The sequence below is a fragment of the Gluconacetobacter aggeris genome (assembly GCF_014174395.1).
In the GTDB taxonomy this organism is placed as follows: domain Bacteria; phylum Pseudomonadota; class Alphaproteobacteria; order Acetobacterales; family Acetobacteraceae; genus Gluconacetobacter; species Gluconacetobacter aggeris.
Genome location: NZ_JABEQD010000007.1, coordinates 1 through 115,343 on the forward strand (window position 1 = coordinate 1; position 115,343 = coordinate 115,343).

Here is a 115,343-nt window from a genome sequence, read left to right on the forward strand (position 1 = left end):
CATCCCGATCGGCCCCGCCACCACCGCAGGCGCCATCTCCACCAGCCAGAAGGCAATGCCGAACGCCAGCGGCACCGCGAACACCAGCGCCAGCAGCGTCGTCGCCACCGAACCAAACACCGGCGCCGCCGCCCCGAAATGCTGCGATACAGGGTTCCACACCGTGCTCCACACAAAGCCCGGCCCAAACGCCAACCACGCCGAAAGCCCGCCCCACGCCAGAACCGCGATCAACCCGCCCAGCAGGCCAAGCATCAGCCAACCCGACAGACGTACCAGCCCCGCAAACAGGCGGTCACCGATTGCCGTGTTTGTGGTTTCTCTCACCGGAATCATGTTCCGGGATCGCGGCATCCGCTGCATCCATTTATTCCCGATGCCGTCCTTAATCCGTTCCTCCAATACATTTCGCCCCCTCGGGCTTCAATCGAACAGGATCGGAAGGGCAATTAAGTTTTTATGACATCCCGCACCGTCTCAATGAGAGGATATTTCAGAAATATCGGTGGAGAGCAGAAACGCGGCGCACATCACCCGTGCGGCAATCCGGCAGTCACGCCCCCGCCGGCGACCGAAGCGGATGCACGTCGCCCTCGGCCACGCAACCTGGCTACGCCGCGGGCAGCCGCGCCAGCGAGGCCGGATAGGATTGCAGCCACGTACGCACCCAACCCGCCAGATGCTCGACCTCCAGCGGATGGGAAATCAGGAATCCCTGCACCACCGGGCATCCAAGCTCGTCCAGAAGCTCAAGCTGCTGCTTCGTCTCGACCCCCTCGGCCACGATCGACATACCCAGATTGCGACCGATACCAAGGACGGCGTTCACGATCAGACGGCTCTCATCGACCCGATTCAACCCGTCCACGAAGCTGCGATCGATCTTCACTTCATTCAGCGGCAGGTTGACGAGATTGGCCAGCGTGGAAAAACCAGTGCCGAAATCGTCCATCGACAGGCCGACACCCAGGGCTCGGATGGCACGCGCCGCCTGGATCGTGCTGTCCAGATCGGCAATCATCGTGCTCTCGGTCATTTCCACCATCAGGCGGTTGGCCGGAATGCCGGTCTCCTGCAGGATGGCGGCAATCATCGACGGCAGGCCGGGCTCCCGGAAATGCCGCGCGGACAGATTGACCGACACCGACGGAATCCCGATCCCTTCCGCCATCCAGCGTGCCATCTGGCGGCAGGCCTGGCGGAGCGCCCATTCCCCGAGCGCCTGGATCAGGCCGGTTTCCTCGGCCAGCGGGATAAAGCGCACCGGCGAGATATCGCCGCGCACCGGGTCATGCCAGCGCGCCAACGCCTCCACCCCATGGATGGCGCCCGTATGCGGCGAAACCTGGGGCTGGTACACCAGCCGCAGCCGATCGGACGCCAGCGCGGTCCTCAGCGCACTGCCCATAATGACGCGGTCACGGGCCCGCTGGTTCATCGCCGGACTGAAGAAGCGGTAGCAGTTCCCACCCGCATCCCGCGCGCGCGAGACCGCAATCCGGGTATTGCGCAGCAACGTATCGACGGTGCCGCCTTTTTCACTGCCGGCACAGATGCCGATGCTGACGCCCGACGTAACCGGCAAGCCGTTGATGACAAACGGAAGCGCCATGCTACGCAGGATGGCACCCGCAACCACTGACGCATGATCGACCGCGATGAACCCGTCCCGGTCCACGCAGCAGCCCGGCCCCATCGGGGTACGGCCACATCCGGTCACGATTGAAAATTCGTCTTCACCGGTACGGGTCAGGATACCCTCCTGCCCTACCGCGCGTTTCAGCCGCTGGGCGACCGTCTCCAGCAGTTCGTCCGCCCCCGCGCCACCAAGCCCGTCACGAATCGTCCTGAACTGATCGAGGTCAATCGCGATCAGCGTCAGGCCGCACCAGCCCGGCCCGTCCTGCAGACTTGCGAGATGCTCGCGAAGCCACGTCCGGTTGGGCAGACCGGTCACCGCGTCGTAATGCGCCAGTTGCGCGATTCGCACCCGCGCGCGCTCCTGCTCGACCGCAAGCGTGCAGAAATGGATGCAGGCATCCACAACCCGCCGATGCCACAGCGTCGGCTCCCGACGGTCGAGAAAATACAGGGCCAGCGCCCCAGCCACGGTGCCGTCACGCAGGCGCACCGGTATCGACCAGTTGGCACATATCCCCAGCGGGCGCACCTTGTCGCGCAATGCAGGCGTCCAGCGCGGATCTGTCTCGATATCGGGGGCCAGGACCTCATGGCCCGAATAGATCGCCGCTCCGCAGGTCCCCACCATTGGGCCGACGACCATTCCATCAAAACCCGATGCAAACGATTCCGGCATCGCGCCCCGGCCCGCCATCCAGGCCGTGCCCTCTTCCGTCACCAGCAGGACCGACATCAGGACATCCGGCAAAATCGCCTCGACCCTCTTGCAGATCAGCGCCATGACGTCATTGAAGTCCGTCGCACTGCTCAGGGCCGTCGTCACGTCCTGCCGCAGGCTCTGCAATTCCATCGCCCGGGTCTTGTCGGCCAGAAGGACGATGACATCGCCATCCGCCGCGCCATCATCACATACCGGGCTCACGGCCGTGCTCAGCCAGATCTCGCGTCCCCCGCGCGACCGCGCCCTCAGATCGATCTCGAACGCCTTTCGGCTCCGCAGATTGTACCGGAACTCGCGCAGGACCGGCATGTCGGCCTCTTCCGCCGACAAGACGACCGAGACATCCCGCAGCAGCACATCTTCCGGACGATAGCCCAGCAGGTGCTTGAAGGCCGGATTGACGTAAGTGATCCGGTCCAGCCCATCGAGGACCATCACACCCCGGTCGGTCCGATTGACGACGGTGGAACAGAGCTCCCCGGCCTCACGCCGGCCGACCTCCACGCTCACATCACGCAGCGTGACGATCCATGCCGCACCGTCAGATGCATCGCCACGCGCGACGACCGCTTCCAGCCAACGAACCGGGCAGCCAGGCCGGAAGAGCGGCAGTTCATGGGGTACCGGGCCAGATGTCAGGTCCAGCGCGGGCACCATGTCACGCACCGGCCGCCCCACCCACGAATCGCCCCCTCCGCCGCACATCGCCACGGACGCGTCGTTGGCGAAAACCACCATGCCGCTGTCATCGACCATGATCACGCCGCCGGCCAGCGCATTCAGAACCGACGAAAGAGATGACGGCCCATTGTACAACGCCGGCTCCCTCATGAATCAATTCTCCACCCTGCAATCACCTCACGCAGGACATTCAGGACTGCTTGGAGACGATAGCGACGGTCAGCCCACCCGACCCGATATCTGGATTTTTCTTATTCCATACCGCTGGCCGCCCGCAATGTTCGACAGGTCATATCCGCACACTTTCTACACATACCTGCCATTCAGCAAGTAAAAATGTAACATGATATAACTCAATACACCCTACGTCACTTTGGCGTACAGGCCACCGAGCGGACATGGAGATTCGGAGCCGCCCATTTTGTCATATTGTTGCAGAATCCTACTCATGACACCGGTTCCAATGTTCGCTTCCTGTCCGATGAAGAGGGTCCAACATTCTACGGCCCTCCTGCCGGCCAGGAATTGGCAACCCGGTGCGAGGTCGCGCACACCCAAAAATCCGAAACCGTCCGTACACCAATACATATATTCATTTTGTCGAAATATGTCTACCTGCAACCCCTATCAATAGTAACAAAACGAAACAATTTGGTATAGTCTTATTTTCTCCTACAGTCTTAAAAAGACACAAAAAACAGTTCCTTGACATTGTCCCGACGACGGCCCCGTAAGCCGAACACCGCGTCGCCCGCCGAACCGATCACATGCCGGAATGCAGAGTCTCGAGAAAATGCGGGAAAGGTTGGCCGACAGGAAGATCCCGCCCCAGACTGCTCATCCTGGAGGAAGCGGCGATGCCGGACAAAATCGGAAACGACGCCCTGCCCGGTCAGCCCGGGCCGGCGCCCTGGGCCGGGCATTTGGCGTAACGCCCTTTTTCGTCACGGCATTTGGCGGGTTTCGGCTTGGGACAGGTCGTAAACTTGCCCTTGGCATCCCGACACGGCGCGGCGGCGGAAACCGGAGCCGACATGCCGATCAGAGTGACGACGGCCAGGCTCGAAAGAAGCAGGTGCAAGCGCATGTGAAAACATCCTTATCGCAGCGGAAGGCCGCCAGCATGCCAGCATTGCCCGGCACCGGACAAGCAAATCCCCTATCGGGATCATCCCTCGGATGGATCGTGGGGATGTGATCATGCGACACGCCTTGTTCCCGCGACGGCACATCCCACGTCCAGCAACGGGCAGACGGGTAAGAACGACCCTCGGAAAAGGAGGCAGTCATGGCCCATACGATCACACGCGGCATCTCCGCCACACCACCCCGCTCGATCGGGTACTGGACCGTCATGGTCGGCGGGATCGTTGCTCTTGTCATGTTCTATGCCGGCGTCCTGCTGTTCGGACAGGCCTGGTAAGGGAAATGACGGCACGGTCCGGCACCACGGCGCCGGGACCGCCGCAGCAGGGCTTTTCTTTTCCGGGAAACATGCTCAGTCTGGCAGGACATGACGCATGGTCGCGGGTGTGTCGACGCGCCCGTTGCGCCGCGCGGGGCCGAAAGATGATGACGATAAGGATAAAGATCATCCTGTCCGCATTCCTCGCGGGTATCGGCCTTGCGGGGCCGGCACTGGCGGCTCCCGGCGTGGTCGTCGGCGGCACGGACATTTTCGCCGGCCCATCGCCGGCCTATCCCATTGTCGGGGCATTGCCGCCGGGCGCCCCCATCGAAATTTTCGGATGCCAGCCGGGCTGGGGATGGTGCGACGTGGCCGGAGGCCCCTATCGCGGCTGGGCCCCCTCCGACCGGGTGCAGATCCTGTATGACGGATCGCCGGGACCATTGAGCGAATATGGCCCCATGATAGGCCTGCCCCTGATCGGTTTCGCCTTCGGTCATTACTGGGGCACGCATTATCGCGACCGCCCATGGTTCTCCAGCTACGATCGCTGGGGCGGTGGCCGCGGAGAGGTCGTCCGCGGCCGGGGACCGGGCGGGGGTCCTGACAGACACTGGGGCGCCGGTCCCGGAGGGCCGGGGCCCGGATGGAGTGGCCGAGGCGGTCCGCCGCCGGGCGACCACCGCGGAGGGGGCTTCCCCGGCGGCGGCCCCGGCAATGCGCGCGGTGGCGATAACCGGGGCGGTGATCGTCGGGGCGGCAGCATGCCCCATGCCGACATGCCCCACGGAGGTCCCCCCGGCGGCAACCGTGGGCATGATGGCCATGGCGGCCATGACAGGGGGCCCCGATGATCGTCATGGCGGACAAGTCTCGGGTTTGTGTCTGAACTTTACTGATCTCTCCGGGTTCAATGCCCGGTATCCTGGACAGGAGGACCATGTCGATGACACACGCGGCCGGCATCATCGGACATATCCTGGTCCGTGACTGGATCGGCACCAGGCAGTCCGCCTCCGCCGACCGCCATCAGGCCATATGCCTGACACGGAGCCCACGGGCCCGTCGCGCCGACCGGCAGCGCGGGACAGGCACCCTGTCATGGCCCGGCTATGTCGCCTCGATGCGCCAGATGTCGGCGGGCCTGTCCCGCCACGTCGCCTTCCGCCGACAGCGATAGACCCGCAATCCCGCCGCCCCTCCACGCGAACCGCGCGCGGTGCCCCGGCGTCGTTCTCATTGACACATCGCAACATCCGTATCCTCATGGCAGGACATCGTGTCCACAGCCGTCCGGATTGCCATGCGCCGCGCCTCGCTCCTTCTTGCCGCCTCCTCTCTCCTCGCGGCCCATGCCACGCTTGCCGCCCCCGCCCCCCCGGCCGATATCCTGCTGACCAACGGCACCATCCGCACCGTCGATCATGACGACAGGACGACCGAAGCCCTGGCCATCCGTGATGGACGGATCGTCTGGACCGGCTCCAGCGCCGATGCACCGGCCCACGCCGATGCCCATACGAAGACCATCGACCTCAGGGGCCATATGGTCATGCCGGGCCTGACCGACGGCCACATGCATCCGCTGGTGGGTGGCCAGAACCTGATCGGCTGTTCGCTGGACTATCTTCCGCTGACCGCCGACCTGTTCACCGCCCGCATTCGCGCCTGCGCCGCCAACCCCGCCTACCGCACCGCATCCGGCTGGCTGGTCGTCCGCAACTGGTTCCAGGAGGCGATGCAGCCCGCCGGCCTGCGGATGACGAAAGACGCGCTCGATTCCATCGACAGCACGCGTCCCATCATCGTCCTCTCTTCCTTCGGCCATTCGCTGCTGGCCAACAGCGCCGCCCTCCGGCGCGCCGGCATCACCAAAGCGACGCCCAATCCCACCGGCGGCCAGATCATCCATAGCCCGGACGGACAGCCAACCGGTATCCTCGAGGACACGGCGCTGGATCTGGTCATGACCGTGCTGCCGCACCCAACCACACAGGAAAATATCGCGGCGGCATCAGCGGCCCTCGCCGCCATGCGCGCCCAGGGCATCACCGGCTTTCTCGACGCCTGGGCCCAGCCCGAAGATCTGGATTCGTTCACCGCCCTGCAAAAACAGGGCAAACTGACCGCCCGCGCCCATTTCGCACCCGTGATCGAGCCCGCGCAGGGCAAGGATATCGCGGGCGACATCAAGCGCCTGACCACCATTCGCGCCCGCTACGACCAGGGCCCCCTCACCCCCGCCCCTTCCGTCACGGTACGCAACGTCAAACTGTTCATGGATGGCGTCATCACCGCCCCATCCCAGACCGGACTTCTGCTCGCCCCTTATCTGGTCAACAAGGGAACGAAGGACCATCCGGACTGGCAACCCGGCCCGTCGAAGGGCCCTGCCCCCTACTTCCCGCTGGAAACCCTCAGCCCGCTGCTGAAGGCCCTCGTCACGGCAGGCTTCGACCCGCACATGCATGCCGATGGCGACGGCGCCGTCCGCCTGGCGCTCGACGCCATCGCGGCCACGCGCAAGGCGCTCCCCGCCAACGATTTCCGTCCGGCGATCGCGCATGACGAAATGGTCGATCCCGCCGACATGTCCCGCTACCGCGCGCTGAACGCCACTCCTGTCCTGTCCTTCCAATGGGAAAAACAGGCTCCGGATACCACCAAGGGCGTGCTGCCCTATATCGGCCCCGACCGCGCCCCGTATCTCGAACCTGCCTGGCAGCTCGAGAAGGCCGGCGCCCGCATCACCTATGGCAGCGACTGGCCGGTCGACCCGCTCGACGAATGGTTCGCGCTCAAGGTCGGCGTCACCCGCACCAACGCGCCTGCCGCCGGCGCGCAATACGGCAAGCCACTCGGCGCGGAACCGGGCCTGTCGCGCGCCAGCGTGATGCGCGCCATCACCATCAATGCGAATTATGAGCTTCGTTCCGACCCGGTCGCCGGCTCGCTCGAGCCGGGAAAATTCGCCGATCTCATCATCCTCGACCGCGACATCGCCACCATCCCGGCCGAGCAGATCGCCGGCACCCGGGTCCTGCTCACCATGGTCGGTGGCCGCATCGTCTACAGTACCGGAACCTTCAGCCCACCCGTCAGATAGGCCAGGGCCAGGTCAATGCACCGGCACGCCCGCTGTCACCAGCAGGGCGTGCAGCAGGATCAACATCAGCACCAGCCCGATCAGAACGGCGAACACGCCCCCGAACAGGCGGAAGGCACCGATCGCCAGGCTGACCAGCAGAATGATCAGAAGCGCCGTCTGCAACTCGCCCCGGATGCCCATACCGGCAAGGACCTGCCGCGCCAGATTCTCGATCGCGGCAACCGCCGTCAGGATCAGGCCGAACAGGCTCAGAAGCAGGCCCGTAACAACGGCAATGACGCCCTCCATGAGGATTTCCCTTCCTGGCAGAGCCGGGGTCATCCCCGGCGCCCAGCCCCGTTACGGTGTTTTCGGCCGTCGGTCCATCCCGTCGAACCGCCGTAACCGGAAACGCCCCGCCCGCTCAGCCGTTCAACGCACGGACATATTCTGCGCGCGCGTCAGGGCATCGAGGAACATGCGCGCACAGGCCTCCCAGGTGAACCGGGCGGCATGAGCCCGGCAGGCGGCCCGATCCCCCCGCAGCGCGGCCAGGATATTGCGCCGCAGGTCCGGCCCGATGGCACCCACCGACGACACGCCCGGCGGCAGAATATCGCGCGGCCCGGTCACGTCGAAGGCCGCAACCGGCACTCCGCAGGCCAGCGCTTCCAGAATCACCAGCCCGAACGTGTCGGTCAGGCTGGGAAAGACGAATACGTCGCTGGCCGCATAGGCCGCCGCCAGATCCGCACCGGTCAGATAGCCGGTAAACAGCACGCCCGGATAGCGCGCGGCCAAAGCCACCCGATCCGGCCCGTCCCCCACCACGATCCGGGTGCCGGGAAGATCCAGCGACAGGAACGCCTCCAGATTCTTCTCCACCGCCACCCGCCCGACATAGAGCAGGTACGGACCGCGTATGTCATACCGAACGCGCCAGTCGACCGCGGCGGCATCAGGATGGAACCGGTCGGCATCGACACCCCGGGTCCAGCATTCCAGATGCGCGAAGCCCCGCTCGCGCAGTTCTTCGAGAAGGCTGGCCGTCGGCACCAGCGTCAACGCCGCCGCACCATGGAACCAGCGCAGGAAGCGATAGGGCAGCGGCGTCGAGAACCCGATACGGGCGCGGATATATTCCGGAAAACGCGTATGGAATGACGAGGTGAAGCACCGCCCATGGCGGATCGCCCAGCGACGCGCGGCCAGGCCCAGCGGTCCTTCGGTCACGATATGGATCGCATCGGGCCGAAAGGCTTCGATCAGCCGGTCCAGCCGGCGGCCGGGCAGGATGCATAGCCGGATCTCGGGATAGGTGGGGCACGGCACGGTGCGGAACAGATGCGGGCCGATGATCTCGACCGTATGCCCCGTCGCTTCCAGCGCGTCCCGCAGGCGCGAGACGGTACGCACCACGCCGTTGACCTGCGGATACCACGCATCGCTGACCATCAGGATACGCAGGGAGCTTGCCGCCGTGTCCTCCTGCCGTTCGACAGCGGCAGCCACGCCGTCCGTCACTCAGGCACCGGCGGCAAACAGGGGCGATGCCAGCGGCGCAGGTGTCGGGAACCGATTGCAAACATCGGTCACGTCCAGAAGTTCCATGCTGCCATCATGATGTTCCACCAGCGCACTGCAACTTTCGACCCAGTCGCCGTCATTCATGTACAGCACGCCATCCAAGTCCTTGATCACCGCATGATGGATATGGCCGCAGATCACCCCGTCCATACCCCGGCGCCGCGCCTCGTCCGCCACGGCGGTCTCGAACCGGTCGATGGCCATGACCGCGCTCTTCACCTGCCGCTTCAGCCATTGCGACAGCGAGCGGTAAGGCAGCCCCAGCCGGCGCCGCACCAGGTTGAACCAGCGGTTGACGACCAGCGCCAGCGTATAGGCCCGGTCCCCCAGCATCGCCAGGAAGGGGGCATAGCGCACCACACTGTCGAATTCGTCTCCGTGCAGGACCAGGAATTTCCGACCGGTGGCGGTCACATGCTCGGCCTCTCCGCACAGACGGATGCCGGCGACTTCCAGCTCATGCGGCAGCCAGCGGCGGAACATCTCGTCATGATTGCCGGGGATATAGATGATCTCGGTCCCGCTGCGTCCCATGCGCAGGATCAGGTTCAGCACATCGTCATGATGACTGTTCCAGAACCACGACCGCTTCAGCTTCCAGCCGTCGATGATATCGCCGACCAGATACAGGCGCTGACAGGTCAGGTTGCGCAGGAATTCCGCCAGCAGGTCGGCACGGCAATCGCGCGTTCCCAGATGGACGTCCGAAACAAAGACGGTCCGATAACTGGCGGATGCAAGTCGATCGTTCAGAATCACGTTCATCGCAAGCGGCATACCCTGATGAAGGACGTGCCCTCTCTAGCCGTATCCGACTATTTCTTTCGTGTATCTTTCATGAAACTATCCGCTCTCCTTCGGAACGGCCGCGCGGTCGGGCAAGGCAGGACCATCCAGGGCGCCCCCAGGCACCGGAACGGTCGTGCGGGTAAAACTGTCCAGACTGCCCAGCGCCAGCAGAATCGTCAGCCAGAACAGTCCGCCAAGCGCGAAGATGATCGCAAGCGGCGGCCCGCGCAGGATCTGCATGAACCCCAGCACGATGACCAGAACCATCAGGACCGCCACCACACAGACGGCAATGCCGTCACCCGCCCAGGTGGCCGCCAGCTCCGCGGCCAGCAGCAGGACCAGCATCCCCCAGCAGGCCGCGATGCGCACCATCACGCCCGTCCGATCAGATAGAGCAGCGGAAACAGCAGCATCCAGATCAGATCGACGAAGCTCCAATACAGCCCCACGATATCGACCGGCGTGCTCCATGCCGGACTGAATGCCCCCTGCCGGGCCTTGCGGCAGATCCACAGGATCAACCCGATCCCGACCACCATATGCATGCCATGCAGGAAGGTCGCCAGGAAATAGAAGCTGTAGAACAATGCGGCCGCCCCGGCCTCCGGACCATGAAGGGCGAAATGCGGCCCGGGAAACAGGTTCTCGCTGAATTCCTGCCCCCATTCGACACCCTTCAGGACCAGGAACGCCAGGCCCAACCCCGCAGCGCCGAGTCCGGCCCGAACCACGCCGCGATTGTCGCCGCGCCTACCCGACTCGACCGCCATCGTATAGACCGCGCTGCTGGTGATCAGGATCAGGGTGTTGACCGCCCCGATCGCCAGGTTCGTATGGCGCACGCCCTCGGCCCATCCCCCGGCACGGGTCTGCGAATAGACCAGGCAGACCAGAAAAAGGCCGCCGAACAGCAACGCCTCGCTGGCCAGGAACAGCCACATGCCGGCGATCGCGCTCTCGTCGCGATGCAGCGGCGTCTCATAGGGGGAATGGTGGTCCAGCACCGATCCGTCAGACATGATGCGGCCCTCCCGCATCCGCCACGCCAGTACGGGCGTCCAGATCCCCGTAATCATAGGCATCGGTGGTCACGACCGGCGTCTCGGCAAAATTTTCGGTGGGCGGCGGCGACGAGGTCCGCCATTCCAGCCCCGTCGCCCCCCAAGGATTGTCGGGCGCCCGCGCGCCGCGAAACAGCGACCAGCCGAAATAGACCAGCGGCATCACATAGGCGACGGCCAGGATACCCGCCCCGGCCGAGGACAATACGTTCAGGATCTGGAACTGCGCGGGATAGGTGGCATAGCGCCGGGGCATGCCTTCGAAGCCCAGGATGAATTGCGGGAAAAAGGTCAGGTTGAAGCCGAAGAAGATCAGGGCGGCGGCCAGCCGTCCCCAGATCTCGGGATACATCCGCCCGGTGATCTTGGGCCACCAGTAATGCAATCCGCCGAAATAGGCCGACACCATGCCGCCGACCATGATGTAGTGGAAATGCGCGACCACGAAATAGGTCTGCGTCAGATGCACGTCGGCGGCCAGCGACGCCAGGAACAATCCGGTCAGCCCCCCCACGGTGAACAGGCCGATAAAGCCCATCGCATAGAGCATCGGCGCATCCAGCCGGATGGACCCGCCATGCATCGTCCCCAGCCAGTTGAAGACCTTGATGGCCGATGGAACCGAGACAAAGAAACTGAACATCGAAAAGACGATAGCGGAATAAAGCGATTCCCCGGCCACGAACATGTGGTGCCCCCACACGATGAACCCGATCGCCGCGATCGAGATCGAGGACCACGCCACGAAGCGATAGCCGAATACGGGCTTGCGGCAGAAGGTACTGACAATCTCGCTGACCACCCCCATGCCGGGCAGGATCATGATGTAAACGGCGGGGTGGGAGTAGAACCAGAACATCTGCTGGAACAGCAGCGGATCGCCACCCAGTGTCGGGTCGAACACCCCCACCCGGAACAGCCGCTCGAACGCCAGCAGCAGCAGCGTCATGCCCAGGACCGGCGTCGCCAGCACGAGGATGACGCTGGTGGCATAGAGCGCCCACAGCATCAGCGGCAGCCGGTACCACGTCATCCCCGGCGCCCGCAGTTGATGGATGCTGACGATGAAATTCACCCCGGTGGCGATCGAGGAAAACCCGTTGAGGAAGATACCCAGCACGACAGGCAGCACCCTGCCCTCGCTATAGTCCGAGGAAAGCGGGGTATAGAAGGTCCATCCGGTCTCCAGCCCGCCCCGGAAGAGGCCATAGAGCACCAGCAGCCCCGACGCCACGAACAGGTACCAACTCAGGAGGTTGAGGCGTGGAAAGGCGAGATCACGGGCGCCAAGCATCAGCGGCACCAGAAAATTGCCCAGCGTGACCGGGATCGACGGCACCAGGAACAGCCAGACCATCACCACGCCATGCATGGTAAACATCCGGTTATAGGTCGCATCGGACAGGATGGTGCCGGTGGGTTCCAGCAATTGCAGCCGGATCAGCGCCGCGCCGACGCTCCCCAGCGCGAAGAAAACGGTGATCGATCCCAGATAGAGCAGCGCGATCCGCTTGTGGTCGCGTGTCAGCAGCCATGATCGCAGGGTGCCGTCCTGCCAGAGATAGCTTTCCGACATCGCATTCAATTCCCTGCTTCTGGAGGAAGGCTGGGCGAGAGGGTCTGCAGATAGGCGACCAGCGCGGCCAGATCGTCCTCGGCCAGCACGCCGCGAAAGGACGGCATTTCGGTCGCGAACGACGCACCCTGCCTGCGGGGCGGATCAAGAATCGAATCATGCAGGAAAGCCGCATCGGCTACGGTCGCCCGCCCATCCGCCAGCACCACCCGGCTGCCGTACAGCCCGACCATCGATGGCGCCCGGCTGGTATCCCCCGCATCCGGGGCATAGCGGCTGGAGGCATGGCAGCCGCTGCAACCGCTGCGGATGAACAGGGCCTCCCCTACCGTCGCCAGACTGCCGCTGGCCGGGGCGCTGTTCAGCCAGCCGGCATAATCCGTGGCATTCATGACCGTCAGCGTGGCGGTCATGCGGGAATGGCCCAGTCCGCAGAACTGCGTGCAATAAAGACGAAACGATCCGGTCTGCGTCGCCGTGAACCACAGGCTCTGGTACCGGCCCGGCAGCACATCATGCTTGATCCGCAGCGCCGGGATCGAGAAATCGTGGATCACGTCTTCCGATGTCAGCAGAAGCCGAACCGGCCGGCCAACCGGCACATGCAGCGCATTGATCTCGCGCTGACCACCCGGATACTGGATCTTCCACATCCATTGCTTGCCGGTGACATAGATCTGGATCGCATCGGCCGGCGGCCGAAAGCCCACGACATAAAGCTGCGTCGCCCACAGAAACAGGCCGAAGAAGATCGCCAGCGTTGCCGAGGTCCAGGCGATCTCGAACCCCCAGCTCTTATGTTCGGCGATAGCCCGCGCGATGGCCGTCGTCCGGCCGGCGCGAAAACGCAGCACGTTCAGCACCATCAGCCCGAACACCAGCCCCAGCACCGCCAGGCTGATGATCACCAGCCCGGCCAGCAGGATATCGATCCGCATGGCATGGGCCGAGGCTTCGGGCAGCCAGGTCATCGCACCCTCCGCCAATGCGCCATACCCAGCAGGGTCCCCAGGACCAGCACCGTCATCAGCGCGCCCAGTTGCAGCAGCTTGCGAACGGCCAGCGTATAGCGCCCGGTGACCGCATCGTAATGGAAACACAGCAGCAGCACCGGCGACGCCTCGGCCCTCTGCCCCGCCGCCGCCTGCATCACGGCCTGGCGCACATCGCCGGAGCGGTAGCCCACCCCAAGCACATAGCCCGAAACCATCCCGGCCGGCGTCGTGAACACCAGCCCCATCGGGTGCAGATACTGCTTCAGCCCCGGATCGTAGCGCGCATGGAACCCCACCGCATCCGCCAGCCGCCGGATCGACGCCCCCTCTCCAACCAGGAAATGCCAGCCCCGCTCCGCACCCGGCGTGGCATGGCGGCCCAGATCGTCCTCCCGGGCCTGACGCGCCAGCGCAACGGCTTCGGCGGGGTCGATACTGACGACGATCAGCGTGTAATCGTCAGGCGTCTTCAGCCCGCTGCCATCCAGCGCATGCAGCAGGTCTTCGCGTTCCAGCGCACAGAGATTGGGGCATGCATAATAGCCGATCGACAGGATCGCCGGATGACCGTCCACAAACGCCCCAAGCGGCAAATTGCGCCCCGTCGTGTCGGTAAAGCGCGCATCCAGCGGCAGAGTCGCCCCCTGCCGCTGGGTGAAGGCCAGATCCCGCATCGTGCCCGCCCATGCCGGCATGGAGACCGTCAGAACCAGCGCCGCCAGGATGGCCCGCCCGATCATGGCTGCTCCGCCCCGCCGGCAGGCCAGTCTGGAATCCCCTCACGTGCCACCTGCCGCATCGCCTGCCCGATCGGCACATGCGCCACCCCATGCGCGCGATCGACCCAGCCGAACCCGTTCAACCGCGCCATGTCCGCCGCGCGAAAGGCCGCCATGTCGGCCGGCGGATCGCTTTGCAGCGCGGGTGCTGCCATCGGCGGCAGAGGCGCGGCCATCAGCCTGTCCAGCCGGTGCTGCGGAAACAGGAGATTGGCCGCCACCGCCAGCATCACCAACGCCACGCCCACCCCAAGGCCAACGGCCAGGACAGGACGCAGGGCAACGTCCCGGGCCTCGTGCCGCGGGCGGGGAAAAGGCGGGGCGGGACCATCAGGCATGGCGCACCTCCCGCTGCATCGCCCGGATGCCAAGCGCCGCCCCCGCTGCCCCAAAAAGCAGCAGCGACGCCAGCGTCAGCAGCACCGAAACCGACGCCTGCCCCGGCAGCACCAGCCACAGATTGCGCACCACCTCCATGGCCACCAGCAGCCCCGCCGCGCCCAGCACGACCGGGCGCCGAAGCTGCAACGGCGCAAGCATCAGCAGCGCAAAGGGCAGCAGGAAATGCAGCAGCACGATCCCCACCGCAACGCTCCCCCACCCGCCATGCAGGCGGCGGCCGTACCACGCCGCCTCGACCGGCAGATTGGACTGCCAGACGATCAGGAACTGCATGAAATCCAGATACGCCCACAGCATTGTCAGCCCCAGCAACAGCCGGGCCAGTTCGCGCAGCACGATCCGGTCGCCCCGTGGGATGCCCGCCAGCAGCACCAGCAGCATGGCCAGCGCCAATGCCAGCAGGCCGGCCCCTGCGGAGGCAATCAGCCCGTAGGCGCTGGAATTGAAGTACGGATCAAGTGATTCCGTCAGATCGATGGACGCGAAACTGAACGTCAGGGCCAGCAGGATCAGCCCCGCCGGCGCAATACGCGCCATTCCCTGCCCACGCAGGCACAACACTCCCAGCGTGCCCCAGATCCCGGCATACAGGGCAATCCGCAGCAGGGCGAAGAGCGGGTTCAGATAGAACCGGTTCGCGGCATGCGCCGCTCCCTCCCCATGCAGCCAGGGATAAAGCTCCTCCGCCCCGGCCAGCAGCACGGCCAGCGCCGGCAGCCCCAGCGGCAGGGTCGCCACGCCGGCACGCAGGGCAGGTCGCAGGATCTCGCCCCAACGCCCGCCCGTCAGCGCATGCACCAGCATCAACGCCATGCTGCCCAGCGGCCAGCCCAGCCATGCCGCGCACGCCCCCAGCCACGGGCGATAGACCGCATGGGGCACCCAAACCAGCCCCGCCAGCACCACCACCCCCGCCAGCACGGCCACGACCCATGCAACGCCTTCGCCGGGGAGCCGAGCCCCGGTCATGGCGCAACCCGCTGTTCCGGCGTCAGGTCGGCCACCATCATATGCTGACTGCGCTGCAACGCATGCACATAGGCAACGACGGCCCAGCGATCCTCCGGCGCGATCCGCTGGGCAAAACCATACATCACGCCCCGACCGTTGGTTATGACATCATAGACAAACTGCGGGCGCTCAGCGGCCAGCGGCGGTGGCGCGGGAAAGCCGCGCTGCACGATCATCCCGTGCCCATCGCCGGTCTCCGCATGGCAGGGCGCGCAGAAGACGTGATATTCGGTCTGTCCACGCTCCAGCAGCGCCATCGTCACCGGCGGCACCGGGGCGGAAATTTCGCCATACGCCACCGTACCGGCCGGAACCTCGCCAGGCGCGGTCGCACGACTGGCATACGGGTTCTGCTTCTTCTGCTTGGTCATGTCATCACAGCCGGCGATCAGCACCAGCGCGGCAGCAAGTCCAAGGACAGTGGCAGGACGCGGCATCATTCCGCCACCTCCTCGATCCTGATCGGGGCATGCCGGGCCAGCACCCGTCGCGCGCATGCACTGTCGGCAGGGCGCACGACCAGCACATAGGACCCCAGCATGGCTCCGCGCATGCAATCGGCCTCATCGACCGGCTCATACAGGCGCAGCATCCCGGCCAGCAGCAGAAATCCGGCCATACCGGCGACGACCGCCCCCAGAACCGCCAGTTCGAAAGTCGCCGGCACATAAGATGGCCAGGACAGATCCGGCCGCCCGCCGACATTCTGCGGATAGCTGACGGTCGTGGCATAGGCCTGCATCAGAAAGCCTCCCACCCCGCCCACGATCCCGCCGCCCAGCATGACGGTCGGCAGGACGGAGCCCCCCTCCACGCCGTCCTCGGCCTCCCACGGCTCCATCGCCATATAGGTTTCGACAAAACCGCAATCGCCGCGCCGCATTTCGGCGGCAGCCTCCCTCATCCCCATTTCGGTAGCGAAGGCGGCGACGATCATCCCACCCCTCCCCGCAGCATCGCCCGCATTTCCGCCATCGCTACCACCGGCATCAGCCGCACGATCAGCAGGAACGTGGTCAGGAACAGCCCGATCGTGCCGAACAGCAGGCTCCATTCCCATATGGTCGGCGTATATTGCCCCCAGGCAGAGAGCATCTGCGTCCGCGCCAGACTGGTCACGATGATCTGGAACCGCTCCAGCCACATGCCCACCAGCACGCCCAGCCCGATCAGCCAGACCAGGGGCGCGGTCATCCGCGCCGCGCGCCACCACAACAATTGCGGCAACAGGATATTCAGGACGATGGTGCCCCAATAGACCGGCGCATACAGGCCGAAGACACGCAGGACGAACATCGTCCGTTCCGCCGGGTCCGAGCCGTAGAACGTGGAAAACGCATCCATGAGATAGGCATAGGCGACACACAGCGAACTGGTCAGGAACAGCCGGCCCAGTACATCGATATGTCGTGCCGTCACATAGGCCTGCAGTCCCAGCAGCGCGCGCAGCGGCAGAACGACCACCAGCACGACGGCGAACCCCGACAGCGCCGCACCGAACACGAAAAAGGGCGGAAACTGCGTGGAATGCCAGCCGGTGGCCGCACTCCCCGCGAAATCCATGCCCACGATGCTGTGTACCGACACCACCAGCGGCGCCATCAGGGCGGCCATGACGGCATAGACCGCCCGATAATGCCGCCATTGCCGGCCCGATCCCCGAAAACCCAGTGCCAGCACACCATAGAACACACGCTGCCCCGGCCGCCCCGCGCGATCGCGCAAGGTCGCCAGATCCGGCAGCAGGCCGAAATACCAGAACAGGATCGACGCGAGAACGTAAGTCAGGATCGCAAAGAAATCCCACACCAATGGACTGCGGAACTGCGCCCACAACCCCATCGTGTTCGGATAGGGAAACAGCCAGTAGAAAAACCACGGCCGCCCAAGATGCAGGATGGGAAAGATCGCGGCGCACAGGGCCGCGCACAGGGTCAGGCTTTCCGCCAGCCGATTCAGCGCCGTGCGCCACTCCACCCCCAGCAGGAAGAACAGCGCGGAGATAAACGTGCCGCCCGAAGCAATGGCGATCCACCAGACGTAATTGAGAATATCCAGCCCCCAGGCCACCGGCCAGTCGATGCCCCAGATACCCAACCCGGCATAGAACAGCCACGCGACCGAGATCACGCCCATCCCCAGCAGCCCCAGCGAGACTGCAAAGGCCACCCACCACCATAGCGGCGTCCAGGGACGTGCCCCCTCCCGCAGCGTCACCGCACAGATACGCTCGGTCACCGATTGCGCGGTCTCGCCGGCGGCAATGACGGCCGGGGCGCTCATGATTCGAGAGCCGGATTGGGGTTGCGGATGCGCGCCTCATACGTCACGCGCGGATGCGTGCCCTGCTCCGGCAGCACACCATAAGTCAGCGGACTGGCCTTGCGATGCCTGACGGCAGCATCGGGATCATTGATATCGCCGAAGGTGATGGCCCGCGTGGGACAGGCGGCCTGACACGCCGTCACCACCTGTTCCGCCGCACCATCCCGGTCGGCCGCAATGCGCGCCTGCGCAATCCGCTGGAGGCAGAAGGTGCACTTCTCCATCACCCCGCGCGCGCGCACCGAAACGTCCGGATTACGACTGATCGGCGGCCGGCGTTCTTCCTCGGCAAAAGCGAAGTAGTTGAATCGCCTGACCTTGTAAGGACAATTGTTGGAACAGAATTTCGTGCCGACGCATCGGTTGTAGACCATCACGTTCAGGCCCTCCGAATCATGCATCGTGGCGCCGACGGGGCAGACCGTTTCGCACGGCGCCTGCTCGCAATGCATGCAGAGCATCGGCTGGAAGAACGTGTCCGGGGCATCGGGCGTTCCTTCATAGGCGCGATCGATCCGCAGCCAGTGCATCTCGCGCTGGCGCAGCACCTCGTCCCGCCCCACCACCGGCACATTATTCTCCGCCTGACAGGCGATCATGCAGGCGTTGCAGCCGATACAGGCATTCAGGTCGATGCTCATCCCCCACGCCACCGGCGCGCCGGGGTCCCGCCGGTACAGGGCCGCTTCGGATGCCCGATGATCCTGCTCGGTACCGAGAAATCCCGGCTCCTGCCGAAACCGCGCCAGCGTGCCATGCCGCACGATGTCGGAGGGCGTATCGGCAATCACGGTGGCATGATGTTCCGTGCAGGCCACCTCGACCCTGCGGCCGGTAGCGGCAATCCGCACCGGCCCCACGGCATCGCGCAGCGGATACAGGTCGGTACCGACCCCATTCCCCGTTTCCCCGGCATGCCGTCGCCCCGATCCCAGCAGCCCGACGACACAGCCCGATACCTGCCCCGGCTGCACCCAGACCGGCAGCACGGCCCGGCGCGCGCCCACCGACAGCGCGATTTCATCCCCGTTGCGCAAATCCATTGATCGCGCCAGATCCGGCGGAATCAGCAACGGATTCCCCCAGACACCCTTGCTGAGCGGCTGGGGCAATTCCTGCAACCAGGGATTATTCGCCTCACGCCCATCCCACAGATGCGGGTCGGGCCGCAGCAGCAACGTCAGATCCGCGGATGCCCCACGGGGCGAAAGAGGCGGCATGACGGGCGAAATCGCCACATCGAGGCGCGCGCTGGCCGTACCGGGAATAACCCCGGCAGCCAGCGCCGCCCGCCAGTCACGTTCCGACGCCAGACGCTCCCGCCAGACCTGCCGCACCAGTTCCCGCGCCGGGCGGCCAACCTCTCCGGCACAGAAGCGCAGGATGGTCGCGGCGCTGGTTCCGCCATAGAGCGGCATCGCCTGCGGCTGGAGGATCGTCGCCGTACCATCATCGGCGCGCGCATCGCCCCATTCTTCGAACCCATGCGCCAGCGGAACATGCCACCGCGCCGCCCGCGCCGTCTCATGCGGCCGATCCGCCAGCGCGACGCTGAGAGGAACACGCGGCAGCACCGCCGCAAAACGCGGCACCTGATAGACCGGATTGACGTCCAGGATCAGCAGCGCACGCACACGCCCCTTTTCCATATCGTCCATCAGGTCCGACAAGGTGGAAACGGGCTGCAGCGGACGATATTCAGGCGGTTCGAAAACATCGAACACCCTGCCCCGCCCACCCAGCGCCTCGTTCACCGCATGGACCGCAGCATGGGCCGGCGCCCCGTAATCGGGGCCGAGATGGATCAGCGCCCGCCCGCGATGCGCGCGCAGATCGGCCACCACCGCCCCCAGCCAGTCCGGACCGCCCGAAGGTTCCTCATTGTGCAGCAGAGCCGCAGCCAGACGCCCGATGATCTCCTCACAGGCAGCAGGCGCCGCAATGAAGCGATGATCGGCCGCCACCCCCGTCAGGCTGGGCGTCGGTTCCACGGCATACAGGCGGCTCATGTCCCCCAGCACCGGATTGCGCCGCCCGGCGAAGGCCCGCGCATGGCGCAGATGCCCCGGCGCGCTGTCCAGCAGGTCGCTCTCCACCGCCAGCGCAACATCGACCTGCCGCAAATCCGGAATCACCATCGCCGGGCGCCCATAGGCCATGGCCGTCCCCTGCCGCACCGCCTCCCGCCCGATGGCGTCCCAGCGATGCCAGATGGCCCCGGCATGGGCCGCCAGCAGCGCATCGATCGCCGCCCCCAGCGTAGGCGAGGTCACCGTCCCGGTCAGGATGCGCAAACCCGCTCCGCCCAGGGCGCCCGCCCCACCCGGCCCGGCACGCAGAGCCTGAAGAGCGGTCGTCACCTCCTGCCACGCGGCAGGCATCCCATCATGCAACGGCCCGCTGGCCCGGTCGGGGTCATAGAAATCCTGGATCGCGGCCTGCGCGAACAGATCGGTGGCCCCCAGGCTGGACGGATGCCCGGGATTGCCTTCCACCTTGATCGGCCGCCCCATCTGATGGGTGACGAGAATGCCGTTGGCATAGCCATCGCGCACATGGGCGCTGGCATAGATGTTGGGCACGCCCGGTACCACCCCCGGCGCCGCCCGCACGGCCGAGACGAAGCCGCGATCCGGCGTCCCGGGATCGCATCCCGCCAGCCCGCCGCCGGCCAATGCCAGGGCAAGGAGTTTCAGCGTCCGCCGCCGGTCCAGCGGATGCGCCAGCGCCTGCTCCAGTTGCGGAAAGCGCCCGATCCAGTCCCGTTCGTCGCCCGGCAGCCCCTCTAGCGATGGCATAGTGAGCACTCCGTCAGGTTCCGCCCGCCGATATGATAGGCACGCATCAGATCCGCCGGAGACGGCGTCGCATGGTCCGGATGCCAGTCCATGTCATAGACATGCGCAAGCGGACGCAGGTTCGGCCCCGGATTGCGATGGCAGTCCAGACAGAACTGCATCGTCAGCGTCTTCGCCTTGAAGGTCAGGGGCATGCGCGCCACGTTGCCGTGGCAACTCCCGCACCCAACCCCTTTAGAAACATGGATGCTATGGTTGAAATAAACGTAATCCGGCACATCCGTCACCCGCGCCCAGGCGATCGGCCGGTCTTCCGTCAGGCTGTCGCGAACCGGCGCCAGCAGGGCGGCATTGGTCCAGATCCGCGAATGGCACGTCATGCAGGTGAAAGTCGGCGGCAGGCTGGCCTGCGCGCTACGCTCGACGCTGCTGTGGCAGAACCGGCAATCGATCCCCAGTCCCGCAACATGATGCTGGTGGCTGAAAGGAACCGGCTGCTGGATCGCCCACCCGACATGCCGGACATAATCCGACCGCGGCCAGGCAAACCACCACAGGCACAGCCCCACGACGGCACCCACGGCCCCCAGCATCGCCACCGCGACGATGACGTTGGCGCGTGGACTGAATACCGCCGCCATCAGCCATGTTCCACCTTGACAGACCGGGGCGGCCCGATCCGCCCGGGCATCGTTCCTGCCTCGAACGCATCCGAAGCAAAGAACGATCCCATCACGTCGCGGTGACTGACGTCAGCCGGTCAAATCCCCCGTGTTTTTCGCGTCTTTTTCACGAACCCGTTCGTTCGTCGTCGGCCCGCCCATCGGTCAGGCTCCAGGGCACGACCGCATCACCCACCCGGCGGACAGTCACGCCATAGACCGCGCGCATGGCCCCGTCGGTCAGGATCTCCGCCGGCCGCCCCTGCGCCACGACCCGCCCGTCCCGCATCAGCACCAGCCGATGGCAGAACCGCCCGGCCAGCGTCAGGTCATGCAGCACCACCGCCACCCCCATGCCCGCGCGCGCCAGCCGGGCGAACGATGCCATCACCGCCAGCGCATGCGCGGGGTCCAGCGCCGCCACCGGCTCATCCGCCAGCAGATAGGGCGCCTCGACCGCCAGCGCCCGCGCCAGCCGCAGGCGGGCACGCTCACCACCCGACAACTGGCTTGCCGGCCGGTCGCGCAGATCCAGCAGCCCGGTTTCCGCCAGCGCGCATTCCACCGCCGCCCGATCGCGCGCCCCGTCCCGCGCCGCACGATGCGGCAGACGCCCAAGTGCCACCAGATCCTCGATCCGCATCGGCGGCGGCGGCTCCCCCTCCTGCGGCAGAAAGGACAGGCGCCGGGCCCGGTCGCCCGGCGTCATTCCGGCCAGCGCGCGGCCTTCCAGCATCACCTCTCCCGCATCGGCAGGCTGGATGCCGGACAGCACCCGCAGCAGCGTGCTCTTGCCCGCGCCATTGGGGCCGATCACCCCCACAACCTCACCAGGGGCCACCGCAACGCACGCTTCATGCAGCACTGTCCGCCCGTCCAGCGACAGCGTCAGCCCACGCGCGACCAGGCCGGTCATGCCTGGCTCCGCCGCATGGCGATCACCCGACGAAAGAAGACAGGCGCCCCGATCAGCGCCGTCAGCACGCCGATCTGGATCTCGGTGGCACCGGACAGCAGCCGCACCGCCGCATCGGCCACCAACAAGAGCAGCGCGCCCCCCAGCGCCGAGGGCAGCAACAGGCGCGACGGCTGGTGCCCCGTCAGCGGACGCAGCAGATGCGGCACCACCAGCCCCACAAACCCAATCGCCCCGCTGACCGCGACGCAGGACCCGATCGCGACAGCCGCCCCCACCACCACCCGCGTCTGAACTCCGGACAGGCCGCGCAGGCGAAAGCCCATGCTCTCGGCCACTTCGTCCCCCAGCGCCAGCGCATCCAGCGCCCGCGCCGTCGTCAGCATCAGCAGGCAGCCCGCCACGGTACCGGGCAGGCTGATCGACACATCCGTCAGGGTCCGGTCGGTCAGCGACCCCATCACCCAGCGCATGACCTCATAGGCCGCATAGGGACTGGGCATCAGATTCATCGCCATGGCCGTCAGCGCGGCGGCAAAACTGCTCAGCGCCGCCCCCGCCAGCAACAGTACCAGCGTCCCGCCCTGCCCCACCAGCCCCAGCAGCAGCAGCACCGCCAGCAGCGCCCCCATCAGCCCGCCCGCCGGCAGCAACAGCGCGGACACACCGGCCAACCCGGTATAGAAGACCAGCACCGCCCCCAGCGCCGCGCCGCCCGACACGCCGAGCAAACCCGGATCGGCCAGCGGATTGCGCAGATAACCCTGCATCACCGCCCCACACAGCCCCAACGCCGCCCCGATCGAAACCCCGAGAATCGCCCGAGGCAGGCGCAACTGGCCAACGATGATCGCCCCCACACTATGCCGGCCAGCCATCAGGTCGCGCAGGGCCGACGGCAACGAAACGGCGCTATCCCCCCACGCCAGCGACAGCACCAGCATCACCAGCACGCCTCCCGCCAGGGCAGCGATCAGCGGATAGTCGCGGCGGTCGATCATCGGGATATCTCCAGCGCCTTGCGGACCGCAATCAGCCTGTCCAGGGTATCGAGCGTCTGCGGCAGGCCGCACAGCCACATCCGGTCGGGCAAGGACAGACGATGCGGGGCGGGAAAGGCATCGCGCAAGGCCGGATGGTCCAGCATCGCCTGCGCCATCGACGTGCCGACATCGGAACGCGTGACAATCAGCAGGTCGGGCGGCCGGGTCAGCAGGCTCTCCAACGACACAGCCAGCGCATGTCGCCCATCCAGCCCGTTCGCCGCATTGCGAAAACCGGCACGCACCAGCATATCGTCCGCCAGCGACCCCGCACGGGTCACGAAGCCATTGGCGGCATAGATCACCGCCGAGGGAACAGCCCCGCCACCGGCCGAAACAGGATAAGCCGCCAGACGAGCCCTGAACGTCTCGGCCAGTTCCCGCCCCCGCGCGGGCACGCCCGCCGCATTTGCCACGGCCACGATCTGGCCCGGAATATCAGCCAGCCGCTCGACAGGGTCGAACAGTTCGACCGGCATTCCCGCCTGCCGCGCCGCCAGCAGGGCGGTGACGCTCGCATAGCGTCCGCCCAGCACCAGGTCGGGACGCGCCGCCACCACGGCCTCGGCCGTGGGGCGCACGACAGGGACCGACCGCGCCTCGCCGCACATCACGGAATAGGCGCAGTCCCGCGCCAGCGGCGACAGGCCCGCAATATCGCGGGCCGGCACCAGTTGCAGCAGCAACTGGTCGGTACAGAGATTCAGCGAAACGATCCGATGCCGGGGCTCGGCCCGCGCGCCCCCCGCCAGCACCACCGCCAGCAGCATGATCGCGGAGCATCGAGCCCAGGTCCACATCCCGTCAGTAGGACAGCGTAAAGCCGCCATACCCGCCACGCCCGGGCTGCAGATAGCCAATCGGCTCCTCATATTGCCTGTTCAGCAGATTATCCGCACGGGCATACACCGAAACAAACCGGTTGATCTTGTAATTGGCCGCCACGTCGATCGTGACATACCCATGCCCCTTGGCGCAGACGCTGCACACTTCACTGCCGATCACCGGCAGGTCGCGCCAGCCGCTGGTATAGAGAATGTTGCCCGAGAAGGTCAGATCCCGGATTGGCGTCCATGTCGTATTGAAATTGAATTTATGCTGCGGGCGCTGCTGCAATTCCGTATGCACCGTCTCGTTCCGCGCATGGGTCCAGGTGTAGCTCAGGTTGAATTCCAGATCGCTGCGGGCTTTCCAGTTCAGAAAAGCCTCCACACCATACATGCGCGCCTTCGCCACATTCTCGTAGGAATAATTGTAGTTATACGAAGAATCGATCGACAGGGACGACTGGATCAGGTTCCTCACCCGGTTGTCATACCAGGTGGCACCGAATTTCAGGCGCTCATGCAGCAGCTTCTGTTCGACGCCGGCATCATAGCCGATCAGCTTCTCCGCCTTCAGGTTCGGATTGCCTTTTTCCGAATACCCCACGCCGACCTGATTGGCGAAGAGCTGATACAGCGAAGGCCCATGGAAACCGGAGCCGGCGCTCGCCTTGATGATGGTCCCGGTCCCCGGCACATGGATGGCAGGCGCCACCCGCCAGGTCACGTGGTTGCCGTAGCGCGAGTTGGCGTCATAGCGGATATTGGCCGCACCATACAGGATGCGGTTCCAGTTCCCCTGATACTGCCCATATCCCGCCGTCGTATCCATGCCGGCCGAATTGTCATACCCGCTGTCCCACATGCTGGACGCGGTATGGCTGGTGTTGAAATGATCGTGGAAATGTTCGGCACCGATCAGGAACTGCCCATACCGCTTCAGGTCGAAGGTGCCATGCCAGTCGATCTTCAGCCGGTCGGACCGGTAATAGCTGGGGTCGGGATTGAGCGGGCTGCCATAGCTGGTGCCGGTCTCCGTCCAGCGATTGCGGTTGGTCATGTATCCCAGCCCGATCACCTGGTCGAACAGCCCGTTGAACGATACGAGATGCGCCGTGCCACGCACGATGGCCTCGTTCTTGTTGTTCTGCTCACGCACCCCGGACGCCCCATACAGGTTCTCGCTCTGCAGGTCGTACACCGAATAGGAATGATAATTCGACTGGATCAGGCGCGCCGTCAGGCCCAGGTCGAACGTCCGGGTCACGTCATATCCCAACCGGATATTCGCGCTCCGATTGTCGTTGCGGTTCCCTTCATTCCGCTGCTGGCGGTCGGCACCGTAATAGCGCTCGATATAGGACGGGATATTGTTGAACCCATCCATGCGGTAATGGGACAGTTCGATATTATAATGAAACCGCCCCTTGCTGCCACGCGCACCCAGCACCTGGTTGAACGTGCCATACTCCCCGCCCTCAAGCCGGACAAACGGCGTCAAGCGCCCCTGCCCCTGCGCGGTGGTGATGTCGATGACGCCCGCCATGGCATCGGCGCCATACAGGCCGCTTTGCGGCCCGCGCAGGATCTCGATCCGCCCCATGCCATCGGTCACGAACTGCCCGGCATCGAACGCCCCGCTGGTCGAACTGCCATCATTGACGTCCATGCCATCCAGCCGGACCTTGACCTCGTTCGAATTATTCCCGCGCATGAAAATCGAGGTCGTGCCGCCGAACCCGCCCGTCTGCACGACATTCAGCCCCGGCTGCCGCTCCAGGATATCCGCCAGGCCACGGCGCTGCTGGGTCTGGATCTGCCGTTCGGTCACGATCGTCACGCTGGAGCCGATGTCATCCACGCTGACCGGGCGGCGGGCGGCGCTGACCGTAATGGCCTCCCCCCCATCCCGCTGCTTCAGCGCGACATGGTTGCCGGCAGCCGCGACCGGGCGCGTCGTCGCGGTAGCCGGACGGACGGGAGGCGCCTTCGCCGGCGCGGGCGCGGACGGCGCCTCCTGCGCCAGCGCGCCGGACAGGCCGACGGCGGTAAACAGCGTGGAGATAAAAAGAAGCGAGCGAAAATCGTGCATCAGGACCGTTCTCGTGACCATGCGCGGCTGCCACGAGACCACGGGCCACGATCCGCCATCCGATGCCGTGATGACGTCCCTGTCCCGTCCGCCAGATCACCCCGCCTGACGGTTCCCGGTCGCAACCAGTGCTGACGGCAGGTCTCCTGGCTCGCGGTTGTCGTTCCGCATGGCCTTCCCGGGTTGAACGAAACCCCAGTGGCCCCGGGCCATGATGCCCGGCGATGCGTGAACATGCCGCCTACAGTTGCGGGGACAGCCACAGGCTTGGACCTTCCGGCCCGCACTGTGTTCCCTTTTAATCCTCGTTGAGAGGAACCATCGCGCCCTTCATAGAATCTATGCCCTACCTGTCAAGAAAAACGCATGGGCAGATTCAATACAACCTCCGCGCTTCATCCCACGTACCCCGACATGGAATGGCGGCAAAAGCCCCTTGTCCCGCGCAATTGTTTCTTTTCCCTTGATCGCACGCGCCCCATCCCGATTGATCACGATCATGACCATTCCCCCCGCCCCTCCGGCCGATGCCCCCTGGTTGCTCCTGGCCCGTCATCCACCCGTGGCGACCGCTCCGGGCACCTGCTACGGCCGGCTGGACGTCGCCTTGCGCCCCGGCTGGGAACGCCATGCCGACGGGCTGGCGGTGCTGGCACGCGGTGCGGCACTCCGCGTGATCCACAGCGCCCCGGCCGCCCGCTGCCAGATGGTGGCCTGGCGGCTGGCTACCGCGACCGGCCTGCCGTTGCGGATCGATCCACGCCTGGCAGAACTGGATTTCGGCGCATGGGAGGGCCAGCCATGGGCGGATATCGACCGCGTGGCGCTGGATCGCTGGGCAGCGGACCCGGAAGGGTTCGCGCCCCCCGGCGGCGAGAGCGGCGCGGCCCTGCGCCGGCGCGCCCTGTCCTTCTGGGCCGATCTTCTGCACGCGGCCCGGCCGGCCGGCGTGATCGCCCATGGCGGCCCGCTGCGGCTGCTATGGGCGCTCGCGCGCGGCAGGGCGCCGGACCTGCTCGCGTCTCCGCCGCCGCAGGGGGGCGCCGCCCTGTTCCCCCTGCCGGCCGTCAGCCGGCCAGCACATCCCACAGCAGCTTGCCGTTCAGCCCCAGAATGATCAGCGCCACCCCCCAGGACAGGACGGCAACCGGGCGCGAGATGGCAAAGGGCCCCATCATCCGCCGGTCGGACACGAACCAGACCAGCGGAACGACGGCAAACGGCAATTGCAGCGACAGCACCACCTGGCTGAACACCAGCAGCCGGTCGACGCCCGCATTGCCATACAGGGCCGTCACCACCACCACCGGAACGATGGCGATTCCCCGCGTGACCAGCCGCCGCGCCCAGGGCGGCAGGCGCAGGTCCAGGAACCCTTCCATCACGATCTGCCCCGCCAGGGTGCCGGTCACGGTCGAATTCATCCCCGCCGCCAGCAACGCCACGGCAAACAGCGTGGCGGCCGCCCCCAGCCCCAGCAGGGGCGAGATCAGGCGCCAGGCCTGCCCGATATCGGCCACGTCGCGATGCCCGCTCTCATGGAAGGCGACGGCGGCAACGATCAGGATCGCGGCATTGACGAAGAACGCCATCATCAGCGCCAGCGTACTGTCCCAGGTCGCCCAGCGGATCGCATCGCGCCGCCCGGCCTCCGACCGCTCATAGGCCCGGCTCTGCACGATCGAGGAATGCAGGTACAGATTATGCGGCATCACCGTCGCCCCGATGATGCCGATGGCAACATACAGCATCCCCGGGTCGGTCAGGATCTCGGGCCGGGGCACCAGCCCCCGCAGCACCGCCGCCACGGGCGGGGCCGCGGCCGCGATCTGGATCGCGAAGCAGACCGCAATCACGCTCAGCAGCCCGATCACGAAGGCTTCCAGTGCACGAAACCCCCGGTTCATCAGCATCAGCACCACGGTGGCATCCAGCGCGGTCATCACCGCGCCCAGCAGAAGCGGAATGCCGAACAGCAATTGCAGCGCGATCGCGGTGCCGATGACCTCGGCCAGGTCGCAGGCGATGATCGCCGCCTCGCACGCCACCCACAGCATGACGGCCACCGATGGCGCGAAGCGGTCGCGGCAGGCCTGTGCCAGGTCGCGCCCGGTGGCAATGCCCAGCCGCGCCGACAAGGCCTGCAGCAGGATCGCCATCAGGTTGGACAGCATGATGACCGAGAGCAGCGTGTAGCCGAACGCCGAACCACCGGCCAGGTCGGTCGCCCAGTTGCCCGGGTCCATATACCCGACCGACACCATGTAGCCCGGCCCCAGGAACGCCAGCAGCCGCCGCCAGCCGCCCGCCCCCGCCGGAACACGTATCGAACCGCTGATATCGCCCGGGCGCGAGGACGATGCCACGCGCATCCTGCCGCCCCCACCCTCTACGCCGATGGATGCATCCACACCCTGGAAACGATCAGACATCGATTGGAACGCCCTCCGCCGAAAACGGGACTACGGACCGCCTATGGCCCAGCCTAGGACCGGAAGAGAGAAATATGCAACATGCTATATGATGTGGCCGAGGCAATGTGACCAGGCGCACACCCGCTGTCTCCGCCGGATTTTTCCTCCCCGCAGCATCGCGCGAATCCGATCGGGCATCAGGCACATTGTAAAATCCGTGAGATCGGTCTTGAGTGAGGAGCCGCCGACCGGCACGCACCCTGTCGAGGAGGATGCAGCATGAAGAAATTCCTGTCCGCCGGACTGACGCTCTACGCCCTCGGCCTGAGCACGGCGGTCTGCGCGACACCCGACCCGGCCGCCATGACGACCGGGCAGATCACCTTCATGATGAAGGAGATCGGAGTCGGCGCCGGATACACCTGGGGCACCGGCCAACTGGTCTATGGCGGCCGGTCCTACGACTTCACAATTTCCGGCGGTGGGCTGGGCAGCCTTGGCTATTCCTACATCAAGGGCCACGGCACCGTGCGCAACCTCGCCCGCCTGCAGGATTTCGACGGTACCTACTGGGCCGTGCAGGCGGAAGCGACGTTGGGGCGCGGCCTGGGCAGCAAACTGATGGAAAACAACCACCAGGTGGATATCGACCTGACGGCCGCCACCGCCAGCGGCGCCCGCCTGTCGGCGGAAGCCATGCGGATCACGCTCCACCTGCGTCCCCCCGGCTGAGAGGCTGGCCGTAAATGCGCGCTGGTGGCGATCCGGCGCGCGTTTCCTGCGCTTCGCGGCACTCTCGCTCACCAGCCCCCATTTCCGACCAGCCTCTACGAGGCGACAGGCTGTTTCGGACGCCCTGCTGCTTTTCGGATCTCACGGTCACCGCACGATCCCCCATCCGGCCCCGAGCGGGGTGGAATGCGCCCGGCACAATGGACATCGGCACGTTTAAATATTAAGTATTATTCTCAACTGAACCTCACGTGCCGAAACGGACCCGGGATGCGACTGAACGAACTGAAACTGGGGGGCAGCGCCATCATCGACCATGTGGAAGACCACACGGCCGGCGACCCGGTCGCCGAACGGCTGCGCGCCCTGGGTTTCGTACCGGGCGAGCCGATCCGGATCGTGGCCGTGGGGCCGATCGGCGCGGACCCGATCGCGGTCGGCATCGGCTTTACCCGCTTCGCCCTCCGCCGCGCGGAAGCGTCGCGCGTGCTGCTGCGCGACGCGGCCTGATCCCGGGCCCGCGCATGAGCCTCCTCTGACATGAGCGTCCTCAACGCCGCCCTGGTCGGCAATCCGAACTGCGGCAAGACGGCCCTGTTCAACCTCCTGACCGGCAGCCGGCAGAAGGTGGCGAACTATGCCGGCGTCACGGTCGAACGCAAGGTCGGGCGGCTGACCACCCCGGGCGGGCTGGCGGTGCGCCTGCTCGACCTGCCCGGCGCCTACAGCCTGGTCGCCACCAGCCCCGACGAGGCCGTGACCCGCGACGTCTGCGCCGGCACCTATCGCGGCGAACCCGCGCCGGAACTGCTGGTCTGCGTGCTGGACGCCACCAACCTGCGCCTGCACCTGCGCTTCGCGCTTGAGGTCCGGCAGATGGGCCGGCCGATGATCCTCGTGCTGAACATGATCGACGCGGCAAAGCGGCAGGGCATCGCCATCGACGTGCCGCGCCTGGCGGCCGAATTCGGCGCCCCCGTGGTCACGGCCGTCGGCATCCGCCGCAATGGCGGGCAGGACCTCCTGCGCGCGCTCGACCTGCCGCCCCCGCCCCCGCCGCCCGCCATGCCTGCGGGCAGCGATTTCCATGCCGAGGCGCGCCGCATTCTGGCCGACTGCGTCGCCCGCCCGTCGCGGCTGGGCGTGGCGCTGGAAGAGCGGCTGGACCGCTGGTTCCTGCACCCCGTCTGGGGCATGGCAATCCTGTTCGCCCTGATGTTCGTCATGTTCCAGGCCGTCTTCTCCTGGGCCCAGCCGGTGATGGACCTGCTGGATGCCGGCACCGCAGCCCTCGGCCAGGCCGTCGGCACCGTGCTGCCCGACGGTCCGCTGCGCAGCCTGATCGTCGACGGCGTCATCGCCGGCGCGGGCAGCGTGGTGGTGTTCCTGCCGCAGATCCTCATCCTCTTCCTGTGGATTCTGGCACTCGAGGAATCCGGCTACCTGCCCCGCGCGGCCTTCCTGCTGGACCGCATCATGGCCACGGCGGGGCTGAGCGGGCGGTCGTTCATCCCCCTGCTCTCCAGCTTCGCCTGCGCGGTACCCGGCATCATGGCCACGCGCACGATCCAGAACCCCCGCGACCGGATGATCACGATCCTGATCGCCCCGCTGATGACCTGCTCCGCCCGGCTGCCGGTCTATACGCTGCTGATCGCGGCCTTCGTGCCCGAACGGCGGATCGGCGGCCTGTTCAACCTGCACGGTCTGGTGCTGTTCGCGCTCTACCTGGCGGGCATCCTCAGCGCGCTGCTCGTGGCCCGGGTGCTGAAGAACCGGGACCGGCAGGAGGAACATCCCCTGCTGCTCGAACTGCCGGCCTACCGGCTGCCCAACCTGCGCGACCTCGCCCTCGGGCTGAAACAGCGCGCGGTGATCTTCCTGTCGCGGGTCGGCACGATCATCGTCACGGTCAGCGTGCTGCTGTGGGCGCTCGCCAGCTTTCCCGCCCCGCCGGCCGGCGCCGCCGGCCCCGCGATCGAATGGAGCCTGGCCGGCCGGATCGGCCACTGGATGCTCCATGTCATGGCCCCGATCGGCTTCAACTGGCAGATCTGCGTCAGCCTGATCCCGGGCCTGGCGGCGCGCGAGGTCGCGGTCAGCGCCCTGGCCACGGTCTATTCCCTGGGCGCCACGGACAGCGACGCCGCCCGCCAGCTCCAGCCGCTGCTGTCGGCGCATTGGAGCCTTGGCACGGCACTGTCGCTGCTGACATGGTATATCTTCGCGCCACAATGTTTCTCGACCCTCGCCGTAATCCGGCGTGAAACCGGGTCCTGGCGCATGGTCGGCATAACGGCGGGCTACCTGTTCGCCATGGCCTACGGCGCCGCCTTCATCGTCTGGCACATATCGCTTCTTCTGGGTTGGGGGGGCAGTCCATGATCGAAACCATCGTCATCGTCGCCATCGTCACGGCCTGCGCACTCTACTGGGTGCGCCGCCTGGTGCCCGCCAGCCAGGGCATGTTCTGGCGCGGCAGCGCGGACATGCTGCGCGCGGTCCACGCCCCGCGCGCGCTGCGCGACCGGGCCGCGCAACGGGCCCGGCAGGGCAGCAAGCCCCCTTCCGGCTGCGGCGCCTGCACCAAATGCGGCGACGGCGGCGGCTGCCACTGAGAAGGCCGGGCCGGCCGGAATCTCCTCAACCGGAGCCCCTTGAACCTGCGGGGGCACATGCCAACGTCACGTGCCGGCCGTCTGGCGGCCTGGCCGAGGACGTACGTCCCGGGGAGATGGATCATGAATGCCATCACGCTTGTCCTGTCGGCGGCGCTGCTGCTGGCCGGCGTCCTCCTCGCGCGTGAGGAGGGTCTCTATCACCCGATCATCGCCCTTCCATTCGTCATCCTGTCGGCATTGACGTTCCTGTCGCTGCGAATGGCCAATGTCTGGCAGAAATTCGTGGTGCTGCGGATGGGCCGCCTGCAGGCCGTGCGCGGACCGGGCCTGTTCATGATCATCCCCGTCATCGACCGGATCGTGGCGGTGATCGACGAGCGGATTCAGACCACCGCGTTCAATGCCGAACAGGCGCTGACCCGCGACACGGTGCCGGTGAATGTCGATGCCGTGATCTTCTGGCACGTCCGAGACGCCGAGGCCGCCGCCCTGCGGATCACGAACTACCGCGAGGCCATCGACCGGGTCGCCCAGACCTCGCTGCGCGAAATGATCGGCGCATCCATGCTGGCCGCACTGCTCTCCGACCGCCGCTCCTCCAACGAGCAGCTACGCGCGGAAATCGGCGCCAAGACCGCAGCCTGGGGCATCGACGTGATGTCGGTCGAAATCCGCGACGTCGCCATTCCCGTGGCATTGCAGGACGCGATGTCGCGCCAGGCCCAGGCCGAGCGCGAAAAACAGGCACGGATCATCCTGGGCTCGGCGGAGGCCGAAGTGGCAAGCCGCTTCGTGGATGCCGCCGAAGCCTATGCCGGCCACCCGGCTGCCCTTCAATTGCGGGCCATGAACATCATTTACGAAACGACCAAGGAGCGCGGGGCCACGATCCTGATCCCCACGACCATGATCGACAGCATGAACCCCGCCTCGGCGCTGATCCTCGCCAACGTCGCCGCCCAGGGGGCGGCCACGTCGGTGCGCACCGCCGCCGAGTGATGCAGAGTGATATGGATTCCACGCGGTTCGGCGAATTTCTGTCCTTATTCCGGTCGGGGACAGCTTGTCAGCCCGTACCATTCTCCGGGGCCGACTCTCGAACCGGGTTCAATTGAAACTGACATCAACACCGGCAAAGATGCCGAAACCATCTCCGACCAACTCGGCAGCGGCATCTCCCTTCGTCGACGTGTAAACGGGAACCACACCCATCGCGTAATGCTTGTTGGCAAGGTTATGGAACTGAAGATAAACGCGGCGGCTCTTCTGCGGCCAGAGATAGCCGAGTGTATAGCTATAGATATGATACGGCGCCGTTCTCGCTCCATTATCGTAGGATGCGACGGTTGAAGACGCCGCCTCGACATCGAAGGTGGTATAGAAGCCGTTCTTGAAGTCCGCGTGCAGTTCACCCTGATAATAATGTTCCGGCACACCGGGCAGCCGATTATGCCCGAAGACCGGGTCATGATTGTAATGGAAATCCGACCACGTATAGGATTGCATGTAGGTAAAGGCGTTCCCGTTCCATTTGAACAACGTGCCATCTATTCCGGCTTCGACACCCTGATGGGTCGTGCGCGAGGCATTGGTGAAGACAGCGCTGTTATAGAGCTGCGAGACCGCCGTGACCGCCGAGAGAAGCTCGTTATGCACGGCCGAGTGGTAGTAGGAGACACTCCAGTGCTGGCCCTTGTATGTCCCGTCCGAGCCGACCTCGAAGGTCGTCGCGGTCTGCGGCTCCAGCTTCTGCCAGCCTTCGGTCTGCCCCTGCGCGAGACCGGAGGTGTAATGCGTGCCCGAAAGGAACTGCCAGTCCTGCGCGGACTGGACGCTGCGGCTCACATTGCCGTAGATACGGATGACCGGCGTAAGCTGGTAACGGAATCCGCCACGCGGTGCAAAATTCAGCGGCGCCGTGCTGAAATGATTCTGAACCGGATAGACCACCGACCCGGAACGAGGGTCGTAGCTCAGCCCGCCACCGGCCGTCAGCCAGAAATTCCTGAAGATTTCGGTATTATTGCTGACGTGGACCACCGTGCTGCTGCCACCCAGCTTCTGCTTGGTAAGGAGCGTGCCCACAGGCACGGTGGGATAGGCGGCCTGCCGGCGAACCAGGTTCATGAAGTTGCTTCCCGGCAGGTCACCTGTCGCGTAAACACCGGCGGTCGTCTCGGACTTATGGCCAAGTATCGTGTCGTTTCGATTATAGTTTATGACGCCGCTCAGATAAAAAATGTTGTAGATTGATGCGGTATTGCCAAGCTGGTGATCCATTGGCGCGTCGATATAGGTCGCCCCGATGACGACGCGGGAGGCATCGTCGATGCGGACGGTCGTCCGGTTGCCGAAATACTTCGTTCCAGGCTCGATCGTGTAGGTTCCCCAGGTGCTATAGGGATATTGGGCCTGTTTCGGATTCTCCCTGACCTGCGCGCGCGTCAGATAATAGGGATTGCCCTCGTAGGTCTGGCGGTAGCGGAAGAAGAAGCGCGTATCGACCGAATCGCTGAAACGGTAGCCGTAGTTGAAATTGATGCCGAACGAAGTCGCCTTCGTCTGGTCCTGGTAGCCGGCACGATATGAGTTCGTGACACTGATATAGTAATCCGATTTGCCGATGACCTTGCCGGAGGAAAGCTGCTCCTTCACATAGCCGAAGCTGCCCGCTTCGACGCGCGCCTGATAGGTCTTCGCGTCGTAGCCAGTGAAACTATGGAAGTTGATCAGGCCGCCGAGTTGCAGCGAGCCGCTGTCGAGCCCGTTACCACCACGCAGGACCTCCGTATACTGGATACCCAGCGGCTCCATGAGTTCGTTGAACGAGCCGATGGGCGTGGTCGCCGGCAAGTCGTCGAACAGAACGATGACGCCGGCACGCGTCGCATTCGCTCCAACCTGGAGGCCAGACCCGCGGATGGACAGGCGAAGATCGTCCGAGCCGGCCGGAGCCTGCGCGTACACACCTGGCTGGTAGCTCAGCAGATCGGCGGAAGTCGCGTTGCGCTGTTTCAGCACCATCGCGGAATCGATGATGTTGGTCCCACCGGGGATCGAGAGAAGCTGAGCGCCTGCCCGGCGGATCGGGGCCAGACGGGCAGCCGTCACATCCACCTTCTCCGCGTCCGACGCGCTGGCGCCACCCATATACATGCCGCCCATATCGTCATCCGCAGTGTTCGCGGCAGTCGCGGCCTTTCCCGAGGAAGCCCCGGCCACAGGCTTCTGTGTCACGGCCTTCGCCGGTGTCGCGTTCATCCCATGATGATGGCCGTTCGTCTGAACATTCGTCCGGGTCGCATCCGCCGACTGGGCGCGGGCAATATCAACGCTTTCAAACGACACCGAGCCCAGCAGCAGCGTCGCCAGCGATGTCGTCACCGCATGTCTCATGGTACCGTAACGGGTCCTGTCCTGATAAGGCATGATCTGTCCTGTTTGTAACATCTTTGTCCTGGTCTCTATTCTTCTGCCCTGAAGGACAACCGACATCGGCCCGCCCGTCGGGCACGGCGCAAAGCAATGCTCACCGCGCGAATTCCTCGCCATGCCCAAGGGCAATCAGGATGTCCCGCCGACGCGCAATGAAGGCCGGGTCGTCGCGAAAGCGCGGAAACGGCAATCCATTGTCGACCTCCCGGATGATCCGGGCCGGACGCGGCGAAAACACCAGAATCTTCGTGGCCAGCAGCAAGGCTTCCTCCACGTCATGCGTCACCAGGATGGTGGTGAAGGCATGACGCCGCGCCAGCGCCAGCAACTCCTCCTGCATCGTCATCCGCGTGAGCGAATCCAGCTTGCCGAAGGGCTCGTCGAGCAGCAGCACACGCGGGTGGTTCACCAGCGCCCGCGCAAACGCCGCGCGCTGCGCCATGCCGCCGGACAGTTCATGCGGATATGCCCCGGCAAAATCGGCCAGCCCGACCAGCCGCAGGGCCTGTGCCACACGATCCTCCCCACCCCCGATACCCCGCGCCTGCAACCCGTAGGCGACATTGGCCTCCACCGTTCGCCACGGCAGCAGCAGCGGGTCCTGGAACACCAGCAGCCGGCTGGGGTCCGGCCCGGCGACACGCACATGATCGACCCCGATCCGCCCGGCACGGGGCGCATCCAGCCCGGCGATCAGACGCAGCAGGGTCGACTTCCCGCACCCGCTCGGCCCCAGCAGGGCCACGGTCTCGCCGGCCGGAACATCGAAGCTGACATCGTCGAGAACCGGCAGCGGCCGCGCCGCGTCGCCAAAAGCGTGCGAGACCGCCCGCACCTGCACCGACGCGCCCACCGACACCCCAGCAACGATTTTTTCCGCGGCAGCCGTCACCACTGAACCGTCTCCCGGTTCCAGCGCAGCGCCTGGCGGCGCGCGGCAAACAGCGCCATCGTCAGGCCCGAGAACAGCACCGACATCACCGCCAGCGCGGCATAGAGATTGGCATAGGCCGCCCATCCCTGCGCCCATTGCAGATACCAGCCCAGCCCCGCCTTCGCCCCCAGCATCTCGGCCACGATCAGGACGATGAACGACGCCCCCAGCCCCATGAACAGGCCGACAAACACATGCGGCAGGCTCGCGGGAATCACGATGGTGCGGATCAGGAACCCGTCCGACGCACCCAGCGTGCGCCCGACATCGTACAGGCGGGAATCCACCAGCATCACCCCGGAGGCCGTCAGCACCGCGACAGGAAATGCCGTAGCCAGCGCGATCAGGAAGATGCTGGCGGCAGAAATCGTCGGGAACACGAACAGCGCGACCGGCAGCCAGGCAATCGGCGGCAACGGTCCCAGCAGCCGAATGACCGGATGCCCCCAATAACGCGCCTCCGGCGACCACCCCATCGCCAGCCCGGCCAGGAATCCCGACAACGCCCCCAGCCCGAAACCAGGAAACAGCAGCAACAGCGAACTGATAACGCTGTGCCCAAGACGCGCGGAATCAACGCGATAGACATCCAGCACCGCTTGCGGCGACGGAAAGAACGGCAGCGGCAGCCACCCGGTCTTGGCGGTCACGACCTCCCACACCGCCACCACCACGCCCAGCGCGGCAACACGCCGCCCGTGCCGGGCCAGCGGCGCATACCAGCCGGACGGCCCGATCAGCGCGAACAGGCCGGACAGGATCGCGACCGCCCCCTCCAGCTCGACCAGCGGCCGCGCCACGGGCGCACGCACGTGGTCGGGCAACAGGCCCGTAACGGCGGCGGCGACGGCCCACGCCAGCCCGCTGACAAGGCCCGGCCACCACAGGCGGAAGGCAGGCCGTACGGCAATCGGCAGGGCAGCACTGTCGGCCGCCTGTCCGGTCAGGTCAGACATGCGCCGCCTCCCCCTTTGTCACGTCATCGACAATGCCGCGCGCGAAGCCCTGCGGGTCGAGATCGGGGCTCATCACACCGATGGTCTTGAGCTGCGCCGCGTAGAACGCCACCTCCGCCGCAAGATCGTGGCCCAGCGGATGCATATGATGCGTCTGCATCCGCAGGACGGCGGCAATATCCTCGACCGGCGCCTTGACCGCACCATATTGCGCAAAGGCGCGCGCCACCTGCATCGGGTCGGCGGCGCAGATTTCCGACGCCTGCACCATGGCATCGACCAGCGCCAGCACGGCCGACCGGTCGCGCTGCAACAGCGTATTGCTCGCCGCCACCACGCAGCACACCCGCCCCTGCCAGGGCGCGGACAGGTTGGACAGGATCTCCACCAGATCCCCGCCCGACCGGCGCTGCGCGAGATACATCAGCGGATCGGAATCGGCGTAGGCCTGGATATCGCCTTTCAGCAACGCGGCTTCCAGAAGCGGCGCCGGATAGACACGCCACGCCACATCCCGCAGGGGGTCCACGCCGTTGCTCTTCAGCAGCAGGGCGAACGTATTGTACGCAAACCCGGTCGCGTCCGCGATACCGATGGTCTTGCCGCGCACGCTGGCGATATCGTCCGTCACCCCGGCGCGGCGCGAGCCGACCATGCGCATGCAGCCGCCATGCGTTCCCGCCACCAGCTTCAGGTCGAACCCCTGCTCCAGCGGCTTGATGAACTGCATGATCATGCCGGCTCCCAGATCGACCTTTCCGGTCGCCACCGCCTCCAGCAGGGTCGGCGTATCGGTCCAGTTCGTGAATTCGACCTTCAGCCCACGGTCGCGATACAGCCCGATCTGTTCGGCCAGGATCAGCGGCGCGACGCAGGGCGCATTCACCGGCAGCGACAGCCGCACGATGCGCAGCCCGTCCGCCGTGCGCGGCAGCGGTCGCGCGCCGGAATGCCGGGCCGCCAGCACCGTGCCGCCCGCCATGGCGGCCAGCGCGCCCAGCACGACGGCCCGCCGCCCCCAGCGCACGCCCGGTTCGGGCAGCGGCGGCTCGACGATATCGTCGACCGAACGATTATCCGATGGGTGGGACATGACGCGCCTCAGCTCCAGGGATGCAGCGGCGGCCTGCGGCCATTGAGGTAGTAATCGCCGACGATCGCGTATTTCCACCGCACCGGGTCATGCAGCGTGTGGGTCCGCGCATTGCGCCAGAGCCGGTCCAGCCCCAGCGAACGGTCGGTCGATGCCGCGCCCCCCAGTTCGAACAGCCGGTTCGTACTCTCGATGGCAATCTCGGTCGTCAGGATCTTGGATTCCGCGACCGCGATCTGCGCGGCAGCCACCGAATCCGGGGTCGGCTCATCCAGCGCCACGTCGATCGCCCGGCCTGCCACGTCCAGCAGCGCCCGGGCCGCACTCAGCCGGACATGCAGCCCCCCGAGCGCATGAATCGTGTAAGGGTCATCACGCGCCCGCTCGGCGCCACTATCCACCCAGGCACGGGTCCGCGTGCGGACAAAATTCTCGGTCTCCGCAATCGCGGCTTCCGCCAGTCCGGCATCGATCGCCGACTGAATGAATTGCGAAATCGCGCTGTCTGTCGTCGGGTTTTCAGGAAGATAAGCCTTCCACGCCGCGACGACCCGCCGTTCCGAAACCCGCACATTCTCGATCAGGACCTTGCCGCTGCCGGTACCGCGCTGACCGAACGACGCCCAGTCGTTGATGACGGTCAACCCCGGCGCCGCACGGTCGGCAATGGCCAGCCAGCTCCGCCCTTCCTCGTCCAATGCCACGATCTGCACCAGATCCGCCGCAAGCGCGCCGCTGGCATAATGCTTGACGCCATTGACGACCACATCGCGCCCATCGCGCACGAAACGGGTCTTCAGATCGCTGACTGTACGCGTGCCGGTTTCGGAAAACGCGTTGCCGAAACGCCTGCCGGCCAGAATTTCAGCGAACAGGTCCGCCTTCTGCTCTTCAGTCCCGGTGGACCGGATAACCGCCACCGTGGCCAGATGATTCTGCGTCAACTGGCCGATCGACGAATCCGCCGCCGAGATCAGCCGGATCACGTGCCCCACCGTCACATAGGATACATCGGCGCCGCCATAGGCGCGCGGCACGGTAACCCCCCACAGGCCCGAAGCGGAATAAAGGTCCAGTTCGGCGGAAGGAAACAAATCCCGGCGGTCCCGCTCCACGGCACCTTCCGCGATCCGCGCCGCGACATCGCGTGCAATCGCGATCGCTTCTTCATCGTCGCGGATCACATGCGCCGCAGGCCGGGCAGCCGGCGGCGGAACCACGCCGCCGGCACCGACAACAAGGGGAATGCTCATGGCTATTATCCGTATTCTGTCCCGTAAGCCGGGAAATCAGGAAGCCAGGACCCTCTGCCCGGCCTTGCGGCGAACCAGCTCTCCATGCGGCGCGTGAATCCGCCCGCACAACGCGTCCCGATGACATCGCTCCAGCGGATTGCGCGCGCTCAGCCCCGCATTGCCCGCCAGCGACAGCAGATGCAGCGTCAGGTCCGCCGCCCCGTCGATCACCCGTGCCTTGATGACGGCCGCGCCACGATCGGCCGCCTCGGCCCTGCCGGCGGCGACGTCTCCCGCATACAGGTCGAGAAGCATCCGGTTCTCGTCCAGCGCCAGCACCACCCTGCCAACCGCATCCTGGACCGAGGGCAGCGTCGCCAGCGGCTGGCCCAGGTTCGATGGCACGCGCCCGCGCAGAAAGTCCGCCGTCCAGTCCAGAGCGGCCCGCACGATCCCGTCATACAGCGCCCCCAGCAGGCCGGTATTCCACCGCATCATGCCACCCAGCACCGGATGCCTCGCATCGCTTTCGACCAGATCCGTGACATCTCCGGCGGGGACGGCCACGTCACGGAATTCGACCTCGTGGCTATGCGTCGCCCGCATGCCCACATGGTCCCAGTTCCGATGCACGATCACCCCGTCAGCCCGCGCCGGCACCAGGAACAGCCCGACGCGCGGCGTCGGCTCGTCGGTCCGGGCCCGCACCAGCAACCATGCCAGTGCCGGAATGCCCGTCACATAGGCCTTGCGCCCCGTGATCCGCCATCCGTCCGGCGTGGCGGTGGCCACCGTCTCGGGCAGGCCACCATAGGAGGCCGAGCCCAGATCGGGCTCCGCCAGCGCGGCATTGATCAGCCCCGGCAGCCGGACATTCTCCTCCTCCAGCCGGGCCGCCAGCGCCTCCGGCCACCCCGCCCGCGCCGCAATCGTCGCATGAACCATGTAATGATTGACGATCACCAGCGCGGTGGAGGCGTCTCCCTGCGCCAGACTGCCGATCACCGCCTGCGCCGTCGCCAGCGATCCGCCCAGCCCGCCCGCCTCCCCCCGGCTGGGCAGCGCCATCAGGCCGGAGGCAATGAAATCGGCGATATCGTCGAACGGAAAGCCGGCATCCCGATCATGCCCGGCCGCCCGGTCCGCAAAGAGGCCGCGCAGCGATGCCGCCCGCGCCAGGATCGCATCCGCGTTCGCACCACCCACCTGTTCCGCACTCTCACCCCTGGAGACGGCGCGGGACGTCGGAATCGAAATCATGAGGCTACCCGCGTCATGCCGGCACCCCGCCGGCCGCCGCATTCTGGCGCTTCAGCCCTTCGAGATAAGGCGTCCACAGCCGCGTCCCATTCAGCGCAAGGTCGCCCAACTCCCTCTGGCGCTGCGCCGCCGGATTGTGGGAGGCCAGGACGCGGGCATTGCGCCAGTGCCGGTCATAGCGCCGCGTCTCGCTGGTGGCGGACGCCCCTCCGACCTCGAACAGCAGCGTCGCCGCCTCGAGCGTCTGCCCGACGATGATCTGCTGCGCCTTGAACGCGATTTCCTGCGCGGTCTCGATCGCCGGATGGCCCGTCTCGCCCTTCTCCCAGAACGGCTCGGCCACCGCCAGCGCGTCGGATACCGTATCGACCAGGGCAGCGGTCGAGAACGCCAGCGCCGACAGCCGCCCGACCACGCTCTGGACCACCGGATCGTCCTTCTGGATCACCTTGCCGGGCACACCGAACAGGCGCGTCCGGGGCCGCACGAATTCCAGCGCGTCACGCAGCACCGCCTGCGCAATGCCGGCCAGCGCCGTATTATGAAATTGCTGGTAATAGGCCCCCAGATAATCCGGGGCGGGCAATTCCGTCAGCGGAGTCTGGTCCAGGATCTGGGCGGCGGGGACGACCACATTGTCGAAGATCGTGGTCCCGCTGCCCGTCAGGCGCTGCCCGAACCCGTCCCAATCATCGATCCGGGTCACGCCGGGGCAGTCGGCCCGCACGGCCGCATGGACACGCGCATTCTCATTGGCCGCCCACACCACGATCCAGTCGGCGTACAGCGTGCCGGTAGAGTAATATTTGGTGCCGTTCAGCACCCACCCCTGGGGCGTCTCGCGCAGGGTGGTCTTGATGACCGTCTCATCGTTCCGCTCGGCCATCGCCGCGCCGAACAGCGCGCCGTCATTGATCACGTCGAACCAGGGACGCGAGTCCGCACCCTTCTGGCGCCGCCCCTCGATAAAGGCGAAATGCGCCCGCACGATCTGCGGGATGTTGGAATCCGCCGCCGCCAGCCCGCGCAGCAGCGCAAAACTCTCCCGCAGCGAGGCCCCCAGCCCCCCGGCCTCCCTGGGAACGCGCAGCCGCCCGAAACCGGCATCCAGCAGGGCACGCACGGGCGCGCGCGCCAGTTCGCGGTGCTGCTCCCGCTCCACCGCCCCCGCCGCGATCTCGGCAAAAAGCGGCGCGTAGCGCGCCTCGAGCGATGGTTCGCGCGCACTCTCAAGGGACGACTGGGTCATGCCTCAATTCACCATTAAAAATAGTTATTATGCGCAGAGTAATTTACGAATCGATCGTTGTATAGTCGATTTTATTTTCACTATATATTATAGTGATAAACGACCGAAGCACGGCGATCGGTCCGCAATCGTCTCGTTCCGATATCCAAAAGAAAGACGTGCCGTCAGCCGCACGACAGGGCATCATCGGCCGCAATGGCCCCGTCCCGATGGAGTAAGACGCAATGACCGGCTCGATCGCCGCCTTTATCGACGCCCTGCCCAAGGCGGAACTGCATGTGCATCTGGAAGGCACGCTGGAGGCATCGCTCAAGATGGCGCTGGCCCACCGCAACGACCATCCGCTGAAGGACAGCAGCGCAGAGGCCATCCGCGCCGGCTACACCTATCACGACCTGCTGTCCTTCCTGAACCTCTATTACGAGGGCGTCGAACTTCTGCGGACGGAGCAGGATTTTTACGATCTGTGCCATCAGTATCTCAGGAAGGTCGCCTCCCAGAACGTCCTCTATGCCGAGATGTTCTTCGACCCGCAGCTTCACACACGGCGCGGCATTCCCTTCGCGACCGTCATCACCGGCATCACCCGCGCCCGCAAGGACGCCGAACGCGATTTCGGCATCCGTTCGCAGCTCATCATGTGCTTCGTGCGCGAAATGAGCGCGGAATCGGCCGACGAGACCTTTACCCAGGCCCTCCCCTATCTCGACGACATCATCGGCGTCGGGCTCGATTCCTACGAGACCGGCAATCCGCCCGCCAAGTTCGCCCATGTCTTCGCCCGCGCCCGCGCGGCCGGTCTGCATGTGACCATGCATTGCGACCTGGACCAGGAAAACACGCACGAGCATATCCGCCAGGCCCTCGACGACCTCGCCAGCGAACGGATCGACCACGGTCTGAACGTGCTGGACCGCCCCGAACTGGTCGCCCGCGCCCGCGCGCGGGACATCGTCTTCACCATCTGCCCGTCCCCCAACGACGTCATCCGCCCCGGATGCGGCCGGCGCGACCTGCGCGGCATGCTGGATGCCGGGCTGCGGATCACCATCAATTCCGACGATCCGGGATATATGAACAGCGCCTACATGACCGAATGCCTGCGCAGCGCGCAGCAAACGGCGGACCTGACACGGGCGGAACTGCTGGCCATCAGCCGCAACGCCTTCGATTCCGCCTGGATTCCCGACGCCGAACGCCGCCAGTATCTCGACGCGCTGGATCGCTTCGCAGCCCTCCAGGCCTGAAGGTCACGCCATGCACATCTTCTCGGCCGCGCAGACAGCCAGCCTCCTCCCCTTCCCCGAACTGGTCGACACCCTGCAGGACGTCCTGCAGGATTACGCCGCCGGACAGATTCAATGTCCGGAACGCATGGTCCTCGACACGGCAGATGCCGGTGGCCACCTGCTCTGCATGCCGTCCGTGGCCAGCGACATCATGGCGACCAAGCTGATCACGCTCTTTCACGGCAACCGCACGCTGCCCGTCATCCAGGGGCAGGTGACCTGCTGCGACGCACGCGACGGCGCATTCCTCTTCACCCTCGACGGGCCCGAAACCACGGGCCGCCGCACCGCCGCAATGTCGATGCTGGCCATCCGCCTGCTGCACCGCACGACGCCACGTCATGTCCTGATCATCGGCACCGGCACGCAGGCACGCGGCCACATCAATGCCCTGCGGGTCCTTCACCCCGAGGCAAGCATCCATGTTCGCGGCCGCAACCCGGCCGCGGTCGCCACCCTTTGCGCCACCCTCGACCCGACCGGCCACCATGTCCGCCCCGAGGCCCCCGGCGATGCCGAGGCCGTGGATGTCGTCATCACCACCACCAGCAGCCACGACATCATCTATGACGCAGCCCCTCGCGCCAGCCGCCTGGTCATCGGCGTCGGCGCCTACCGGCCCGAAATGATCGAAATCGGCCCGAACCTGGTCTTGAACAGCCAGCTCTTCGTCGACGATCCCATCGGCGCACCGTCCGAGGCCGGCGACCTGATCCAGGCCGGCGTGGACTGGCAGACCGTCCACCCTCTGGCCACGTCCATCCACACGCCCCCGCCGCCCGACATGCCGGTCCTCTTCAAGTCGGTCGGCTGCGCGGCGTGGGACCTGGCAGCCTGCCGCCTCGCCCGCCGCCTGGCAGAGAGCGTGGATTAAAAACCGGGCCTTTAGCCTTCCGCCTGGCCGCGCAACGCGCGCCAGGCGGCCAGGGCCCGCTCCCGCGCCGCCTCATGCACCACGATCGGCGCCGGATACCCCGCGACACCGCCCGCCAGCCACGGCGCATGGATCTGCGCATCGGACAGCCCCGCCAGTTCGGGCACCCAGGCACGGATATAGGCGCCGGACGGGTCGAATTTACGCGACTGGATCAGCGGATTCATCATCCGGAAGAAGGGCGCGGCCTCCACCCCGGTTCCGGCGACCCATTGCCAGTTCATCCCGTTGCTGGCCGGGTCGTAATCGACCAGCGTATGCGCAAACCAGCGCTCGCCCTCCCGCCAGTCGATCAGCAGATGCTTCACCAGGAACGAGGCCGCAACCATGCGCACGCGGTTATGCATCCAGCCGGTCCGCCATAACTGGCGCATGCCCGCATCGACCAGCGGGTAGCCGGTCCGCCCGCGCTGCCACGCACGCAACCCCTCCCGGTCGCGCCGCCACGCCATGGCGTCGAATTCCGGGCGCAGATTGCGCGAAAGCAGATCGGGACATGCAAACAGCACCGACCACGCAAAATCCCGCCACCCCAGTTCCGCCATGAATTTCGCCAGCCCGGCCGCATGCGGCCGCGCAACGACAGCCTGCCGGATCTGCGCGGGCGTGATATGCCCCCAGCACAGGAAGGGCGACAGGCCGGAGGTCGCCGGCCGCGCCGGGAAATCCCGATCCCGCGCGTAATCCTCCAGCAGACCGTCCAGAAACTGCTCCAGCGCCTCCTGCGCCGCAGCCTCGCCCGGCATCCAGGCCTCCTCCAGCCCCGCCGTCCAGCCGGTCGCCCGCATCTCGCGCCCAATGGCCCCCACCTCCACCGTCGGCGGCAGGCCAGCCGGGTCCGGCGTGGCAAACGCAATCCTCTCCGGCGCCGGCAAGGGCGGCCGCTCATGGCCCATCTGGCACGCCGCACGCCAATAGGCGCCAAAGACGTGATAGGGCTGCCCCATCCGGGTGCGGACCGTCCACGGCTCATGCAGCAACGCACCCGCAAAACTGTGGGCCGGGGTGCCCCGCTCCTTCAGCATCGCCTTCAGCCGCGTATCCGTCTCCCGTCCTTCGGGGTCGTAGCGCCGGTTCCAGAACACCGCCCGCGCCCCGGTCGCCGCAACCACCGCCGGCAGCACCCGGATCGCCGGCCCATGGAAGACATGCAGCCTCCCGCCAAGCGGCCGGAGCGCGGCATCGAACGATTCCAGCGCCCGGCCCAGCCACCAGCGCGCCGCAACCTGCCCGGCCGCATCGTCAAGGATATGGATGCACAGCACCGGCGCACCGGTTTCCAGCGCCGCCGTCAGCGCCGCATTATCCGCCAGACGAAAATCATGGCGAAACCAGACGACCACCGGAGCAGTCACGATCATCCGATCCTTTCAGGCAACCTCCACCCGTCAGGTCAGATACCAGCCCCTACAGCGCTTTCAAACCCGTATCGATCTTTTCCAGGACCTCGTCCGTCATCACGCCACCCGAAAATTTCGCCAGCGTCTTCAATGACAGGCCCTTGGCCATCCCGATCTGCGGATGTTTGGAGAAACCGGGCAGAACCGTCTCCACAGCCGCCTTGGCCCGCTCATCGGCAAGAATCTCACGAACGGTCGAATTGATGGAAAACGACATGCCAGACACCTTTCAGATCCTGTCGATCAGCCGGAAAACCCTACCCTTTAACCACCCGCACGCATATGGTTCCCCTTCAACGCACGATCTTCGTCCGCCAGCAGGGCGAGCGTATCCCGATATTCCCGCCGCAGCCGGGCAATCAGCGTCGCGGCCGGCACAACCGATTCGACCGCGCCAATCCCCTGCCCCGCCCCCCAGATATCCCGCCACGCCTTCGTCCCGCCGCCCGAGAATGTCGACACGTCCATGCGCGACGGATCGGACAAGGCGAGGGCATGCGGGTCAAGACCGGCCGCACGAATGCTGGGGGCCAGATAATTGCCATGCACACCGGTAAACAGGTTTGAATAGACGATGTCCTCAGCAGACGATTCCACGATCATCTGCTTGTAGCGCGGGTCGGCTGCCGCTTCCTCCGTCGCGATGAACGCCGAGCCGATATAGGCCAGGTCGGCCCCCAGCGCCCGCGCCGCGACAATCGCGCGGCCGTTCGCAATGGCACCGGACAGCGCGAGCGGCCCATCGAACCATGCTCTGATTTCCTGCACCAGCGCGAAGGGCGATTGCGTTCCCGCATGTCCCCCCGCTCCGGCGGCCACCGCGATCAACCCGTCCGCTCCGCGCAACACCGCCTTTCGCGCGAATTCATTGGTCGTCACATCATGCAGGACGATGCCGCCATACTCATGCACCGCATCATTGACCTCCGGCCGCGCACCAAGCGACGTAATGACAACCGGCACCTTGTACCTGACCACCAGAGCCAGATCCTCGTCCAGCCTGGCATTGCTGCGGTGAACAATCAGATTGACGGCAAACGGCGCATCCTTCCCGGTCAGGGACGATGTCAGGCAGTGCAGCCATTCTTCCAGAACCGGCGCCGGACGCGCATTCAGCGCGGGAAACGATCCCACCACCCCGGCACGGCAACAGGCCAGGACCAGTTCGACGGTCGAGACAAGAAACATCGGCGCGACGATGGCCGGCAACGCCAGCCTGCCCTGAAACGCCATCGGCATGGACATGCCCCCTCTCTCCCCAATCACGGCTTCCGTCCGGCAATCGCACCCAAAATTTCTAACATTTGTTAGCCCTTGTCTACTCCGGGCGCCAGTCCGCGTCGAGCCGCAAACGCGGTCCCTTCCATCACGGATGGTTGAGGGCACAAAATCTTACGATGCCAATAGAAAATGACAAATCCCCCAACAAATCCTGTAGTCTTTCAAATGCCGGACCGACGGCCGAAACAATCCCGTTCTGGAATCGACCGAGAATGACGATATCCCGCACGCCGCCGAACAGAAGAACCCGGGCGCCCGCCGGACGCTCCGTCCTCTCCGCCATGCGCGCGCTCCAGGACAGCCCGAATGGCGAGGAATCGGGCACGCAGGCCGAACGCCGGCAGGAAATCCTCGAGGTCGCCGCACAGCTTTTCGCCGAACGCGGCTACAAGGCCACCTCGATCCGCCAGATCGCGGATGCGGTCGGCATGATGGCCGGATCGCTTTACTACCATATCCAGTCGAAGGAATCCCTTTTCGTCGAGATCCATAACCGCGCGCTCGACGCCGCGGCCAGCCGGATCTTCTCGGCCATCGCGCCCCATACCGCGCCCTGGGCCCGGCTCGAGGCCGCCTGCGCCGAATTGCTGGATATCCAGCTCAGCCTGTCATCCATCACGCTCCCGCTGATGAACAGCATCATCTCCGCGCCACCCGATGTGCGCAGCGCGCTGATCAAGAAACGCGATGAATTCGAAACGATCTTTCGCAACATCATCGACGACCTGCCTCTGCCGGCCGCGATCGATCGCGACATCTACCGGATAGTGCTTCTGCGCGTCCTCAACACCGCCAGCGACTGGTACCGCAGCGGCCGCATGTCCCACGAGCAGATCGCCCACCAGATCTTCGCAATTTTCCGGCACCAGGCCGAAACGGAAGCCGCCCCCGCATCGATCGGGCCACGCAACCGTCCGACAGGACGCATGTCGAAGCCGGGACGCGGCTCCGCTGCCCCGGCCTCTTCCAATATGCTCGACAAATCACCGGCCTGAAAAAATCCTGGCCTCCGAACAGGGAGGCCAGAAAGCCGGCCGCTCAGTTCGCCGTACCCAGCAGCCCCTCACGAAACCCGTCGGTCGGCGCCGCCGCGCTCAACAGCGACTGCACAAGCCCCACCCCGAATGACGGGTCGGCGATCGACGCCACCACCACCCCATTACGCTGCATGCTGACCCCCTCATCCGTCACGAGGATAAGCTGCGCCTCCCCCCGCTTCGCGGCAGCCAGATGGCCGGTAAAAGCGGCATAGGAGGCCTCGTTCCGTGCACTGCACGCATAAAGCTTGCAGTAGCGGGCATGGATCGAATCATATTCGTCCTTCACCCGCTCCAGCGACGCATCATGAAGGAATTCGGTATAGATAACCTTCGGATTCGGTCCTTCGGCAATCGCCTTGCCATCATGGGCCGGCGAGACGAGGTAGAGTCCGGTCGCATATCCGTCCACCAGATGATAGAAGACACGCACTCCCACGCCATTGAGCTTCAGGGACGTATTGCCGATCTTCAGATCATCGGGAAAGACGGCCCCTCCGACCCTGGTGTCCGCATGACCGGCGGACGATGTCCCCACCAGCCCGGCCGCCAGGGCCAGGCCGATACGGAGTGACGACCTGCGCAATCCAGACATAAGGCATTCCTCCAGAGCATGACGGGTACCGCCGCATGCGATATCCCGGTTTGGCATTGACGGCTGAACAATCTGACACACAAAAACGCCCGATACAGGCCACCCGCCGGCGCAACCCGGTCAGCTCCGCAGGAAATCGCGCAGCAACTTTCCGGTATCGAACGGCAATTCGGGATCGGGCGCGAGCCGTTTATAGACACCACTGGCCCGCCCGATCGGCTTGCCCTCCACCCGCGCCAGCCCCTGGACGAAGACCGTATTCCGCGTAATCCGCAGCACGTCGGCACTGAACGCCACCCAATCGCCCGGCATGCCCGGCGCCAGGAAATCGACACCCAGCGACATCGTGGGCAGGATCGGCACCTGCAGATCATTCTCGAACAATGTCGCCATGGCCATATACCCGTCGAAGACGGTGGCGATCATCCCGCCATGGCAGACCCCCGCGTGATTGCAGTGACGAGGCTCCACGGTAAAGCCGGCCAGCAACCGCCCGTCCGATTCCGCCACGTCAAACCCACCGATCGCCGCGTCGAAACCGGTTCCACTGAGCAGGGGCAGCGGACGAAATCCCGCGGGCCGCGCCCCCGCCGGCGAAATGTCAGACAGATGGACCATCACATCGTTCCCCAGAAAGCAGGCAACCCCGTACCGGACACCGCCCTGCTCCGCCATCCGGCGAAGCAGGACGGCATGCGCGTCAGAAGGCGTCGTCGGCCAGCGCCATCATCGACGCCTTGCCCGCCTTGATCTTCAGATAAAGCGACGCCGATTCCGGAAGAACACGATCGTAGAAGAAACGGGCGGAGGCAATCTTCCCGCTGTAGAATGCCTGATCCGGCCCGGCGGCGAAGGATTTCGGCACGGCCACCGCCACCGTCCGCGCCCAGAGATAGGCCAGCGAGACCAGCCCGATCAGGCGCAGATAATCCGTCGCGGCCGCCCCGGCCTCCTCCGGGTCCTTCATCCCGCGCTCGGCAACCTGCCCGGTCGCGAGCTGCAACGCGCCGAACGCACGCTCCAGCCCGGCGACCATCTCGCCCAGCAGCGGATTCTCCTTGTTCTCGGCAATAAACGCCGCGATGGGGTGAAAGAGCCCGCGCAGATTGCGCCCCATATGCGGCGGCAGCTTGCGCCCCACCAGGTCGAGCGCCTGAATCCCGTTCGTTCCTTCATAGATCATCGCAATCCGCGAATCCCGCACCAGTTGCTCGACCTCGTGATCGGCGATATAGCCGTGACCGCCATAGGTCTGCACCGCCAGATTGGCCGATTCGAACCCCAGGTCGGTGAACAGCGCCTTCACCACCGGCGTCATCAGCGCCACGAAATCCTCGGCATCGCGGCGCTGGCGTTCATCGGCCCCATGCTCGGCCACATCCAGGGTCATCGCCACCCACGCCCCCAGCGCCCGGCAGCCCTCGGCATTGACGCGCATGGTCATGAGCATGCGCCGCACGTCGGGATGCACGACGATCGGGTCGGCCGGCAACGCCGGATATTTCGCCCCCGCCAGCGACCGCCCCTGCAGCCGCTCCTTCGCATAGGCCACGGCGCTCTGGTACGAGACCTCGGCAATCCCCAGCCCCTGGATGCCCACGCCCAGCCGCTCGGCATTCATCATGGCGAACATCGCCTGCATCCCCTTGTGCGGGGCGCCGACCAGCCAGCCCTTCGCGTCATCGAAGGCCAATTGGCAGGTTGCCGAGGCCTTGATGCCCATCTTGTGCTCGATGCCCGTGCACAGCACGCCATTGCGCTCGCCCGGCGTCCCGTCCTCGCGCGGCAGGTATTTCGGCACCAGGAACAGGCTGATCCCCTTGATCCCGGCCGGGGCATCCGCCAGCCGCGCCAGCACCAGATGGATGATGTTCTCGGACAGGTCATGCTCCCCGGCCGAGATAAAGATCTTCGCCCCGCTGACCCGGTACGTCCCATCCTCCTGCGGCACCGCCTTCGTGCGCAGCAGCCCCAGATCCGTGCCGCAATGCGCCTCGGTCAGGCACATGCTCCCCGACCATTCGCCGCTGATCATCTTCGGCAGATACTGCGCCTTCAGCTCTTCCGAGCCATATTTGCGCAGCGCCACCATCGCGCCACCGGTCAGGCCCGGATACAGGCCGAACGACAGGTTGGTCGCGCAGATCATCTCCGAGAGCATCATGCCGATGGTCTCGGGCAGCCCCTGCCCGCCGAATTCCGGCGGCGCCGACAGCGCCGACCAGCCCCCCTCGCAGAACTGCCGATAAGCTTCCCGGAACCCTTTGGGCGTGGTGACGACCCCATTCTCCAGCCGGCATCCCTCCCGGTCGCCCGACACGTTCAGCGGCAGCAGCACTTCGGAGGTGAATTTCCCCCCCTCTTCCAGCACCGTCTCCGCCAGATCGGCATCGACTTCGGAAAACGCCGCGAGCGTCGTGAGCCGCGAGAAATCATGCAGCTCGGTCAGCACGAACTTCATGTCGCGCAGGGGCGGTGTATAGGTTTGCATCTTTCTGTCTCCCCTTGCGTCAGTTTCTGAGGGGCTTGCCGGTTTCGAGCATGTGCTCGATCCGGTCCAATGTCGGAATGCTCTGGATCAGTTCGAGGAACGCCGTACGCTCCAGTTCCAGCATGTCCTCCTCCGTCACATTCTCCGTACTGTCATGCGTGCCGCCGGTCAGGATAAAAGCCAGCTTCCCCGCCACCGTCACGTCGTGGGGCGTCGCGATGCCCTGCCGCGCCATGCCCTCCACCGCCATGTCGAGCGCAAGCTTCCCGCCCGCCCCCGCAAGATGGAATTCCGGCTTCGGCGGCGGCCGGTATCCCTCGACCAGCGACAGCGCCAGCACCTTCGCGTCGGCCAGCAGCCGGTCGCGATTCATGGTAATGCCGTCGCGGTCCCGCAGGATATGCATCCGCCGCGCCTCGGCGGCCGATTTCGAGACCCGCGCCGTGGCAATCATCTCGAACACCTCGCGCGCCGGCGGCATCGGCCCCCCGGCCGTGTGCGGATCGGCCCGCAGCCGGTCCAGCATCTCGCCGCACCCGCCCCAGCCCGGGACCAGCCCCACCCCGCATTCGACCAGCCCGATATAGCTCTCCGCATGCGCCTGCACGGCATCGGCATGCAGCACGATCTCGCACCCGCCGCCCAGCGCCATGCCGGCCGGAGCCGCCACAACCGGGAACGGCGCATATTTCAGCGCCTTGTAGACCGCCTGCCCGCGCACGACGAGCTTCCTGATCTCCCCCCACGCCGCCATGTTCGCCGCAAAGGCCGCCAGGCCCAGATTGGCCCCGGCCGAAAAATGCGCGGCATCCGAATAGAGCACCAGCGCCTTGAAATGCTCCCCGACATGGGCGATCGATTTTTCCAGGATCGCCATCACGCTCTCATCGAACGTGTTCATCTTCGTCGTGATCTCGAAGCACGCCACCCCGTCGCCGATATCCCACAGCGCGCCCGACCGGCTCGACAGCACCGGCTTGCCACCCTTGCGGAAATCCTCCAGCAGGATGACCCCTTCAGCGCGCGCCACCGGATGCCAGCCACCATCCACGCCGAAGGCCCGGGTCACGCCGTCCCGATCCTGATAGAACCGCCCATCCCCGACCGCCTCGACCAGCGCCGGCACCGCGATCCCTTCCTGACGCAGCAACGCAGCCAGCTTCGCGGCCCCGATCTGGTCGATCAGCGCGAACGGTCCCTTCTTCCAGTTGAATCCCAGCTCCATCGCCTTGTCGACACCGACGATATCGTCCGAGATCTCGGGCACCAGCGACGCCGCATAGGCCAGCGTCTCGCCCATCACCTTGCGCGCATAGGCCCCGAACCGGTCATTGGCGGCCAGCAGCCCCGCCGCATCCCCCGCACCCGGCGGCAACGCAAACCGTTCGGAGACCGCATAGGCACCCGTGGCCAGATCGATCGATTCCTTGACCTTACCGCCACCCGCCTTGTTGATGCGGTAGAAGCCACCCTTGCCCTTGCGGCCGGTATAGCCCCCCTCGATCATCTTCCCGATCAGCGGCAGATCGTCGGCAAAGGCATGGTACCGGTCCCCGGCCGCCAGCAGCGACTTCATGCTGGCCGAGATATGCGGCATCAGATCGATGCCCACCAGGTCCAGCAATCCGAACACACCGGTCTTGGGAATGCCGAACGGCCGGCCGATGATCGTATCGACCTGCTCCACCGTCAGCCCATGGTCCACCGCCACCCGCGCCGCCGCCTGCATCCAGAACGTGCCGATGCGGTTGGCGATGAAGCCCGCCGTATCCTTGGCCCGCACGACACTCTTGCCCAGCCACCGGTCGCAGAAATCCGTCACCGCATCGACATGCGCCGGATCGGTCACCGGCCCGGTCACGATTTCCAGCAGCCGCATGTAGCGCGGCGGGTTGAAGAAATGGGTAATCAGGAAATCGCGCGTGAAACGCGCCGGCAACCCCTCCACCAGCCGCGCCAGCGGAATGGTCGAAGTATTCGACGAAATCGGCGTACCGGGCCGATGGACAGCGTCAAGCCGGCGATAGAGCGCCTGCTTGAGGTCCAGCCGCTCGATGATCACCTCCACCACCCAGTCGCATTCCGCGACCCGGGCCAGATCGTCATCGATATTGCCGGTCGTGATCAGCTTCGCCGCCGCCGGGTCCATGAAGGGCGCCGGATCGGTCTTCAGCGCCCTGGCGATCGCGTCATTGGCCAGCGCGTTCGGGTCCGCCCCGTCCGCCTTGCGATCCAGCAGCAGCACCGGCACCCCGGCATTGGCGATCTGGGCGGCAATCCCCGCCCCCATCACCCCCGAGCCGATCACGCAGACGCGCGAGAAGGCCGGCCGTGCGCCGTCCGTCCCGCCAGATGGGATATGCTGGGTCATCAGATGCGCTCCAACACCGTGGCAATGCCCTGCCCACCGCCGATGCATTGCGTCGCCAGCGCGTACCGCGCGCCCTCGCGCCCCAGAAGCTGCGCCGCCTTGCCGACGATGCGCGCGCCGGTGGCGCCCAGCGGGTGGCCCAGCGCGATCGCGCCGCCATCGATGTTCAGCGTCTCGTCACGCACCCCCAGTTCGCGCACGCAGGCGATCGACTGCGCGGCAAAGGCCTCGTTCAATTCCACGACCCCCACATCCCCGATCGCAATCCCCGCACGCTCCAGCGCCTTGCGCGACGAGAGGATCGGGCCCAGCCCCATCACCTCGGGCGCGCAGCCGGAAATGGCGATCGAGCGGATGCGCGCCAGCTTCGGCAGCCCCTTGCGGTCGGCATACGCCTCCGAACAGACCAGCACGGATGCCGCCCCGTCGGTCAACGGCGAGGACGTGCCCGCCGTCACCGTGCCGTGGGCCGCGTCGAAGGCCGGCTTCAATCCCGCCAGCCCCTCCGCATTGGTGTCCGGACGCGGGCAGCCATCGACCGAGACCACACCGTCACGGGTCTGAATCGGCACGATCTCCGCCTCCAGCCGGCCCGCCGCGACGGCATCGCGGGTACGCGCCTGGCTGCGCAGCGCGAACGCCTCCTGCTCCGCGCGCCCGATCTCGTATGTCCGCGCGACATTCTCGGCCGTGATGCCCATGTCCATGTACGCACCCGGGCGCTTCTTGTAGAGCGCCGGATTGGGCAGCGGATTGAACCCACCCATCGGAATGCGCGTCATGCTCTCCACACCCGCGCAGATAAAGGCCTCCCCGGCCCCCATGCGGATCGCCCCGGCCGCCATATGGACCGACTGCATCGAAGAGCCGCAGAAACGGTTGACCGTCACCCCACCCACAGAAAGCGGCAGGTCGCTCAGCAGCGCCACGATCCGGCCGAGATTGAAACCCTGCTCTCCTTCCGGAAACGCGCAGCCAAGGATCAGGTCCTCGATCTCCTCGGGCGCAACCCCCGTGCGCTCCACCAGGGCCCGCACGACTTGGGCCGCGATATCATCGGGGCGCGTCCTGACGAACTGCCCCTTGCGCGCGAGCTGAAACGGCGATCGCGCATATCCTGCGATGACAACGGAATTCATGAATGGCGCTCCTGGCAATGCCCTCGCCCATTATGTCTAACGTTTGTTTGGAACGAAGGCGCGCGTTGTGCCCCCCTTTGATAATTGAATGGCGGCCTCCCGGCAAAGACGCTTTGTCGTGATGACACGGTTCATTGATGGAACCCGCCACCGTCCGAAGAAGGAAAACCCGCGCGATCCTGCACAGATTCGTCATTTATATCAATATATTATCATAAGAATCCGCCTTTTACGCCTCACGCCGCATTCCTCAAAAATTCATACGAACGATCGTTAGATTTTTTCGTCCCTCCCCGGAATCGCGGGGAAAGACCGCCGCCGGCACCCGCCGGATATCCACGCCACACTCCCGCATCGGCACCAGGCCAGGCGCCGATCTCAAACATGTGACGGAGAGAGAAAAAACAGATAATTTCTTTTCTTATCATTATTCTATGCAATTTCTCTGTATGCCCCGCCCCCTCTTCCACCATCCACGGGCTCTCACTCCCTACCTATCGACTGTTCGATAAAAACGCGGCGCGATATAGACTTCCCCTGTCGAACGGTACCACGCCCACCAGATGCCGCGTCCGCACCGCCCGGTACCCGAACACTGGAGACCTCTATATGAGCCAACGGGACATCATGGAGTTCGACGTCGTGATCGTCGGCGGCGGTCCGGCCGGGCTGGCAGCCGCCATCCGGCTGAAGCAGCTCATGCCCGACGAATCCGTCTGCCTGATCGAAAAAGGCAGCGAAATCGGCGCGCATATCGTCTCCGGTGCGGTCATCGAGCCCCGGGCACTCGACGAATTGCTGCCCGACTGGCGCAACCGCGATGCCCCGCTCGACACGCCGGTCACGCGTGAGGAGATGTATCTCCTGACCGAACGCAAGGCATTCCGCATCCCCGCCCTGCCATGGGTCATGCCGCATCTGGCCAATCACGGCAATTTCGTCGTCAGTCTGGGCGATGTCTGCCGCTGGCTGGCCACACAGGCCGAGGCGATGGGGGTGGAAATCTATCCCGGCTTCGCCGGCGCGGACGTGCTGATCGAGAACGGTCGCGTCGCCGGCATCCTCACCGGCGACATGGGCATCACCCGCGACGGCACGAAAGGCCCGAATTTCGCGCCAGGCATGGAACTGCGCGGCAAATACACCCTGTTCGCCGAAGGCTGCCGCGGCTCCCTGACCAAGCGCGTCATGGCGCATTTCAATCTGCGCCAGGGCGTCGATCCGCAGACCTACGGCCTGGGAATCAAGGAAGTCTGGGAAATCCCTGCCGAACTGCATGAACCCGGCCTGGTACTGCACAGTTTCGGCTGGCCGCTGGACGACCGGACCTATGGCGGCGCCTGGCTCTACCATTTCGGCCGAAACCTCGTCTCCTACGGCTTCGTCACCGGGCTCGACTACGCCAATCCCTGGCTCTCCCCCTATGACGAAATGCAGCGCACCAAGCTCCACCCGGTCTATCACAAATATTTCGAAGGCGGCCGCCGCCTGATCTACGGCGCCCGTGCGCTGTCCGAAGGCGGGCTGCAATCCCTCCCCCGCCTCACCTTCCCCGGCGGCGCCCTGATCGGCGACGCGGCAGGCTTCCTCAACACGCCCAAGATCAAGGGCACCCACACGGCCATGAAATCCGGCATGCTCGCCGCAGAGGCCATAGCGGCGGCCCATGCGGCAGACGCGCCGGAACCCGATACCTTCACCGACCGGCTGCAGGTATCGTGGCTGCATCAGGAACTGTCGGCCGCCCGCAACATCCGCCCCGCCTTCGCGCGATGGGGCACGCTGCGCGGCGCGCTCTATGCCGGCATCGACGCCGCCATCCTGCGCGGCCGCGCGCCCTGGACGCTCCACTTCCACCATGCGGACCACGAGACCCTCCGCCCCGCCGCATCCTGCCCGCCGCCCGCCTATCCCAGGCCCGACGGCACGATCACCTTCGACAAGCTCTCCTCGGTCTTCCTGTCCAACACGAACCATGTGGAGGACCAGCCGACCCATCTTCGCCTGCGCGACCCGGCCCTGTGGAAACCACTCAACTGGGACACGTACCGCGCGCCCGAAATCCGCTACTGCCCGGCCGCCGTCTATGAAGTCGCCGATGCCGAAACCGCGCCCCGGCTCGTGATCAACGCGCAGAACTGCGTCCACTGCAAAACCTGCGACATCAAGGACCCGCCCCAGAATATCGACTGGTACACGCCCGAAGGCGGCGGCGGCCCCAACTATCCGGGCGGCATGTAATCCGCCCCCAACCCTTCATTTCTCCTGAGGAACCATGAAAATCCTTGTCCCCATCAAACGCGTCGTCGATTACAACGTAAAGGTCCGCGTCAGGCGCGATGGCGGCGGCGTCGAGACCGCCGGCGTCAAGATGTCGATGAACCCGTTCGACGAAATCGCGGTCGAGGAAGCCCTGCGCCTGCGCGAGAAGGGCGTCGCGAGCGAAATCCTGACCGTCTCCATCGGCGTCCCCCAGGCAGCCGACACGCTGCGCACCGCCCTGGCCATGGGCGCCGACCGCGCCATCCTCGTCCAGTCCGAGGAAAGCCCCGAACCGCTCGCCGTCGCCAAGATCCTGAAAATCCTCGTCGATCGCGAAAAGCCCGACCTCGTCATCCTCGGCAAGCAGGCCATCGACGACGACATGAACGCCACCGGCCAGATGCTCGCCGGCCTGCTGGACTGGCCACAGGCTACCTTCGCCAGCCGGGTCGAAAAGACGGCGGACGGGCTCGCCGTCACGCGCGAAGTCGATGGCGGCTCGGAAACCCTGGCCCTGGCCCTGCCCGCCATCGTCACCGCCGACCTGCGCCTGAACGAGCCGCGCTACGCCGCGCTGCCCAACATCATGAAGGCCAGGAAGAAGCCGCTGGAGACCATCGCGGCCACCGATCTCGGCATCGACCTGACGCGCCGCCTCGCCATCCTCTCGATGGCCGAGCCCCCGGCCCGCAAGGCAGGCATCAAGGTGGGCAGCGTGGCCGAACTGGTCGAAAAACTCCGCAACGAAGCCAAGGTGATCTGACCATGACCGCGCTCGTCCTCCTGGATGCCGAAGACGGCACCATCCCGCAGACCTCCCGCTCGGCCATCGCGGCGGCGGCCAGCCTCGGCGATATCGACGTGCTGGTGACCGGCGGCCCCGACACCATCGCAGCCGCGGCGGCAAGTGCGGCGAAAATCCCCGGCATCCGCAAGGTCCGCACCGCATCGGGCGAAGCCTTCGCCCACGGCCTGGCGGAGCCGCTGGCAGCACTGCTCGTCGCCCTCGCCCCGGACTACGATCATATCGTCGCCGCCGCGACCGCCATCGGCAAGAGCACCCTGCCCCGCGCCGCCGCCCTGCTCGACGTGCAGATGATCCCCGATGTCATGGAGATCAGGGATTCCCAGACCTTCGTGCGGCCGGTCTTCGCGGGCAACGTGCTGGTCACGTTGCGTTCGTCGGATGCGAAGAAGCTCCTGACCATCCGCACCGCCAGCTTCGACCCCGTGGCCGCCGAGGGCGGCGCCGCCCCGATCGAAGCCCTGACCCCACCCGATGGCCAGCAGAAATCGCGCTTCGTCTCGGCGGAACATTCCAGCACCGAACGCCCCCAGCTCGAAGCCGCAAGGGTCATCGTCTCCGGCGGCCGCGGCCTGCAAAGCGCGGAAGGGTTCAAGATTCTGGAACCGCTGGCCGACAGGCTCGGCGCCGCCATCGGCGCCTCCCGCGTCGCCGTCGATTCCGGCTTCGTCCCCAACGATTACCAGGTCGGCCAGACCGGCAAGATCGTCGCGCCCGATCTCTATATCGCCTGCGGCATCTCCGGCGCCATCCAGCATCTGGCAGGCATGAAGGACAGCAAGGTGATCGTCGCCATCAACAAGGACGAGGAAGCCCCCATCTTTCAGGTCGCGGATTACGGCCTGGTCGGCGACCTGTTCCAGATCGTTCCCGCCCTCACGGCGGCCCTCGGATAATCCAGCCCCAGCGGGAAGACCATAGGGGCGACCCGGTCTTCCCGCCCTTTTCGGCGACATATTCTACCGAACGATTGTTCTACAGAATACCCATCCCGCCATCCCCCACATGAAAGACCGGCCGCGCGCCTGCCGCGCCGACAGTCGTTTCCCCATCAAAAAAACAGTCCGATCCGCTCATCCGCCGGAACTCCCTTCTTTTTCCGACGTTTGGCGCCGTCATTTCCGGCTTTTCAATCGAGAGAGTGTGAAGCGCGCCGCTTCCGATTCCTGCCGTAATTTTCTTGCAAGCCGCTGGGGCCGCGCTCATGGTTTTCCCGGATCAGAGACATGGGGGACGCGATTGTCCGATTAACCTACCAAATGTTTGGTTTGAATGCTGAGATGGTCAGTCAATAATGAAAAAGAAAATCACACTGATGGCATGCAGCGCCCTCATCACCCAGACATTGCTCTGCCCCGGCCACCAGGCCGCCGCATCGGGCTTCGCCTTGCGTGAGACCGATGCGATTTCACTGGGCAACGCCTATGTCGGCTCCGTCAGCCGCGCGGGGGACGCCTCGACCGTCCTGATGAACCCCGCCGGCATGTCCTTCCTCGACTATAGCGAATTGCAGGGCAACGTGTTCTACGCCGGTCCGGTTGCCCGGTTCTCCGGCCGGAACTATCTGGGCCCCGGCATCACCACCCCGGGCGTGCAGGGCAATCGCGGCATCACCGATGCCGCCACCGCCGCCAGCTACGGCGTCCTGAAAATCGATCCCCGCTGGGCGATCGGCTACGGGTTCTATACCCCCTACGGCCAGCGCGCCAATTACCCGTCCAACTGGGTCGGCCGCTATCAGAGCCTCGTCAGTTCGATCACGGATTACGAACTCGGGGCGATGGCCTCCTACCGTTTCAACAGGCATTTCTCGGTCGGCGCCGGCCCGCGCATGGGCTTTCTCACCGGCCGTTTCACGCGCGATCTCAATCTCGGCGCACTGAACGCCTTCGGGCCGACCACGGTCGACATGGCCGGCAACGCCTTCGGCTTCGGCTACGATGCCGGCATCCTGTACAAGCCCGATGACGCAACCCAGATCGGCATCAACTACCAGTCGCGCATCACGTACAATCTCTCCACCCGCACCCAATTCTCGCCCCCGCCGCTGCTGGCCGCCAACCGGCTGGTCAATGGGTCGCTGATCGCCCAGAGCGGCCACGGCGCCATGCAGGTCACTCTGCCCGACAGCGTCTCGTTCGGCGTCACCCGGGTCCTGTCGCCGCGCTGGACCATCATGCTGCAGGGAGAATGGACACACTGGTCCCTCCTGCACGGGCTGAACAACGTGTCCGATCACCCCGGCGGCGCCAGCACATCGATCGCGGTCAACTGGCGCAATAGCTGGTTCGGCGGCATCGGCGCCACCTACCGGGCATCGCAATCCACGCTCATCCGCGGCGGCTTCAGCTACGACCAGAGCCCGACAACCCTGAAGAACCGCAACACGATCACGCCGGATACCAATCGTTTCGATCTGGGCGTGGGCGTGGACTACACGCCCATCAAGCGTGTGACCCTCACCCTGTCCTACGCCCACATCTTCGGCACCAATCCCAAAATCGACAATGCCGCCTCCACAACCTCGGGGCGCCTGGTCGGCACCTACAACGATTACGCCAACATCGTCGCCTTCGGTGTGAGAACGCATTTCTGAACGATAGCGGGAGCTACCGGATCGACCCGCTCGCCAGGGTCTCCCCCGCCCGATTGAAGGGTTTTCCCCATGAATGCCATGAACGAGAGCACCATCCTGCGTCATGCCGCATCAGGCGATGCGGTACAGGATCTCTTCGATCTTCTCCGCGTCTCCACCTTTCGCCGCCCCAATGCCCTGGCCATCGATTTCATGGGGCGCAAATTCACCTATCGCGACCTCTTCCAGGCGGTGGAGCATGTCGCGGGCGGCCTGAACGATATCGGCGTCTCCAGAGGCGACCGCGTCGCCCTCTCGCTGCCCAACACGCCTTACTCCGTCATCGTCTTCTTTGCCGTGCAGCGCATCGGCGCCGTCGTCGTCAACCTCAACCCGCTCTACGTCCAGCATGAGGTCCACCAGATCCTGAAGACCGCCGACATCTCGGTACTGGTGATGTCAGACATCGCCGCCATCGCCGAACCCACATACCGGGCGGCCGAGAACACATCGGTCCGGCGCATCGTCGTCTGCCCGTTCTCGCACGCGCTGCCGCCGATCAAGTCGACGCTGTTCAAGGTCCTGAAGTGGCGGGACATCTACCATTTCCCGGCCGACAAACGCATCGTCTCCTACGACACGCTGGCCCACAGCAAGACGGTGGCCAAACATGTGACGATCGACCCCCAGCACGATATCGCCGTCCTGCAATTCACCGGCGGCACCACGGGCATTCCCAAGGCCGCCAAGCTCACCCACGGCAATCTCCTGGCGAATATCGAACAGGTCAAGGACATGGCGCAGGACGCCCTGCGCGAGCCACCGACCACACTGGCCATCCTGCCCCTGTTCCATGTCTTCGCGCTGATGGCCGTCATGCTGCTCACGATCGAACGCGGCGGCGAAATCGTGCTGCTGCCGCGCTTCGACACGCATGCCACGCTCGCCACCATGCGCCGGGTCCGGATCGCGCTCATGCCCATCGTGCCGACGATCCTGACCGCGCTGCTCCGCGATCAGGATCTCTCCCCCGACCTGTTCGCTCATATGCGCGCCATCATTTCCGGCGGCGCGCCATTGCCCGTCGCCCTGCGCAAGCGCTTCGAGGAAACGGCCCGATGCCCGATCATCGAGGGATACGGTCTGAGCGAGACCTCACCGGTCCTCACCCTCACCCCCCTCCATGGCGTCCGCGATGGCTCCTGCGGCAAGGTGGTCATCCATACCGACCTCCAGATCCGCAGCCTCGACGATATCGGCCTTCGCCTTCCCCCCATGAAAAAAGGCGAAGTCTGCGTACGCGGTCCGCAAGTGATGTCCGGCTACTGGAAGAGCGATGAAAATGCCTCCGCCTTCACGCCGGACGGCTATTTCCGCACCGGCGATGTCGGCTATCTCGATGCGGACGGCTATCTCTTCCTGGTCGATCGCCTCAAGGACATCATCATCTGCGGCGGCTACAACGTCTATCCGCATGTCATCGAAGAGGCCCTTCACCGCCATCCGGCGGTGCTCGAGGCCCTCGTCATCGGCGTCCCCGACCCCTATCGCGGCCAGGCACCCAAGGCGTTCGTCACCCTGCGCCCCAATTCCACGGCAACACCGGCCGACCTCGCAACCCACCTGGAGCAGTATATCTCCAAGATCGAACGCCCGCGCGAAATCGTTCTTCGCGACTCCCTGCCCAAGACGCTCATCGGCAAACTGTCACGAAAGGACCTGAAAATTCAGGAAGGAATCACAGACTGAGGATCGATGATGCGGAAAGCCCATGCCGGCCCGGTCCGCGGCCCGCTGGGCTTCATCCACACTACCCGCCGGCCGGCACGGGCCGAGAGCATCGACACCGCAACGGCCAGTGCCGGAACCCTGGCCAAACCTGCCCCCTCGTCAAGGCACTGGAGTGTCACAGGGCGTCGCCACCTCCGGCCCTCGCATCGGTAACGGGAGTCGCGATCCGCCGCAAAAATCAGTAAGGTGCGCTCCACCATCGCCACCAACGGCAAGAGGCATGCCGAAAAAGACCGTACCGCCCCCCCGCACCGCCCCGCCGTCTCGGGCCCCACACCGCACACGCATGGCGCTGCTCGGCGCGGCGGCATGCGGCCTGCTGCTGGCGGCCGCCGGATTGCGCACGCTGGTCCTGGACCGCCCCCATGCCACCATCGGGGGACCGTACGCGCTGACCGACGAACAGGGCCGCGCCGTCACCCAGGCCGATTTCCACGGCCACTACACGCTGATCTATTTCGGCTACACCCATTGCATCGATGTCTGCCCGCTGACGCTGGCAACCGTCACCACGGCGCTCGACCAGCTCGGCCCCCGCGCAGCATCGGTCGTGCCGGTCTTCGTCACCGTCGATCCGGCACGCGATACCCCCTCGGTCGTGCGCGACTATGTCGCCCATTTCTCGCCGCGCATCGTCGGGCTGACCGGCAGCTCCGCCCAGATCCAGCCGGTCCTCGCCGAATTCCACGTCCTGGCCCACCGCCACCCGTCCATGTCGGGCGTCCCCGACGGCGCCTATCTGATGGACCACAGCTCGGTTCTCTATCTGATGGACGGCAACAACCGCCTCGCGGCAATGCTGCCGGTCGATTCCAGCCCCCAGGCCATAGCCGACCGGCTACGCACCGTCCTGAGAACCTGAGCGGACCCGCGCGCTGGCGGCGATCCGACGCGCGTTTCCGGTGCTTCGGTGCCTCATTTCCATCAAGGCCGAACGCGGCGCCCCGTCACCCATGCCGCCACCGCCAGCAGCAAAAGCGATATCCCCAATTCCGGCAGCAATACGCCCAGCAGAGCCATCACCGTAACGGCACCGACGCCCACGCGCCGTCCCGGCGAGGCGGCCGGCACGCCCCAGCCGCCCGGCGGGCGCCGCCGCAGCCACAAAATGGTCGCGGCAATGCTCATGGTCGCCAGTCCCCCGGCCACCAGCAGGTTGAGCACCTGATTGGGCCAGCCGAACAACTGCCCCTCATGCGCCGCCACGCCATAGCCGACGGCACGATCGACCAGCCCCTTGCCCGCAAAATCCTGCCGCGACAGCACGGTTCCATCCGGGGCAACCTGCACACTTACTCGAAGCGGCCGATCCTGCGTATCCGACCGCACCTGCCACGCCGCCCCGACCGCCGCCGGTGGCGTGACAAGCACGGGCGCCGACAGCCCCAGCCGCGCGCCCGTCGCCACCACATCATCGAGCCCGGCCAGACCATCCGGCGCGACCGCCTGCCCGCCGCCCATCGCCATGCCCGGCATGCCGGCCCTGCCATCCATGTCGGCATGGGCCGCGACCCGATGCCCGGCAATGGTGTCCCGCACCGGAACGGCACCGATCTCCCAATCCTGCACCGTCATCAGCCGCCCCACCCGCTGCTCGACCGATTGCAGCGCATGCCCCCACACGAACGACCATGGCAGGCCGGACACCAGGAACAGCGCCAGGACCAGAGACAGCCAGACTCCGCTCACGGCATGCAGGTCGCGCCACCGCGCCCGCCCGGCCAGGCCAAGGCGCGGATAGAGAACGCCCGCCAGCCCGCTGCGCCCCCGCGGCCACCACAGATACAGGCCGGTGACGATCAGCACGATGGTCCAGGACGCGACCATCTCCATGATGACCGACCCGACATTGCCCAGCAGCAACTGCCCATGCAGCTTGAACACCAGCCGCTCGAACCGCGCCTCCTCCGCCACCTGCTTCAGGACGGTCAGCGACGACGGATCGACATAGACCCGGATCGCCTCACCGCCCCGCAGGACAATGATTCGGGCCGCGCCATGTCCCGGGCGCGGCAGTTCATAGGCCATGAACCGGCTGCCCGGCACCACCTCCAGCGCTGCCCGCACCTCCGCCGAAGGCGCGGCCGGCGCCCCCGTCACGGCCGGATGGTCGTAACGCCAGTCGATCAGATCGTCGATTTGCGGCTTGAACAGATAGATCGCCCCCGTCAGCGCCAGCAAGGCGACGAAAGGCAGGCAGAACAATCCCGCCAGCATATGCCAGCGCCAGATCGTCCGATAGTCGGGCCAGAAGGCGGATCGCCCCTCACGCATGCGCCGCTCCCCCTTCAAAAATGCACACGCACGCCGCCGAAGACGGCACGCGGCGACCCGGCATAGATCGACCCGGTCCGGGTCGCGAGAACCGCCGCCCCGGCCTGCGTGCCATCGGCCAGCAGCACGTCGGCAATGTTCGTCGCCCCGGCAGCGTAAGTCTGGTTGGCAAGATTCTGCACCTCGATATAGGTATGCAGCCGGTGCACCCAGCCGAGACGTTTCGGCGGATCGTAATGCAGCTCCAGGTTCACCAGTTGATAGGCCGGCGCGCGCAGGCGATTGGCATTGTCCAGCCAGTAATCGCTCCGCCAGGTCACCTCGGCATAGCCGCCCAGCCCTTCCAGCGGCCCATCGGGCTGATCGTAGAGAAAACGGGCATTCAGAAAATTCGGAACCACGCCGGGAATATTCTTGCCGCTGCGATCGAACGCCCGCGACAGCCCGCTGCCGGACATCATTTCGGTGTAATCCGTGTAGACCTGATTATCATATGTATAGCTCAGCCTGATCCGCCCTCCCGGCAGGGCACGGCGCAGCGGCGTCCATTCCGCCCCCAGTTCGACCCCTCGATGCTCCGATGCCGGGGCGTTGAACGTAAAGGCGCTGACTGTATTGACCCCGGCCGACTGGCTGACCAGTTCATTGCGATAGAACTCGTAGAACCCCGTCGCCTGCACATCGACCCCGGCAAACGGATGCCACTCGCCCCCCAGATCGACCCCCACGCTGGTCTCGCTCTTCAGATGCGTGTTGTTGCCGTAATTCCCCTGCGGGGTCACGAACAGGTTCGACGTCGTCGGCGTGGCATAGGCGGTGCCGACGCGCGCATGCAGCGTCCAGTCCCGATCCGGCGCATAAACCAGCGCCGCCTCCGGCGCCAGGTTGAAGAAGAAGCGATTGGCCGTGATCGCGGTCACGCTCTGCCCGGTGGGGCCATACCGGTACAGGTTCTGGATCGCTCCAAGATCGGAGTAGGTGCCACCCAGCCCGATCACCGCATGCCACTGCGGCGCGAACTGCCAATCCTCCTGGAAACGAGCACCGAGATTCCATTGATGCCCATAAGAGGTCCCGTTCAGCCCGCCCCGCGTCGCCCCGCCTGCGGGCGTGACGTTATAGACCTGCGATCCGAAATCCAGATCATCGAAACTGATGCCGCCGAACGTCGTCAAGTTCGTGGCCCCCAGACGCGCGCGGTTCGTCACATCGGTGCTGACATTATAGGAATTGTACGGCCCGACATAACTGGCCACCGAAGTCGGCTGGTCGATATGCCGCTGGTCGTAGGTAAACTGGTTGCGCCAGGTGGTCCGGCTGTCGAAATCATGCTCCCAGCGCAGCCCGACGATGGTCCGCCGGTCGAACCGGCCCAGCCCCGCCTGCTGCGGCGTGCGGGCCACGGTCGCACCATACCGGCCGTTGACCAGCAGATTCACCGTGGCGCACCCCGCCGCCGCATTCGCGGCCACGGCACACCCTTGCTGGTACGGATTAAGACGATACTGCTCCAGCGACAGGCGCAGCGGCAGGAAGGCGTCGGTGACGTTGTTGATGAATTTCAGGATCAGCCGGTCCCGGTCCGTCACATTGACCCGCAGCCGCGCATTCTCGGTCGAGGTCGCGTAACGGCTGTTGGCGATAAATCCATTGCCGCGCACATCGCTGCCAAAGACCATCAGATCATAGGCTCGGCCGCCGACACCCAGCGTGACGTAATTGTTGAACATGCCGAAACTGCCGAAATCCGACCCCAGCTCCAGCCCATGGATATCCGCGCCATTCCGGGTGCGGAAATTGATCGCGCCATTGATCGCGTAATTGCCGTACACGGTCGAGGCCGGCCCCTGGAAGACATCGACACCGTCATAGGCATGCGGATCGATCAGGTCCGACCGCGCCGTGCCGTCCGGCTGCGTGACCGGAAACCCATCCTCCAGCACCTGGATATTCTTCAGCCCATAGGATTGCCGGTCTCCCGACCCGCGCACCGAAACGACGACATCGCGCGGCCCGTTCCCCGCGACGAAGCTGACGCCGGGAACGGTCACGACCATATCGGCCACACTCTGCCCGACCTGGTTGGCAAAGCTGCTCCGCTCGGCGCTGTAGGTCGTCTGCCCGGCCGGCCGGATGGTCGCCGGCCCGCGGGCCGAGCCCGTCACGGTAATCCGCTCGGCCGGCGGCGCCACGGGTACGACCGGGACCGAACGCTTGGCGGGCTGCCGCACGGGCGGGGTGGCGGCGTGATGGTCCGTTTCGGCCGACTGGGCAAACGCGGCATGGCCGCACGCCAGCACCAGCGCGCTGGCCATCGCACCCGGCAGGCGGGTATGGATGATTCTGATAGGCATCGACTCAGACCTGAAAGAACGATACGAAAACCCACCGCGCCAGAGGCGCAGGGGTCGCGGGAACGTATGTCGAGCCTGATTGGAAATACGCGGCGGCAAGCGAAAGCAGCCTCGATGGCCGGTCGCCGCGGAGCACAGAAAACGCGCGCAGGACACCAGCACAAATCGTCAATCAGGCCCTCAGGCCTGAGCGGGCGGCCCCTGGGGGTAAAGGCTGAAACGGTGCTGGAAGGGCGGCCCGCGCACGGGCGGAAACACCCAGCCCATCCCGCTTGCGACGACGGCGCGGACCATGAAAGCGGCACCGCCCACCGTCAGGGCGGGCGTATCAAGCGCCTCGGCAAGCAGGACGAACCCGTCCGCATGCCCCTCGCCATGATGCGACCCATCGGGGCCCGGCGTCACAGGATGACCGCTGTCGCAGAACACCGACAGGCCGGCCAGTTGCGCCAGCGGATCGTCGAACGCGGCCTGCGGGCTCGCCAGCCCGCCGAGCGCCAGCCGCGCGACCAGCGCAAGCAGGACCAGCGGCCATGCGGCCCGCCACCTCGCTCCCCTGTCACGCATCGCAACCATCATTTGCTCTTAGGCACTTTCTCCTGGCCTGCCTAGCGTATCCATACTGTCATAAACACTGTCATAAACCGGGGAACCCGCGCCCGCATCACCGTCGCGGCATTTTTTCCCTTCCTTTTTTGGCGGCTTCGTCCATACGTCGGCCGTCCAGCAGGAAGAAGGGGGGACATCATGGAAGACGAAAACGACGTGATCGTCGGCTATCTCGTGATCAAGGAGATCGGCGACGACGAAGTCCAGTTCTGGGACCCGGAAGCGGGCTGGAACGACGACCCGGACGACGGCAAGCTGTACGAGACCGAGGAAGAGGCCGAGCGTGACGCCGAGACCCTCCGCGCCGGCAACAACGACACCATCACCGTCGAGCCGGTCTACGGCGACGATGGCGAGGAAGAGGAAGAAGACGAGGACATCTGATCCCATCCCGGCGGCGCCTCCGATCCTCCGACAGGCCGGAAGCGCCGCCGGGATGGCCACCCGACTGGGCCGCCAGTGATGAACCGCCCACCACCTTTACGCAGTGCCCGCCGGTTCGAAGACGATCCGACACGCCGGTCCTATGTATTTCCCACATTCCAAATATATGTCAGGCATAGCCCTCTCTGGCTCTTCATGCGCACCAACGCGCGGTTCCGGGCCGGATTTCTCGAGGCCGATGGTCGAGACAGCGTTCCATGCGGCAATTCACGTATGGCGTGTCCGCCAAAGCGTATTGCGCCGTTGCTGGATTACAGAAAGATCGCCATAATAAACTTTGCGATCTTCTGCTACAAACAGAACCTCAGTTGGGCAGACCTATTAAAATAGAGACGGAAATGGATATCAAGATTTACGTATGCCACCATAAAGAGGGTCCGATTTTCAGGAATGAATTTTTTGAGCCGATCCAGGTTGGAAAAGCCATTTCCGCTCACAATATCAATGGAATAATCGGCGACGATACGGGAGAAAACATCTCTCACAAAAACAGGGAATGGTGCGAACTGACCGCCATTTACTGGATATGGAAGAATACGAATCATGATTACGTCGGAATAAACCACTATCGTCGTTACATGAATTTCGCAAAAGATTCTGCAAACAAAACATTACTTCTCGATAAAAACATCGATTTTCTTCTTTATTGCTCCCAGTATATAGAGGAAATTTGCAAAAATCATGACATCATCACATCTCCATTATGCAAGGTTCATCAGGTCGGCTCCCCCGCCAGCGGGCAGACATTATACGAAAACTATCGCCTCAATCATTTCGAAAGCGACCTGGAAACGACCCTTTCGATCATCAAAAATACCCATAAAGACTATTATGAGGCCAGCCGTCTCTCCCTGGGACTCGATTTCTGTTTTTTTGGCAATATGCTCCTCATGGGGAAGGATCTATTTGACGAATATTGCAATTTCATTTTCCCCGTTCTCTTCGAGGTCGAAAAAACCATCGACACGACATATTATGATTATTACCAGAAAAGAGTCTTCGGATTCCTTGCCGAGAGATTAAGCAATATATTCGTCATGAAGAAACATCTGTTCGGCGAAAAAAAACGTATTTATCATGCCGGTCAGATCTCTCTGCCGAATTTCGCGAAGACCTATGATTTTTCCTTCCTGTTCAAAAAAACAAGATCCGAATCCCGGAATGAGGAAGCAGAATCGCCTGTCGGATATGGCGGAACAATGCATATCGTCATCTCGTTCGACGATGCGTATATGGAACAGGCCGTTACATCCATCCATTCCCTGACAAAGAATTCAAAAAACCCCGAAAAGATGTCTTTCCACGTCATCCACGACAACAGGTTGGGTGAACGGAATATTTCGAATATCGAAAAGACGTTCCCGAACGTTTCATTCAGATTCTACGATGTGGAAAACGATCCCCTACCCGATGTTTTCCCAAAAAACAGGGCCCATATCAGCAAGAACACATATTATCGACTGATCATACAGGACTTTCTTCCCGCTGAAGTGGAAAGACTGATCTATGTCGATCTTGATACCGTGATCTGCGACGATATAACCCAGCTCTGGAATACGGATCTTGGCGACAAGATCATCGCCGGCTGCGCCGATGAAGGCGGCCTGACACAATCCCGCAAACTCTTCGGCCGCCTGCACAACAAAAATTATATCAACGCGGGAGTATTCATATTCGAGATCAAAAAAGCGAAAGAAAAGTATAAAAATCTGAGATTCCTCTACATAGAATCCTTCTCGAAGAACATGAGGAACGTTACCCTGCAAGACCAGGATATCCTCAATATTTCCTTCAAGGATGATATATATCTTCTCCCCCTGCGCTGGAACGTCGGGTCCAGAATATATGGAAACAATGAAATCGATTGTGCATATTCTGCCACGGAAGAAAAGGCCGCCGCAGAAAATCCGGCGCTGATCCATTTCACGGGCGAAGAGAAACCGTGGAAAGAGACATCGAATCATCCGCTGAAGACGATCTATTTCTTTTATCGGGACGAAGCCATGCAGCTCTTCCGGAATCGTATCCAAAGGTAGACCGGGAACGTGAGCGACCCCGATACCCCAATGCGGCAGCCAGGGTCGTGCGTTTCCGAATCAGGGCAATAGAGCAGCGTTGCCCACCGCGAACCCGGAAGAAACGCCCGTCACGCCCCCTCCGACGCGCGTTCCGGGTCAGAGGGGCAAAGCCCTATCTCGACCGTTTCGCGTCCTTCAACGTTTGCAGAATTTCGGTGGCATCCCCAGAGACGTGATCCGGCCGAAGAGAGTTCCCTTAACGGGCTGACATCGTTGGCTTTTCCATGAGGCATGAACTGTTCGATTGATCCGGGAGCATCCGCACCCGTATTCGATTTCCTATCCGTTTTCGCCCTTCAGGTTCTTTCTGAGATATTCATTGGTGATTTTGTATACTTCCCGCTCAAGGTAGAACTTTGACTTCAGATATGACAGATATTCGAATGATTGCGTTTTTGATATGAGGGCATATGTTTCCCTATTTTCAGGACGAATTCCATCAAGCCCATCAATATTTTCCAAAAGATATTTCTTCACCATATCGAACAAAGGGAAATAAGCATTCCCGTTGATGGATTCCAAATGCCAATTCAAGAATCCAATGATATAGTCAAAAAAATCTACTCTTCTTGAAAAATACAAATTCTTTTCCAAAAGAAATTCCTTCACCTTCTCCACAGCAAGAATGCAGCAATCAAAGCTCTTCTCCCGACTGTTACTGACGGAACCAGACCTGTTATCAACATGATGGATCAAAAAATTATCTATATAGGAAATTTTATCCGCAAGCATAAATAACGACGCATTAAAAAAAAGATCTTCGCTCGACCTTATTTCCTGAAACCTGATATTTTGCCCGTTGATAAACTCCCTGCGGATCAGACGATCCCACGACCACCAAGTCGCACTGTTCAGAACATGTTCCCTGATGTCACACGCCGAAAAAATCTCTCCTGCCTTGAATTTGTCAAAAATAGGATAATGAACCCCGCTTTCAATGTTGATTCTTAGATCCACTCTCACGGATTTATAAAACAGGATATCAATATCAATGCAGGATGCGAGACGCGCACACAAATCGAACATATCCGGATGATAGATGTCATCGCAGTCCAGGAACAATACGTAACGCCCTGACGCATGCTCCAAGCCGATATTTCTGGAATACCCGGCCCCTTGATTCTGATCGTTTCTGATTATCCTGACGTTATCATAATCAAGAAAACTGTCTCTTAATATATTTGGCGTTGCGTCCGACGATCCATCATCTATAAATAAAACTTCCACATCATTTCTATATAAAGCACATCCACTCTGACATTTTATATTATTCACCGTCGTTCGTATGTGATTTTCAGAATTGAATGTCGTTATTATGAAAGATATATTGCACAATTTACACCTCGGACAAAAATTTCAGTGCCGTTACATGACATATTCTCTTTAATTTTATAACGATACCCAGAAAAATACAATCATAAGCCTCCAGAAATCCACCCGAAAACCTGCCTGGAGACATCGACTGCGGACAAGGGCAGCCGGCCCAAGCGCCATCCATCATATGTGCCCAACCGACTGCACGATGACACAGCCGATGATATCCGGGTCCGAGCGGCCGAGGCACAGTTCCGAAACTGCGCCGTAACCGGCTCAACCACGTCCACCGATCGAGTCGCTGACAAAACCACAATACGCCGAATAAGACGGACTAAGCGATCGATATGCATCGTCCCGTTTCACGCGGGCCCATCGAGGGCGATATAAATGTTAATTTCCATTTACTTTTCCCAAGAATGATATATTCATTCTCACAAAGCCTCTCTGGTTGGTGATATCATGAAAAAGTATGCCGTCATTACAGCATATAATGGAGAAGATTTTGACATCATCAAAAGATGTCATGATTCCGTCGGAAATCAAACCTTGAAAACCGACCACATTATTGTATGCGACGGAAAATATAGGGATTTCCTTACTCTTCTGGATGCCAGAATCATCATTCTGGACAAAAATCACGGCGATTATGGCAATACTCCCAGAAGCATTGGCGCCAATCTGGCCGCCTGCGAACGCTATGATGGCTTTTGTTTTTGCGATTCAGACAATTGGCTGGACGGTCGCCATATAGAAACATGCATCGAACAGGCCAAAAGAGTTTTTGGCGAGGACCTATGCGATTGCATCATCACGTCTCGAACCTTCCGACGTGAAGATGGAAAGATACTCAACGTCAAGGAAGACGATGTTCAGGTCCATGTTGATACGGGCTGCATATTTTACTTCCCCGGTTCGTATTACACGCTGTCGATCTTCTCTCTGATCCCACAGGAACTCAGCATCGCGGGAGATCGTGTTTTCTGGACCGCGTTGAAACAAAAAGGCTTGAATATCGCCTTCGTCGATAGCAAAACCGTCAACTACACAACCCTCTGGCGCAAACACTACATAGACAGCGGAGAAATTCCGCCCACAAATACCCGGGAAGACATCAATAAAAATAAAATAGTCTTATGGAAAAACTCTCTCGCCCCTCGCGAGACGGAAATTTTCGAACGAGGCGTGGGCATCAAAATCGGTTGACGCCAGGCCCTATCGGATCTTGATCCAGGCTGCGTCGGTGAAAACCCGCTTCGCTTCCCGTCGTTCTGGCTGGTCGCCTGAACTGCCGCAATGGCTACGGGCAGAAGACGGTGCTGACGGCTGCCGGTCGGGTGCGGCTGGACATCCCCCACGATCGGGCGGTCAGTGCACGTCGGGATCGCCAATCATGGAACCGCCAGGGACAGTCCTATCCGTTGGCATCTATCGGCCGTTCCGCTCGACGGAACATTGAGCCATGCCGCCTCTGGAAACCAATCGTTGATAGAAAATCCACCGCTCTCAGCGGATTGTAGATCTTGTTTTTATAATATTCTTTATGAAGGGACTTTCAATCCATTCGAAACGTGATAGTATTTACGCCAACTCATTGTTCAGAATATAGAATTTGACCAGGTGACCATAAGAGATGAATAGAAACTTCCTTCCTTCCGGAAAAGAAAAAAGAAAATACTGTATTTTCACCAGTGCCGGCGACAAAAACGGAATAGAAAAACTTCTATTTAACCAGAGAGAACGAAACTGGGATCTCATCGTCGCATTTTACGGCAATTCCGTAGAAAAATATAGAGACATCTCCGCCCTTTCGGATTTGGCATTCATCATGAAAGGGTCAAAATTTCAGAATTTAAAGAAAATATTTTCAACACAACCGAATATACTTTCTGGATACGACTATATTTGGGTTATCGACGACGATATTGAATTCGTTCAGGGTAATGCCGACGTTCTCTTCAATATTGCATCCACTTTTGATTTTTCCGTTTCCCAACCCGCCTTCAGTGCGGATGGGAAGATTTCTCATGACATCACAAAGGTGATCGAAAAAGAGAAACTCCTGATCAGAATCGTCAATTTTATCGAAGTCACCTGCCCTCTCTTCAAGAGTCAGGACTTGATAGATTTCCTGAACATCTATGATGGAGAGATGGCAGGCTGGGGAATAGATTGGCGATTCTGTCATTATCTAGGCTCCAATCGGAGAGCGAAATTTGCTATTTTTGACAAGATTATTGTCAGGAACCCGCATGATGCCGAGAAGAATGGCCGGGAAATTTCATCTTACATGAGCGATGTCGACAGACGCTCTCAATGGGAAGTATCTCAAAGAAATCTACACTGCCAAGAATTCGCTCATCAGGTCTTTTTTGAAATTTTTACACCGTAATACCAACCGGCCTTGAAAGCCACGTATCATCGACGATCTGGGAGGTTCTCCGTCCATTGAGACAGGTTTTCGACTGAAATAAGCTCTCACGCGTTCCATTCTGTTGTCTTGTGTTGTCGCTGATCGGCCCCGCCGACTGAGGCAGCATGCCCTCACGGCAAGATCCGGCAAAGAGGCATTTTTTCCGATGCAGACCGGCCGCATCACCCAATCCGATCAGAAGGCGGCCATGGGCGGCCAGTTGCGATGTTCGGACGTTTTGCCGGCGTAAACCCTCCGCAGATCCGAACCTCCCAGAGAACGTTGACGACGCAAAAGAGAACTTCGATTACTTTTATGAAAAACTTCCCGCGATCTCAAAAAACTCCATGTACAGGCTTACGAAACTGAAAACATAAATGACCACAGTAAGTCGTCTTCGTCCGGTTCACTTCGGAAACCGAGCAGCGGCGGCCAGAGAAAATATTTCCGATCAGCACGTTGATTGGGGAATCTGCGGAAAACATGGACGCAAAGATCCCACGCATATCCTGGGCAAGACCAAACAACGCAAAATGCCGTGTTGTGAGCGTGATGCCATCGATCCCCGGACGGAACTCGCTTAACGAAAGACCGGCGGAATCCGCCAACACGGCAAACCCATAATAGGTGAAATTCCAGAGGCTGTTGGAATGAAATGGCTCCATTTGCGATACTGAACCAATGAAAAAGCCACCTGGTCTCAGTACGCGCGCGACCTCGCGCAACAGCGCCTCAGGATATCTTACGTGCTCGAAAACCTGCCGCGAATAAACAACATCGAAACTATTGTTCGAGAAGGGCAGATTTATACCATCGAAAGTACGGAAATTACAGTCGGTGCGGGTGCGCGACACCACCTCCGGGCTATCGGCGATATCGACACCAACCCAGGCCAGGTCCGGGAATGCCTGGCTGGCCACGTCATAGGACCGCCCATCCCCCGCACCAAGATCCATAAAATCGATATGATCCGATGTGGCAAGTTCATGAATATAGTATTCGGCGTCTACCTGCCGACTATGATCACTCGGAAAACGTCGATCGATCTGTTCGATCGTTGTCATAATAATAATCTCCATTCAAAAAATGTCTGACATATGTAAATATACATTTTTAAAGTAAATTTTTTTTCCGTCAACCCATTATCGACATTTCTTACTTTCCAACGATTGGGCATGCGAAGACAAGCTCATCTTCTTTATCATACCTCCGTCAGGCCGATACGGAAGGAAGAGGGCAGAACGCTCACATCCCGAACCTGCATGAGAAAGGCCGCGTCCACTCAGATCTCGACCATATCTCGCCGCCGGAATATGCTGCAAAGCAACGGCTTTTCTGATCCAGACCGGAATGCCAAGCGCCAACCCTTACCCCCGTCCACCAGCGGCGGCCAAACTCCGTGAACATATGCAAGGATACCTGCCATGAACTCATTTTCATCGAAAACCTATTGGGAACGACGTTACAACGAAAATGGACATTCCGGTTCTGGATCCTATGGCCGTCTGGCGGCCTACAAGGCTGACATCCTGAACGCCTTCCTGTCTCTCAATCGTGTTTCATCCGTTCTGGAACTCGGCTGTGGCGACGGGAATCAGTTGGGTCTCATGACTCCCGTCGCCTCGTATATCGGCGTTGACATATCCGAGACTACTCTACAGAATTGCAGAAGAAAATTCAGCTCAAGCAATTATACATTTTTCAGATCCGAATTTCTCGACAGAGCAGTGTCTGCAGAACTGGTATTGTCTTTGGACGTGATCTTCCATCTTGTCGAAGATAATGTATTCATAGAATATATGAATGAACTATTCAACCGATCAACGAAATATGTCATTATTTATACTAGCAACGTCGATGCAGAATGGCCGGCCGAACATGTTCGCCATCGGCATGTTACCAACTTTGTAAAGGAAAATATTCAAGGGTGGACATTAAAGGCTTATCTTCCGAACAAATATACTTTTGATATAAACAATCAAAACAATACGTCATTCTCGGATTTTATGATTTTTTCCAAAGATGATGCGCCCATTTTTATTTCCGCAGCGTGAATGTATATGAACATGCACTCCATCGAAAACAACAAAATTTATATCTCCTTTACTTCGATTTCATCGAGAATAGGCGATACCGACAGGGTAATTCATAGCCTGCTGGCTCAAAGCCTTCGCGCAGACAAAATAATATTTAATATTTCCAGGGAACCATTTCTTGAGGATTTAGGAATTTCAGAAAGCGACTTATCACCATTCATCCGAAAAGCTATTGCTGACGGAAGAATCGAACTCAATTACTGTACGAATTTTGGACCATATCGAAAAATACTACCAACCCTTGAACGCTATTCCGGTTCGAATTTCTGGGTGGCAACTGCTGATGATGATGTCATATATCCGAACAGTTGGCTGGAGGGCCTGATAAAATCTGCCGCGGAACACAAATCAATCTCCGCCTATAGATGTCGCCTTTTGCTGGTCGATAATGGGCGTATCCTTCCATATAATACGTGGCCACTTATCAATAGTTCTTTTATCGAGAAATTCGGTGGTGGGGGAGAGTTCAGCAAACCATCTCTGATGTTTTTTCCAACGGGCAGAGATGGTATTCTTTACCATTCCAGCCATCTCAGTGATTTGGAAACATTGTCTGCCCTGCGGAGGCAGGCGCCATTCCAGGATGATATTGTCTTGAAATTTTACACCTTGATGAAAAATATTCCGGTATCGATTGCCCCCTCTCCGGAGAGGTGGGAGGCTGAAGTTTTCCCCGGAACAGGAAACTCGGGACCGTCCTTATGGAACCTCAACAAAGATGGAGAAAACGACAAAGCAATCGCCCGCGTACTGGATTATTGCAAAGCGCTCACTTGACACACCCTATCCTGGCCGATCCGAGCATTTACGATATACTTGCAACACTGATCTCATGCCGGAAATTTCCGCCTTTCGCAAAAAAGACCGGCATGGGCAAGCACAAAATAGACCCGGCATGACGCGATGACCGATCACCGCCGGAACTGACATATGTACGGACGAGGCCCCCTCTTCCAAATCCCCCACAAAGGAGCCGACCGAGCCTTTGTCCTTCGAGTGAAATATGAATTCTTGTGCTATTTGTTCAGGCTCTGTGCCGACTCGTTATCGGTCAGGCACAATGGCGGCAAGCACGTATAAGCCTTCATTTCCCGATAATGCATATTCATCAGGTGATCGATCGAACTCGCCGGAATGATCCGGCTATCCAGGGAAGGATAGGTGATATTGATCGTCTGCATCGGCAGGCAACACCTGATCATCTTCTCCGCCCCCAGGGGCGAAATCGCGTAGCCGCAGATTCCAAATGTATGATCAAGCCGAAATGGCAGAGACGATACGTTCATCTCACCAAACGAATGAATGCCTGCCCGGACAGACTCCTGAGAAAAGGTGGCAATGCATCGGGTAATGCCGGGCAGAAGTTCGAATTGCAGGACGGTATCCGAATTGTTTCCCCACAGGATAATATCCCAGTCCTCCGGCAGGCCCGCAATGATCCGGCGGCTCTCCTGCTCAAAATTTCCGCACAGGAACGCATCGTCCTCGAAGATGTGCGCGGGAATACCCGATTGCGCGACATTCCCCCATAACGCGACATGCGTCAGACCGGACCCTACGGCCCCCTGCGTAAACCTGCAGCTTTCCTGTATGAAGCCTTTCCCTCTCAAATCATCGATATTCAACAAGGAACCGTCGATACCAGGCGCCTTGATAAAATCCCGTATATGCGCATTGGCGCTCAGGAAGCGTTCGGTACGCTCAGGCGTCCTGTCCAGACTGATAAAAAACTTCTTCATTTTCGACTCGCATTATCCAATATCGCATGAACATCTGTACCAGAATTCTTTCCCACCTCTCTCTTTCTTGACGAAGAGGGCTACTGCTTGACATTTGAGTCCCTCAATGAGGATCGACAAAAAAAGTCGGCAGAGAGAATTCCGGAGACTGGAGAGCACGATCGATCACATTACATGCATCCAGCGCTTCCTTGATGGTCACATCCATATCCAGGTAGCGATATGTGCCAAGGCGCCCAAGAAAAGAAACATTCTTCTGCTCGCGTGCCATCTCTATATAATTATCGAGCAGTATCCCGTCATTGACAAGCCTGACCGGATAATAGGGTATGTCCTTCTTGTGTGCAGACCGACTATATTCGCGAAAACATACCGTTTTTGAAAAACCGTCTTTTTCCCACGGTGCAAAATATTTATGCTCGGTTATACGCGTGTAAGGAACCTCTTCATCGCAATAATTTACGACTGCGGTTCCCTGGTAATCTCCTTCTTCGACAAAACGTTCGAAATCCAGGGTTCTGTATGCCAGATGACCAATCCGAAAATTGAAATATCGATCGATCGGGCCCGTATAGAACACATGATCGAAATCGTTTGAAATCGACTCGAAAGAGCAATTCATTCTTGTTTCAATGCCGCTTACATCCAGTATATTTCGAACGATAGCCGTGTAACCTTCCTCGGGCATTCCCTGGTATGGGTGACTAAAGTAATTATCATCATAATCGAAGCGCAACGGCAAACGCTTCAAGATGGATGCTGGAAGTTCTGCGGGATCAATGCCCCACTGCTTGCGGGTATAGCCACGGAAAAACGCCTCGTACAATTCCGGGCCGACCATCTTGAGGGCCTGCTCCTCAAAAGAGACCGGATTCACAATGGAATGGTCAGCCTTCGCTTCGATAAAGACCCGTGCTGCCTTCGGGCTCATGGTGCATCCAAAAAACTGATTGATCGTCAGCAGATTGACAGGAAGCGAATAGACATGCCCGCCCGAGATGGCCTTCACACGATTGGTATAAAGGCGAAAATTACCAAACCGTTGTATGTAGCGCCATACACGTTCATGCGCAGTGTGAAAGATGTGGGGTCCGTAGCAATGGACCATCACGCCCGTTTCCGCATCCCGTTCGGTATGACAATTGCCACCCACATGCGGCCGTTCATCCACCACAACCACCGCGTGGGCCGCCTCAGCCAGATGTCTGGCAATAACAGCGCCGCTAAAGCCCGCACCCACCACGCAAAACTTCATACCGTCTCCATCTTCCGCATGAGCAATTCTTCGGCCGGCGCACCTGTCGAAAAACCTCGTTGCTTCAGCTTGCTGGGCTCACAGGGAATTCAATCGGCGCCTTAATGCCCGGCCTTCCCCATCCGCCCCGGATGCCCATACGTATTGGTGATCACTACCCCCGCCATGACAATCGCGCCACCCAGCAAGGTACGCACACTGGGGATTTCACCAGTCAGGAAAAAGGCCAGCACCAGCGTCGCCGGCGGCAGCAGATACAGCAACCCCGCCCCCCGCGCCGCGCCCATATGGCCGACCACGAACGCCCAGGCCGCATAGCCGATGGCGGCGGGAAAGACCCCCAGTTCCAGCACCGCCGCCCAGCAACGCACTGGCGCACTCGGCAGCACCCTTAACGCCTGCGGCAACCAGGGGCTCAGACAGGCCGCCCCCGCGATCAGGATGTAGCAGATGGTCGGCAGCGCCCCGTATCGCAACACCAGCCTCTTCTGCAACGTGGTATAGAGCGCACCGCAAACCGCCGCCCCGAAGACCAGCGTCGCGCCGGACCCCAGCGAGATTCCCCCCACCTGCCCTTCTGCGATCAAAACCACGCCCGCAAAGCTGCACAGCGACCCAGCCCATCCCCAGGCCGACAGCCGCTCCCCCATCACCGCCACCGCGATCAGGGCGGCGATCAGCGGCATGGCGCTGATCAGCAGGCTGGCCGCACCGGCCGAGACGGTCACTTCCCCGGTATTGAACAGGATATTGTAAAGCGCGATTCCAATCGCGCCGCACGCAAGAATGCGCAGCCAATCGCCCCGAGCCGGCACAGGCGGGCGCGCCCACGCCAGCCAGCCCCCGGCCAGCATCGCCGCAATGACATAGCGCGCGGCAGCCAGCGGCACCGGCGGCAGATCGCGCAATGCAATCCGCACGACGGGATAGGCGCTGGCCCAGGACAGAATGGCAACGATGACGATCAGCGGCAGGAACCGCGCGACAGGAGACATGCTTCAGACTTCCATGCCCGACACGCAGCGGGCACCTCGTGTCATACCGAAACGATCCCGCCCACGCGAGAGGATAAGGCCCCCGACTTGCACCCGACGCCCCGTCAATTCATCGTCGAGCGCTTTCGACATGACAGACGGATTTCCATCATGCCTTCACTTTCCCCCGGCCGCCGCCCCCGCCGCCTGATGCGGCGCGCGGCGCTGTCCCTCCCCGGGTTGCTTCTGGCGGCAGCGGCACATGCGGCGCCCGCCGCCGGCGGCCAGTGCTACGCCGACCTCGCCGCCACGCGGAATTTCACGCTGGGCCTGCCGCGCCACGCGCAGCCAACCCCCGATGGTCGCGCGGTGTTGTTCCTGCGCAGCGGCCCGCGCGACACCACACTGCACCTGTGGCGCTTCGATCCCGCAACGGGAACCGAGACCGAACTGGCCCGCCCGACCGGCACCGAATCCCTGTCGGTCGAGGAAAAGGCCCGGCGCGAACGGGCGCGCATGTCGCTGACCGGCATCACGGATTTCACCCTCTCGGATGACGGGCAGACCGCCCTGGTCAGTCAGGGCGATCGGCTGATGCAGATCGGGGTCGCGACCAGCACGGTCTCCGACGTCCCCGGCCGTGGCTGGATCGCCCCCCGCCTGTCGCCGGACGGCACCCATGTCGCGGCGGTGCGCGACAATGACGTCCATGTCGTGACGCTGGCCAGCGGACGCACGGTACGCCTGACCCATGGCGGCAGCGAAACCCTGACCCGCGGCCTGGCCGAATTCGCCGCCGCCGAGGAACTGGCCCGCCCGGACGGGCTCTGGTGGTCGCCCGACGGGCAGACGATCCTCTATGAAGAAGCCGACTCCTCCGGCGTCGAGAAACATTACATCACCGACCCCCAGCACCCCGCCACCCAGCCGGTCGAATTCCGCTACCCGCGCGCCGGCACGGCGAATGCGCGCGTCCGGCTGGGGCTCGTGCCACGCGACGGCGGCCCGACCCGGTGGGTCCAGTGGGACAGCACCGCCTTCCCCTATCTGGCACGCGCCGTCTGGCCCAAAGGTCGCGGCCCGCTCACGCTGGTGGTGCTGAACCGCGCCCAGACCGAGGAACGGGTCCTGCGCGTCGACCCCGCCACCGGCCAGACCACGACCCTGCTCACCGAACGCGATCCCGCCTGGATCAATATCAGCCCCTCGGGCGACGGGCGCGGCCGCCCCCTGCCGCGCTGGCTGCCGGACGGCAGCGGTTTCCTGTGGGCCGCCGAACGCAACGGCCACTGGCAGTTGGAACTGCGCAATGCCGACGGCACGCTGGACCACGCGGTCACACCCACCGGCCTCCCCTTCGTCTCGCTGGACGATATCGATCCCGAAGCCGGCACCGTGACCGTCACCGCAAACCCCGACCGGACCCGCACCGCAATCTACCGCCTGCCCCTGCAAGGCGGCACGCCGGTCCTGCTGACGCCGGAAGCCGGGCTGCACGGCGCAACCTTCGCCGATGGCGGCCATACCCGCTTCATCGACAGCCTGTCGGGCGCGGACGGCAGCGCCGTCACCACCCTGCGCGACAGCGCGGGCCATGTACTGGCCACCGTGCCCACGGTCGCGGAAACGCCGACGCTGGTGCCGCATATCGAATACACGCGCGCCGGCACGCGCGACATGGACGCCATGATCATCCGCCCGGCCGACTTCCAGCCGGGACAGCGCTACCCGGTGGTGCTGTCCGTCTATGCCGGCCCCGGATACAAGGAGGTCCTGGACGCGCCACGCCTGTCCCTGGAAAGCCAGTGCATGGCCAATCACGGCTTCATCGTCGTCAGCCTGGACGGGCGCGGCACACCGGGTCGCGACCATGACTGGGAACGCGCGACCAAGAACAACCTGATCGACCTGCCGCTCCAGGACCAGATCGACGGCCTGACCGCCCTCGGCAAACGCTACCCCGAACTGGACCTGGATCATGTCGGCGTCCATGGCTGGTCGTTCGGCGGCTATTTCACCGCCATGGCCACCATCCGCCGGCCCGACGTCTTCAAGGCCGGCGTCGCGGGCGCCCCGCCGGCCGATTTCGGCGATTACGACACGGCCTATACCGAACGCTATCTGGGCACGCCGCAGGCCGACCCCGAGGGCTACCGCGTCAGCAACGTCCTCACCTACGCGCACGCCCTTTCCCGTCCGCTGCTGATCATGCACGGCCTGACCGACGACAATGTCTATTTCGAAAACACCATGAAGATGACCCAGGCCTTCATCGCCGCCGGGCGCCCCTACAATCTGCTGCTCCTGCCCGGCACCCACATGCTCACCGACCCGGTCCTGCGCGCGCATGTCGACGACGCGCGCGAGGCCTTCCTGGCGGCAACGCTGAAGGCGCCCACCCCCACCACCCTGAACTGACCGCAACGCCGTTCGCGGTTCCTATTTCCTTCCTGGCCGGTCCTCGGCCAGGAAGGCCCACCGTTCATGGTCGCGCCATTCCCCGTCGATCTTCAGATAGCGTGGAGAATAGCCCTCCCGCCGAAACCCGGCCCGCCTGATCAGCGCGATCGACGCCGCATTGCTGGGCTGGATATTGGCTTCGACCCGATGCAGGCCCAGTTGATCGAAGCCATAATCCAGTACCAGCCCCGTCGCACGCGTCATCCGGCCGGTCCGGGCATGCGCCTTCATCCCATAATAACCGAGATAGGCGCTGCAAAATGCGCCCATGACGATCTGGCTGAGCGTGAACACGCCCACCGGATCAGCAGCCCCATGCCACGCCACCAGCCCCACATCCGGCCCGGTCACCAGCCGGGCGAACCAGCTTTCGAAGCCGTCCTGACTGGTAAACGGCCGGGCCCATGGTGCGTGATAGGCCTGATTCTCCAGATTGGCGCGGATCAGTTCCCGCGCATCGTCCCGACCGACCGGACGGACAGACAATGTCGTCATCGACATCGGGACCGTGCTGCCGCAGATTTCGTCCGTATCTTTCATCCCGCCGATATAAGCATAGATATCCCACCCCCCCCAAGCCAGCCGGACCACCCGCATGCCACCCGCCTCTCCCATCGTCACAATCCGCGCCGCGCACACCACGGACCTGCCCGAAATCACGGCGATCTACGCCCATCACGTGCTGCATGGCTGTGCGTCGTTCGAGATCGAGGCCCCTACCGTCGAAGAGATGACACGACGCATGGAGACACTGCGCGCCAGGGATTTTCCCTATCTGGTGGCCGAACAGGATGGCTCGGTGATCGGCTACGCCTATGCCGGCCCCTATCACCCGCGGATCGCCTATCGCGACACGGTGGAGGACTCCATCTACCTGTCCCCCGACGCCGCCGGACGCGGGATCGGCACGGCGCTGCTGGGCGCGCTGATCGCGGAGTGCGTGGCACGAGGCTTCCGGCAGATGATGGCCCTGGTCGGCGACAGCGCGAATCTGCCCTCCATCCGCCTGCACGAACGCCACGGCTTCCGCACGGTCGGCACCCTGCAATCGGTCGGCTACAAGTTCGGACGCTGGCTGGATGTCGTGCTGCTGCAATGCGAACTGGGCAGTGGCGACCGTACCCCTCCCAACCGTCCCTGAATGGCGGGACCGGACATGCCGCCATCCCCGCCCCGTCCACTAGCAACCGGCACCCTGCCCGGCCTGGACCTGGAATCGGGCGCGCGGGATCGCGTGCTGGGGCCGGGCGTCCTGCTGCTGGCCGGACGCGCCCGCGCCACGGCTCCCGGACTGATCGCCCAGATCCAGGCCATCGCCCACGCGGCGCCCTTCCGCCGCATGACCACCCAGGGCGGCCGGACCATGTCGGTCGCCATGACCAATTGCGGCACACTGGGCTGGATCTCGGATAGCAGGGGCTATCGCTACACCACGCACGACCCGCTGTCGGGCCAACCCTGGCCCGCCCTGCCCGACATTTTCACCGCCCTGGCGGCAGAAGCCGCCGCCGAGGCCGGATATCCCGGCTTCACCCCCGACGCCTGCCTGATCAACCGCTACGAACCCGGCACCAGGCTGACCCTGCACCAGGACCGCAATGAACACGATTTCGGCCAGCCGATCGTCTCGGTCTCGCTGGGCCTGCCGGCGGTGTTCCTCTGGGGCGGTCCCGCCCGTTCGGACCGGGTGCAGCGCGTGCCGCTGGAGCATGGCGATATCGTGGCCTGGGGTGGCCCGGCCCGCCTGGCCCATCATGGCATCCATCCGCTGGCCGAGGGCACCCACGCGCTGACCGGCCGCACGCGCCTGAATCTGACCTTCCGCCGCGCCGGGTAAGGCTGTACGACACGGATGGACATCCCGATCCGCAACACCTATTCACCCGCGATGATGTCCTCTGCCCCCACGCCACGCCCCCGTGTCGGCATCGATTTCGGCACGACCAACAGCGTCGTCGTCATCGCGACCCCGGATGGCAACACCCACACCACGCGCTTCGCCTTTCCCGGCCATCCCGAAACCGAGACCTGCCGCACCCTGCTGTGCCTGTGGCAGGAGGAAGAGCGCGGACGCCTGGCCGTTCACCAGGCCATCGGCGCCGCCGCCATCGACGCCTATCTGGACGATCCGGCCGAGAGCCGCCTGATCATGTCGATGAAATCCTATCTGGCGCAGACATCGTTCCGCGAGACGCGCCTGCTGGGCCGGCGCCTGACGCTGGAAAACCTGGTCGGCTTCTTCGTCGCCGAATTGATGCGCGCCGTCGGAATCGACCCGGCCGACGTGGACGCAACGGTCGGCCGCCCGGTGCGCTTCGCCGGCGAACTGCCGGATGATGCATTCGGCGAACAGCGCCTGCGCGACGGCTTCGCCGAGGCCGGCTTCCGCAGCATCGCGGTGGCGCTGGAGCCCGAAGCCGCCGGCTGGCGCTTCGCCCGGCGGCTGGATGCGCCGGCCACGATCCTGGTCGGCGATTTCGGCGGCGGCACCAGCGATTTCTCGGTGCTGCGCTTCGATCCCGCCATCGGCCGGGCCATTCCGCTGGGCCATGCGGGCGTGGGCATCGCGGGCGACCAGTTCGATTACCGGATCATCGACAATGTCGTCTCGCCCGAACTGGGGCGCGACAGCACCTATCGCATCATGGGCGGCGCACCGCTGCCGGTGCCGATCGAATGGTACGCCAGCCTGGCGCGCTGGCACCGCCTGTCGCTGATGCGCACGCCGGCCACCCTGCGCGCGATCGACGATGTCGCACGCACCGCCTCCGAACCCGACCGGCTGCACGCGCTGGCCACCCTGGTCGCCGACCAGCAGGGCCAGGCCCTGTATCGCGCCGTCGGCACCGCCAAGGCCGAGCTGTCGCACGCCGACAGCACGATTCTGCGCTTCCACCACAAGGATATCCATATCGACCGCACGATCACCCGGGCGGCCTTCGAGGACTGGATCGCCCCCGATCTGGCACAGTTCGACGGTGCGGTGACCACGGCGCTGGAACGCGCGGGCCTGACCGAATCCGATATCGACCGGGTGTTCCTGACCGGCGGCACCTCGTTCGTCCCGGCGGTGCGCGCCCTGTTCGCGGCGCGTTTCGGCAACCAGCGGATCGATCGCGGGGGCGAGTTCGTGTCGGTCGCCGAAGGGCTGGCCCTGATGCAGGGAAACAGCGCGCACCAGCCGGACGCGCCCGCCCCATGCTGAAAAATCCTTTCAGACCTTTCGGTCTTTTCATCCGTCCTTGATTCAGATCAAGGCCGATACCCGCTGACAGTGCCATAAGGAAAGGGCGATGGGGGCATCGCATTATCCAATCATCACGCTAACTCGCAGGGTCTTCGGGCCCTGCTTTTTTTTGCGCTCTTGCCGATCCAAGCGCGTCTCCCCCAGGCCCCGTCATCAGACCACCGACAGAACCAGCTCCTCCGACGATCGGGGCGGTATCAGCACGCCGGAAGGTGGCGCGTCCTCATCGCTATCTTCCCTGAGCATGTAACCCTGCCCCCATACGGTCGTGACCACGTTCTTCGCCCCAGCCTGCTGCAATTTCTTGCGCAGCTTGCAGATGAAGACATCGATGATCTTCATTTCCGGCTCGTCCATCCCACCATAGAGATGGTCGAGAAACGCGAACTTGGTCAGGACCGTGCCCCTGCGGAGCATGAGCAGTTCCAGGATCATGTATTCCTTGCCGGTCAGGTGAACCAGCCGCCCCTTCACCGTCACTTCCCGGCTGTCCAGCGACAGCTTCACCAGCCCGGCCTGAAGCACCGGCTGGCTATAGCCTTTCGAACGGCGAACGATCGCCTGGATACGGGCGGCCAGTTCCGGCGTATCGTAGGGCCGGGTGATGTAATCGTCCGCACCGGCCGAAAAGGCCCTGACCTTGGCCTGGGCGCCGTTCAGACTGGACATGGCAACGATGGGTGTATCCAACCGCGCGGCCCTGGCCGCCCGCAGGACCTCATAGCCGTCAATATCGGGCAACACCATTTCAAGTAATGCCAGATCATAATCGTAACGACGGAGCATCTCGACCCCTTCATGGCCCGTCACGGCGTGGTCGATCATGTAGCCAACGGAGCGCAATGTGCTGGAAGTACTACGGGCCGCACTCCCATCCCCTTCGACGAGCAAGACGCGCATATTCATCAACCATTGATTGTTTGTGACTACAGTTACTACCTATAGGTGTGTAACTCTCCATAAACAATCTTTTTTAGACGGTGTTAGGGCGTCAAAATCCCATGATCACGAATATGTTATATCAAGCCTCCAGAAGCGCTTCGCTCGTGCCGGGGACAGCCATCCACGGTATATCGGCCCGTCAGACGCCAATACCGCCGAATATCGCGCACAGCGACCGGACGCTCCGCATGAACGAAGCGTGACCCCCACGTCACGTACATCGCGCGGCATTCCGCCAGAATCCAGGGAAATATGCATACGATTCCCCATCAATTCCCCGCCCGTATCGAGCGGTTCGATGGGAGGAATGAACGAGGAGCATCCGAAACGAGTCCCGCCCGGCCCCCTGGGCCGCTCTCGCTCGCCAGCCCGCATTTCGGTCAGGGTCTCAGGCGCCGGGGGCTCCCCAAGCCGAATCGACGGTCACCGCGTGATTCAGCGGCCCCGCGCCGGCTCCATATCCAGGTGCGGTCGCGATCGCGGCCCGCAGATAGCGCCGGGCCCGTTCCACTGCCGCTCGCAGGGTCAGTCCCTGGGCCAGCCCCGCGGCAATCGCACTGGCCAGCGTGCAGCCGGTCCCGTGCGTATGCCGCGTCGGCAGCCGCGTGTCCGAAAATAGGGAGATGCCCGACGATTCGCACAGCACATCGGTCAGGATATCGCCCTCCAGATGCCCCCCCTTCAGCAGCACCGCCCGCGCCCCCGCGCGCCGCAGCGTTTCGGCAGCCCGGCCCATATCGTCCACCGTGCGGATCGGATGGCCGACCAGAACCTCCGCTTCCGGCAGGTTGGGCGTCAGCAGGCTCGCCAGCGGCACCAGATCCCGCATCAGCGTCTCCACGGCATCGTCCTGCAACAGGCGCGACCCGCCCTTGGCCACCATCACCGGGTCCAGCACATACGGAACATCCGGGCGGGCCCGCACCTCCGCCGCCACCGCCTGGATCACCTCTCCCCGGTCCAGCATGCCGCTCTTGAAGGCATCCACCCCGATATCGTCCAGCACACGACGCATCTGCGCCGCCACGAAATCGGGCGGTACCGGCAGGATTCCGCTCACCCCCAGCGTATTCTGCACCGTCAGGGCCGACACCGCCGTCATGGCAAATCCGCCCAGCGCGGTCACGGCCTTGATATCCGCCTGGATTCCCGCCCCGCCGCCGGAATCGCTGCCGGCGATGACCAGGACGCGACCCTTCATGATGGCCAAGACGGTGCCCTACGCCGCTTCCTGCGCGGAACCGATCACCGCGCACATCCCGGCGACCACACGCTCCACCAGCGCCGGGTCCTCGGCCTCCGCCATCACGCGGACCAGCGGCTCGGTCCCGCTTTCGCGCAGCAGCAGCCGCCCGGCCGTCCCCAGTTCGGCCTCGGCCTGCCGGCGCGCCTCCTGCACCGCGGGTGCGTGCAACGGGCTCTTGCCGACGAAACGCACATTGCGCAGCACTTGCGGAAAGGGCGCGAACACGCGGCAGACCTCGCTGGCCGGCCGCCCCTCCTCGACCAGCACCGCCAGAACCTGCAGGGCCGCGACCAGACCGTCACCGGTGGTCGCGAAATCGGACAGCACCATGTGGCCCGACTGCTCGCCACCCAGATTGACGCCCAGTTCGCGCATCCGCTCGACGACATAGCGGTCGCCCACGGCCGTACGCACCAGTTCCAGCCCCAGCCCGTCCAGGCAGCGCGCCAGCCCCATGTTCGACATCACCGTCGCCACGACCTGCTTCGCGCTCAGCCGGCCCTGCCGGCTCCACGACCGGGCGATCAGGGCCAGGATCTGGTCGCCATCGATCAGCCGCCCCTGTTCGTCGGCAATCAGCAGCCGGTCGGCATCGCCATCCAGCGCAATGCCGATATCGGCCTCATGCGCCACCACCGCCGCGCACAGCGCCTCGGGCCGGGTCGAGCCGCAATTCTCGTTGATATTGACCCCGTTCGGCTCGCACCCGATTCGGATCACCTCTGCTCCCAGTTCCCACAGGGCGGTCGGCGCCACGCGATAGGCGGCACCGTTGGCGCAGTCGATGACGATGCGCAGCCCATCCAGCCGCCGTCCGCGCGGGAACGAGGCCTTGGCATTCTCGATATATCGGCCGGCCGCATCGTTCAGGCGCGAGGCACGGCCGATCTGCTCGGGCGTCGCCAGGCGGTCCGTCAGGTCGGCGCGCATCAACGCCTCGATCTCGGCCTCGGTCTCGTCGGAGAGCTTGAACCCGTCCGGCCCGAACAGCTTGATGCCATTATCGCCGAACGGATTGTGCGAGGCCGAGATCATGACCCCCAGATCGGCACGCAGCGAGCGCGTCAGCATCGCGATCGCAGGCGTCGGCATCGGTCCGGCCAGCGTCACGTCCACCCCGGCGGAAAGAAAGCCCGATACCAGCGCGCATTCGATCATGTAGCCGGACAGCCGCGTGTCCTTGCCCAGCAGCACGCGATGGCGATGCGTCCCGCGCATGAAGCGCAGGCCGGCGGCCTGTCCCAGTTTCTGGGCAACCTCCACCGTCATCGGGTCCTGGTTGGCCGTGCCGCGGATACCGTCGGTGCCGAACAGTTTTCTGGTCTTTGTCATCTTCCGGCTATCCCTGGTTCACCGCGCCTGTTACCTGCCCGGCTTATCGCAGGTCCACAATCCCTGCCAGACCCTCAGCGCCTGCATCATGGCCGGAACATTGTGCACGCGCAGGATGGTGTTGCCGAGTTCCAGCCCCGGCAGGCTGCTGGCGATCGTGGCCGGATCACGGTCCGAGGCCACCGGCACGCCCGCCATCTCCCCCAGCACGCGCTTGCGCGAGGTCCCCAGCAGGACCCGGCACCCCAGATTGGCCAGGATCGGCAGGCGCCGCATCATCTCGATATTCTGCGCGGCATTCTTGGCAAACCCGATGCCCGGATCGACGATGATCCGGTCCCGGGCAATACCGTTCGCCACCGCCTCGTCGATCCGCGCGGCCAGTTCGCGCGTCACGTCGACGGCCACATCGTCATAGGTGGCGAATTGCTGCATGGTCTGCGGCGTGCCGCGCATGTGCATCAGCACGACAGGGCAACCGGCATCGGCCACCACCGCCAGCGCGTACGGATCGTGCAGCAGGGCCGAGATATCGTTGATAAGCGCCGCCCCCATCCCAAGCGAAGCCGACATGGTCCCCGCATTGCGGGTATCGACCGACAGCGCCACGTCGGACTGAATCCGCAATTCCGCCAGCACGGGGGCAATGCGCGCCCATTCCTCCTCCGGCGTCACGACACCCGATCCGGGGCGCGTGCTCTCGCCGCCGATATCCAGCAGGCCCGCCCCCGCCGTGATCATGGCAATACCCGCGCGAATCGCCGCCTCGGCCCCGAAATGGCGGCCGCCATCGCTGAAACTGTCGGGGGTGACGTTCAGGATTCCCATCACCTGCGGCCCGGGCGCGAGGTCCGCCGAGGGCAGCGGCGCGGTCACGCGCGCCAGCACATCCAGCCAGTCGGCGGGCACATCCGCCGCGCGCACCATTCGCGCGGCATCGCCCTCGATCAAACGCGCCAGGGTAAAGGCTGCCGGCCCACCAGCCAGCCAGTGGGCCAGCCCCGCCTCCACCGCCCCATGGGCATCCCGCCCGAACACCAATCCTGCCGGTTCAAGCAGCCGCAACGCGTCCATCGACCTCCCGCCCCATCCTCATGGCATGGTCCTGAAACGAAAACAGACGGAGTCCCCCCGCCTGTTTCCCTACCCATCCTGCCAAATGCAGCCCGCCGACGTCAGCCCGGCAACGGAGCCGGATCGAGGCCAGCCCCGCCACCCGGCGAGGGCTGCGGCGCCGCCGGCGGCGTGGGCGGAACCGAAGACCGGCGATTCTCCGGCATCGGATCATCCACCACCACCCGCTCGATCGCCTCGCCGCGCAGCACCTGGCGGATTTCCTCGCCCGACAGGGTCTCATATTCCAGCAACGCGTTGGCCAGCCGGTGCAGGTCCTCGACATGCTCGATCAGCAGGGTCCGCGCCCGTGCATAGGCGCTGTCGATCAGGCTCTTGATCTCGTCATCGATCTCGCGAACCGTCTCTTCGGACACGTTCTTGTTCTGGGTCACGCTGTGGCCCAGGAAGACTTCCTGCCCGTTATCGCCATAGGCGATCATGCCCAGCTTGTCGCTCATGCCCCATTCCGACACCATCCGGCGCGCCAGGTCGGTCGCCATCTTGATATCGCCCGAGGCGCCGTTCGACACGTTGTCAGCCCCGAAGATGATCTCCTCGGCGGCACGGCCGCCCATGGCCAGCGTCAGCTCGCCCAGGCATTTCGCCCGGCTCTTGGAATAGCGGTCGCCCTCGGGCAGGCTCATCACCAGGCCCAGCGCGCGCCCGCGCGGAATGATCGTGGCCTTGTGCACCGGGTCGGCGCCCGGCGTCAGGATCGCGACCAGCGCATGCCCGCCCTCATGGAAGGCGGTCATCTTCTTCTCGTCCTCGCTCATGACCAGCGAGCGACGCTCGGCGCCCATCAGCACCTTGTCCTTGGCGTTCTCGAATTCCAGCATCGCAACCGTGCGCTTGCCCAGGCGGGCAGCCATCAGCGCGGCCTCGTTCACCAGGTTGGCCAGGTCGGCACCCGAGAAGCCCGGCGTGCCGCGCGCGATCACCTTGGGGTCGACATCCGACGCCAGCGGCACCTTGCGCATATGCACGCGCAGGATCTTCTCACGTCCCACCACATCGGGATTGGGCACCACCACCTGGCGGTCGAAGCGACCGGGGCGCAGCAGGGCGGGGTCCAGCACGTCGGGGCGGTTGGTCGCGGCAATCAGGATCACGCCCTCATTGCTCTCGAAACCGTCCATCTCGACCAGCATCTGGTTCAGCGTCTGCTCGCGCTCGTCATTGCCGCCGCCCAGGCCGGCGCCGCGATGACGGCCGACCGCATCGATCTCATCGATGAAGATGATGCACGGCGCGGCCTTCTTGCCCTGCTCGAACATGTCGCGCACCCGCGATGCGCCGACGCCGACGAACATCTCGACGAAATCGGAGCCCGAGATGGTGAAGAACGGCACGTTCGCCTCGCCGGCAATCGCGCGGGCCAGCAGCGTCTTGCCGGTGCCCGGCGGGCCGACCAGCAGCACGCCCTTGGGGATCTTGCCACCCAGGCGGGTAAATTTCTGCGGATCGCGCAGAAAATCCACGATCTCCTGCAGCTCGCCCTTGGCCTCGTCGATGCCCGCGACATCTTCAAAGGTCACGCGCCCCTGCTTTTCCGTCAGCATCTTGGCGCGCGACTTGCCGAAGCCCATGGCCCGGCCGCCACCCGCCTGCATCTGGCGCATGATGAAGATCCAGGCGCCGAACATCAGCAGGATCGGGGCGTAATTGATCAGATAGCGCAGGAACGGATTGGAATCGCTGTCCTGCGGCTTCGCCATCACCTCCACGCCCTTCTCGGTCAGGCGCGGGATCAGGGTCGGGTCCTGGGGGGTATAAGTCTCGAACGACGTGCCGTCCGTCAGCGTGCCGGAGACATTATGGTCCTGCACGACGACCGAGCGCACGCGCCCGTTATTCACGTCCCCGATGAAATCGGAATATGCCAGTTGCTGCGCGGCATGCTGCGTGCTTCCTGGCTGGAAGACGTTGAACAGCAACAGCAGCAGCACGATAATGATTACCCAGAGGGCCAGGTTCCGGCCAAAATTGTTCATCTTGCCCATTGTTCCATACGCTTGACGCCACCCGGATTCCGCCTGGTGCCGAAACACGCAGGTAAGGCCCCCTTCTGACCGGCAGCCAGACGCCTTCTCTACCTCGATTTAGCCATACATAGGCCGTTCGGGCGACATTCACACCCCCACACAGGGTCTTTATTGCCCCCGGGCACGAAAATCCGCCTGCCCACCGGTCAATCGCCCCCCACGAAACGCCCCGCCTCGGCCGCCACCGCGCCGGGCCGCAGCGTCAGCCGCACCCCGGCCAGCGCCGGATCATGACAGATCCCCATCGTCGGCACCCCGACCACCTGCCCGGCGCGCAACAGGGCCGGCACGGTACGCAGCGCACGGGCCGGCCACGGCGCCTTCCAGTCCAGGGACGGCATCCACCGCCCCGGCGGCCCCGCCGGCCCGACCGACACCCCCCGCAGATCGGCCCCGCGCGGCGCTGACAGCACAAAGCGCCCGTCCCACACACATCCTTCCGCCGCCGGGATGGGTGCCTGCATCGCCGCCTCCTCGCGCAGCAGCAGCCAGCGCAGCCCGGCGCGGCGCAGGGCCGCACCGGTCGCCACCAGGCAACTCCCGGCCAGCGTGGCCGGCCGCGGATCGGCACAGAGCGCCGCCACCGCCCGCGCGGGCGGCAGATAATCCCGCCCCGAGACCGCGCGCAGCAGGAAGGCCAGCGCACGCGGGCAAGCCGGGTCTTCCGCCAGCGCCACCCAGCCGCCCTCGGCAACGGTCACACCGCGCGCCAGCCACAGCGCCTGTTCGGCATCCCGCACCATGCGCGCAATCCCCGCCTCCCGCGCCTCCGCCCGCAGCCGCATCACCGCCGGCGGATCGGCGCACAGCGTGGCCCGCAGACGGGCGCGCTCGGCCCGCCGGTCGGCGTTCGAAGGATCTTCCACCCATTCCAGCCCCGCGCGCCGCAGCGTACCGCGCAAGGTCGCCGGCTCGATATCCAGCAATGGGCGTACCAGGCGCAGGTCCCCGGTAAACGTCACCGCGCCCATGCAGGCCAGACCGTCCGGCCCGCTGGCGGCACGGCGGCGGATCAGCATGGTTTCCGCCTGGTCGCGGGCATGATGGCCCAGCAGCAGGTCGACGATGCCCGCCCGGCGACAGGCGGCGGAGAGGGCCGCATAGCGCGCACGCCGCGCCCGGTCGGCCATGCCGGAGCCGGGCCGCAACCCCTCCAGCACCAGGATCTCGGCAGGAATGCCCAGCCGCGCCAGACGGTCGCGGGTCAGGCGCGCCTCGGCGGAAGCCGCCGGACGCAATCCATGATCGACGATCAGCGCCCGCACCGCCCGGCGCCATCGCCCCGCCAGATAGGCCAGACAGAGACTGTCCGCCCCGCCCGACACCGCAATACCCACCTCCGGCATGCCCGCCCCATCCGGCACCCAGGGCCCCAACCCCGCCATGATGGCGGCAAACCGGCCATCATCCATAATCCAGCCACCCTCGGAGTCCCTCTCGACGGCCGGGCTCAAGAGCGTGACCGGAGATGTGGGCTGGCGAGCGGAGAGCGGCCCGCAAGGCCAGGCTCAGGAGCGTGACCGGAGATGCGGGCTGGCGAGCGAGAGCGGCCCGCAGGGCCGCGCCCGGCGTGCGTTTCCGAGCACCGGAGCGGAGCGGCCTTGATGGCCGTGAGCACCGGAGCACAGGAAACGCGCGTCGGATCGCCGCCAGCGCGCATCTCCGGTCACGCTCTCAGTGGCATCCGGCGCGGGTGCGATAGGCCGCCTCGGCCGTCTTGACCCGCGGCGCCGGCGACGGGAACTCGCTCTTCAGCTTGGCCAGGGCCTGGCATGCCGAATTCTTGTCCCCCAGCGCCAGCAGCGACGCCGTCACGCCCAGCAGCGCGTCCGGCGCCCGGCCGGAGCGCGGCGAGCGGTTATAGGTATCGTAATAGGCTACGGCCGACTGCCGATACTGCTTCTGTCCGGCCAGCGACTGCGCCAGCAGGAATTGCGCATCGATCTGCAACGGGCCGCGCGGACCGGCCAGCACCTGCTTGGCGGCCGCCTGCGCCGCCGCATAATCCCCATGCATCAGGGCCGCATTGCCGTCCCGCAGCACGGTTTCGGGCGTGGATTTGGCCGCTGGCGCCTCCCCGGCGCCGGCGGCAGCCGGGCCTGCCTCGGCAGGGGTCGCATCCGGCCCGGCCGCCGGTCGGGGCGCCGGGTGGCCACCATTCTGCATGGCGAAATTCATGTCGTCGATCTGCTTCGCCAGGGTCGCATTCTGCTGCTGCACCTGGTTGGTCAGTTGGTCGAGCTGCCCGCGCATGTCGCGCACCTGCTGCTCCAGGGTCATCACCCGGTCCAGCAATTGCGCCGTCAGGTCGCCACCGGCCGGCGGGCCGCCATTGCCGCCAGCCTCGGGCGCGGGCGGCGGAAGGATGCCATTGCCCTGCCCGTTCCCCTGTCCCTGGCTCCAGGGCGCCGCCGACTGCATCTGCGAAAGCTGCTGGCGCAGATCCATGATCTGGTTCTGCAGCGCGATCCCCTCACGACTCGTCATCTGCTCGGTATCCTGCGCCCGGACCGCCAGCGGCGACAGGCCGGCCAGCAGGGTCAGGATCGCCAGCCCCCTTGCGCGCGGGGCCAGCCCCCCGCGATGTCGAAACGGCGAAAAAGGGCGGAAGGCAACAGACCGCATGATACGGATGTCTCCATGAACGCACCGCCGCCGGCCGGACCAATGCCGATCGCCGGGCGCGACGATACGAGGTCATAAACGCCACCTCTTATGCACGCCCTCCCCGAAGGCGTGAAGAGATCACGCACGATCCAGCCATGAAGAAGAGGCAACGATAAAATAAAAAAGCCGGCCAGGCGAAACACCTGGCCGGCTTCCTTCAGCCGAACGAACGCGTCGGCCGGTTCGCTCAGCGAACCGACGTGATGCTGTTGCGGTTCTGGGCCCAGGCTTCCTCATTGTCACCCGTCGCGGTCGGACGATCCTTGCCGTAGGAGATCGTCGTGATGCGCGAGGCGGCAACGCCCTTGGCCACCAGGTAGTCGCGCGCGGCGTTGGCACGACGCTCGCCCAGGGCGATGTTGTACTCTTCGGTGCCACGATCGTCACAGTTGCCGGCAAGCTGCACGGTAACCTGCGGATACTTCGCCAGCCAGGCGGCCTGGCGGTCCAGCGTCGCCTGGGCTTCGCTGGACAGGTTGTTCTTGTTCAGCTCGAAGAAGACGCGATCGCCGACATTGGCGACCAGATCGGCTTCACTGCCGGGCGTCACGCCGGTGCTCTGGGCGGCAGCACCGGTTCCGGTCGTGGCGCCCTTGTTCGTATCGTCCGAGCACGCCGCGAGAAAAACGGCCATGCCAAGCGCACCAAGAAGCTTCAGTCTCATTGGTTGTAGATCCTGAGATCGGTTCCCGCACGGAACCATATGATTAAGTTGCCGGTAAGCTTTATCTGGTTCCGATACTCGTTTTGTTCCGTCAACAACCCGACGACAGAACTATACGAACAGTGGAGCCCACTCGCCCGTTAGCGCCAGACATGACAGACCGTCAAGATGCCCGTAACACATGCCGGGCATCTTGTTTTGTACATCGGCCTGAAAAGCACAGTAACGCGCCTTTTCGACGTCTTTTCAGCCGTTCAGCGGCGACCAGGCCGGGTCGGATGCCATGCCGGCCGCCGGGATCGAGCGCTCGTGGAAGCCGGTGATGTCGATCGTGCCGATCGAGGACGAGAACCCCGCTCCCCCGGCTCCCGCCGCCGTCTGGCGGCAGAAGGCCAGCACCCGGCCATTGGGGCAGAAGGTCGCCGTATCCACGGTAAAGCCCTGGGTCAGGATGCGCTCGCCAGTACCGTCGGGCGCCATCACGCCCAGCGAGAAGCTGCCATTGGCAATGCGGGTAAAGGCGATCAGGTCGCCGCGCGGCGACCAGACCGGCGAGCCATATATGCCATTGCCGTAGGAAATCCGCTTCGCCCCACCCCCGCCGGCACTCATGATGTAAAGCTGCGGCGTACCCCCGCGATCGGAATTGAAGACGATCTGCGACCCGTCGGGGCTGTAGCACGGGCTGGTATCGATGGCGCCGGAACTGGTGAGCTGCCGCTTGCCGCGCGAGGCCAGGTCGACCGAATAGATGTCCGATCCCCCGCCGCGCGTGACGGACATGATGACCGTATGCCCATCGGGCGCGAAGCGCGGCGCGAACGAGATCCCGTCGAAATCGCCGAGCAGCTGCTGCCGCCCCGTCGCCAGGTTCAGCACGTACACGCGCGGACGGTTGTTGGCGTAGGACATGAACGCAAGCTGGTCGCTGACCGGGCTGAAGCGCGGGGTCAGGGTCAGCCACTGGCCGCCGGACAGATAATGGCTGTTGGCGCCATCCTGGTCCATGATCGCCAGCCGGGTGATCTGGTGCGCCCGCGGGCCGGACCGCGCGATATAGGCAATCCGCGAGTTGAAATATCCCTTCTCGCCCAGCAGCCGTTCATAGATCACGTCGGCGATGATATGCGCGATCTTGCGCGCGTCGCCGGCCCCGGCGGTGTAGGCCGTGCCCTGGATCTGCTGCCCGGTCAGCACGTCCCACAGCCGGAACTCGACGCGCAGTCCCCCGGCGCCCGTGGTGGCGGTGCCGCTGACCAGCGCCCGCGCGCCCAGCGATTTGTAGGTGCCGAAATCCGGCACGCCGACCGGCAGCGCACCATTGATCGGGGCGAATAGGCCGCAATTGCCCAGGTCGCCGGAAATCACGCTGCTGACCAGTTGCCCCGCATCGCCGCCCAGCACCGGAATGACGATGGGAATCGGCGCCGTGCGCGCCTGGTCCACCGTGATCTCGGCCGCGCCCGGCGCGCCGGGCGCGGCCTGGGCCAGCGCGGACAGCGGCATGGCCAGGACACCGGTGGCGGCGGCTCCAGCCCCGAGCAGGGCGCGGCGGCCGAAATGGGTCGCCAGCAGCGAGGCCTCGACATCGGAAATCAGCGGAAGGTCACTCGGACGCATGGTCTTCTCCTCGAACGCACCGACGGGGCAGCGCCTGGGCTGCCTCACGGACGGAAAACGAATTTGAGCTGCTGGGTTTGCCCCAGCATCGCCTTGGGTATGGGCAGTTGCGCGCAGGTCGGGCTCAGCACCGCCGCGCGCGCCCGTTCGGCCAGCGCGCGATAGGACGAATCGCCCGCCATCCGCGCCTGGGTCTCGGGCGCGAACTGGACGATGCGGGCCATGCCCGTGCCATCCACCGTCACCACCAGATGGGCCACGAACTGCGCGTAATCCTTCGCCGCCGTATCCTCGGTATAGCAGCGGCGGACGGCGTTCCCGATCGCCTTCTGCTCGGCCGAGTTCAGCGCATTGGTGATGTCGCCATCCGGCGCGCCGCCCCCGTCGGGCGCCCCGCCCTGCACCGGGTTCGCCCGCGCCTTCGGCGGATGGGTCTGCTTCTGGTCGGCACGGAACGCATCCAGCGTCGCCAGCAGCGAATGGGTATCCGGCACCGCCTTCTTCGCCTCGTTCGGCTGCGTGATGTGCGAGAATTGCTGCATCTTGGGCAGGGGCGCGGGCTCGGGCTGCGGCGACGGCGGCGCCGCTTCATGCGACGGCACGGGCGGCGACGGCAGGGAAGGCGGTGTCGGCACGGCATCGGGCGACGGCTGCTCGACCTTGGGCGGCACCGGGGTATCGGGCAGCTTCGCCGGCGGCGTCTCCGGCGGCGGCGGCATGGGCGGCGGCGGAGGCGGCGGCGGGGCCGCTTCCTCGTTCGGCGCCTTGACCGGCGGCGTCGGGGCCGGCGGGGCCTCCTGCGGCACGGGGGCCGGGGCCGGCGCGGGCTTGGGCGCCGGCCTGTCCGCCTTGTGCGGCGTACCGCCGCTGTCCGAGGGGGCGAACTCCATCTCGATGGTCGGCGGCGGCGGCGGCTCGGGCGGCACGGAAACCGGCAGCCCCAGCAGCACGGCCGCCAGCAGCACCATATGCGCGACGCCGGATGCGACGATCGACCGCCGCATCAGGTTACGTTCGGAACGACGCGGCGGAACCACGATTGCGGCTCTCCTACCCGATGGCGTCAGGGCGCGCCGCCGCCCGAAGGCGGCTGCTGGGCCAGAAGGGCGACATGGGTAAAGCCGCCGGCGGTGATGCGGCCCATCACCTCCATCACGCGCCCATAATCGATATGCGAATCCCCACGCACGAAGATACGGTGCGACGGGTCGTTCTGCGCCGCCGCACGCAACTGGTCCACCAGTTGGTCCGACGACACCGGATTGTCGCCCAGATACAGCGCGCCATCACTGCGGATGGACACCGTGATCGGCTTGGTGTCGGCATTGACCGGCGCCGCATCGGTCTTCGGCAGGTCCACATTCACGCCGCTGGTCATCATCGGCGCCGTCACCATGAAGATGATCAGCAGCACCAGCATGACGTCGACCAGCGGGGTGACGTTGATGTCCGACATGGGGCGGCGACGCCCGCGGCGGCCGCCCCCTCCACCGAGGGAAACGCCCATGGTTCAGCCCCTTTCTTCGGACTGGCGGGACAGGATCGCGGCGAATTCGGTGCCGAACGCCGCCATCCGGTCCTCGAACAGTCCCAGATTGTTGCTGATGACGTTATAGGCGATCACCGCCGGAATGGCGGTCACAAGGCCGATGGCGGTGGCGAACAGCGCCTCGGAAATACCGGGGGCCACCACGGCCAGGTTGGTGTTGTGCATCGCCGCGATCGACCCGAACGCATGCATGATGCCCCACACCGTGCCGAACAGGCCGATGAACGGCGCCACCGGCCCGATCGTGGCCAGGAAGATCATCCAGCGGCCCAGCCGCTCCATCTCGCGCGTGATGGTGATGGTCATGGCGCGGTCGACCCGCTCCTTCACCCCGCCGCGCGCCAGGTCGATGCCGGCGATACGTGCCGAGCGGCGCCATTCACCCATCGCGGCGCCGAACACGGCCGCCATCGGATGCAGCGGCTTGGCGCCGTCGGATTCGTACAGATCGTCCAGGCTGCCGCCCGACCAGAATTTGTCCTCGAACGCCGACGCCTCGCGATTCACCCGCCGCAGGGTCACGATCTTGTCGAAAATGATGCCCCACACGACGACGCTGCTGACCGCCAGGCCGATCATCACCAATTTGACGACGATCGCCGCGTGCAGAAACAAACTCCACAGCGACAGGTCGGACGCAGCCGCGCCCAGATTCGCCGCGTTAACCGCTTGGTCCAAAAACGCCTCCTGCACCTTCCGCACACAGCTTCGGCACCCGCTCCCGACGCCGAGTCGGGGCAGTCCCACACTGCTTTCCAAACTGTTCCTTATAGGCTTCCAGGAGAAAGCAGAAGCACCCCCACGGCGGGACGCACCCGCCGCACGGAAAAAATTTCTCCCGGACAGAAACGCGGAAAAACGCCTCGCCCTAGTCCAGCAACCCGGTCAGGAGATCACGCCATAAAGGCGGAAATCGGGCAGCCCGACCGTCGGCTGCACGCACGCAGGCCAGCCGGACGTCCAGACGCGCGCAGCATATCTCCCCCAGCAGGAATTCCTGCTCCAGCCGGCAGCTGGCCGGGCCCTGTTCGATCAGGCGGGTGGTCACGGTCACGATATCGTCAAGCCGCAGCGGCCGCTTGTAGTCGATCGCGGCGCGATGGATGACGAAGGCCAGCCCGTATTCTTCCAACAGCGAAAATGCCGATCGGCCCAGCCCGCGAATCGCCTCGGTCCGCGCCCGTTCGGCAAAGGCCAGATAGCGGGCATGATAGACAACACCCCCCGCGTCGGTATCCTCGTAATAGACGCGGAACGGGATGCTGTGCTTCATCCGTCATCTCCCAGCAAAAGATCGCCCTGGTCGGCCTGGCGGGCCGGCGGCTGCAGCCCCAGATGGCGCCATCCCCGCTCGCCCAGCATCCGTCCGCGGCTGGTCCGCAGCACCAGCCCTTCCTGGATCAGATAGGGTTCCACCACATCTTCCAGCGTATCGCGGGCCTCGGCCAGCGCCGCCGCCAGCGTCTCCACCCCCACCGGTCCGCCATGATGGTGCTCGGCGATCCGCCGCAGATAGCGCCGGTCCATCCCGTCCAGCCCCAGCGAATCGACCTCCAGCCGCGACAGCGCGGCATCGGCCATCGCCCGGTCCACCGCGCCGGCACGCGAGACCGAGGCAAAGTCGCGCACCCGCCGCAGCAGCCGGCCGGCAATGCGCGGCGTCCCGCGTGACCGGCGGGCGATCTCCTCCGCTCCTTCCGGCGTCAGGTCGAATTGCAGCTTCCGCGCCCCGCGCGAGACGATCTGCCGCAACTCCTCGGGCGTGTAGAACACCAGCCGCAGCGGAATGCCGAACCGGTCGCGCAGCGGCGTGGCCAGCAGCCCGGCTCGCGTGGTCGCCGCGACCAGCGTGAAGGGCGACAGGTCGATGCGCACCGACCGCGCGGCCGGCCCCTCGCCGATGATCAGGTCGAGCTGGAAATCCTCCATCGCCGGATAGAGCACTTCCTCGATCGCCGGTTGCAGGCGATGGATCTCGTCGATGAACAGCACGTCGCGCGGCTGCAGATTGGTCAGGATCGCCGCCAGGTCCCCCGCACGCTGGATCACCGGCCCCGACGTCGCCCGGAAGCCCACCCCCAGCTCGCGCGCCACGATCTGCGCCAGCGTGGTCTTGCCCAGGCCCGGCGGCCCATGCAGCAGCACATGGTCCATCGCCTCGCCCCGCGCACGCGCGGCGGCGATGAAGATCGCCAGATTCTCGCGGCTGGCCTTCTGCCCGGTGAAATCCTCAAGCGTCTGCGGGCGCAGCCCGGCCTCGGCCGAATCCTCGTCCATCCGCGAGGGATCGACCGCGCGGGGGGGCAATTCGCTCATCGCGCCAGTTCCCGCAGGCTTTCACGGATCACCACGTCCAGGTCAGCCTCCTGCCCGGCGCCGGCCTCCTTCAGCCGCGCCAGAATCCGCACCACCACCGGCTGCGCCTCGGCCCGGCGAAAGCCCAGCCCCGCCAGCGCCAGCAGCACATCGCCCTCGACTCCGGCCGAGACCGGCCGGCCCGACAGCACCACACCGGGGCCGACGGGCAGCTTGCCCGCCTTGTCGCGCAGTTCCGTCAGAATCCGCTCGGCCAGCCGCGCCCCCACGCCCGAAACCCGCGTCAGCCCGGCCTTGTCCCCCGCCGCGATGGTGGCCGCCACCTCACCCGGCGAGAGCGCGGAGAGAATCGCCAGCGCCAGCTTGGCCCCCACCCCCTGCACCGTCGTCAGCAGCCGGAACCAGTCGCGCTCCGCCGCATCGGCAAAACCATAGAGCAGGAACGCATCCTCGCGCACCACGGTCTCCACCAGCACCCGCGCCGTTTCCGGCGGGCTGGGCAGGGCGGAAAGGGTACGGGTCGAGGCATGGACCAGATACCCCACGCCATGGACGTCGACCACGCAGCGATCGGCTTCGACCTGCCCGACCAGTCCGGTCAGTTGCGCGATCATGCCATGCGCGTCCCGCCCGCCACGCGCAGGGCACTGGCGCGATGATGCGCATGGCAGATCGCCACCGCCAGCGCGTCGGAGGCATCGGCCCGCCTGATCGTCGCCGCGGGCAGAAGGCGGCGCACCATCATCTCCACCTGCTCCTTGCTGGCGGCGCCGGTGCCGACCACCGCCCGCTTCACCGCCATGGCACCGTATTCGGAAACCGCGATCCCGGCCAGCGCCGGCACCAGCAACGCAACCCCGCGCGCATAGCCCAGCTTCAGCGTCGAGGACCCGTTGCGGTTGACATAGGTTTCCTCCACCGCCGCCTCGGCCGGCGCGAACCGATGCACCAGATCCATCAGCCCGTCATGCAGGCACCGCAGCCGTTCGGGCACCGCCACGTCGCCATCGGTCGCAATCACGCCGTCGGCGACATGGCACAGCCGGTTGCCGGCCACGTCGATGATCCCCCACCCCGTAAAGCGCAGGCCCGGATCGATGCCCAGCAGCCGGACCATCGACATCCGGTCAGGCCGACAATGTCTCGGCCACGTCGTCGGGCAGGTCGAAATTGGCATAGACGGCCTGCACGTCGTCGCTTTCGTCCAGCACGTCGATCAGCTTCAGCACGGTGCGCGCCTTTTCCTCGTCCAGCGTCACCACCGTCCCGGGCCGCCAGTCGAATTTCGCGCTCGCCGGCTCGCCAAATCGCGTCTCCAGCGCATCGCGCACCGCAAAGAAAGACTCCACCGGGCAGGTCACCTCATGCCCCTCCGCGGTGCTTTCCACATTCTCGGCGCCGGCCTCGATCGCCGCCTCCAGCATCTCGTCCTCGCTGGCGACGCTGGCCGGATAGGTGATCACGCCCAGCCGGGTGAACATGAACGACACCGAATTGGTCTCGCCCAGCGACCCGCCATATTTCGAGAACGCGGCCCGCACGTCGGATGCCGTGCGGTTGCGGTTGTCGGTCAGGGCCTCGACGATCACGGCCACGCCCGCCGGGCCGTAACCTTCGTAGCGCACTTCCACATAATCGTCGCCGCCACCGGCACCCGTCGCCTTCTTGATCGCACGCTCGACCGTGTCTTTCGGCATGTTGACCTCGCGCGCCGCCGAAATCGCGGCCCGCAGGCGCGGATTGCTCGCCGGGTCAGGCAGGCCCGACCGCGCCGCCACGGTAATCTCGCGGATCACCTTGGCAAACTGCCGGGCCCGACGCGCATCCTGCGCGCCCTTGCGATGCATGATGTTCTTGAACTGCGAATGACCCGCCATCGTCCGTCTTCTCTAACTCTTCATCAAATCGTCATCCATCACCGCCCCATCCGGCCTCCCGGAGGCTGGCCGGAAATGTGAGCTGGTGAGCGAGAGCGGCCCACCGGGCCGCGCCCGTCGTGCGTTTCCGAGCACCGAAGCGGAGCGGCCTATATGGCCGTGAGCATCGGAGCACAGGAAACGCGCGCCGGATCGCCACCAGCGCGCATTTACGGCCAGCCTCTCAGGCTAGGCGGCCGTGGCAGTGTTTGTACTTCTTCCCCGACCCGCAAGGGCAGGCCGCATTGCGCGGCGTCTCGCCCCAGCTCGACGGATCGTCAGGCAGGATCGCACTGGCCCCGATCGGGGTCGCGATCGTCACGTCACCCGCGGTCTCGGCGAACAGCGCGCCCGGACCCGGCTCCGAGGTCAGGCCCGGCACATGCGGATCGGCATGGATCTCGGCGGCGTGCGAGAACGGATTGTCCAGCACCGGCGGCGCCACTTCCACCCGCGCCATGGTCGAGGTCACGCGCAGGCGCATATCATCGAGCATGGCGCTGAAGAGCTGGAACGCCTCGTGCTTGAACTCGTTCAGCGGGTCCTTCTGGCCATAGGCACGCAGCCCGATCCCCTGGCGCATCTGGTCCAGCGCCAGCAGATGTTCCTTCCACGCCGAGTCGAACGTGGTCAGCAGCACCTGCTTCTCGATATAGCGCATCACCGAGGGGCCGAAATTGGCGGCCTTGGCGGCCTGGGCCTGCGTCGCCGCCTGGTCCAGCCGCTCGGTCACCACATCGCCATCCACCCCGTCCTCACGCGCCCAGTCGACGATCGGCAGGTCCAGCCCCAGGATCTCGCGCGCGTCCTCGGCCAGCTCGGCGCTCTGCCACTGTTCGGCGAAGGCCTTCTCGGGGATGCGCCGGCGCACCATGTCATGGGTCACGTCGGCGCGCATTTCCTGCACCGTCGCCGACAGGTCCTCGGCCGCCATGTATTCCTTGCGCTGGGCGTAGACCTCCTTGCGCTGGTCGTTCATGACGTCGTCATATTTCAGCGTGTTCTTGCGCATGTCGAAGTTGCGGGCCTCGACCTTCTTCTGCGCGCGCTCCAGGGCCTTGTTGATCCACGGATGAACGATCGCCTCGCCATCCTTCAGGCCCAGGCGCTGGAGCATCCCGCCCATGCGCTCGGTCCCGAAGATGCGCATCAGATCGTCTTCGAGCGAGATGAAGAACCGCGAATTGCCCGGATCGCCCTGCCGCCCGGCACGGCCGCGCAACTGGTTGTCGATCCGGCGGCTTTCATGCCGCTCGGTGCCGATCACATACAGTCCGCCCGCCTTGCGGACGATGTCGTGATATTCCGCCACCTGGGCGCGGATCTCGGCCTCGCGCCGCGCCTTTTCCTCGGGGTCGGTCACTTCCGCCAGCTCCTGGCGGATGCGCATCTCCACATTGCCGCCCAGCTTGATGTCGGTGCCGCGCCCGGCCATGTTGGTGGCGATCGTAATCGCCCCCGGCGCGCCGGCCTGGGCCACGATCGTCGCCTCCATCTCGTGGAAACGCGCGTTCAGCACATTGTGGCGGATGCCCCGCTTCTTCAGAAGCTCCGACAGATACTCGCTCTTCTCGATCGATGTCGTACCCACCAGCACCGGCTGCGGCGTCTTGGCAATCTCCTCGATCAGATTGCTGACGGCCTCGTATTTCTCGCGCGCGGTCAGATAGACCTCGTCGTCCTCGTCCTTGCGCGACACCGGCAGGTTGGTCGGAATCTCGACCACGTCCAGCTTGTAGATCTCGGCGAACTCGTCGGCCTCGGTCATCGCGGTGCCGGTCATGCCCGACAGTTTGGGATAGAGGCGGAAGTAGTTCTGGAAGGTGATCGAGGCCAGCGTCTGGTTTTCCTGCTGGATCTCGACATGCTCCTTGGCTTCCAGCGCCTGGTGCAGCCCGTCGGAATAGCGGCGGCCATCCATCATGCGGCCGGTGAATTCGTCGATGATGATCACCTTGCCGCCACGGACGATGTAATCCACATCGCGCGCGAACAGCGTATGGGCGCGCAGCGACTGCTGCACATGGTGGATCACCGCGATGTTGTGGATGTCGTACAGCCCGCCCTCGGACAGCACGCCCGCCTCGCGCAGCATGGTCTCGACCTGTTCCGACCCCGAATCGGTCAGGATCACGGTGCGGAACTTCTCGTCCTTCTCGTAAGTCTCGGGCAGCTTGACCAGCTCGCGCACCACCTCGTCGACCGAGCGGTAGAGGTCCGAACTGTCGTCGGCCGGCCCCGAGATGATCAGCGGCGTCCGCGCCTCGTCGATCAGGATCGAATCCACCTCGTCGACGATGGCATGATGGAACGGGCGCTGCACCATGTCCTCGATCCGGTACTTCATGTTATCGCGCAGATAATCGAAGCCGAATTCGTTGTTGGTGCCGTAGGTGATGTCGGCCCGATAGGCCGCGCGCCGCTCCTCGTCGGCCATGTTGGGCACGATCACGCCCGTGGTCAGCCCCAGGAAGGCATAGATCTGGCCCATTTCCTCGGCATCGCGGCGGGCAAGGTAGTCGTTGACCGTCACCACATGCACGCCTTTGCCGGCCAGCGCGCTCAGATAGACCGCCAGCGTCGCCACCAGCGTCTTGCCCTCGCCGGTCCGCATCTCCGCGATGCGCCCGGCATGCAGCACCATGCCGCCGATCAGCTGCACGTCGAAATGGCGCATCCCCAGCACGCGCCGCGCCGCCTCGCGCGCCACCGCGAACGCCTCGGGCAGCAGCGCGTCCAGCGACGTGCCGTTCGCGATCCGCTCCCGGAACTCCACCGTCTTGGCCGCAAGGGCCGCATCATCCAACGCACGCAGCGCGGGTTCGTGCGCGTTGATCTCGGGCACGCGGCGCTGGAATGCCTTCAGAGAGCGATCGTTGGCGGTTCCAAACAGGGCACGGGCAAGACTGGCGAACATGTAGACCTTCCGGAATGGCGCGGCCCCACACCCGGCCGGACCCCCGGACGGGCTGGAACTGGAGCAAGGGCATTCTCGCGCGCGGCATCTGAGATAGGACCCACACCGCCACCGGTCAACCGAAGCCGGCCCCGGCGGCTGTCTCGAAAGCCTCGCCATCCCCCATCCCGCCCAGCCTTGCAGGACCGGGCAGCCTCGGCCATGATGCCACGGACGCTTTATATCTTAGGGTTCTCAACACATGCGGCCTTCCAGCCCGGCAGCCTCCATTCTGGCGGCAGCCCTGCTCGTTCCTGCGCTTTCCATTCCTCATGCCCATGCCGCCCCGGCCGCGGCGCCCGCGCCCGCCGCCACGGCCCAGCCGGCGCCCCCGGCCAATCCGAACCCCGTCGTCGCCAGCGTGAATGGCGAGGACATCCATCTCGACGACGTGCGCCAGGCCGCCGCCGGCATGCCGCAGCAGCTGCGCCAGCTGCCGCCGAACATGATCTTCCCGATGCTGCTGAACCAGCTGATCGACCAGAAGGCGATCCAGCTCGCGGCACACAAGGAAGGGCTGGAGAACCAGCCCGAGATCAAGCAGCAGATGCAGACCGCCGCCGCCAACGCGCTGCAGAACGCCTATCTGTCGCAGAAGGTCACGCCGACGCTGACCGACGCCGCGATCCAGGCCTATTACGACCAGAACTACGCCAACAAGAAGCCGGAGCAGGAAGTCCACGCCCGCCATATCCTGGTGGCGACGGAAGCCGAGGCGAAGGACGTCATCAAGCAGCTCAAGAGCGGTGCCGATTTCGCGGCCCTGGCCACCAAGCTGTCGACCGACAAGGCGTCGGCCAAGCAGAATGGCGGCGACCTGGGCTGGTTCAAGAAGGGCGACATGCTGCCGGCCTTCTCCGATGCCGCCTTCACGCTGAAGCCCCACACGATCAGCCCGACTCCGGTGCACACGCAGTACGGCTGGCACGTGATCGAGGTACTGGAAACCCGCACCGCCGCCGTGCCCAAGCTGGACGCCGTGCGTGACGAAATCCGCCAGAAGCTGATCCAGCAGGGCGTCCGCGACGCGGTCGAGAAGGCGGTCTCCGCCGTCAAGGTCGTGCGCTTCGATCCCAGCGGCAAGCCGATCGCCGACACCCCCGCCCCGGCGGCGGCCCCGGCTGCTCCGGCCAAGAAGTAACGACCCATCCGGTCGCACTCCCGGTTTCACATGAAACCGGGGGGTGCGACCGCTCTACAAAGACCCATATCCATTCCCCGGCCCCCGGCGGGCCGGACCATGCCGCCCCCCAGAAAAGAAGACCGGACCGATGGCTCCCCTCCCCGTATCCCCCCTCGCCCGCGCGCTGCCGGACCTTCCGCCCGTGGCCGGGGTGCGTTTCGGCGCGGCGGCGGCCGGTATCCGCTATGTGGGGCGGACCGATCTGGTGATGGCGGATTTCGCCCCCGGCACCACGGTCGCGGGCGTCTTCACCCGCAACAAATGCCCCGGCGCACCCGTCGACTGGTGCCGCGCCGCCCTGCCCGACGGCTCGGCCCGCGCGCTGGTGGTCAATGCCGGCAACGCCAATGTCTTCACCGGCCGCGCGGGATATGAAGCCACGCAGGCCAATGCCGCCGACGCCGCCCGCCTGGTCGGTTGCGCGGCCAGCGAAGTCTTCCTGGCCTCCACCGGCGTGATCGGCGAAGTCCTGCCCTTCGAGAAGATTTCCACAGCCCTGCCGGGCCTCTACGCCACCCTTTCGGAAACCGGCTGGGAAGACGCCGCGCGCGGCATCATGACCACCGACACCTTCCCCAAGGCCGCGGTGCGCGAGACGGAGATCGGCGGCGTGCCGGTCCGCATCCAGGGCATCGCCAAGGGCAGCGGCATGGTGGCGCCGGACATGGCGACCATGCTGTGCTTCGTGGCCACCGACGCCGCCCTGCCCCCTTCGGTCCTGCAACCGCTGCTGGCCGCCGGCACCGACCGCAGCTTCAACCGCACGACGGTCGATTCCGACACCTCGACCTCCGACATGGTGCTGCTGTTCGCCACCGGCCAGGCCGGCAACCCGCCCGTCACCACCCCGACCGACCCGGCGCTGGCGCCGTTCGCCCAGGCGCTGAACGCATTGCTGCTGGAACTGGCCCTGCTGGTGGTGCGCGATGGCGAAGGCGCGACCAAGCTGATCGAGATCCAGGTCAAGGGCGCCGTCAGCGACGAATCCGCCCGCAAGGTGGCCATGGCCGTGGCCAATTCCCCCCTGGTCAAGACCGCGATCGCGGGCGAGGACGCCAATTGGGGCCGCGTCGTCATGGCCGTGGGCAAGAGCGGCGAACCCGCGAACCGCGACACGCTGTCGGTCGCCATCGGCGGCGTCTGGATCGCGCGCGAGGGCACAGTCGTCCCGGGCTATGACGAAACGCCGGTCGTCGCCCACATGAAGGGCCCGGAGATCGAGATCACGATCGACCTTGGCCTGGGCAACGGCACCGGCACGGCCTGGAGCTGCGACCTGACCCACGGCTATATCGACATCAACGGGTCCTATCGCAGCTGACAGATCCCGGCTGACCGACCCGCGCGGAGACCGCTCCATGCCCGACGTGCCCCCGCTTTCCGATCCGTTCGGCAGCCTCCATCCCCGCCATGTCTGGGTCTATGCGGGCTTCTGGTTCCGGGCGCTGGCCTGGGTCATCGACGCGTTCATCCTCAGCGTGCTGGGCGCGATCATGCGGCTCCTGCTCTCCCCCAGCCTCACCGTCACGCTGACGAACGGCGGCTCGGCGTCGGACAAGTACCAGATCTCGGACATCATCCGCGTCAGCGACGTGATCCGCGACGTGCCGGTCGATTATTCCTATTCCTATAGCGGTTTCCATCCCACATGGCATGGAAACGGGCTGTACGAGATCCTGCAGCTTCTCCTGCCGGCACTCTATTATATCCTGTTCGAATCCTCGCGCCTGCAGGGCACGCCGGGCAAGCGGGCCTGCCACATGCGCGTGGCCGATCTCCACGGCCAGCGAATCGGCATCGGCCGCGCCGCCCTGCGCTATTTCGGCCATTTCCTGTCCGTCCTGACGCTCGGCCTGGGCTTCCTGATGGTGGTATGGACCCGGCGCAAGCAGACCCTGCACGATCTTCTGGCCGGCACCTGCGTCATCCGCCGGCAGGAAGAAGCCCTCGTCAGCTTCACCCCTCCGGCGTGAGCGGGCGGGAGCCCCCGCCCATGTCGAACGCACTCTTCACCCCCGACGCCGTAGCCACGACGCTGGAACGCGTCCGGGCCGCCACGCCGCTGGTCCATAACATCACCAATATCGTGGCGGCCAACAGCACGGCCAACGCCCTGCTCGCACTCGGCGCCTCGCCCGCCATGGTCGATGCCGAAGAGGAAGTCGAAGCCTTCGCCGCCCTGGCGGCCGCGCTGGTGGTCAATATCGGCACCATCACCGCTCCCCAGGCCGCCGCCATCGCGCGGGCAACCCGCGCTGCGCAACGTGCCGGCACACCATGGATTCTCGATCCGGTGGCGCTGGGGGCACTCCCCTTCCGCGCCCGCGTCGCGCTGGACAGCCTGGCCCATGCCCCGCGGGCGATTCGCGGCAATGCCTCGGAAATCATGGCGCTCGCCCACCTGCGCGACGGCCACACCGAACCACCGGCCGCCGGACGCGGCGTGGATTCGCTGGAAACCGCCGAACGGGCCCTGGCGGCAGCGCGCCGGCTGGCACGGGCAACCGGCGCCTGCGTCACCGTCAGCGGCGCCACCGACTACATCACCGACGGCACGCAGGTCGCCACCGTGGCGAACGGACACCAGATGATGACGCGCGTCACCGCGCTGGGCTGCACCGCCACCGCACTGGCCGGTGCCTGCCTGGCCGTGGAACCCGACGCCATGGCCGCCTGCGCGCACGCCATGGTCCTGCTCGGCCTGGCAGGGGAATGCGCGGCGCGCGGGGCCACCGGACCGGGCAGCCTGCAGGTGCGGCTGCTGGACATGTTGTACCATCTGGACCGCGATACGGTGACGCGCCAGGCACGGATCGCTATCCTGCCTCCCTGAGCCTGACTGGACATGCGCGCCCGGTCGCCACCGGCACGCATGTCCAGTCAGGCTCCGATCGACGATCAGGTCCACCCCGGCCCATCTTCCAGGAGGTCATACCCAGGCATGTCGGTTTTCCCCGTTCGCGGTTCTTCCTTCCCCCGCGCCGGATGGCGCCCATGCCGGGTGATGCCGATCCTGGCGCTGCTCCTCGGCTCGCTCCTCCTGCCTGCAATGCCCGGCCGCGCCGCCGATGCAGCGCCCTCCTCACCGTCGGCGATGACCGCCCAGCAGGCGCAGCAGGTCCTGGGCGTGCTGAACGACCCGCAGAAACGCGCCGAGTTCACCCGCACCCTGACCGCAATCGCGAACGGCCTGCCCCAGGCTGCGCCCGCCACACCGGCGGCCGCAGCCACGCCTCCCGCTGCGTCCGACAAGTCGGATGTGGCGCTGGAACCCGACAGCGTGGGCAGCGACGTGCTGGACGAACTGTCGACCATGCGCAACGGCATCGTCCGCCAGGCGCGCAGCTTCGCCGCCCTGTTCGCCGACCTCGCCTTCGTCGGCCACTGGTTCCGCACCGAACTGTCCGACCCCGCATCGCGACATGCCCTGTTCGATGCATTCGGCCAGGCGGGACTGGTGATCCTCCTCGCACTGGCCGCCGAGCGCGGCCTGTCGATCGCGCTGCGCCGCCCCCTGAGCAGCATCACCGCCCGCGCGGTCGAGGCCGAGCGCCGCCTGAACCAGCGCGCGGCCCAGGTCCAGGCCGAAGACAGTGCCTCCGTCCCGCCCGGCGCAAGCCAGGCCGAACGCACGGTGGAGGACACCAGGCGCCAGGACGACCGCAAGCAGGTCGAAACCCTGCGCATCATCCGCCGGTTTCCCTTCTCGCTGCTGCATCTGCTCACCAAATTGCTGCCCGTGGCGCTGTTCCTGGGCGTCGGCTATGCCGGGGCGGCCTTCTTCGGCGATAACGACCAGGCGGAACTGGTCACGCTGACGCTGGCCAACGCCTATGCGGCGGCGCGCGGCATGTACCTGCTGGTCGAAACGGTCCTGGTACCGAAATCGCCCACCATCCGCCTATGCCGCGCCTCGGACCGCACGGCGCGGATCATCACGCGCTGGTGGAACGTGCTGGTCGCCATGCCCTCGATCGTCGTGTGCCTCTCCACGCTGGGCGGATTGTTCCACCTCGCCCCGCGCGGGACCGAGGCCCTGATCCGCGCCCTGGTGCTGGCCGAACATCTCATGATCGCCGTGTTCATCTGGCGCATCCGCCATCAGATGGCCGCGTCCCTGCAACCGCCCGCCCGTTTCCAGAAGAGCGCGTTCTGGCTCTTCCTCGGCCGGCTGGCGCAGCTCTGGTGGCTGCCGGCCATGGTGTTCGACCTGGCGCTGTGGCTGGTCTGGGCCACCCATACCAGGGGCGGCTATGCCTGGATCTGGCGCACCACGGTCCTGACCATCATCGTCATCGTCGTCTCGCGCGTGCTGTCCCTGCTGCTCTTCGGCGCCCAGAACCGGCTGTTCCATATCAACGACGATGTCGAAGCCCGCTATCCGGGCCTGCGCGCCCGGGCCGACTATTACTACCCCTATGCACGGCGCTCCCTCTCGGCGCTGCTGGTCTTCGCCACGGCCGTCATCCTGTTGCAGGCATGGGGTATTCCCGCCCTCTCCTTCTTCCTGCACGGCGAACTCGGCACCCGGATCATCGCCGCCATCCTGTCGATCCTGATCGCCTTCACGGTCGCCATCGTGGTCTGGGAGGTCGCGAACGCCGCCCTGCAGAACCAGGTCAACCGCTACGAGACCAGCGAGCAGGTCTCGCGCGCCATCCGGCTGCGCACGGTCCTGCCGATCATCCGCACCGTGCTGCTGACGGTCATCGTCATCATCGTCGCCGTCACCACCCTGTCGCAGATCGGGCTGAACGTCGCCCCGCTGCTCACCGGCGCCGGCATCATGGGGGCCGCGATCGCCTTCGGCTCGCAAAGCCTGGTGAAGGATTTCATCACCGGCTTCTTCATGCTGGTGGAAAACGCCATGCAGGTCGGCGACTGGGTCACGGCGGGGGGCGTGTCCGGCACGGTCGAACATCTGTCCATCCGCACGCTGCGCCTGCGCACCACGTCGGGTGATGTGCATATCATCCCGTTCTCGTCCGTCACCTCCATCGCCAACACGTCGCGCGACTATAATGTCGTCATCGTCAGCTTCATGCTCGACCTCAGCGAAAACCCGGACCGCGTGGCGTCCATCCTGGCCGACGTCGTCGCCGGCATGCGCACCGATGACCTGTTCGCGCCGCTGATCCTGAGCGACTTCACCTTCCTCGGCGTCGACAATGCCGACGGCAACGGCGCGAAATTCGTCGGGTCGTTCCGCACCACGCCGGGCAGCAAGTGGAGAGTGTCGCGTGAATATTATCGCCGGCTGGGCCTGCGCATGGTCGCCGAAGGGGTGAAGTTCCCCATTCCCACCTCCATTTCGATGATGACCAATTTCGGCGCCACGCCCCTTATGATCGGACAGGCCGAGCCGGCAGCGCCTGCCAATACCAACACCGCGCCGGCGCCCCTCCAACCGGACCCGTCGCATGACTGACACGCTCCTGCCGGCCGATCTCGCCGGCGTCGAATTCCCCCTGGCGCAGGGCGGCTTCGCCTTCCTGCATGCGCCCACCACCCACGCCCTGCTCGCACCCTACGGCCTGGCCGACTGGGACGGATTCGCCGCAAGCTGGAACCGGCTGGGGCTGGACCGCTACATGGCCGATGGCGGCCGCTATCGCCGGCGTCGGCACGCCACCTATACGGTTTCGGCAGACGGCATCGAACGCAAGAAGCACCAGCCGCATTACCAGAGCCGCGATTACAACGAGCTGAATGGCGGCATCGAACGCTGGTTCCGCCCCGTGGAGGCCGCCATCGGCACCCACCCGGCGCTGACCGCCGTGCTGCGCCTGATGCGGCGCCTGGTCACGGACCTCACCCCGCCCGACCGGCGCCCCGACGCCTGGCATGTCGAAATCCACCAGTTCCGCATCGAGGCCCGCGCCGAGGAACCCGGCGAGCCGACACCCGAAGGGCTGCATCGCGACGGCGTGGACTGGGTACTGGTCCTGATGGTCCAGCGCGAGAACGTGGCCAGCGGCGAGACGACGATCCACGATCTCCATCGCCGCCCGGTCGGGCATTTCACCCTCACCAAACCGCTGGACGCCGCCCTGGTGGACGATAACCGCGTCTATCACGGCGTCACCGCCGTCCGGCCGCTCGACCCCGCCCGCCCCGCCTGGCGCGACGTGCTGGTCGTGACCTTCCGGCACCAGTAAGGCCGCGTCCCCGGCCATCATGCTGTTCAGCACCCAGGCCTTCCTGCTCGGCTTCCTGCCGCCGACGCTCGCGCTGTTCTATCTGTGCGCCGGCAACCGCGCGGCGCGGCAGACGGTGCTGGTCGCGGCCTCGCTGCTGTTCTACGGGCTGTGGAACTGGCACTTCGTCCCCGCCCTGGCAGTACTGACGCTGGCCAACTGGGCGCTGGGCCGCGCCTGGGCGGCCACCGGGCGCCGGCTCTGGCCGATCGCGGGGATCGTGCTGAACCTCACGATCCTCTTCGTCTTCAAATACGCGCATTTCTTCGCGGACAGCCTGGCCTGGGCGGCAGGCCGGCCCCCGCCGGCCTGGACCATCCTCCTGCCGCTGGGCATCTCGTTCTTCACCTTCCAGAAAATCGCCTACCACGCCGACCTGCTGCGCGGCGCCCGTCCCGTGCGCGGCGCGCTCGATTTCCTGGAATTCGTGACTTTCTTTCCCCAGTTGATCGCCGGCCCCATCGTCCGCCATTCGGAAATCGTGCCCCAGTTCGGCACCGATCCGCGCGGCCCAGCAATGTGGGAGAACCTGTCGCGCGGTGCGATGCTGCTGCTGCTGGGGCTGGCGAAAAAGGCCGGTCTGGCCGACACGCTGGCCCTGACCTGCAATCCGCTCTTCGCCCACGCGGCTGGCGGCGCCACGCCGACTCTCGCCGAAGCCTGGGTCGCCGCCCTCACCTACACGCTGGAAATCTTCTTCGATTTCTCGGGCTATTCCGACATGGCGATCGGCATGGCGCTGATGTTCGGCCTGCGCCTGCCCTTCAATTTCGACGTACCCTACCGCGCCACCAGCATCCGCGCCTTCTGGCAGCGCTGGCACATGACGCTGTCGCGCTTCCTGCGCGATTACGTCTACATCCCACTCGGCGGCAACCGGCGCGGCCCGGCGCGCCAGATGGTCAATCTGGTGGCGACCATGATGCTGGGCGGATTGTGGCACGGCGCGGGCTGGACCTTCGTCGCCTGGGGCGCGCTGCATGGCGCGGGGCTGGCGGTCAATCATGCCTGGACCCGCGCGGGCCTGCGCCTGCCGGCATTGGCGGGGTGGGCGATGACGATGCTGTTCGTCATCATCGGCTGGGTCCTGTTCCGGGCGCCCGATTTCCCGACCGCCGGCCGCGTGCTGGCCGGCATGGCCGGCCTGGGCGGGCCGGGCCATACCAAAATCGTCGATGCGGCGGTGTTCTGGATCGCCCTGGCCGTCGCGCTGGTCGGCCCCTCGTCGCAGGACGCCATGCTGCGGTGGCTGCGCCCCAGCCCGCTGATCGCGGTGCCCGCCGCGATCGCCTTCATCTTCCTGCTGCTGCTGATCGGCGGACGGATTCCCGATGCCTTCATCTATTTCCAGTTCTGACCCCGGCCAGGGCGCGGCCTGGCGCCGCTTCGCCCGCGCACTCGCCCTCACGGCAGCCGGGGTCGGGGCATTCGTCTACCTGTTCGTCACCCTCGTCGATCCATGGGGCATGCTGCCCCTTTCGCCGCCCTGGCACCGGATTCCGATTTCCAGCAACGCGCGCTACAGCATGCCGGCCCTGGCCGTCAGCCCCCGCTTCGATTCCGCGATGGTCGGCACCTCGACCGGCCGCCTGCTGCAGCCGGCCATCCTCGACGCCCCGTTCGGCGCCCATTTCGTCAACATGGCCATGAACAGCGCGACGCCGTGGGAACAGGACCGCATCCTGCGCCTGTTCCTCCGCCACCATCCCGCCCCACGCGTGGTGCTGATCGATATCGACGCCGAATGGTGCTTCGCCGACCGCCACGGCCTGTCCGGCCCCAACCGCCCGATGCCCGACTGGATGTACGAAGGCTCGCCCTGGCGCGGCTATCTGGAAATGATGAACATGTATGCGGTGCAGGAAGCCGCCAACCAGTTCATGTGGCTGACCGGGCACAAGAAACAGCGTTTCGGCTCCGACGGCTATACCAGCTTCGTACCGCCCGACAGTCTCTACGACCCACACCGGGTGGACGAATTGTTCCGCACCTGGGCGTTCGATACGGCCCCGGCAAAGGGGCCGGCGGCACCCCCG

Annotated in this window: 101 protein-coding genes, 3 pseudogenes and 1 riboswitch (1 of these 105 running past the window's edge); of the genes and pseudogenes, 38 read left to right on the top strand and 66 right to left on the bottom strand. The window is 64.5% G+C overall.

From position 1 onward, the window contains the following. From pstC to HLH36_RS11060, 3 genes and pseudogenes are all read right to left on the bottom strand, one after another. A pseudogene (gene pstC, locus HLH36_RS11050) lies at positions 1–327 on the bottom strand (phosphate ABC transporter permease PstC); the annotation flags it as partial. Between the two features lie 283 nt (positions 328–610). Next, entirely contained in the window at positions 611–3,193 is a 2,583-nt protein-coding gene (locus tag HLH36_RS11055; RefSeq protein WP_220792805.1) for an EAL domain-containing protein, read from the bottom strand. A 742-nt stretch (positions 3,194–3,935) separates the two neighbouring features. Continuing rightward, on the bottom strand, positions 3,936–4,130 hold the full coding sequence (locus HLH36_RS11060) for a hypothetical protein (RefSeq protein WP_182986444.1): 195 nt from the start codon (positions 4,128–4,130) through the stop codon (positions 3,936–3,938). A gap of 201 nt (positions 4,131–4,331) precedes the next feature. On the opposite strand from HLH36_RS11060, the gene HLH36_RS20070 reads away from it, so the two are divergent. The 4 genes from HLH36_RS20070 to HLH36_RS11075 all read left to right on the top strand — a co-directional run bounded on the left by HLH36_RS20070 (position 4,332) and on the right by HLH36_RS11075 (position 7,557). Then, positions 4,332–4,466: a hypothetical protein gene (locus HLH36_RS20070; RefSeq protein WP_275943789.1), complete on the top strand. Its 135-nt coding sequence runs from the start codon at positions 4,332–4,334 to the stop codon at positions 4,464–4,466. A gap of 146 nt (positions 4,467–4,612) precedes the next feature. Then, on the top strand, positions 4,613–5,305 hold the full coding sequence (locus tag HLH36_RS11065) for an SH3 domain-containing protein (protein WP_246376738.1): 693 nt from the start codon (positions 4,613–4,615) through the stop codon (positions 5,303–5,305). 86 nt (positions 5,306–5,391) lie between these two features. Next, positions 5,392–5,631 carry a hypothetical protein gene (locus HLH36_RS11070; RefSeq protein WP_246376739.1) on the top strand — a complete coding sequence of 80 codons (240 nt, stop codon included), beginning with the start codon at positions 5,392–5,394 and terminating at the stop codon, positions 5,629–5,631. 99 nt (positions 5,632–5,730) lie between these two features. Beyond that, the gene (locus tag HLH36_RS11075) at positions 5,731–7,557 is read left to right on the top strand and encodes an amidohydrolase (RefSeq protein ID WP_338030437.1); all 1,827 of its coding nucleotides are present in this window, start codon (positions 5,731–5,733) and stop codon (positions 7,555–7,557) included. Between the two features lie 12 nt (positions 7,558–7,569). Here HLH36_RS11075 and HLH36_RS11080 read toward each other — a convergent pair whose 3' ends face one another. The 19 genes and pseudogenes from HLH36_RS11080 to HLH36_RS11170 all read right to left on the bottom strand — a co-directional run bounded on the left by HLH36_RS11080 (position 7,570) and on the right by HLH36_RS11170 (position 26,423). Next, positions 7,570–7,848 (bottom strand): hypothetical protein, encoded by a 279-nt coding sequence (locus HLH36_RS11080; protein WP_182967992.1) that lies wholly within the window; start codon positions 7,846–7,848, stop codon positions 7,570–7,572. Between the two features lie 123 nt (positions 7,849–7,971). Then, positions 7,972–9,006: a glycosyltransferase family 4 protein gene (locus HLH36_RS11085; RefSeq protein ID WP_182986583.1), complete on the bottom strand. Its 1,035-nt coding sequence runs from the start codon at positions 9,004–9,006 to the stop codon at positions 7,972–7,974. Positions 9,007–9,063: 57 nt separating this feature from the next. Next, the gene (locus tag HLH36_RS11090) at positions 9,064–9,891 is read right to left on the bottom strand and encodes a UDP-2,3-diacylglucosamine diphosphatase (RefSeq protein WP_182986445.1); all 828 of its coding nucleotides are present in this window, start codon (positions 9,889–9,891) and stop codon (positions 9,064–9,066) included. Between the two features lie 78 nt (positions 9,892–9,969). Then, complete coding sequence (locus HLH36_RS11095; RefSeq protein WP_246376740.1) at positions 9,970–10,290, bottom strand: hypothetical protein; 321 nt, start codon at positions 10,288–10,290, stop codon at positions 9,970–9,972. Then, positions 10,290–10,937 (bottom strand): cytochrome c oxidase subunit 3, encoded by a 648-nt coding sequence (locus tag HLH36_RS11100; protein ID WP_182986446.1) that lies wholly within the window; start codon positions 10,935–10,937, stop codon positions 10,290–10,292. The genes HLH36_RS11095 and HLH36_RS11100 overlap by 1 nt, the downstream gene beginning before the upstream one ends. Then, positions 10,930–12,555 carry a cytochrome c oxidase subunit I gene (locus HLH36_RS11105; RefSeq protein WP_182986447.1) on the bottom strand — a complete coding sequence of 542 codons (1,626 nt, stop codon included), beginning with the start codon at positions 12,553–12,555 and terminating at the stop codon, positions 10,930–10,932. Before HLH36_RS11105 ends, HLH36_RS11100 begins: the two co-directional genes overlap by 8 nt. A gap of 5 nt (positions 12,556–12,560) precedes the next feature. Continuing rightward, positions 12,561–13,526: a cytochrome c oxidase subunit II gene (gene coxB / locus HLH36_RS11110; RefSeq protein WP_182986448.1), complete on the bottom strand. Its 966-nt coding sequence runs from the start codon at positions 13,524–13,526 to the stop codon at positions 12,561–12,563. Continuing rightward, complete coding sequence (locus tag HLH36_RS11115) at positions 13,523–14,290, bottom strand: SCO family protein (RefSeq protein WP_182986449.1); 768 nt, start codon at positions 14,288–14,290, stop codon at positions 13,523–13,525. The genes coxB and HLH36_RS11115 overlap by 4 nt, the downstream gene beginning before the upstream one ends. Next, the gene (locus tag HLH36_RS11120) at positions 14,287–14,667 is read right to left on the bottom strand and encodes a hypothetical protein (protein WP_182986450.1); all 381 of its coding nucleotides are present in this window, start codon (positions 14,665–14,667) and stop codon (positions 14,287–14,289) included. Before HLH36_RS11120 ends, HLH36_RS11115 begins: the two co-directional genes overlap by 4 nt. Beyond that, positions 14,660–15,700, bottom strand: coding sequence for a hypothetical protein (locus tag HLH36_RS11125; protein ID WP_182986451.1), 1,041 nt, complete (start codon positions 15,698–15,700; stop codon positions 14,660–14,662). Before HLH36_RS11125 ends, HLH36_RS11120 begins: the two co-directional genes overlap by 8 nt. Continuing rightward, positions 15,697–16,182: a c-type cytochrome gene (locus HLH36_RS11130; RefSeq protein ID WP_182986452.1), complete on the bottom strand. Its 486-nt coding sequence runs from the start codon at positions 16,180–16,182 to the stop codon at positions 15,697–15,699. The genes HLH36_RS11125 and HLH36_RS11130 overlap by 4 nt, the downstream gene beginning before the upstream one ends. After that, the gene (locus tag HLH36_RS11135) at positions 16,179–16,679 is read right to left on the bottom strand and encodes a DUF3341 domain-containing protein (RefSeq protein WP_182986453.1); all 501 of its coding nucleotides are present in this window, start codon (positions 16,677–16,679) and stop codon (positions 16,179–16,181) included. The genes HLH36_RS11130 and HLH36_RS11135 overlap by 4 nt, the downstream gene beginning before the upstream one ends. Next, the gene (gene nrfD / locus HLH36_RS11140; RefSeq protein ID WP_182986454.1) at positions 16,676–18,025 is read right to left on the bottom strand and encodes an NrfD/PsrC family molybdoenzyme membrane anchor subunit; all 1,350 of its coding nucleotides are present in this window, start codon (positions 18,023–18,025) and stop codon (positions 16,676–16,678) included. The genes HLH36_RS11135 and nrfD overlap by 4 nt, the downstream gene beginning before the upstream one ends. After that, complete coding sequence (locus HLH36_RS11145) at positions 18,022–20,865, bottom strand: 4Fe-4S dicluster domain-containing protein (protein ID WP_182986455.1); 2,844 nt, start codon at positions 20,863–20,865, stop codon at positions 18,022–18,024. The genes nrfD and HLH36_RS11145 overlap by 4 nt, the downstream gene beginning before the upstream one ends. Further along, the gene (locus HLH36_RS11150; RefSeq protein ID WP_182986456.1) at positions 20,853–21,506 is read right to left on the bottom strand and encodes a cytochrome c3 family protein; all 654 of its coding nucleotides are present in this window, start codon (positions 21,504–21,506) and stop codon (positions 20,853–20,855) included. The genes HLH36_RS11145 and HLH36_RS11150 overlap by 13 nt, the downstream gene beginning before the upstream one ends. A 148-nt stretch (positions 21,507–21,654) precedes the next feature. Next, positions 21,655–22,374 (bottom strand): annotated as a pseudogene (locus tag HLH36_RS11155) (ABC transporter ATP-binding protein); the annotation flags it as partial. Positions 22,375–22,439: 65 nt separating this feature from the next. After that, the gene (locus HLH36_RS11160) at positions 22,440–23,444 is read right to left on the bottom strand and encodes a FecCD family ABC transporter permease (RefSeq protein ID WP_182986458.1); all 1,005 of its coding nucleotides are present in this window, start codon (positions 23,442–23,444) and stop codon (positions 22,440–22,442) included. Beyond that, on the bottom strand, positions 23,441–24,256 hold the full coding sequence (locus HLH36_RS11165) for an ABC transporter substrate-binding protein (protein WP_182986459.1): 816 nt from the start codon (positions 24,254–24,256) through the stop codon (positions 23,441–23,443). The genes HLH36_RS11160 and HLH36_RS11165 overlap by 4 nt, the downstream gene beginning before the upstream one ends. A gap of 34 nt (positions 24,257–24,290) precedes the next feature. Further along, a complete protein-coding gene (locus HLH36_RS11170) occupies positions 24,291–26,423 on the bottom strand; it encodes a TonB-dependent receptor plug domain-containing protein (RefSeq protein WP_408871882.1) in 2,133 nt (710 codons plus the stop codon). Between the two features lie 98 nt (positions 26,424–26,521). Continuing rightward, positions 26,522–26,740: riboswitch (cobalamin riboswitch) on the bottom strand. 161 nt (positions 26,741–26,901) lie between these two features. Here HLH36_RS11170 and HLH36_RS11175 point away from each other — a divergent pair. After that, positions 26,902–27,519: a histidine phosphatase family protein gene (locus HLH36_RS11175; RefSeq protein WP_182986460.1), complete on the top strand. Its 618-nt coding sequence runs from the start codon at positions 26,902–26,904 to the stop codon at positions 27,517–27,519. On the opposite strand, the gene HLH36_RS11180 is transcribed toward HLH36_RS11175, so the two are convergent. Further along, positions 27,470–28,774 (bottom strand): Nramp family divalent metal transporter, encoded by a 1,305-nt coding sequence (locus HLH36_RS11180; RefSeq protein ID WP_182986585.1) that lies wholly within the window; start codon positions 28,772–28,774, stop codon positions 27,470–27,472. The genes HLH36_RS11175 and HLH36_RS11180 overlap by 50 nt on opposite strands. 321 nt (positions 28,775–29,095) lie before the next feature. Between HLH36_RS11180 and HLH36_RS11185 the strand changes: the two genes are divergently transcribed. The 5 genes from HLH36_RS11185 to HLH36_RS11205 all read left to right on the top strand — a co-directional run bounded on the left by HLH36_RS11185 (position 29,096) and on the right by HLH36_RS11205 (position 33,168). Further along, a complete protein-coding gene (locus HLH36_RS11185) occupies positions 29,096–29,548 on the top strand; it encodes a hypothetical protein (RefSeq protein WP_182986461.1) in 453 nt (150 codons plus the stop codon). A gap of 270 nt (positions 29,549–29,818) precedes the next feature. Then, a complete protein-coding gene (locus tag HLH36_RS11190) occupies positions 29,819–30,058 on the top strand; it encodes a FeoA family protein (protein WP_182967937.1) in 240 nt (79 codons plus the stop codon). Between the two features lie 30 nt (positions 30,059–30,088). Continuing rightward, entirely contained in the window at positions 30,089–31,933 is a 1,845-nt protein-coding gene (gene feoB / locus HLH36_RS11195) for a ferrous iron transport protein B (protein WP_182986462.1), read from the top strand. Continuing rightward, positions 31,930–32,166 carry a DUF6587 family protein gene (locus HLH36_RS11200; protein ID WP_182986463.1) on the top strand — a complete coding sequence of 79 codons (237 nt, stop codon included), beginning with the start codon at positions 31,930–31,932 and terminating at the stop codon, positions 32,164–32,166. Before feoB ends, HLH36_RS11200 begins: the two co-directional genes overlap by 4 nt. Positions 32,167–32,289: 123 nt before the next feature. After that, positions 32,290–33,168: a slipin family protein gene (locus HLH36_RS11205; RefSeq protein WP_182967931.1), complete on the top strand. Its 879-nt coding sequence runs from the start codon at positions 32,290–32,292 to the stop codon at positions 33,166–33,168. Positions 33,169–33,276: 108 nt separating this feature from the next. On the opposite strand, the gene HLH36_RS11210 is transcribed toward HLH36_RS11205, so the two are convergent. From HLH36_RS11210 to HLH36_RS11235, 7 genes are all read right to left on the bottom strand, one after another. Next, positions 33,277–35,619, bottom strand: coding sequence for a TonB-dependent receptor family protein (locus HLH36_RS11210; protein WP_246376742.1), 2,343 nt, complete (start codon positions 35,617–35,619; stop codon positions 33,277–33,279). A gap of 79 nt (positions 35,620–35,698) precedes the next feature. Next, entirely contained in the window at positions 35,699–36,499 is an 801-nt protein-coding gene (locus HLH36_RS11215) for an ABC transporter ATP-binding protein (RefSeq protein ID WP_408871883.1), read from the bottom strand. Beyond that, a complete protein-coding gene (locus tag HLH36_RS19800; protein ID WP_246376743.1) occupies positions 36,493–37,494 on the bottom strand; it encodes an ABC transporter permease in 1,002 nt (333 codons plus the stop codon). Before HLH36_RS19800 ends, HLH36_RS11215 begins: the two co-directional genes overlap by 7 nt. Further along, a complete protein-coding gene (locus HLH36_RS11220) occupies positions 37,487–38,587 on the bottom strand; it encodes an ABC transporter substrate-binding protein (protein ID WP_182986465.1) in 1,101 nt (366 codons plus the stop codon). Before HLH36_RS11220 ends, HLH36_RS19800 begins: the two co-directional genes overlap by 8 nt. Before the next feature lie 8 nt (positions 38,588–38,595). Continuing rightward, a complete protein-coding gene (locus HLH36_RS11225) occupies positions 38,596–39,840 on the bottom strand; it encodes an SfnB family sulfur acquisition oxidoreductase (protein WP_182986466.1) in 1,245 nt (414 codons plus the stop codon). Positions 39,841–39,876: 36 nt separating this feature from the next. Beyond that, positions 39,877–41,082: an acyl-CoA dehydrogenase family protein gene (locus tag HLH36_RS11230; RefSeq protein ID WP_182986467.1), complete on the bottom strand. Its 1,206-nt coding sequence runs from the start codon at positions 41,080–41,082 to the stop codon at positions 39,877–39,879. A 13-nt stretch (positions 41,083–41,095) separates the two neighbouring features. After that, positions 41,096–42,331 carry an acyl-CoA dehydrogenase family protein gene (locus tag HLH36_RS11235; protein WP_182986468.1) on the bottom strand — a complete coding sequence of 412 codons (1,236 nt, stop codon included), beginning with the start codon at positions 42,329–42,331 and terminating at the stop codon, positions 41,096–41,098. A gap of 224 nt (positions 42,332–42,555) precedes the next feature. On the opposite strand from HLH36_RS11235, the gene add reads away from it, so the two are divergent. Together add and HLH36_RS11245 are read left to right on the top strand one after the other, a co-directional pair. Then, positions 42,556–43,578, top strand: coding sequence for an adenosine deaminase (add, locus tag HLH36_RS11240; RefSeq protein ID WP_182986469.1), 1,023 nt, complete (start codon positions 42,556–42,558; stop codon positions 43,576–43,578). A gap of 10 nt (positions 43,579–43,588) precedes the next feature. Then, the gene (locus HLH36_RS11245) at positions 43,589–44,494 is read left to right on the top strand and encodes a delta(1)-pyrroline-2-carboxylate reductase family protein (protein WP_182986470.1); all 906 of its coding nucleotides are present in this window, start codon (positions 43,589–43,591) and stop codon (positions 44,492–44,494) included. An 11-nt stretch (positions 44,495–44,505) separates the two neighbouring features. Here the strand turns inward: HLH36_RS11245 and HLH36_RS11250 are convergent, their stop codons facing one another. The 3 genes from HLH36_RS11250 to HLH36_RS11260 are packed head-to-tail and all read right to left on the bottom strand — an operon-like array spanning position 44,506 to position 47,199. After that, a complete protein-coding gene (locus HLH36_RS11250; protein ID WP_182986471.1) occupies positions 44,506–45,915 on the bottom strand; it encodes a cryptochrome/photolyase family protein in 1,410 nt (469 codons plus the stop codon). A gap of 46 nt (positions 45,916–45,961) precedes the next feature. Then, positions 45,962–46,171: a hypothetical protein gene (locus HLH36_RS11255; RefSeq protein ID WP_182967910.1), complete on the bottom strand. Its 210-nt coding sequence runs from the start codon at positions 46,169–46,171 to the stop codon at positions 45,962–45,964. 47 nt (positions 46,172–46,218) lie between these two features. Continuing rightward, positions 46,219–47,199, bottom strand: a complete 981-nt coding sequence (locus HLH36_RS11260) for an NAD(P)H-dependent flavin oxidoreductase (RefSeq protein ID WP_182986472.1) — start codon at positions 47,197–47,199, stop codon at positions 46,219–46,221. Between the two features lie 248 nt (positions 47,200–47,447). Here HLH36_RS11260 and HLH36_RS11265 point away from each other — a divergent pair, with 248 nt between their 5' ends. Then, the gene (locus tag HLH36_RS11265; RefSeq protein ID WP_246376746.1) at positions 47,448–48,230 is read left to right on the top strand and encodes a TetR/AcrR family transcriptional regulator; all 783 of its coding nucleotides are present in this window, start codon (positions 47,448–47,450) and stop codon (positions 48,228–48,230) included. A 43-nt stretch (positions 48,231–48,273) separates the two neighbouring features. Here the strand turns inward: HLH36_RS11265 and HLH36_RS11270 are convergent, their stop codons facing one another. From HLH36_RS11270 to HLH36_RS11290, 5 genes are all read right to left on the bottom strand, one after another. Beyond that, positions 48,274–48,867, bottom strand: a complete 594-nt coding sequence (locus HLH36_RS11270; protein WP_182986473.1) for a chalcone isomerase family protein — start codon at positions 48,865–48,867, stop codon at positions 48,274–48,276. A 120-nt stretch (positions 48,868–48,987) separates the two neighbouring features. Beyond that, the gene (locus HLH36_RS11275; RefSeq protein ID WP_182986474.1) at positions 48,988–49,485 is read right to left on the bottom strand and encodes a PaaI family thioesterase; all 498 of its coding nucleotides are present in this window, start codon (positions 49,483–49,485) and stop codon (positions 48,988–48,990) included. Between the two features lie 82 nt (positions 49,486–49,567). After that, complete coding sequence (locus tag HLH36_RS11280; RefSeq protein WP_182986475.1) at positions 49,568–51,358, bottom strand: acyl-CoA dehydrogenase C-terminal domain-containing protein; 1,791 nt, start codon at positions 51,356–51,358, stop codon at positions 49,568–49,570. Between the two features lie 19 nt (positions 51,359–51,377). Then, positions 51,378–53,729 carry a 3-hydroxyacyl-CoA dehydrogenase/enoyl-CoA hydratase family protein gene (locus HLH36_RS11285; protein WP_182986476.1) on the bottom strand — a complete coding sequence of 784 codons (2,352 nt, stop codon included), beginning with the start codon at positions 53,727–53,729 and terminating at the stop codon, positions 51,378–51,380. Then, positions 53,729–54,868, bottom strand: coding sequence for a thiolase family protein (locus HLH36_RS11290; RefSeq protein WP_182986477.1), 1,140 nt, complete (start codon positions 54,866–54,868; stop codon positions 53,729–53,731). Before HLH36_RS11290 ends, HLH36_RS11285 begins: the two co-directional genes overlap by 1 nt. A 609-nt stretch (positions 54,869–55,477) precedes the next feature. On the opposite strand from HLH36_RS11290, the gene HLH36_RS11295 reads away from it, so the two are divergent. From HLH36_RS11295 to HLH36_RS11305, 3 genes are read left to right on the top strand one after another with little or no spacing between them, the layout of a single operon-like run. Then, the gene (locus HLH36_RS11295) at positions 55,478–57,109 is read left to right on the top strand and encodes an electron transfer flavoprotein-ubiquinone oxidoreductase (RefSeq protein ID WP_182986478.1); all 1,632 of its coding nucleotides are present in this window, start codon (positions 55,478–55,480) and stop codon (positions 57,107–57,109) included. A gap of 34 nt (positions 57,110–57,143) precedes the next feature. Continuing rightward, on the top strand, positions 57,144–57,893 hold the full coding sequence (locus tag HLH36_RS11300) for an electron transfer flavoprotein subunit beta/FixA family protein (RefSeq protein WP_182967893.1): 750 nt from the start codon (positions 57,144–57,146) through the stop codon (positions 57,891–57,893). A gap of 2 nt (positions 57,894–57,895) precedes the next feature. Then, positions 57,896–58,831 (top strand): FAD-binding protein, encoded by a 936-nt coding sequence (locus HLH36_RS11305; RefSeq protein ID WP_182986479.1) that lies wholly within the window; start codon positions 57,896–57,898, stop codon positions 58,829–58,831. Between the two features lie 79 nt (positions 58,832–58,910). Here the strand turns inward: HLH36_RS11305 and HLH36_RS11310 are convergent, their stop codons facing one another. Next, the gene (locus HLH36_RS11310; RefSeq protein WP_182986480.1) at positions 58,911–59,141 is read right to left on the bottom strand and encodes a hypothetical protein; all 231 of its coding nucleotides are present in this window, start codon (positions 59,139–59,141) and stop codon (positions 58,911–58,913) included. Positions 59,142–59,250: 109 nt separating this feature from the next. On the opposite strand from HLH36_RS11310, the gene HLH36_RS11315 reads away from it, so the two are divergent. The 3 genes from HLH36_RS11315 (at position 59,251) to HLH36_RS11325 (ending at position 63,163) form a co-directional block, all read left to right on the top strand. Continuing rightward, the gene (locus tag HLH36_RS11315) at positions 59,251–60,531 is read left to right on the top strand and encodes an OmpP1/FadL family transporter (RefSeq protein WP_182986481.1); all 1,281 of its coding nucleotides are present in this window, start codon (positions 59,251–59,253) and stop codon (positions 60,529–60,531) included. A 69-nt stretch (positions 60,532–60,600) separates the two neighbouring features. Further along, positions 60,601–62,259: a long-chain-fatty-acid--CoA ligase gene (locus tag HLH36_RS11320; RefSeq protein ID WP_182986482.1), complete on the top strand. Its 1,659-nt coding sequence runs from the start codon at positions 60,601–60,603 to the stop codon at positions 62,257–62,259. A 262-nt stretch (positions 62,260–62,521) separates the two neighbouring features. Continuing rightward, positions 62,522–63,163: an SCO family protein gene (locus HLH36_RS11325; protein WP_182986483.1), complete on the top strand. Its 642-nt coding sequence runs from the start codon at positions 62,522–62,524 to the stop codon at positions 63,161–63,163. A 62-nt stretch (positions 63,164–63,225) separates the two neighbouring features. Here HLH36_RS11325 and HLH36_RS11330 read toward each other — a convergent pair whose 3' ends face one another. The 3 genes from HLH36_RS11330 to HLH36_RS11340 form a co-directional block, all read right to left on the bottom strand. Further along, positions 63,226–64,575, bottom strand: a complete 1,350-nt coding sequence (locus HLH36_RS11330; protein ID WP_182986484.1) for a PepSY-associated TM helix domain-containing protein — start codon at positions 64,573–64,575, stop codon at positions 63,226–63,228. Positions 64,576–64,589: 14 nt separating this feature from the next. Beyond that, positions 64,590–66,929, bottom strand: coding sequence for a TonB-dependent receptor family protein (locus HLH36_RS11335; protein WP_182986485.1), 2,340 nt, complete (start codon positions 66,927–66,929; stop codon positions 64,590–64,592). A gap of 180 nt (positions 66,930–67,109) precedes the next feature. Continuing rightward, entirely contained in the window at positions 67,110–67,496 is a 387-nt protein-coding gene (locus HLH36_RS11340; RefSeq protein ID WP_246376748.1) for a hypothetical protein, read from the bottom strand. 180 nt (positions 67,497–67,676) lie between these two features. On the opposite strand from HLH36_RS11340, the gene HLH36_RS11345 reads away from it, so the two are divergent. Together HLH36_RS11345 and HLH36_RS11350 are read left to right on the top strand one after the other, a co-directional pair. Beyond that, positions 67,677–67,922 (top strand): hypothetical protein, encoded by a 246-nt coding sequence (locus HLH36_RS11345; RefSeq protein ID WP_182986486.1) that lies wholly within the window; start codon positions 67,677–67,679, stop codon positions 67,920–67,922. A gap of 257 nt (positions 67,923–68,179) precedes the next feature. After that, positions 68,180–70,018, top strand: coding sequence for a DUF4422 domain-containing protein (locus HLH36_RS11350; RefSeq protein WP_182986487.1), 1,839 nt, complete (start codon positions 68,180–68,182; stop codon positions 70,016–70,018). Between the two features lie 321 nt (positions 70,019–70,339). Here the strand turns inward: HLH36_RS11350 and HLH36_RS11355 are convergent, their stop codons facing one another. After that, positions 70,340–71,395: a glycosyltransferase family 2 protein gene (locus HLH36_RS11355; protein WP_182986488.1), complete on the bottom strand. Its 1,056-nt coding sequence runs from the start codon at positions 71,393–71,395 to the stop codon at positions 70,340–70,342. A gap of 441 nt (positions 71,396–71,836) precedes the next feature. On the opposite strand from HLH36_RS11355, the gene HLH36_RS11360 reads away from it, so the two are divergent. The 3 genes and pseudogenes from HLH36_RS11360 (at position 71,837) to HLH36_RS11365 (ending at position 73,766) form a co-directional block, all read left to right on the top strand. Continuing rightward, entirely contained in the window at positions 71,837–72,580 is a 744-nt protein-coding gene (locus tag HLH36_RS11360; RefSeq protein WP_182986489.1) for a glycosyltransferase family A protein, read from the top strand. Positions 72,581–72,645: 65 nt separating this feature from the next. Next, a pseudogene (locus tag HLH36_RS20320) lies at positions 72,646–72,741 on the top strand (transposase); the annotation flags it as partial. Between the two features lie 266 nt (positions 72,742–73,007). Next, a complete protein-coding gene (locus tag HLH36_RS11365; RefSeq protein ID WP_182986490.1) occupies positions 73,008–73,766 on the top strand; it encodes a DUF707 domain-containing protein in 759 nt (252 codons plus the stop codon). Between the two features lie 356 nt (positions 73,767–74,122). Here the strand turns inward: HLH36_RS11365 and HLH36_RS11370 are convergent, their stop codons facing one another. Beyond that, complete coding sequence (locus tag HLH36_RS11370) at positions 74,123–74,851, bottom strand: class I SAM-dependent methyltransferase (RefSeq protein WP_182986491.1); 729 nt, start codon at positions 74,849–74,851, stop codon at positions 74,123–74,125. A gap of 360 nt (positions 74,852–75,211) precedes the next feature. Between HLH36_RS11370 and HLH36_RS11375 the strand changes: the two genes are divergently transcribed. Further along, positions 75,212–75,841, top strand: a complete 630-nt coding sequence (locus HLH36_RS11375; protein ID WP_182986492.1) for a class I SAM-dependent methyltransferase — start codon at positions 75,212–75,214, stop codon at positions 75,839–75,841. Between the two features lie 6 nt (positions 75,842–75,847). After that, a complete protein-coding gene (locus tag HLH36_RS11380) occupies positions 75,848–76,660 on the top strand; it encodes a hypothetical protein (RefSeq protein ID WP_182986493.1) in 813 nt (270 codons plus the stop codon). A 239-nt stretch (positions 76,661–76,899) separates the two neighbouring features. On the opposite strand, the gene HLH36_RS11385 is transcribed toward HLH36_RS11380, so the two are convergent. The 3 genes from HLH36_RS11385 to HLH36_RS11395 all read right to left on the bottom strand — a co-directional run bounded on the left by HLH36_RS11385 (position 76,900) and on the right by HLH36_RS11395 (position 79,872). Next, the gene (locus tag HLH36_RS11385; protein ID WP_182986494.1) at positions 76,900–77,622 is read right to left on the bottom strand and encodes a glycosyltransferase family 25 protein; all 723 of its coding nucleotides are present in this window, start codon (positions 77,620–77,622) and stop codon (positions 76,900–76,902) included. 103 nt (positions 77,623–77,725) lie between these two features. Next, on the bottom strand, positions 77,726–78,877 hold the full coding sequence (gene glf / locus HLH36_RS11390) for a UDP-galactopyranose mutase (RefSeq protein ID WP_182986495.1): 1,152 nt from the start codon (positions 78,875–78,877) through the stop codon (positions 77,726–77,728). Between the two features lie 101 nt (positions 78,878–78,978). Next, entirely contained in the window at positions 78,979–79,872 is an 894-nt protein-coding gene (locus HLH36_RS11395; RefSeq protein WP_182986496.1) for a DMT family transporter, read from the bottom strand. Positions 79,873–80,022: 150 nt separating this feature from the next. Between HLH36_RS11395 and HLH36_RS11400 the strand changes: the two genes are divergently transcribed. Next, positions 80,023–82,269, top strand: coding sequence for a S9 family peptidase (locus tag HLH36_RS11400; protein WP_182986497.1), 2,247 nt, complete (start codon positions 80,023–80,025; stop codon positions 82,267–82,269). A 21-nt stretch (positions 82,270–82,290) separates the two neighbouring features. On the opposite strand, the gene HLH36_RS11405 is transcribed toward HLH36_RS11400, so the two are convergent. Then, complete coding sequence (locus tag HLH36_RS11405) at positions 82,291–82,926, bottom strand: GNAT family N-acetyltransferase (RefSeq protein WP_246376749.1); 636 nt, start codon at positions 82,924–82,926, stop codon at positions 82,291–82,293. Here HLH36_RS11405 and HLH36_RS11410 point away from each other — a divergent pair. From HLH36_RS11410 to HLH36_RS11420, 3 genes are read left to right on the top strand one after another with little or no spacing between them, the layout of a single operon-like run. Further along, on the top strand, positions 82,907–83,452 hold the full coding sequence (locus tag HLH36_RS11410) for a GNAT family N-acetyltransferase (RefSeq protein WP_182986498.1): 546 nt from the start codon (positions 82,907–82,909) through the stop codon (positions 83,450–83,452). The genes HLH36_RS11405 and HLH36_RS11410 overlap by 20 nt on opposite strands. A gap of 15 nt (positions 83,453–83,467) precedes the next feature. Beyond that, on the top strand, positions 83,468–84,148 hold the full coding sequence (gene alkB, locus HLH36_RS11415) for a DNA oxidative demethylase AlkB (protein WP_220792807.1): 681 nt from the start codon (positions 83,468–83,470) through the stop codon (positions 84,146–84,148). A 54-nt stretch (positions 84,149–84,202) separates the two neighbouring features. Continuing rightward, positions 84,203–85,516: an Hsp70 family protein gene (locus HLH36_RS11420; RefSeq protein WP_182986590.1), complete on the top strand. Its 1,314-nt coding sequence runs from the start codon at positions 84,203–84,205 to the stop codon at positions 85,514–85,516. 195 nt (positions 85,517–85,711) lie between these two features. On the opposite strand, the gene HLH36_RS11425 is transcribed toward HLH36_RS11420, so the two are convergent. The 18 genes from HLH36_RS11425 to secA all read right to left on the bottom strand — a co-directional run bounded on the left by HLH36_RS11425 (position 85,712) and on the right by secA (position 105,888). Next, positions 85,712–86,458 (bottom strand): response regulator transcription factor, encoded by a 747-nt coding sequence (locus HLH36_RS11425; RefSeq protein WP_182986500.1) that lies wholly within the window; start codon positions 86,456–86,458, stop codon positions 85,712–85,714. A gap of 430 nt (positions 86,459–86,888) precedes the next feature. Further along, entirely contained in the window at positions 86,889–87,701 is an 813-nt protein-coding gene (thiD, locus tag HLH36_RS11430) for a bifunctional hydroxymethylpyrimidine kinase/phosphomethylpyrimidine kinase (protein ID WP_182986501.1), read from the bottom strand. 18 nt (positions 87,702–87,719) lie between these two features. Then, a complete protein-coding gene (gene glmM, locus HLH36_RS11435) occupies positions 87,720–89,078 on the bottom strand; it encodes a phosphoglucosamine mutase (protein WP_182986502.1) in 1,359 nt (452 codons plus the stop codon). 30 nt (positions 89,079–89,108) lie between these two features. Continuing rightward, positions 89,109–90,152, bottom strand: a complete 1,044-nt coding sequence (gene folP, locus HLH36_RS11440; RefSeq protein ID WP_182986503.1) for a dihydropteroate synthase — start codon at positions 90,150–90,152, stop codon at positions 89,109–89,111. A gap of 101 nt (positions 90,153–90,253) precedes the next feature. After that, positions 90,254–92,188, bottom strand: coding sequence for an ATP-dependent zinc metalloprotease FtsH (gene ftsH, locus HLH36_RS11445; protein WP_275943790.1), 1,935 nt, complete (start codon positions 92,186–92,188; stop codon positions 90,254–90,256). A 197-nt stretch (positions 92,189–92,385) separates the two neighbouring features. Next, on the bottom strand, positions 92,386–93,651 hold the full coding sequence (gene tilS, locus HLH36_RS11450) for a tRNA lysidine(34) synthetase TilS (protein WP_182986505.1): 1,266 nt from the start codon (positions 93,649–93,651) through the stop codon (positions 92,386–92,388). Between the two features lie 262 nt (positions 93,652–93,913). Beyond that, the gene (locus tag HLH36_RS11455; protein ID WP_246376751.1) at positions 93,914–94,864 is read right to left on the bottom strand and encodes a tetratricopeptide repeat protein; all 951 of its coding nucleotides are present in this window, start codon (positions 94,862–94,864) and stop codon (positions 93,914–93,916) included. A gap of 229 nt (positions 94,865–95,093) precedes the next feature. After that, on the bottom strand, positions 95,094–95,570 hold the full coding sequence (gene pal, locus HLH36_RS11460; protein ID WP_182967716.1) for a peptidoglycan-associated lipoprotein Pal: 477 nt from the start codon (positions 95,568–95,570) through the stop codon (positions 95,094–95,096). A gap of 246 nt (positions 95,571–95,816) precedes the next feature. Beyond that, the gene (tolB, locus tag HLH36_RS11465; RefSeq protein ID WP_182986506.1) at positions 95,817–97,190 is read right to left on the bottom strand and encodes a Tol-Pal system beta propeller repeat protein TolB; all 1,374 of its coding nucleotides are present in this window, start codon (positions 97,188–97,190) and stop codon (positions 95,817–95,819) included. A gap of 44 nt (positions 97,191–97,234) precedes the next feature. Beyond that, on the bottom strand, positions 97,235–98,227 hold the full coding sequence (locus tag HLH36_RS11470) for an energy transducer TonB (RefSeq protein WP_182986507.1): 993 nt from the start codon (positions 98,225–98,227) through the stop codon (positions 97,235–97,237). A 26-nt stretch (positions 98,228–98,253) separates the two neighbouring features. Beyond that, positions 98,254–98,697 (bottom strand): protein TolR, encoded by a 444-nt coding sequence (gene tolR / locus HLH36_RS11475; protein WP_182967710.1) that lies wholly within the window; start codon positions 98,695–98,697, stop codon positions 98,254–98,256. 3 nt (positions 98,698–98,700) lie between these two features. Then, positions 98,701–99,417 (bottom strand): protein TolQ, encoded by a 717-nt coding sequence (gene tolQ / locus HLH36_RS11480; RefSeq protein ID WP_182986508.1) that lies wholly within the window; start codon positions 99,415–99,417, stop codon positions 98,701–98,703. A gap of 190 nt (positions 99,418–99,607) precedes the next feature. Continuing rightward, entirely contained in the window at positions 99,608–100,012 is a 405-nt protein-coding gene (gene ybgC / locus HLH36_RS11485; RefSeq protein WP_220791518.1) for a tol-pal system-associated acyl-CoA thioesterase, read from the bottom strand. Continuing rightward, on the bottom strand, positions 100,009–101,055 hold the full coding sequence (gene ruvB, locus HLH36_RS11490) for a Holliday junction branch migration DNA helicase RuvB (protein ID WP_182986509.1): 1,047 nt from the start codon (positions 101,053–101,055) through the stop codon (positions 100,009–100,011). The genes ybgC and ruvB overlap by 4 nt, the downstream gene beginning before the upstream one ends. After that, positions 101,052–101,669 carry a Holliday junction branch migration protein RuvA gene (ruvA, locus tag HLH36_RS11495; RefSeq protein ID WP_182986510.1) on the bottom strand — a complete coding sequence of 206 codons (618 nt, stop codon included), beginning with the start codon at positions 101,667–101,669 and terminating at the stop codon, positions 101,052–101,054. Before ruvA ends, ruvB begins: the two co-directional genes overlap by 4 nt. Continuing rightward, the gene (gene ruvC, locus HLH36_RS11500) at positions 101,666–102,172 is read right to left on the bottom strand and encodes a crossover junction endodeoxyribonuclease RuvC (RefSeq protein ID WP_182986511.1); all 507 of its coding nucleotides are present in this window, start codon (positions 102,170–102,172) and stop codon (positions 101,666–101,668) included. The genes ruvA and ruvC overlap by 4 nt, the downstream gene beginning before the upstream one ends. A 10-nt stretch (positions 102,173–102,182) precedes the next feature. Further along, complete coding sequence (locus HLH36_RS11505) at positions 102,183–102,932, bottom strand: YebC/PmpR family DNA-binding transcriptional regulator (RefSeq protein ID WP_182986512.1); 750 nt, start codon at positions 102,930–102,932, stop codon at positions 102,183–102,185. 223 nt (positions 102,933–103,155) lie between these two features. Next, positions 103,156–105,888: a preprotein translocase subunit SecA gene (secA, locus tag HLH36_RS11510; protein WP_182986513.1), complete on the bottom strand. Its 2,733-nt coding sequence runs from the start codon at positions 105,886–105,888 to the stop codon at positions 103,156–103,158. Between the two features lie 241 nt (positions 105,889–106,129). On the opposite strand from secA, the gene HLH36_RS11515 reads away from it, so the two are divergent. From HLH36_RS11515 to HLH36_RS11550, 8 genes are all read left to right on the top strand, one after another. Further along, positions 106,130–107,068 carry a peptidylprolyl isomerase gene (locus tag HLH36_RS11515; RefSeq protein ID WP_182986514.1) on the top strand — a complete coding sequence of 313 codons (939 nt, stop codon included), beginning with the start codon at positions 106,130–106,132 and terminating at the stop codon, positions 107,066–107,068. Positions 107,069–107,198: 130 nt separating this feature from the next. Beyond that, positions 107,199–108,431, top strand: a complete 1,233-nt coding sequence (gene argJ / locus HLH36_RS11520) for a bifunctional glutamate N-acetyltransferase/amino-acid acetyltransferase ArgJ (protein ID WP_182986515.1) — start codon at positions 107,199–107,201, stop codon at positions 108,429–108,431. A 37-nt stretch (positions 108,432–108,468) separates the two neighbouring features. Further along, the gene (locus HLH36_RS11525; RefSeq protein ID WP_182986516.1) at positions 108,469–109,083 is read left to right on the top strand and encodes an RDD family protein; all 615 of its coding nucleotides are present in this window, start codon (positions 108,469–108,471) and stop codon (positions 109,081–109,083) included. Between the two features lie 20 nt (positions 109,084–109,103). After that, complete coding sequence (gene thiM / locus HLH36_RS11530) at positions 109,104–109,943, top strand: hydroxyethylthiazole kinase (RefSeq protein WP_182986517.1); 840 nt, start codon at positions 109,104–109,106, stop codon at positions 109,941–109,943. A 108-nt stretch (positions 109,944–110,051) separates the two neighbouring features. After that, positions 110,052–112,538: a mechanosensitive ion channel family protein gene (locus HLH36_RS11535; RefSeq protein ID WP_182986518.1), complete on the top strand. Its 2,487-nt coding sequence runs from the start codon at positions 110,052–110,054 to the stop codon at positions 112,536–112,538. Further along, a complete protein-coding gene (locus HLH36_RS11540; RefSeq protein ID WP_182986519.1) occupies positions 112,531–113,268 on the top strand; it encodes a 2OG-Fe dioxygenase family protein in 738 nt (245 codons plus the stop codon). Before HLH36_RS11535 ends, HLH36_RS11540 begins: the two co-directional genes overlap by 8 nt. 19 nt (positions 113,269–113,287) lie before the next feature. After that, positions 113,288–114,664: an MBOAT family O-acyltransferase gene (locus tag HLH36_RS11545; protein WP_182986520.1), complete on the top strand. Its 1,377-nt coding sequence runs from the start codon at positions 113,288–113,290 to the stop codon at positions 114,662–114,664. Continuing rightward, positions 114,639–115,343 carry the 5' portion of a hypothetical protein gene (locus tag HLH36_RS11550; protein WP_182986521.1) on the top strand. It continues 354 nt past the right edge of the window, so 705 of the gene's 1,059 nt are visible here — the first part of the coding sequence; its start codon is at positions 114,639–114,641; its stop codon lies off the right edge, out of view. Before HLH36_RS11545 ends, HLH36_RS11550 begins: the two co-directional genes overlap by 26 nt.

Excerpts from the sequence above, each read along its gene's own strand:
- HLH36_RS11055 (WP_220792805.1), bottom strand. The coding sequence starts at position 3,193 with ATGAGGGAGCCGGCGTTGTACAATGGGCCGTCATCTCTTTCGTCGGTT.
- HLH36_RS11060 (WP_182986444.1), bottom strand. The coding sequence starts at position 4,130 with ATGCGCTTGCACCTGCTTCTTTCGAGCCTGGCCGTCGTCACTCTGATC.
- HLH36_RS20070 (WP_275943789.1), top strand. The coding sequence starts at position 4,332 with ATGGCCCATACGATCACACGCGGCATCTCCGCCACACCACCCCGCTCG.
- HLH36_RS11065 (WP_246376738.1), top strand. The coding sequence starts at position 4,613 with ATGATGACGATAAGGATAAAGATCATCCTGTCCGCATTCCTCGCGGGT.
- HLH36_RS11070 (WP_246376739.1), top strand. The coding sequence starts at position 5,392 with ATGTCGATGACACACGCGGCCGGCATCATCGGACATATCCTGGTCCGT.
- HLH36_RS11080 (WP_182967992.1), bottom strand. The coding sequence starts at position 7,848 with ATGGAGGGCGTCATTGCCGTTGTTACGGGCCTGCTTCTGAGCCTGTTC.
- HLH36_RS11090 (WP_182986445.1), bottom strand. The coding sequence starts at position 9,891 with ATGAACGTGATTCTGAACGATCGACTTGCATCCGCCAGTTATCGGACC.
- HLH36_RS11095 (WP_246376740.1), bottom strand. The coding sequence starts at position 10,290 with ATGGTGCGCATCGCGGCCTGCTGGGGGATGCTGGTCCTGCTGCTGGCC.
- HLH36_RS11100 (WP_182986446.1), bottom strand. The coding sequence starts at position 10,937 with ATGTCTGACGGATCGGTGCTGGACCACCATTCCCCCTATGAGACGCCG.
- HLH36_RS11105 (WP_182986447.1), bottom strand. The coding sequence starts at position 12,555 with ATGTCGGAAAGCTATCTCTGGCAGGACGGCACCCTGCGATCATGGCTG.
- coxB (WP_182986448.1), bottom strand. The coding sequence starts at position 13,526 with ATGACCTGGCTGCCCGAAGCCTCGGCCCATGCCATGCGGATCGATATC.
- HLH36_RS11115 (WP_182986449.1), bottom strand. The coding sequence starts at position 14,290 with ATGATCGGGCGGGCCATCCTGGCGGCGCTGGTTCTGACGGTCTCCATG.
- HLH36_RS11120 (WP_182986450.1), bottom strand. The coding sequence starts at position 14,667 with ATGCCTGATGGTCCCGCCCCGCCTTTTCCCCGCCCGCGGCACGAGGCC.
- HLH36_RS11125 (WP_182986451.1), bottom strand. The coding sequence starts at position 15,700 with ATGACCGGGGCTCGGCTCCCCGGCGAAGGCGTTGCATGGGTCGTGGCC.
- HLH36_RS11130 (WP_182986452.1), bottom strand. The coding sequence starts at position 16,182 with ATGATGCCGCGTCCTGCCACTGTCCTTGGACTTGCTGCCGCGCTGGTG.
- HLH36_RS11135 (WP_182986453.1), bottom strand. The coding sequence starts at position 16,679 with ATGATCGTCGCCGCCTTCGCTACCGAAATGGGGATGAGGGAGGCTGCC.
- nrfD (WP_182986454.1), bottom strand. The coding sequence starts at position 18,025 with ATGAGCGCCCCGGCCGTCATTGCCGCCGGCGAGACCGCGCAATCGGTG.
- HLH36_RS11145 (WP_182986455.1), bottom strand. The coding sequence starts at position 20,865 with ATGCCATCGCTAGAGGGGCTGCCGGGCGACGAACGGGACTGGATCGGG.
- HLH36_RS11150 (WP_182986456.1), bottom strand. The coding sequence starts at position 21,506 with ATGGCGGCGGTATTCAGTCCACGCGCCAACGTCATCGTCGCGGTGGCG.
- HLH36_RS11160 (WP_182986458.1), bottom strand. The coding sequence starts at position 23,444 with ATGATCGACCGCCGCGACTATCCGCTGATCGCTGCCCTGGCGGGAGGC.
- HLH36_RS11165 (WP_182986459.1), bottom strand. The coding sequence starts at position 24,256 with ATGCTGCTGGCGGTGGTGCTGGCGGGGGGCGCGCGGGCCGAGCCCCGG.
- HLH36_RS11170 (WP_408871882.1), bottom strand. The coding sequence starts at position 26,423 with ATGGTCACGAGAACGGTCCTGATGCACGATTTTCGCTCGCTTCTTTTT.
- HLH36_RS11175 (WP_182986460.1), top strand. The coding sequence starts at position 26,902 with ATGACCATTCCCCCCGCCCCTCCGGCCGATGCCCCCTGGTTGCTCCTG.
- HLH36_RS11180 (WP_182986585.1), bottom strand. The coding sequence starts at position 28,774 with ATGCGCGTGGCATCGTCCTCGCGCCCGGGCGATATCAGCGGTTCGATA.
- HLH36_RS11185 (WP_182986461.1), top strand. The coding sequence starts at position 29,096 with ATGAAGAAATTCCTGTCCGCCGGACTGACGCTCTACGCCCTCGGCCTG.
- HLH36_RS11190 (WP_182967937.1), top strand. The coding sequence starts at position 29,819 with ATGCGACTGAACGAACTGAAACTGGGGGGCAGCGCCATCATCGACCAT.
- feoB (WP_182986462.1), top strand. The coding sequence starts at position 30,089 with ATGAGCGTCCTCAACGCCGCCCTGGTCGGCAATCCGAACTGCGGCAAG.
- HLH36_RS11200 (WP_182986463.1), top strand. The coding sequence starts at position 31,930 with ATGATCGAAACCATCGTCATCGTCGCCATCGTCACGGCCTGCGCACTC.
- HLH36_RS11205 (WP_182967931.1), top strand. The coding sequence starts at position 32,290 with ATGAATGCCATCACGCTTGTCCTGTCGGCGGCGCTGCTGCTGGCCGGC.
- HLH36_RS11210 (WP_246376742.1), bottom strand. The coding sequence starts at position 35,619 with ATGTTACAAACAGGACAGATCATGCCTTATCAGGACAGGACCCGTTAC.
- HLH36_RS19800 (WP_246376743.1), bottom strand. The coding sequence starts at position 37,494 with ATGTCTGACCTGACCGGACAGGCGGCCGACAGTGCTGCCCTGCCGATT.
- HLH36_RS11220 (WP_182986465.1), bottom strand. The coding sequence starts at position 38,587 with ATGTCCCACCCATCGGATAATCGTTCGGTCGACGATATCGTCGAGCCG.
- HLH36_RS11225 (WP_182986466.1), bottom strand. The coding sequence starts at position 39,840 with ATGAGCATTCCCCTTGTTGTCGGTGCCGGCGGCGTGGTTCCGCCGCCG.
- HLH36_RS11230 (WP_182986467.1), bottom strand. The coding sequence starts at position 41,082 with ATGATTTCGATTCCGACGTCCCGCGCCGTCTCCAGGGGTGAGAGTGCG.
- HLH36_RS11235 (WP_182986468.1), bottom strand. The coding sequence starts at position 42,331 with ATGACCCAGTCGTCCCTTGAGAGTGCGCGCGAACCATCGCTCGAGGCG.
- add (WP_182986469.1), top strand. The coding sequence starts at position 42,556 with ATGACCGGCTCGATCGCCGCCTTTATCGACGCCCTGCCCAAGGCGGAA.
- HLH36_RS11245 (WP_182986470.1), top strand. The coding sequence starts at position 43,589 with ATGCACATCTTCTCGGCCGCGCAGACAGCCAGCCTCCTCCCCTTCCCC.
- HLH36_RS11250 (WP_182986471.1), bottom strand. The coding sequence starts at position 45,915 with ATGATCGTGACTGCTCCGGTGGTCGTCTGGTTTCGCCATGATTTTCGT.
- HLH36_RS11255 (WP_182967910.1), bottom strand. The coding sequence starts at position 46,171 with ATGTCGTTTTCCATCAATTCGACCGTTCGTGAGATTCTTGCCGATGAG.
- HLH36_RS11260 (WP_182986472.1), bottom strand. The coding sequence starts at position 47,199 with ATGTCCATGCCGATGGCGTTTCAGGGCAGGCTGGCGTTGCCGGCCATC.
- HLH36_RS11265 (WP_246376746.1), top strand. The coding sequence starts at position 47,448 with ATGACGATATCCCGCACGCCGCCGAACAGAAGAACCCGGGCGCCCGCC.
- HLH36_RS11270 (WP_182986473.1), bottom strand. The coding sequence starts at position 48,867 with ATGTCTGGATTGCGCAGGTCGTCACTCCGTATCGGCCTGGCCCTGGCG.
- HLH36_RS11275 (WP_182986474.1), bottom strand. The coding sequence starts at position 49,485 with ATGGTCCATCTGTCTGACATTTCGCCGGCGGGGGCGCGGCCCGCGGGA.
- HLH36_RS11280 (WP_182986475.1), bottom strand. The coding sequence starts at position 51,358 with ATGCAAACCTATACACCGCCCCTGCGCGACATGAAGTTCGTGCTGACC.
- HLH36_RS11285 (WP_182986476.1), bottom strand. The coding sequence starts at position 53,729 with ATGACCCAGCATATCCCATCTGGCGGGACGGACGGCGCACGGCCGGCC.
- HLH36_RS11290 (WP_182986477.1), bottom strand. The coding sequence starts at position 54,868 with ATGAATTCCGTTGTCATCGCAGGATATGCGCGATCGCCGTTTCAGCTC.
- HLH36_RS11295 (WP_182986478.1), top strand. The coding sequence starts at position 55,478 with ATGAGCCAACGGGACATCATGGAGTTCGACGTCGTGATCGTCGGCGGC.
- HLH36_RS11300 (WP_182967893.1), top strand. The coding sequence starts at position 57,144 with ATGAAAATCCTTGTCCCCATCAAACGCGTCGTCGATTACAACGTAAAG.
- HLH36_RS11305 (WP_182986479.1), top strand. The coding sequence starts at position 57,896 with ATGACCGCGCTCGTCCTCCTGGATGCCGAAGACGGCACCATCCCGCAG.
- HLH36_RS11310 (WP_182986480.1), bottom strand. The coding sequence starts at position 59,141 with ATGAGCGCGGCCCCAGCGGCTTGCAAGAAAATTACGGCAGGAATCGGA.
- HLH36_RS11315 (WP_182986481.1), top strand. The coding sequence starts at position 59,251 with ATGGCATGCAGCGCCCTCATCACCCAGACATTGCTCTGCCCCGGCCAC.
- HLH36_RS11320 (WP_182986482.1), top strand. The coding sequence starts at position 60,601 with ATGAATGCCATGAACGAGAGCACCATCCTGCGTCATGCCGCATCAGGC.
- HLH36_RS11325 (WP_182986483.1), top strand. The coding sequence starts at position 62,522 with ATGCCGAAAAAGACCGTACCGCCCCCCCGCACCGCCCCGCCGTCTCGG.
- HLH36_RS11330 (WP_182986484.1), bottom strand. The coding sequence starts at position 64,575 with ATGCGTGAGGGGCGATCCGCCTTCTGGCCCGACTATCGGACGATCTGG.
- HLH36_RS11335 (WP_182986485.1), bottom strand. The coding sequence starts at position 66,929 with ATGCCTATCAGAATCATCCATACCCGCCTGCCGGGTGCGATGGCCAGC.
- HLH36_RS11340 (WP_246376748.1), bottom strand. The coding sequence starts at position 67,496 with ATGCGTGACAGGGGAGCGAGGTGGCGGGCCGCATGGCCGCTGGTCCTG.
- HLH36_RS11345 (WP_182986486.1), top strand. The coding sequence starts at position 67,677 with ATGGAAGACGAAAACGACGTGATCGTCGGCTATCTCGTGATCAAGGAG.
- HLH36_RS11350 (WP_182986487.1), top strand. The coding sequence starts at position 68,180 with ATGCGGCAATTCACGTATGGCGTGTCCGCCAAAGCGTATTGCGCCGTT.
- HLH36_RS11360 (WP_182986489.1), top strand. The coding sequence starts at position 71,837 with ATGAAAAAGTATGCCGTCATTACAGCATATAATGGAGAAGATTTTGAC.
- HLH36_RS11365 (WP_182986490.1), top strand. The coding sequence starts at position 73,008 with ATGAATAGAAACTTCCTTCCTTCCGGAAAAGAAAAAAGAAAATACTGT.
- HLH36_RS11370 (WP_182986491.1), bottom strand. The coding sequence starts at position 74,851 with ATGACAACGATCGAACAGATCGATCGACGTTTTCCGAGTGATCATAGT.
- HLH36_RS11375 (WP_182986492.1), top strand. The coding sequence starts at position 75,212 with ATGAACTCATTTTCATCGAAAACCTATTGGGAACGACGTTACAACGAA.
- HLH36_RS11380 (WP_182986493.1), top strand. The coding sequence starts at position 75,848 with ATGAACATGCACTCCATCGAAAACAACAAAATTTATATCTCCTTTACT.
- HLH36_RS11385 (WP_182986494.1), bottom strand. The coding sequence starts at position 77,622 with ATGAAGAAGTTTTTTATCAGTCTGGACAGGACGCCTGAGCGTACCGAA.
- glf (WP_182986495.1), bottom strand. The coding sequence starts at position 78,877 with ATGAAGTTTTGCGTGGTGGGTGCGGGCTTTAGCGGCGCTGTTATTGCC.
- HLH36_RS11395 (WP_182986496.1), bottom strand. The coding sequence starts at position 79,872 with ATGTCTCCTGTCGCGCGGTTCCTGCCGCTGATCGTCATCGTTGCCATT.
- HLH36_RS11400 (WP_182986497.1), top strand. The coding sequence starts at position 80,023 with ATGCCTTCACTTTCCCCCGGCCGCCGCCCCCGCCGCCTGATGCGGCGC.
- HLH36_RS11410 (WP_182986498.1), top strand. The coding sequence starts at position 82,907 with ATGCCACCCGCCTCTCCCATCGTCACAATCCGCGCCGCGCACACCACG.
- HLH36_RS11405 (WP_246376749.1), bottom strand. The coding sequence starts at position 82,926 with ATGGGAGAGGCGGGTGGCATGCGGGTGGTCCGGCTGGCTTGGGGGGGG.
- alkB (WP_220792807.1), top strand. The coding sequence starts at position 83,468 with ATGCCGCCATCCCCGCCCCGTCCACTAGCAACCGGCACCCTGCCCGGC.
- HLH36_RS11420 (WP_182986590.1), top strand. The coding sequence starts at position 84,203 with ATGTCCTCTGCCCCCACGCCACGCCCCCGTGTCGGCATCGATTTCGGC.
- HLH36_RS11425 (WP_182986500.1), bottom strand. The coding sequence starts at position 86,458 with ATGCGCGTCTTGCTCGTCGAAGGGGATGGGAGTGCGGCCCGTAGTACT.
- thiD (WP_182986501.1), bottom strand. The coding sequence starts at position 87,701 with ATGAAGGGTCGCGTCCTGGTCATCGCCGGCAGCGATTCCGGCGGCGGG.
- glmM (WP_182986502.1), bottom strand. The coding sequence starts at position 89,078 with ATGACAAAGACCAGAAAACTGTTCGGCACCGACGGTATCCGCGGCACG.
- folP (WP_182986503.1), bottom strand. The coding sequence starts at position 90,152 with ATGGACGCGTTGCGGCTGCTTGAACCGGCAGGATTGGTGTTCGGGCGG.
- ftsH (WP_275943790.1), bottom strand. The coding sequence starts at position 92,188 with ATGAACAATTTTGGCCGGAACCTGGCCCTCTGGGTAATCATTATCGTG.
- tilS (WP_182986505.1), bottom strand. The coding sequence starts at position 93,651 with ATGGATGATGGCCGGTTTGCCGCCATCATGGCGGGGTTGGGGCCCTGG.
- HLH36_RS11455 (WP_246376751.1), bottom strand. The coding sequence starts at position 94,864 with ATGCGGTCTGTTGCCTTCCGCCCTTTTTCGCCGTTTCGACATCGCGGG.
- pal (WP_182967716.1), bottom strand. The coding sequence starts at position 95,570 with ATGAGACTGAAGCTTCTTGGTGCGCTTGGCATGGCCGTTTTTCTCGCG.
- tolB (WP_182986506.1), bottom strand. The coding sequence starts at position 97,190 with ATGCGTCCGAGTGACCTTCCGCTGATTTCCGATGTCGAGGCCTCGCTG.
- tolR (WP_182967710.1), bottom strand. The coding sequence starts at position 98,697 with ATGGGCGTTTCCCTCGGTGGAGGGGGCGGCCGCCGCGGGCGTCGCCGC.
- ybgC (WP_220791518.1), bottom strand. The coding sequence starts at position 100,012 with ATGAAGCACAGCATCCCGTTCCGCGTCTATTACGAGGATACCGACGCG.
- ruvB (WP_182986509.1), bottom strand. The coding sequence starts at position 101,055 with ATGAGCGAATTGCCCCCCCGCGCGGTCGATCCCTCGCGGATGGACGAG.
- ruvA (WP_182986510.1), bottom strand. The coding sequence starts at position 101,669 with ATGATCGCGCAACTGACCGGACTGGTCGGGCAGGTCGAAGCCGATCGC.
- ruvC (WP_182986511.1), bottom strand. The coding sequence starts at position 102,172 with ATGGTCCGGCTGCTGGGCATCGATCCGGGCCTGCGCTTTACGGGGTGG.
- HLH36_RS11505 (WP_182986512.1), bottom strand. The coding sequence starts at position 102,932 with ATGGCGGGTCATTCGCAGTTCAAGAACATCATGCATCGCAAGGGCGCG.
- secA (WP_182986513.1), bottom strand. The coding sequence starts at position 105,888 with ATGTTCGCCAGTCTTGCCCGTGCCCTGTTTGGAACCGCCAACGATCGC.
- HLH36_RS11515 (WP_182986514.1), top strand. The coding sequence starts at position 106,130 with ATGCGGCCTTCCAGCCCGGCAGCCTCCATTCTGGCGGCAGCCCTGCTC.
- argJ (WP_182986515.1), top strand. The coding sequence starts at position 107,199 with ATGGCTCCCCTCCCCGTATCCCCCCTCGCCCGCGCGCTGCCGGACCTT.
- HLH36_RS11525 (WP_182986516.1), top strand. The coding sequence starts at position 108,469 with ATGCCCGACGTGCCCCCGCTTTCCGATCCGTTCGGCAGCCTCCATCCC.
- thiM (WP_182986517.1), top strand. The coding sequence starts at position 109,104 with ATGTCGAACGCACTCTTCACCCCCGACGCCGTAGCCACGACGCTGGAA.
- HLH36_RS11535 (WP_182986518.1), top strand. The coding sequence starts at position 110,052 with ATGTCGGTTTTCCCCGTTCGCGGTTCTTCCTTCCCCCGCGCCGGATGG.
- HLH36_RS11540 (WP_182986519.1), top strand. The coding sequence starts at position 112,531 with ATGACTGACACGCTCCTGCCGGCCGATCTCGCCGGCGTCGAATTCCCC.
- HLH36_RS11545 (WP_182986520.1), top strand. The coding sequence starts at position 113,288 with ATGCTGTTCAGCACCCAGGCCTTCCTGCTCGGCTTCCTGCCGCCGACG.